This window comes from Aureimonas frigidaquae (assembly GCF_001463905.1).
Lineage (GTDB): Bacteria > Pseudomonadota > Alphaproteobacteria > Rhizobiales > Rhizobiaceae > Aureimonas > Aureimonas frigidaquae.
Genome location: NZ_BBWR01000018.1, coordinates 114303 through 227027 on the forward strand (window position 1 = coordinate 114303; position 112725 = coordinate 227027).

Consider the following 112725-nt stretch of genomic DNA (forward strand, 5'->3'; position numbering starts at 1 on the left):
GCCGGCGCGTGGGGAAGCGCTCTTGGTGGCGCGGGTGCTCTTGCCGGACATCTCGTTCACGCGATTCTCCCATACTGCCCGAATGTAAACCTAAGCGCGCTTAGCCCGCCCGAGCAACGTTTTGATGACGGGAATCAGGCGGCGTTCAGATCGTCCAGAACCGCGCTGACCAAAGCGCGTGTCACGCGCCGGCCGGCCGCCAGGCTTTCGCGGTCCAGCCTGTCGACCAGCGTCTGCGCTGCAACCACGGAGCGCTCCATCCGCGGCACGACATAGCTGAGAAGCCGGGGATCCACATCCATCTGCCGATCGGCGAAAAGCTTGAAGAGCACGCCCTCCAGGAGCGCATCGTCCGGCGCCCCGATGGCGACCTGCGTCGCCGCCCGCAGGCGGGATGCAAGGTCGGGCAAGGCGACCTTCAAAGCGGGGGCCGACACGCGGCTGGTGATGAGCACCGTGCCAAGCCCCGTCCGCGCGGCGTTGACCACGGCGAAGATTTCCGGCTCCGTCAGGTCGGTGCGGTCGATATCGTCGATCACCGCGACGAAGCCGGGCTCCTGCGCAAAACCTTGGCCATGCGCGGGAACCACCGCCCCGTGTTCGAGCGCGAAGGCCGATGCCAGATGCGTCTTGCCGCTGCCGGCGGGCCCGCTCAGGAACAGGACGGGGTGCGGCCAGGCCGGCCAGGCATCGACGGCATCGACCGCGAGCCGGTTCGATTCCGTTTCGATGAAGTCCGCCCGCGCAAAGGAGGCGCGGTGCGGCAGTTCGAAGGGGAGCTGGCGGGGTTTGGTCATGACCCGTCTCCTCTGGCGCCGTCGCGGGGCGAAAATTCGTTGCGGATCGCGGCCGACAGATCAAGGCTCTCCAGCTTGGACGGCGGCTGTGTTTCGATCGTGCGGCCGTAATAGACGTCGCTTTCCAGGTATTTTCCGAGCGCGAAGCGGACGAGCACGCCGACTGCCGCCGCGGCCGGCACGGCAATGAGCAACCCGACGAAGCCGAACATGGCGCCGAAGGCAAAAAGGGCGAACATCAGCCAGACCGGATGCAGCCCGACCGAAGCGCCCACCAGCTTGGGCTGGAGGATATAGCCCTCGATGAACTGCCCGGTGAAGAAGACGCCGGCCGTCGCCGCCACCCACATCCAGTCGGGTGAGAACTGGACGAGCGCGATCCCCACCGCCACGATCAGTCCGAGGGCCGAGCCGACATAGGGAATGAAGGAGATCATCCCCGCAAAGAAGCCGATCAACAGGCCGAAATTCAGCCCCACCAGCGTCAGGCCGACCGCATAATAGGTGCCGAGGATCAGGCACAGGCTGCCCTGCCCGCGCACGAAGCCGGCGACCGAGCGGTCCACCTCACGCGCAAGGCGGCGCACCGTGGCCAGATGCTGCCGCGGCACCCAGGAATCGATGCGATCGATCATCCTGTCCCAGTCAAGCAAAAGGTAGAAGGCGACCACCGGCGTGACCACGAAGAGCGACAGGAAGTTCACCAGCGCCAGGCTGGATGTCCAGAGCTGCCCGACAAAGCTCGTGAAGAAGGCCGTGCTCTGGCGCACGATGTCCGAGAAATCCTGGCTGAGGCTCTGCTCCTGATCCTGGAACATCCAGGACAGGGGGCCGGCGCGGGCCTCGATAGCCAGTTCCTGCAAGCGTTGCAGGTAATGCGGAAGATTGGCGACGAAGGATGCGATCTGGCTGGAGATCACCGGCACGATGACCAGAATCATCGCCACGATCAGGACGACGAAGACGACCAGGATGACGAAGGATGCCATCAGCCGCGACAAGCCGCGGCGCGACAGCCAGTCGGCGACCGGATCGAGGAAATAGGCCAGCACCATGCCCAGCACGAACGGCAGAAGGATCGAGCTGAAAACCCAGATGAAGGCCAGCACGAGAGCCCCCGCCCCGCCCCAGAACAAGGCCTGTCGCCGGAGGAGCCGGCTGCGATCCTTCACCATCTTCGCCGTGTCGCGCTCCGCTCAGCCTGTGCCTTTACCTGTCGAGATAGGCAGCCCCGACCGGGTGGGTCAAGGGATGGCGCGCCGCATTATCCCGGCTTTCCCTGTCGTTTTTGCACTTGTCTCCGCCATCCGCTCATGTCAACCGAACGGCAGGAACGGGGCGAGACAGATGAGCGACCAGACAAAGACCGGTTTGACCTATCGCGACGCGGGCGTCGATATCGATGCGGGCAATGCGATGGTGGACCGTATCAAGCCCCTGGTGCGCTCCACCCGCCGCCCCGGCGCCGACGGTGAGATCGGCGGCTTCGGCGGGTTGTTCGACCTGAAGGCGGCCGGCTTCACCGACCCGGTCCTCGTCGCCGCCAATGACGGCGTCGGCACCAAGCTGAAAATCGCCATCGATACCGGCCTGCACGATACGATCGGCATCGACCTCGTCGCCATGTGCGTGAACGACCTCGTCGTGCAGGGCGCCGAGCCGCTCTTCTTCCTGGATTATTTCGCCACCGGCCGTCTGGACCCCGCCCAGGGAGAGGCGATCGTCTCTGGCATCGCGCAAGGCTGCCGCCAGGCCGGCTGCGCGCTGATCGGCGGCGAAACCGCCGAGATGCCGGGCCTCTACGCGGAAAAGGATTACGACCTGGCGGGCTTTGCCGTCGGCGCGGCCGAGCGCGGGCGCCTGCTGCCGAGCGCTGAGCTCGCGCAAGGCGACATGATCCTCGGCCTTGCCTCGTCGGGCGTCCATTCGAACGGCTATTCGCTGGTTCGCCGCATCGTGGAGCGCAGCGGCGCCGCCTACGATGCGCCCGCCCCCTTCGACGCCACGCGCAGCCTGGCGCAGGCCCTGATGGAGCCGACGCGTATCTATGTCCGCCCGCTCCTGGCCACGCTCGCGCAGGGGCAAGGCATCAAGGCGCTGGCGCACATCACCGGCGGCGGTTTCCCGGAAAACATCCCCCGGGTCCTGCCGGCGCATCTGCGCGCGGATATCGACCTCGACGCCATCGACGTGCCCAAGGTCTTCGGCTGGCTGTCGCGCGAGGGCGGCGTCGGTGAGGCAGAGATGCTGCGCACCTTCAATTGCGGCGTCGGCATGATCGTCGTCGTCTCGGCGGCCGATGCAGCCACAGTCAGCGCCCTTCTGCAGGAAGCGGGCGAAGGCGTCACGCCGCTGGGCCGCATCCTGGCGCGTGAGGACCAGCCCGCCGTCACCTTCAACGGATCGTTGAACCTGTCATGACGACGCCGCGCAAGCGCATCGCCGTTCTGATTTCCGGCCGGGGCTCCAATATGGAAGCCCTGATCGAAGCCTGCCGCGCGCCCGATTTCCCGGGCGAGATCGTGCTCGTCCTGTCCAACCGGCCGGATGCGGGCGGGCTGGAGACCGCCCGGCGCGCCGGCATCCTGACGCTCGCGCTCGACCACCGGGCCTATGCGAACCGCACCGCGCACGAGGATGCCGTCGCCGCCGCCCTCGACGAGGCCGCGCCCGATGTCGTCTGCCTTGCCGGCTACATGCGGCTCCTCGGCGCACCCTTCGTGGAGCGCTATGCCGGCCGGATGATCAACATCCACCCGTCCCTATTGCCGTTGTTTCCAGGGCTCCACACCCATGAACGGGCGCTGGCCGCCGGCATGCGCCTGCATGGCTGCACAGTGCATTACGTCACGGCCGGCATGGACGAAGGCCCGATCATCGCGCAGGCGGCCATCCCCGTCCATGCGGGCGATGACGCGCAAAGCCTGTCCGCGCGCCTTCTAACCGCCGAGCACCGCCTCTACCCGCATGCGCTCCGCCTGGTCCTGTCGGGCCGCGTGCGCTGGCAGGATGGCGCGGCCGTGCCCGCGGCCACCGATGGAACGCCAGGCGGCGCGGGGGATATGCTGATCAGCCCGGCCTGACGCCCGGCCTTTCCGGGCATCGAACACGCCAAGCAGGCGCGGCTCAGGCCGCCTCTGCCGCCGCCAGCGGCGGCGCGGGCCGCACCCAGACGCGATTGTCGTGGAAGGCCGCGCCACCGAAGGGCGCGGGCGCATCTGCCCCCGTCAGCACGTTGATGCCCTCGCCCCGTTCGAAGGCGCTGTTCGGCCACAGACCTTCATGGATGAGCACGCCGGGCCGGACCGTTTCGCTGGCACGCAGTGGCAGGATCACATCGCCGCGCCGGTTGCCGACGATCACCCTTGCGCCATCCTGCAGGCCGAGCCGGGCGATATCCTGCGGATGGATCAGGAGTTCGGGGCGAACCTCCTTGGCCACCGAGGATGTGGTTTCGGCAAAGCTGGAATTCAGGAACTGGCGCGCGGGCGATGTTGCCAGCCGGAAAGGATGATCACCATCCGCCTCCTCGATCACGTCGACATGGTCCGGGAACTCCGGCAGCCGCTCGACCGGTCCGAGCAGGCCCATGCTTTCCGGCGGGCGCGTATTGGGGCGCATGCCCGTCCAGTCGGGGCGGAAGCGGAAACGCCCGTCCGCCCAGCCGAAGCCATCCAGGAAATGGGCTTTGCGAAAATCGGGCTGAACGTCCAGCCACCGCTTCTCTTCCAGTTCGGCAAGGCCGCCCGCATAGCCGCTGGTCTTCAGCATGCGGTCGATATGGTCGCGCTCGGTCAGGCCGAAGCCGGGGCGGTCGGCGACGCCGAGCCGCCTGGCGAGTTCCTCGATGACGAAATGGTTGCTGCGCACCCCCTCTGGCCCGTCGATCAGCTTGGGGCCGAGCAGGATGTGGCTCTGGCCGCCGCCGCGGTAGATGTCGTCATGTTCCAGGAACATGGTTGCCGGCAGGACGAGGTCGGCCATCATGGCCGTGTCGGTCATGAATTGCTCATGCACGGCCATGAACAGGTCTTCGCGTCGCAGACCCTCCATCACAAGCCGCTGCTCGGGGCAGACATTGGCCGGGTTGGTGTTCTGCACCAGGAGCGCCGCAACGGGCGGGCCACCCTGCAGGGCCGCCCGATCCCCGGTCAGGACGCGGCCGAACTGGGACTGGTCGAGGTGCCGAACGGAAGGGTTCATCAGGGCGTCGCCTTCGACGAAGCTCTTGTCCAGGCCGAAGATTCCGCCATTGGTGTGGAACGCGCCACCGCCTTCGTGCTGCCAATGGCCGTAGACGGCGGGAACGCAGGAGGCCGCATGCATGGCGACCGTCCCGTTGCGCTGGCGCGTAAACCCGTAACCCAGCCGGAAATAGCTGCGCGGCGTATGGCCCAGAAGCGCGGCCAGGGCCTCGATCTCCGACACGTCGAGCCCCGTGATCTGCGCGGCCCATTCGGGCGTACGGGACGCGACATGCGCCTCCAGCCCGGCGGGATCGTCCGTGTGCCGGGACATGTAGCCACGGTCGGCCGTTCCGTCGCGGAAGGCGATGTGCATGAGCGCGCAGGCCAGCGCCGCATCCGTGCCCGGCCGCAGCTTGAGCGCCATGTCGGCCTGTTTCATCGTGGCGTTGTCATAGATGTCGATGACGACGATCCGCGCGCCGCGCTCCTTGCGGGCACGGATCGCGTGGGTCATCACGTTGACCTGGGTGGCGACGGCATTGGTGCCCCAGATCACGATGCAGTCCGACTGGGCCATTTCCCGTGGATCGACGCCCGACAGGGCGCCCGTGCCGGCATACCAACCCGTCCACGCCGTGTTGACGCAGATCGATCCGAACTCGCCGGAATAGTCTTTCGCATGCCGCAGTCGGTTGATGCCATCGCGCTGCACCAGGCCCATGGTGCCGGCATAGTAGAAGGGCCAGACGCTTTCCGCACCCAACCGCGCCTCGGCCTTGATGAAGGCCTCGGCCACCAGGTCCAGCGCATCGTCCCAGGTAATGGGCCGCCAGGCGCCGTCGCCCTTGGCGCCGACGCGCTGCTGCGGCTGCAGGAGGCGGCCGGGGTGGTGCACCCGTTCGGCATAACGGGCGACCTTCGCGCAGATGACGCCGGCCGTGTAGCTGTTGGCTTCCGCGCCCCGGACGCGGCCGATGGTGCGCTGATCGATCAGGTCCACCTCCAGCGCGCAGGTGGAGGGGCAATCATGCGGGCACGCCGTGGCGCCCTTGCGGAACGGAAGCGGCTTGTTCATCCCTAGGTCATACCAGATGCACAGGCCGCTTCCTCATTCATTTTGCGCATGCGCGCCATTGGCCGCGCAGATGCTGGCCGCTCAGGCCGCTCAGATATTGGCCGCTCAGGCGGCCTTGCCGGAACGGGCCACCTCTTCCGGCGTCATGGGCGGGTAGTCGGTGTAGCCGCGCTCGTCGCCGCCGTAGAAGGTCGCCGTGTCCCACGGCGCCAGCGGCGCGCCGAGCGCGATCCGCCGGACGAGGTCCGGGTTGGAGATGAAGGGCCGGCCGAAACAGGCAAGATCGATCGCACCGGAGGCCACGCGCTCGGCGGCGAGCTGCGGCGAGTAGTCGTTATTGCCCATATAGAGCCCGGAAAAGCTCTGCCGCAGGATGGACAGATCGAAGCCACCCACCTCGCGCGGGCCGCCGGTGGCACCTTCGACGACGTGGAGATAGGCCAGCCTACGTTCGGACAGGGCCTCCACATAGGGCAGGAAGACGGATTTGGGGTCACTGTCGGTCAGGTCGTTGGCCGGGCTGACCGGCGAAATGCGGATGCCGGTGCGCTCCGGGCCCCACACATCCACCACGGCGTCCACCACCTGCAAGGGGAAGCGCATCCGGTTTTCCACCGAGCCCCCGAAGGCGTCGTCACGCTTGTTGGCGCCGTCCCGCAGGAACTGGTCCAGAAGATAGCCATTGGCCGAATGGATCTCGACCCCGTCGAAGCCGGCCGCCTTGGCTTGGCGCGCGGCATGGCGGTAATCCTCCACCACGCGGGGCAGTTCGTCCGCGCTCAAGGCCCGCGGGGTCACCATGTCCTTCATGCCCTCTTCGGTGAAGGACTGCCCCTTGGCGGCAATGGCGGACGGTGCCACCGGCAGCGCGTTGCCGGGTTGAAGATCGGGATGGGACACTCGGCCGACATGCCAGAGCTGGAGGTAGATGTGCCCGCCCTCGGCATGGACCGCGTCCGTCACCTTCCGCCAGCCCTCAACTTGCGCATCGGTCCAGATGCCCGGCGTCCAGGCATAGCCGCGCCCTTCGCCCGAAATGTTCGTGGCCTCGGTGATGATCAGTCCGGCCGTTGCGCGCTGTCGGTAATATTCGACATGCATCTCCCTTGGCACGCCGTCGGGCGTGGCGCGCGAACGCGTCAGCGGCGCCATGACGATTCGGTTCTGGATCTGGATAGGGCCGAGATCGACCGGCTGGAACAAAGTCCTCTCGCTCACGGGTAACACCTTTCGCTTTCGCGCCCCTCGCGCTGCACTTTCGACGGGCAATCGAAGCGGATATGGCTATGCACAAGCGAACCCGCCGCCACGATTTGCATGAACGGAGCGTTCGCAATTGCGAAACAAGGCCGTAACACGTTGAATTACCGACACGCTTTCCATGCCGGCAACTTCGCCGATGTTCACAAGCATGCCTTGCTGGCGCGGCTGGTGCTGGCCTTCCAGCGCAAGGACAAGGCCTTCCGCGTCTATGACACGCATGCCGGGATCGGCCGTTACGACCTGTCGGCCGACGCATCCACCCGCACCGGGGAATACCGGACCGGCATCGCCCGGCTGCTGGAAAGCGATGCCGCCAACGATCTACTCCTGGCGCCCTATGTCGGCTGCGTCCTGGCCGAGGGTTCGACCGATGGGGCCTTGCGCTTCTATCCCGGCTCGCCGGTCCTGATCCGGCAGCTCCTGCGTCCGCAGGACCGCCTCTCCGCCTATGAGCTGCACCCGCAGGACGCGCGCAGCCTTGCCGAGCTTTTTGCGGGCGATGTGCAGACCAAGGCGATCCACCTGGATGGCTGGCTTGCCCTGAACGCCCACCTGCCCCCGAAGGAGCGGCGCGGGCTCGTGCTGATCGACCCGCCCTACGAGGAGCCGGGCGAGTTCGAGCGCATAGTGGACCGGCTGGTGCGGGCGCACCGGCGCTGGCCGGGCGGCACCTATGCGGTCTGGTACCCGATCAAGAAGCGCGAGGCGGTGGCCGCATTCCATGCGTCCCTGTCCGACAGCGGCATCGCAGACATCATCGCCTGCGATCTTCGCCGGCAGGCGGCCGGCGCGGTGGAAACGCTGATCGGTTCGGGGCTGGTGGTCGTCAACCCGCCCTACGGCTTCCAGGAGGAGGCCCGGCAGGTCATGGAACGCCTGCTTCCGGTCCTTGCGCTCGATACAAAAGCCGATTGTGGCATCAATGTGCTGGCACCCGAGCGTTCCTGAGCTATGATAGTGCAGGTATGCAACGAACACCCTGCCATAATCGCAGGTTTCGGAGGGATCATGACATTCGGCAAGCGCGCGGTAGCGAGCCTTATTCTCTGTGCGGCGGCCAGTGCCACGACGGCCGCTTCGGCGGCGGACTATTTCCGTGCCGTTCCCCAGACCGCGGAGGTGATCGTCGTTCAGTCCCGCACGCCCGCCTGTAACGATCCGCGCGTCCTGGCGCAGATCGAGGACCAGTTCGAGTATGGCGCCCCCAACACGCTCGGCGCGCCGCGCAGCGTGATGGAGTTTTCCGCGCTCCAGGAAAAGGCTTGGTTTCCGGCGGCTGGCCTGCGCAAGGTGGAGCGGCGCTACTGCCAGGGGCGGGCAACCGTGACGGGCGGCGACTACAAGGGCATGACGACGAACGATTACGTCTACTACGTGATCGAGCATCCGATGGGCTATGCGGGCGTGAGCTGGCGTGCGGAAGGCTGTTTCCTGGGCTATGACGTCTGGCGCGTCTATGGCGCGAACTGCCAGTCGCTCCGTCGTTTCTGAAAACCCTGCCCGAAGTGTCCTGATCACCATGCGTCTTCTGTATTCCAAGCCGTCACCCTACGCGTCCAAGGTGCGGCTCTGCGCCCATCATTGCGACATCGCGCTCGAGCTCGTCTCCACCGATACGTCGCAGAACCCGCCGGAGCTGATCGCGGCCAATGCGCTGGGGAAAATCCCGGTCCTGCTCCTCGACGATGGGTCCACCGTCCATGACAGCAAGGTCATCTGCGAATATCTGGACCGTCTCAGCGGCAACCAGCTCATTCCGCAGACGACGGAAGCCTGGCTCCAGACCAAGCGGACCGAATCACTGATCGACGGGGCGACGGAATGCGCCCAGGCCCGCCTCTACGAGGTGCGGTACCGGCCGGAAGAGATGCGCTACCAGCCGATGATGGACAAGCAATGGGGGCGTGCCATGCGCGCCCTGAAGGTGCTGGACGGAGAAGTGGCCGCGCTGCCGGAGGCGCCCAATCTGGCGCATTTTGCGCTGGCGGCCGATCTTGGCTGGCTCGGCCTGCGCTTTGCCGGCGAGTGGGAGGACCAGAACCCCAACCTCGTCCGCTGGCTCGAAGACTTCGCCCGCACCTACCCGGCCTTCAACGACTTGCGGCCCATGGCCTGATACGGCGCGCCGCCCGATAAGGGCGGCGCCCCTTCGTCAGATGGCGCCGATGCCGCTGCCATGGGCCTGCACGGCACGCGGGTTGATTTCCGTGAACCAGCTTCGGCCCTGTGTGCGCTCCGCTTCGGCGATTGGCTGGCGCCCACGCAGACCATTGGCAAGCGTGATCGCATCCGGCCATGGGCCGAAGCCGCTGGCGATGTTGACGTGGCCGGCCTGGCCGAGATCCCAGAGCGCGGAGCCCCAGATGGCCGCCTGCCGTTCGGCCCCGCGGTAGGACAGGTAAGGATCGTTGCGGCTCGCCGCGACGATGGAGGCGAAAGGAAGGCTCTGCGACTGTTTGCCCAGGAACGTCTCGGCACCCGGCGTCGTCGATGCCAGCGTGATCAGATCGACCGGGGCCACCAGCAGCGCGCCGCCGACATGCTCGGCCGACGGGCGGCCGACGAGGGCCGAGACCAGAGCGCAGCCCAGGCTGTGCGCCACCAGGATGACTCCGGGCGCCGAGGCCGCGATCCGCGCCTCGAGCGCGGCCAGCCAGTGCGGCAGATGCGGATAGGTCCAGTTTTCCTGTTCCACCAGTTCGGCGGTTGCCTCAGTCGAGGCCCAATGATGCTGCCAGTGACCGGCCGGAGAGCCGTTGAGGCCCGGAACAAGCAATGTCTTGATCATCGCCGCACATCCCTTCCTGCTTCCTATGAACAGAAAGCTAGAGGAAAGCCCGGACCGGCGGAAAACATAATATACCAAATGAGTCGACTATCGCAGGATGGCCGTTCCAAATGACTGGACGCCGCCGTGCGATGCGCGCAAGCTCCGCTTGAGGTGGCCCCATGACAGACGATGATCCGCACAGTCAGGCAGACCACGCGCCCGCGCGTTGGAAGCACGATGGCGTGCGGGTGATCCGCGGCGACGCGCTCGATAGCAACACGCCCCAGACGCCCGGCATGTTCCGCCAGGCCGCCATCGACCATGCGCGCGTGGGCGCCCAGCGGATCTGGGCCGGTACCGTCACCATCGCGCCGGATGCCAGGACGGGCGTCCATCACCACGGCGCCCTGGAAAGCGTGATCTATGTCGTGTCAGGGCGTGCCCGCATGCGATGGGGCGAGGCGCTGGAATTCGTCGCCGAGGCCGGCCCGGGAGATTTCATCTTCGTGCCACCCTATGTGCCGCATCAGGAAATCAACGCCGATCCGGGCGAAGTGCTGCAATGCGTGCTCGTGCGCTCCGACAATGAGGCGGTGGTGGTGAACCTGCCCGATATCGAGCCTGTCGAAGCGCCTGAAGCCGTCTACTGGCAGGACCCGATCCATCGCCGGCCCTAGCGCCTGCGGCCGACACGCAAGATGCCGGTCGCCCACAGGGTCCAGGCGATGATGACGATCTGCAGCGGCAGCCGGACGGCATGGTAGGCCATCGGCAACCCCGTGCCGCTGCGCCAGTCCAGAAGCGCGTGGTACATGTTGGCAGGCCAGACGCAGAGCGCATAGGCCGCGAAGGCCCATCCGGCAGCACGCCGAAACCGTGGGATCAACAGACCGGCGGCACCGGCCAGTTCACACAGGCCGGTCACGAGGACGACGCCTGCCGGCTCCGGAACGAAGGGCGGCACGATCCTGGCAAGTGCAGGAGCGTAGGCCAGATGCGCAAGCCCGGCCAGGCCATAGGCGAGCGCCAGAAGGTACAGGGCCGCGACGCGCCAACGGCTTTCCGGGGCGCGCCTGTCGGGCATATCAACCCTCGGGCGGCGGTGGAACGCTGGAATCGGCGCTGCAATCCTTCAACCACACGTCGTAGACCGGGTGCTCGACGGCGTTCAGGCCCGGCGAATCGGCGAACATCCATCCGGTGAAGATGCGGCGAATCTCCCGATCCAGGGTGATCTCGTCGACCTCCACGAAGCTGTCCGTCTTGGGCGCTTCATCCGGGGAGCGGCTGTAGCAGACGCGCGGCGTCACCTGCAGTGTGCCGAACTGGACCGTCTCGTTCACATAGGCGTCGAAGGTGGTGATGCGGCCGGTGATCTTGTCGAGGCCGGAAAAGACCGCGACGCGGTTCTCCAGCCGCGCGGCATCCGCCGGCACCAGGCCGAACAGGCCCGTCGCCGCAATGGCAAGACCCGCCACCACCGCACCCGACCGCATGGCGCGGCGGCGTGTGGCGCGTAGCCTCGAGGGGCTCGGCTTCAGCGTGCGAAGTATCACGGAGCCGAGAATCACGGGGCCCAGGCGTCGTAATCGCCCGTCACGCGCGGGCGCTCCGCCGTGTTCAAGAGCGATCCCTTGGGGCGGTAGGCCAGCGCCGTGCCGGTCAGGTTCGCCGTATGGGGCTTCTCCCAGGGGCGCGGGCGGTAATCCTGTGCAGTCGGCGGTGTGTCGACCCGGTGATGCATCCAGCCATGCCAGCCCGGCCCGATGGCCGTCGCCTCGGCGGGGCCGTTATAGATGACCCAACGCCGCTTGCCGTCGGCCGACTGGTAATACACGTTGCCGCGCTCGTCCTCGCCCACGCGCTGGCCGAAACGCCAGGTGTGGAAGCGCGTGCCGATGGTCTGGCCATTCCACCAGGTGAAGATTTCGAGCAGCCAGTCTTTGAACTTCATTGCGTCATTCCCGGTTCACCGAGCCTGTCCGGCCAACTGTGCATGCATATGCGCCGCCACGGCGCAAAAGTCCAATCAATCCAGGCCCAGCCTGGCCTTCACCAGATCGTTCACGGCCTGCGGATTGGCCTTGCCGCCGGTGGCCTTCATCACCTGTCCGACGAACCAGCCGGCCAGGGTGGGCTTGGCACGCGCCTGCTCGACCTTGTCCGGATTGGCGGCGATCACGTCCTCGACAGCCTTCTCGATCGCCCCCGTATCGGTCACCTGTTTCAGGCCGCGGCTTTCGACCAATTCCCGCGGGTCGCCGCCCTCGTTCCAGACGATCTCGAACAAATCCTTGGCGATCTTGCCGGAAATCACCTTCTCGCGGATCAGATCCAGGATGGCGCCAAGCTGCGCGGCCGAAACGGGCGTCTCCTCGATTCCCATGCCGCTCTTGTTCAGGGCGCCGAGCAGGTCGTTGATGACCCAGTTGGCGGCCTGCTTGCCCTCGCGCCCCTGTGCGACCTGTTCGTAAAAGTCCGCAATGGCCTTTTCGGACACCAGAATGGACGCGTCATAAGCCGACAGGCCGGACTCGATCAGCCGTGCGCGTTTGTCGTCCGGCAGTTCCGGCAGGCCGGATGCCAGCTCCGCCACGAAGGCATCGTCGAATTCGAGCGGCAGGAGATCCGGGTCGGGGAAGTAGCGGTAGTCATGCGCATCTTCCTTGGTGCGCATGGAGCGCGTCTCGCCCTTCACCGGATCGAAGAGCCGCGTTTCCTGCTCGACGACGCCGCCATCCTCGATCAGGGCGATCTGGCGGCGCGCCTCGGCCTCCACCGCCTGGCCGACGAAGCGGATGGAATTGACGTTCTTGATCTCGCAGCGCGTTCCAAATTCACCGCCCGGGCGGCGGACGGACACGTTGACATCGGCCCGCATGGAGCCCTGGTCCATGTTGCCGTCGCAGGTGCCGAGATAGCGCAGAAGAGTCCGCAGCTTGGTCAGGTAGGCGCGCGCCTCCTCTGCCGAGCGGATATCGGGCTTGGACACGATCTCCATCAGCGCCACGCCGGAGCGGTTCAGATCCACATAGGACATTGTGGGATGCTGGTCGTGCATGGACTTGCCGGCATCCTGCTCCAGGTGCAGCCGCTCGATGCCGATCTCGATCTCGTCGAACTCCCCCTTAGAATCGGGACCGACGGAGACCTTGACCACGCCCTCGCCCACGATGGGCTGCAGGTACTGCGATATCTGGTAGCCCTGCGGCAGGTCCGGGTAGAAGTAGTTCTTGCGGTCGAAGACCGACCGCTTGTGGATGGCAGCCTTCAGGCCGATGCCAGTCCGCACCGCCTGGCGCACGCATTCCTCGTTGATGACGGGAAGCATGCCAGGCATGGCCGCGTCCACCAGGCTGACATTCTCGTTGGGGCCGGCGCCGAAGCGCGTCGACGCACCAGAAAAGAGCTTGGATTCCGACAGGACCTGCGCGTGCACTTCCATGCCCACGATGATCTCCCAATCGCCGGTGGCGCCGGCGATGAACTTCTTCGGATCGGGGATGCGCGTATCGACGATCGACATTCTCAAAGACTTCCGTAACGGGTTCCGGCCATGGCCGACAGAATGGTCACCTTCATCGGCAGGCTCACCACCAGCGTTGCGGCTCGAAGCGCCCGGCGGCGGCTTCGATCACCGATGCGGTGGCGAACAACGCCTCCTCGTCGAAAGGACGGCCGATGAGCTGCAGCGCCAGCGGCGTGCCTTCCGCCGACAGTCCGGCCGGCACGGCGATGCCCGGCAGGCCCGCCATGTTAACCGTGATGGTGAAGACGTCGTTCAGATACATCTGGACGGGATCGGCCTTCATGGCCTCGTCACCGATGGCGAAGGCCGCGCTCGGCGTCGCGGGCGTCAGCATGGCGTCGACGCCGTCGGCGAAGACGGTCTCGAAATCGCGCTTGATAAGCGTGCGGACCTTCTGCGCCTTCAGGTAATAGGCGTCGTAGTAGCCGGCCGACAGGACATAGGTGCCGATCATGATGCGGCGCGTGACCTCGGAGCCGAAGCCGGCGGCGCGGGTATTCTCATACAGCGTGGTGATATCCTTGCCTGGGACGCGCAGCCCGTAGCGCACGCCGTCATAGCGGGCAAGGTTCGACGAGGCTTCCGCCGGAGCCACGATGTAATAGGCCGGCAGCGCGTAGCGCGTGTGCGGCAGCGATACGTCGACGATCTCCGCCCCCGCATCCCGCAGCCAGTCCATGCCCTGCTGCCACAGGCGTTCGATCTCCGGCGGCATGCCGTCCACCCGGTATTCGCGCGGAATGCCGATCCGCATGCCCTTGATGGAGCGGCCGACGGCGGCTTCGTAATCGGGGACCGGCCGGTCGACGGAGGTTGTGTCACGCGGGTCGACGGACGCCATGGACTTTAACAGGATGGCCGCGTCGCGCACATCGCGGGCGATCGGCCCGGCCTGGTCGAGCGATGATGCATAGGCGACGATGCCGAAGCGCGAGCAGCGGCCATATGTCGGCTTGATGCCGACCGTACCCGTGAAGGCGGCTGGCTGGCGGATGGAGCCGCCCGTATCGGTGGCCGTGGCGCCGGCGCAGAGCCGCGCCGCGACGGCCGCCGCCGAGCCGCCGGACGAGCCGCCCGGCACGAGCGCGCGCTCGGAGCCTTCCGCACGCCACGGATTGACCACCGGCCCGTAATGGCTGTTCTCGTTGGAGGAGCCCATGGCGAACTCGTCCATGTTCAGCTTGCCGAGCATGACGGCGCCGTCCGCCCACAGATTGGCGGTCACGGTCGATTCGTAGGGCGGCTTGAACCCGTCCAGGATATGGCTGGCGGCCTGTGTGTGCACGCCCTTGGTGGCGAACAGGTCCTTGACGCCGAGCGGTATGCCTTCCAGCGGCCCGGCCGAGCCGCCGGCGCGGCGCGCGTCCGAGGCATCCGCCATGGCCAGCGCCTGCTCCGCCGTCACGCTGACATAGGCGTTCAGCGCGGGATTGGCCGCTTCGATCGCGTCGATATAGGCCTGCGTCAGCTCGCGCGCGGAGAAGGTGCCGGCCGTCAGGGCGGCACGCGCCTCAGCGATAGTAAGGGATGTGGGTTCGGTCATCGGCCTGTCACGGATATCTCTTGATGGGCGTTTTGCGGGGAGAAGCCAGTACGGCTACTCGACCACTTTCGGCACGACGAAGAAATTGTCTTCGCAAACCGGCGCATTGGCGACGATATCGGCCACCTTGTCACCATCGGTCACCACATCCTCGCGGCGCTTCATGGCCATGGGCGTTACCGATGTCATGGGCTCGACGCCGGTCACGTCCACCTCGTCGAGTTGCTCGACGAAGCCCAGTATGGCGTTCAGATCGCCCGCCATGGCGTCGAGCTGATCGTCGGTGACGGCGATGCGCGACAGGCGCGCAACGCGGCGGACAGTGTCTCTATCGACGGACAAGGCTTTGCCTTCCCTCTTGCAGCATGGTGTTCCGAAGGCTGCGTATATCGGGCCGCTCCCTGCGGAGCAAGGCGCTGCCCTTCAAGCCTCAGACGCTGAAGGCCGTGCCGATGGTGGGGCGAAGCACTTGGGCCCGATCCTCTTCCATGGCTTCGATGAACCGCTCGGGCGAGGCGTCCAGCGGCGGGAACGTCCCCCAGTGAATGGGAATGATCGTCCGGAAGGTGAAGTAGCGGCGGCAGGCAAGTGCGGCGACGGCGGCGCCCATGGTGAAGCGGTCTCCCACCGGGACCAGCCCGATCTGCGGATGATGCAGTTCCTGGATCAGGGCCATGTCACCGAACATGTCCGTATCGCCCATATGGTAGACGCTCGGCCCATCCGCGAAATGGAACACCAGCCCGTTCGGCATGCCGAGATAGGTCACCGACCCGTCGGCACCGACATGGCCGGAGGAATGGAACGCCTGGGTGAAGGTCACCGAGAAGGTGTCGAAGCGGATCGTGCCACCCGTATTGCCGGGCGCGACATCGGCCACGCCCTGCCCGGCCAGCCAGTTGGCCAGCTCGAAATTGGCAATCACCTGCGCGCCGCTCAGCCGGGCGAGTTCGACCGTATCGCCCACATGATCGTCGTGCCCATGCGTCAGCGCGATATGGGTGACGCCGTCCGCCACCTCTTCAATACTGCCGGAAAAATGCTTGTTTCCGCTCAGGAACGGGTCGATGAGAATGGTCGCACCGTCACATTCGATGCGGAAGGCCGAATGGCCGTAATAGGTCATCTTCATGCGGCATGGGCTCCGTTGCCGGTTCGTGCTGCGATAATTGACCCCCTGAAGGTAAGGTTCAAGACGAATGCCGATTGTCGACGTCAACGAAATCGAGGCCCTGATTCCCTCCGGCACCGTGCTGGCCGGCCTCGATCTCGGCACCCAGACGATCGGCCTGGCCGTCTCCGACCTCGGCCTGCGTTTCGCCACGCCCCGCCCGGTGATCCTGCGCAAGAAGTTCACCCTCGATGCGCAGGTGCTGAAGGCGGCCCTGGACGCGGCGCGCTGCGGCGGCGTGATCCTGGGTCTTCCTTTGAACATGGATGGCAGCGAAGGGCCCCGCGCGCAGTCGACGCGCAGCTTCGCCCGCAACTGGACGGCCCTGGACGAGCGCCCGCTCGCCTTCTGGGATGAGCGCCTGTCCACCGTGGCGGCGGAGCGCAGCATGATCGAAGCCGACCTGTCGCGAAAGAAGCGCAAGGAGCGCATCGATTCCGCCGCCGCGTCCTTCATCCTGCAGGGCGCGCTGGACCGGCTGACCGCGCGCCGGCGAGAAACCGGTTGACGATGCCCCCGGCCTGCTTGCCGATCAGGGCGTGTCGGCCTATAGCCAAGCCTTGATATGAGCTCGCAAAACGCCTCCTCCGCCCCGACGCGCCGGCACCTGACCGGGATCGCGACGCTTTCGCTCCCCGACATCCAGACGCTTCTCGACCTTTCCGAGGAAGAGATCGCCGTCAGCCGGTCCCGCGACAAGAAGAAATCCGCCCTCAAGGGGCGGACCCAGATCAACCTCTTCTTCGAAGCCTCGACGCGGACACAGTCCTCCTTCGAGCTGGCCGGCAAGCGCCTCGGCGCGGACGTGATGAACATGTCGGTGGCCAATTCCTCGGTCAAGAAGGGCGAAACGCTCATCGATACGGCGATGACGCTGAACGCCATGCGGCCCGATATACTGGTCGTCCGCCATCATGCGGCCGGCGCGGTGGCGCTGCTGGCGCAAAAGGTCGATTGCTCGGTCGTCAATGCCGGCGACGGCGCCCATGAACACCCCACCCAAGCGCTTCTGGATGCGCTCACAATCCGCCGCCGCATGGGCCGCGTGGCCGGGCTGCGCGTCGCCATCTGCGGCGATGTCCTGCACAGCCGCGTGGCGCGCTCCAACATCCTGCTTCTCAATGCGCTGGGTGCGGAGGTGCGCGTGATCGGCCCTTCCACGCTTCTGCCCTCCGGCATTGCCGACATGGGCGTCACGGTCTTCCGCAAGATGGAAGAGGGCCTGAAAGACGCCGATGTCGTCATGATGCTGCGCCTGCAGCGCGAGCGGATGGAAGGCGCCTTCGTCCCCTCCGTCCGCGAATATTTCCGGCAATACGGCCTTGATGGCGACAAGCTCTCCCATGCGCGGGCTGGCGCGCTGGTCATGCATCCCGGCCCGATGAACCGCGGCGTGGAGATCGCCTCCGGCATTGCCGACGGGCCGCAAAGCGTCATCGAGGAACAGGTGGAAATGGGCGTCGCCGTCCGCATGGCCGTGATGGAATGGCTGGCAGGCGGAGACGGAGAATCAAGATGAACCAGCCTCCCCTCTTCATTGAAAACGCTCGCATCTTCGATCCGTCGCGTGATCTGGACGAGCCGGGCGCCATCATCGTTCAGGACGGGACGATCCAGGCGGCCGGGCGCGCTGCGCTCAATGCCGGCCGGCCGGACGGTGCGACGGTTCTGGATGCCCGTGGCATGCTGGCCATTCCCGGCCTCGTCGACGCACGCGTCTTCATGGGAGAACCCGGCTACGAGCACCGGGAAACCATACATTCGGTGGGGGCGGCCGCGGCCGCCGGTGGCGTCACCTCCATCCTGACCATGCCGGACACCAACCCGGTTATCGACGACGTTGCCCTGGCGCAGTTCGTCATGCACACGGCGCGCGAAAGCTCGGCCGTGAACGTGTTCCCCTCGGCAGCCCTGACGCGCGGTTTGCTGGGCCACGAGATGACCGAGATCGGCATTCTCTCCGACGCCGGCGTAAGCGTCTTCACCGAAGGGCGCAAGACCCTCTCGAACCCCGCCCTGATCCGCCGGATCATGACCTATGCGCGGGATTTCGACGCCCTCTTCATGGCTGAAACGCAGGACCCCGCCCTGACCGGCTCCGGCGTCATGAACGAAGGGCTTCTCGCCTCCTGGCTCGGCCTGCCGGGCATCCCGCGCGAAGCCGAGCTCATACCGCTGGAGCGGGATTTGCGCCTGGCCGCGCTGACGGGCGTGCGGTATCACGCCGCGCAGCTTTCCACCGCCATGGCCGCGCAGGCGCTGCGCCAGGCACGCGCAGCGGGCGTGCGCGCCACCGGCGGCGTGTCGATCAACCATCTGACGCTGAACGAAAACGATATCGGCGAGTATCGCACCTTCTTCCGCCTGTCCCCGCCGCTGCGGACCGAGGATGAGCGCCGCGCCATGGTGGAGGCGCTGGCCGACGGCACCATCGATATCATCGTATCGTCGCATGATCCGCAGGATGTGGACGTCAAGCGCCAGCCCTTCGCCGATGCCACGGCGGGCGCCATCGGGCTCGAGAGCCTCCTGCCCGCGGCCCTGCGGCTCCACCATTCCGGCGCCGTCCCCCTGAAGCGCATCATCGCGGCACTGACGATCAATCCGGCGCAGCTGATGAAGATCGATCGCGGCACCATGCAGCCGGGTCGGCCGGCCGACATCACCCTGGTCGATCTGGACCACCCGTTCATCTTTTCTGAAGGCGACATTCATTCGCTGCAGAAGAACACCGTCTTCGAGAATGCCCGCTTCCAGGGCCGGGCCGCCTGCACGATCGTCAACGGGCGCATCGTCCACCAGCTTGATGAGGTCAGCGCATGAACGACATGCTCGCCTCCGTTCCGACGGGCGTCCTGATCCTGTGTGCGCTCTTTGGATATCTGAGCGGAAGCATTCCCTTCGGCCTCGTGCTCACACGCGCCTTCGGGCTGGGGGATCTACGCAGCATCGGCTCCGGCAATATCGGCGCAACCAATGCCTTGAGAACCGGCAACAAGCTGCTGGCGGGATTGACCTTTCTGGGAGATGTCCTGAAGGGGACCATCCCCGTCCTCGTGGCGTGGCGTTGGGGTATCGGCGCCGCGGGCATCGCTGGCATCGCGGCCTTTCTCGGCCATCTCTTCCCCATCTGGCTGCGCTTTCGCGGCGGCAAGGGTGTCGCCACCTATCTCGGCGTCCTGCTCGGCCTGGCACCGATCGGCGTTCCGGTCTTCGCCGTGGTCTGGCTCGGCATGGCCTTCCTGTTCCGCTACTCCTCGCTGGCGGCGCTGGCGGCAACGCTGGTCGTTCCCATCGTCCTCTATCTCATCGGTAACACGCCGGCCGCTGCGCTTACCGCCTTGCTGACGCTGCTGGTCTACATCAAGCATCATGCGAACATTCGCCGCCTAACCAGCGGCACTGAAACGAAAATCGGCTCGAAGGGCTAGCCATGGACGGAGCGGCGGGCGCGCTGTCCGACACGGAGCGCTTCGCGCGCCTGCGTCTGGCCCGCAGCCGGCAGGTCGGCCCCTCCACCTATGTCGCGCTCCTGGCGCGCTATGGAACGGGTATCGCGGCCGTGGACGCCTTGGCAGCGGGCATGACGGGGCGTTTCTCACGCGTCGTCCTGTCTCCACAAGCCGCCATCGAGCAGGAGCTGGAGCGGGCGCACCGGCTCGGTGCGCGACTGGTCCTCCTGGGCGAAGACGCCTATCCGCCGCTCCTGGCCGCCCTGTCGGGCCCACCGCCGGCCCTGGCCCTGATGGGCGATCCGGCCGTGTTCCGCCGTCCGGCGCTTGCCGTCGTCGGATCGCGCAACGCCTCGCTCGCCGGCACCGCCATCACCCGCGCCCTGTGCGAGAATCTTGCCCGATGCGGCATGGTGATCGTCTCGGGCCTGGCGCGCGGCATCGACACGGCCGCACATGAGGCTGGGCTTGCCACCGGCACCGTGGGCGTTTTCGCAGGCGGGCTGGACAGGCCCTATCCGCCGGAGAACAAGGGCCTCATGCGGCGCATCGTCGACCGGGCCGGATGCCTGGTGTCGGAAATGCCCTTCGGCCGCGAACCACGGGCAGTGGATTTCCCACGTCGCAACCGGCTCGTGGCCGGGCTGTCACACGGGCTTCTCGTCGTGGAAGCGGCGCTGCGGTCCGGCTCGCTCATTTCGGCGGCCAGCGCGGCGCAGATCGGACGCCGCGTCTTCGCCGTACCGGGCTCGCCGCTCGATGCGCGGGCGGCCGGCCCCAACCAGCTCATCCGCAACGGCGCGATCCTGGTCACATCGGCCGACGATATAAAGACGGGACTGCGCGGCGCCGTTTCGCTGGCCGGAGCGTCATCCCAGCCGTCACTGGCCCTGTTCGGAGGGGGCGAGGACGCCGATATTCTCGGTTCATTGCTGGGGGTGGCGCCCGTTTCCATAGACGATCTCGTGGCGCAGAGCGGCTGCGCGGCGCCGCGTGTGCAGGAAGCCCTTCTGGAACTGGAACTTGCCGGCCGGCTGGAGCGCCATTACGACGGTCGCGTCTCCCTCTGTGGCTGATGGCGGATTGGCGGTCGGACTTGACCGGCGCATTCTGGCTGTCCATGTGAGCGCAGCACTTTGATTCGGGCCCATGCCGCTTTCGGCAGCGTGACCCCCTCTTACCCGGGACTGTCAGCCTATGGACGTCGTCATCGTTGAATCGCCTGCGAAAGCGAAGACGATCAATAAGTATCTGGGGAGCAACTATAAGGTTCTCGCTTCCTTCGGCCATGTGCGGGACCTTCCCCCGAAGGACGGGTCTGTGCGTCCGGACGACGATTTTTCCATGGATTGGGAGGTCGACAAGCCGAGCCAGAAGCGCCTGAGCGACATTGCCCAGGCGCTGAAGGGGGCCGATGGCCTGATCCTGGCCACCGACCCGGATCGCGAGGGCGAAGCCATTTCCTGGCACGTCCTGGAGGTTCTGCGGCAGAAGCGCGTGATCGGCCAGAAGCCGGTCCGGCGCGTGGTCTTCAACGCGATCACCAAGCAGGCCGTGCTCGACGCCATGGCCAACCCGCGCGATATCGACGTGCCGCTTGTCGATGCCTATCTGGCCCGGCGCGCGCTGGATTATCTCGTCGGCTTTACCCTGTCGCCCGTTCTGTGGCGCAAGCTGCCGGGCGCCCGTTCGGCCGGCCGCGTGCAGTCGGTGGCGCTGCGCCTCGTCTGCGACCGCGAATCGGAGATCGAGCGTTTCCGCGCTGTCGAATACTGGCGCCTCGGCGCACGCCTCCAGACACCGCGCACCGACGATTTCTCGGCCCGGCTGACGAGCTTCGAGGGCGAGAAGCTCGACAAACTGGCCATCGGCAATGGCGAGCGTGCGGGCCAGATCCGCGACATGCTGGAGGGGGCAAGTTTCCGCGCCACCGGCGTCGAGGCCAAGCCGACCCGGCGCAATCCCGGGCCGCCCTTCACCACCTCGACCCTGCAGCAGGCCGCATCGGCCAAGCTCGGCTTCTCGGCCTCCCGCACCATGCAGGTGGCGCAGCGCCTGTATGAGGGCCTCGACATCGACGGAGAAACCGTCGGTCTGATCACCTATATGCGAACGGACGGCGTGCAGATGGCGCCCGAGGCGATCCAGGGCGCCCGCAAGGCCATCGCCTCGACCTTCGGCGACAAGTATCTGCCGGAAAAGCCGCGCTTCTATTCCACCAAGGCCAAGAATGCGCAGGAAGCGCACGAGGCCATCCGGCCGACCAGCTTCGACCGCCATCCCAAGGATATGGAGAAGTTCCTCGACCGCGATCAGGCGCGGCTCTACGAACTGGTCTGGAAGCGGGCGATCGCCAGCCAGATGGCCTCGGCCGAAATCGAGCGCACGACCGTGGACATTCTGGCCGACAATGCCGGCCGCCGCGCAACCCTGCGGGCGACGGGCTCGGTCATCCGCTTCGACGGCTTCATCGGCGCCTATGTCGATCACCGTGACGACGCCGCCCCGCAGCCCCAGGCCGGCGAGGAAGACGACGAGTCGAACCAGCTGCCGGAGATCCGCGAGGGCGAAAGCCTGAAGCGCCTTGGCATCGATGCATCGCAGCACTTCACCGAGCCGCCGCCGCGCTACTCGGAAGCCTCGCTGATCAAGAAGATGGAAGAGCTCGGGATCGGCCGTCCGTCCACCTATGCAGCCACGCTGCAGACGCTGGAAGACCGGGATTACATCATCCAGGAAAAGCGCAAGCTCCTGCCCGATTCCAAGGGGCGGCTTGTCACGGCCTTCCTCGGCAACTTCTTCGACCGCTATGTGGAATACGACTTCACCGCCGAACTCGAGGAAAAGCTTGACCGAATCTCCGCCGGCGAACTTTCCTGGAAGGACGTGCTGCGTGACTTCTGGCGTGACTTCTCCGCCCATGTGGACCAGACCAAGGAGTTGCGCGTCACCGATGTGCTCGACGCCCTCAACGAGGATCTGGCGCCGCTGGTCTTTCCGGAGCGCGAGGACGGCAGCGACCCGCGAAGCTGCCCGCGCTGCGGCAACGGCAAGCTGTCGCTGAAGCTCGGGCGTTACGGCGCCTTCGTCGGCTGCTCCAACTACCCCGAATGCGGCTTCACGCGGCAGCTCGGCAGCAATCTGTCGGCCGACGCCTCGACCGAGGCCTCGAACGATCCGCAGGAACTGGGGACCGACCCCGTGACCGGAGAGGCGATCACCCTGCGCAACGGGCGCTTCGGCCCCTATGTCCAGCGCGGCGACGGCAAAGAGGCCAAGCGGTCCTCTCTGCCCAAGGGCTGGGAGCCGGCGCAGCTCGATTTCGACCGCGCGCTGAAGCTCATCAACCTCCCGCGGGAGGTCGGCGCCCATCCGGAAAGCGGCAAGCCCATCCTGGCCGGGCTCGGCCGCTATGGGCCCTTCCTCCAGCATGACGGTGCCTATGCCAACCTGGAGACGATCGAGGATGTGTTCTCGGTCGGCCTGAACCGGGCGGTCAGCGTCCTGGCGGAGAAGAAGGAGCGCGGCGGGCGCGGTCGCTCCACGCCGGCGGCCATCGCCACGCTCGGCGAACATCCGACCATCGGCGGCTCGATCACCGTTCGGGACGGGCGGTTCGGTCCTTACGTGAATGCGGGCAAGGTCAACGCGACCCTGCCGAAGGGCAAGGACCCGGCTTCGGTGACTCTCGAGGAAGCGATCCAGCTTTTGAACGAGCGGGCCGAAAAGACGGGGGTCAAGACCGGCAAGGGCGCCAAGGCGCCGGCGCGCAAGACGACCGCCGCCAAGACGGCCAAGCCGGCCGCCAAGGCAAAGGCCCCGGCCAAGAAAAAGGCGCCGGCCAAGGCCACGCGCAAGACCAAGGGTGCGTCGGACGCGCCGGACAAGGAGTAGCATGGCACGGCGGTCCAGGACTGACGGCGCGCAGGACAAGCCGAGCCGCCCGGCGCTGAACCGGGACGAGGTCCTGCGCTTCATCTCCGAGAACCCGGACCGCGCCACCAAGCGCGACATTGCCAAAGCCTTCGGCGTGAAGGGCGATGCGCGCGCCGATCTGAAGGACATCCTGAACGACCTGCAGGCCGATGGCGTCCTGGAGGGCGGGCGCAAGAGCTACGTCCAGCCCGGCGCCCTGCCCACCATGGGCGTTCTGGACGTGCGCGGCCGCGACGATGAGGGCGACCTCGTCGCCGTACCGACCAACTGGGATCTCGACCGCCACGGAGAAGCGCCGCGCTTCCGCCTGCGCCAGCCGCGCACTGGCCCTGCCGCCGGTGTGGGCGACCGGGTGCTCGCCCATCTGGATTACGATGCGCAAGGTGGGCCGGAAGCCCGCACCATCCGGGTTCTGGATCGCAAGCGCGCCGTTGCGCTCGGCGTGTTCCGCAGCCGGCCGGGCGGCGGCGGGCGTGTGGAACCCGTGGAGCGCCAGCAGCCCGAATACGCCATCGCGCCCGACGAAACGGGCCAGGCGCGCAACGGCGACCTCGTCGAGGTCGAGCCGCACCGCAGCCATCGGGCGGGGCTGCCGACGGCGCGGGTCGCACAGGTGCTGGGGGGCCTCGGCACCGAAAAGGCCATCTCGACCATCGCCCTGCATGCGCATGGCATTCCGCATGTGTTCCCGAAATCCGTCCTGGAAGAAGCCGACGCCGCCGGACCGGCGCCCCTGGACGGGCGCGAGGACTGGCGCAGCCTGCCGCTCGTCACCATCGACCCACGTGACGCCAAGGATCACGACGACGCCGTCCATGCCGCGCCCGATGCCGACCCTGCCAATCCGGGCGGCCATGTCGTGACGGTGGCGATCGCCGATGTGTCCTTCTATGTCCGGCCGGGATCGAAGCTCGATGCGGAAGCGCGGTTGCGGGGCAATTCGGTCTACTTTCCCGACCGCGTCGTGCCCATGCTGCCGGAGCGCATCTCGAACGATCTGTGCTCCCTGCGCGAGGGGGTGGATCGCCCGGCCATCGCCGTGCGCATGGTTTTCGACAAGGATGGCGACAAGCGCAGCCAGCGCTTCCACCGCATCCTGATGCGCAGCCACGCGAAACTCGCCTACGAAGATGCCCAGGCCGCCGTGGACGGGGCTGCCGACGCCGCCGATCCCGCTATCGTGGATACGGTGCTGCGCCCGCTCTGGCGCGCCTACGCGGCCCTGCGCGTCGCACGCCAGCGCCGCCAGCCGCTGGAGCTGGATTTTCCCGAGCGCAAGATCGTGCTGCGGGCGGACGGCAAGGTCGACCGTGTCGTCATCCCTGCCCGCCTCGACGCGCACAAGCTGATCGAGGAGATGATGATCCAGGCCAATGTGGCCGCGGCGGAAGTGCTGGAACAGGCGCGTCAGGCGCTGATCTACCGCGCCCATGACGCGCCGTCCCTGTCACGCCTGGAAGCCCTTCGGGATTTCCTGCGCTCGTTGGACATTCCGCTTGCCAAGAGCGGGACGCTGCGCCCCTCGCATTTCAACCAGATACTGGCGGCCGTGCGCGATACCGAGCATGAAAGCCTCGTGAACGAGGTCGTGCTCCGGTCGCAGAGCCAGGCGGCCTATAGCCCGGAAAATATCGGCCATTTCGGGCTCAACCTCATGCGCTACGCGCATTTTACCTCGCCCATCCGGCGCTATGCGGACCTGATCGTTCATCGCGCCCTCGTGACCGCCCTGTCGCTTGGTGAAGGCGGCCTCAGCCGCGAGGACGAGGCGGGCCTGGAAGCGACGGCAGAGGAAATCTCCAAGGCCGAGCGGCGCGCCATGGCCGCCGAGCGCGACACGGTCGACCGGCTGATCGCCCATCACCTGGCCGATCACGTCGGAGACAGTTTTGCCGGCCGGATCACGGGCGTGACCCGCGCGGGCCTGTTCGTCCAGTTGCCGACCTTCGGTGCCGACGGCTTCGTGCCCATCGGCACCCTCGGGCGGGACTACTTCCACTACGACGAAACGGCCCATACGATCGTCGGCCAGCGAACCCACCTCGGCTACCGTCTCGGCGATACGGTGGAGGTGAAGCTGGTGGAAGCCATCCCGCTTGCCGGGTCGATGCGCTTCGAAATGCTGACCGAGCCGCGCAAGCTGCCGACCAGCTCGGCCTCGCACCACAAGGCGCGCGGACGCACGCTGCGCCCGGGCCGGCGTCCCGGTGGCGGCGGGCGCGGCAAAAGGAGATGACCATGAGCGCACAAGGACCCGCACGGCTGGAACTGGGCGGCCCCCGCAAAGACGCCACCGCGCTCGAGCCGCGGCCGCTCGGCCAGGCCATGCTGCGCGGCTTCCTGTGCAAGTGCCCCCATTGCGGATCGGCGCCGCTCTTCAACGGCTTCCTGCGCAGTGTCGATCACTGCGCGGCCTGTGGCGAAGCCTATCATCACCACCGGGCCGACGATCTTCCTCCCTATCTGACGATCTTCATCGTCGGCCATATCGTCATCGCCCTCTTCATGGGCGTGGAGGAGATCGGAGATCTGCCACTCTGGGCGCATCTCGCAATATGGGTGCCGCTGACCAGCATCTTCACGCTCGGCCTTCTGCGGCCCATCAAGGGCGCGACGATCGGCCTGCAATGGGCCCTGCGCATGCACGGTTTCAGCGGACGTGGCGAGGATGAGCCGCAGGACCACTGACGCGATGGCCGCGCAAGCGCCCCGCCCGCGCATCGCGGTTCACGATGCCGCGGCCCTGGTGCTGGTGGACGACAGCGGGTCCGAGCCACGCCTGCTCATGGGGCGGCGGGCCAGCGGCCATGTCTTCATGGCCGATGTCACCGTCTTTCCGGGCGGGCGCCTCGACAGGGGCGATCTACTCCTGGCCAGGCACTTCACGCTCCCCGAAAGCGCGCAGGCTCGGCTCTGTGGCGCCACCCAGGCCCGATTCAGCCCACGCCGGGCGGTCGCCCTGGCGCTGGCGGCGATCCGCGAAGCCTATGAGGAAACGGGCATCATGCTCGGCCTGCCGGGCCCGTTCCGGGCCCCTTCGCCGGCCTGGCGGGCCTTCGAGGCGGCGGGCCTCGTCCCGGCGCCCGGCATGCTCGTGCCGATTGCACGCGCCATCACCCCGGGCGGCCTGCCCCGCCGCTTCGATGCGCGCTTCTTTGCGGCGAGGGCCGACCTTCTGCCGGAAGAGGCACGCCGCCCGGCGCCGCCGAGCGACGAACTGACACGGGTGCGCTGGTACGACCGGTACGAACTTGCCGCCGAGCCCCTTGCCGACATCACACAAATGATACTTACGACGGTTAGGGATCGCCTCGCCGCCGGTACGCTCTTCGATCCGACATGCCCCATGCCCGTTCTGCGCCGCCGCGCGCAGGGCTTCCACTCCATTCTGGTCTAGCCCGGTCGCCATGCAAAATGAAGCAGCCTCTCCACCAGCCACGGCCGACCTGACGGACTGGCTCGGCGCTGGCGCCGCCATCGCCTCCATCACGGCGGTCGGCATTGCGCTCGGGCTGGGCCTGCCGCTGCTCAGCGTCATCCTGGAGCGGCGCGGCGTGTCCTCCACCATGATCGGCTTCAACACGGCGGTGGCTGGCCTCGCCTCCCTGGCCGCCACGCCGCTCTGCACGCCCATGGCGCGTCGTTTCGGCGTCCGGCAGACCATGCTGGCCTGTATTCTGGTGGCCGCCGCCTCGGCCATGGGCTTCTACTATTTCACCTCGCTGAGCGCATGGTTTCCGCTGCGCCTCGCCTTCCACTTCGCCATCACGACCATGTTCGTCCTGTCGGAGTTCTGGATCAACACGGCCGCGCCACCGCGCCGCCGCGGCCTGGTGCTCGGCATCTACGCCACATGCCTGGCGCTCGGTTTCGCGGGCGGGCCGTTCATCTTCTCGCAGGTCGGCTCCCAAGGCATCCTGCCCTTCGCGCTCGGATCGGGCATCATACTGGCGGCCGCCATTCCCCTGATCGCGGCCTGGCATCGCGAACCGCCCATGGAAGAATCGCGCCGCAATACGAGCTTCCGGCGCCATCTCTTCTCCGTTCCGGCCGCCACCGCCGCCGTGCTCGTCTTCGGCGCCGTAGAATCGGGCGGCTTTGCGCTCTTTCCCATCTTCGGCAGCCGCCTCGGCATGGACGAGGCATCCGCCGCGCAACTCCTGACGGCCGTCGGGCTCGGCAGCGTCGCGCTGCAGATCCCCATCGGGCTTGTCAGCGACAAGGTGCGCGACAGGCGGCACCTGCTCATTCTCTTCGCCGCGGTCGGGTTGGCGGGCTCCCTCGCCCTCCCGGCCTTGACGCAAAGCTGGTGGACCATGGCGGCCGTGCTGTTCGTCTGGGGCGGCGTCGTCGCGGGCCTCTACACGGTCGGCCTCGCGCATCTGGGCTCGCGCCTGTCGGGGACGGAACTGGCATCGGCCAATGCGGCCTTCATCTTCTGCTATTCGGTGGGCATGCTGATCGGCCCGCAATGGATCGGCGGGGCGATGGATCTGTTCGGAACCGATGGCTTCGCCTGGTCGGTTGCCGCGATGTTCGCGGCCTATTTCGCGTTCATGGCCGTGCGCGTCATGAAAACCCGCCGGTGATCTTGACTTTCCCGCCTCTGTGAGTAGTGTCCGCCGCAAATGCTGGCGGTGAATGCACCGTTCCGCCGGTTCATCAATTCCCAAACGGATCACCGCAATGGCCAAGGCTACAACGATCAAGATCAAGCTGCTCAGCACGGCTGATACTGGCTACTTCTACGTCACGACCAAGAACAGCCGCACCATGACCGAGAAGATGGTCAAGACCAAGTACGACCCGGTCGCGCGCAAGCACGTCGAATTCCGCGAAGCCAAGATCAAGTAACACCCGATCTTCCAGCTTTTCGCCTGCATTCGACCCCCGGCCTCGCCCGGGGGTTTTGCTTTTCCGCTCGTGCGGTCAGCCTTCCGAATCGCCCAGGAAGCTCTTGATCGTATCGATGAAATGCGTGACGGAGATCGGCTTGGAGATATAGGCCTCGCACCCGCCCTGCCGGATCCGCTCCTCGTCGCCCTTCATGGCGAAGGCGGTGACGGCGATGACGGGAATGGATTTGAGCGTCGCATCCGCCTTGAGCTGGCGTGTGACGTCCAGGCCCGAAATCTCAGGCAGCTGAATGTCCATCAGGATCAGGTCCGGGTGGTGTTCCCGTGCCAGATCCATGGCCGCCAGGCCACTGCGCGTATGCACGGTCTTGTAGCCATGGGCCTCGATGAGGTCGCGGAAGAGCTTCATGTTGAGCTCGTTGTCTTCGACGATCATGACAGTCTTGGACATCCGCATCACTCCAATGTCCGACCCGTAACGACGGACAGGCGCGTTACTCCCCAATGCTCGAATCTCAGTCGTAGAGCGATTTCATTTATGAATTGAGAATCGTTTACAACCAAGGCTCTCATAGCCACGCAGAAAGGTCCCATCATGCTCGACAAACAGGCCAGACCGCGCAGCATGAACGTCGATGCGGCGGAAGGGCTTGCCATCGATGCCTTGGGCTTCCTGGCGGCCCACGAGGATGAGTTCCTGCGCTTTCTGGCCTTGTCCGGCCTAACCGTCGGCGAGTTGCGTGCTGCGGCAGGGGATGGGAACTTCCTGGCCGGGGTGCTGGATTTCGTGATGGGCAATGAGCGAACCTTGCTTTCCTTTGCCGCCCATGCGGGGATCGACCCGTCCCGCGTTGGGGCCGCCCGCCAGGCCTTGGCCGGCGCTTACGGCGTGTCGGCCGAGTGACGGCCCGCAAACCCCTGACCGTCGGCCCCGCCATGGCCGACCTGCCGGAGCACCATCCTGTGCTCCTGATCCTGGATATTGACGAGGTGGTGCTGCAGTTCATCGACCCCTTCGTCGCGCTGCTGGCCGAGCATGATGCGGGGCTGGATCCATCCGGCTTTCGGCTGACGGGTTCGGTACACTCCCTGTCGACCGGCCAGGCCCTGGGTGCCGACAGGCTGAAGGGCCTGATGCATCAGCTCTACGAGGAACAGGATCGGCGCCAGCACCTCGTCCCCGGCGTCCGTGCGGCCCTGGACCGGCTGGCCCGACGGGCGGATATCGTCTTCCTGACGGCCATGGCGCCGCAGTGGCATGCAACACGCCGCCGCCATCTGGATGCCGTGGGTCTGCCATACCCGATGATCGCGACCGAACGCGACAAGGGCGCCGTCATCGCCCAGTTCTACGAAACCCGGCAACGGCCATGCCTGTTCATCGACGATCTGCCGTCCAACCTTGCCGGGGTGCGCCGCAGCGCACCTGCAACGGAACTTCTGCACCTCATGGCGAGCCCGCTCTTCCGCCCCTACCTCCCGGCCCTGCCGGCCGGCGTGCACACCGCCTGCGACTGGCACGAAGCCGAGCCCATGGTCGACGCCATTTTGGATCGCATGCTGGCGCAGGCGGCGCTCTGACATGGTGCCGGGCGCCTTCTGCCGGGACTGCCTCACCCCGCACCGGGGCAGCCTGCGCCGCTGCGCCGCCTGCGGGAGTCCGCGCATTCTGTCCCATCCCGAGCTCGCCACCCTGTCCATCGCACATATCGATTGCGATGCCTTCTATGCCATGGTCGAGAAACGGGACCGCCCCGATCTGGCTGACAAGCCGGTCATCATCGGCGGTGGGCGGCGCGGCGTCGTCCTGACCTGCTGCTACAATGCGCGCATCTTCGGTGTCCGGTCGGCCATGCCCATGTTCAAGGCGCTGGAACTGTGTCCACACGCCGTGATCCTGAAGCCGAACATGGCAAAATACGCCGAGGTCGGCCATGCGGTCCGGGAGCGGATGCGGCAGTTGACACCGCTGGTCGAGCCCTTGTCCATCGACGAAGCCTTTCTCGACCTGTCGGGCACCGAACTCCTGCACCGCGCCACGCCCGCTCTGTCGCTCGCCCGCCTGGCGCGCGCCGTGGAGGACGAGTTCCGCATCTCCGTCTCGGTCGGCCTGTCGCACAACAAGTTCCTGGCCAAGCTTGCGTCCGACCTCCAGAAGCCGCGCGGCTTTTCGGTCATCGGCCGTCAGGAAACCACATCCTTCCTGGCCGGATTGAAGGTTACGTCCATCTGGGGTGTGGGCAACGCCATGGCGCGGACCCTTGCCGCCGACGGCATCACCATGATCGGCCAGTTGCAGGATATGCCGGTCGAGACGCTGATGCGGCGCTATGGCGGCGTGGGGCAGAAACTGTGGCGCCTGTCGCGCGGGCTGGACGAACGCCCGGTCTCGCCGCATGGCGAAGCGCGCAGCATTTCGGCCGAAACCACCTTCGATACGGACAAGTCACGCGCCGAGGAGTTGCTGCCGATCCTGCGGCGCCTCAGCGAAAAGGTCGCCGCGCGCCTGAAGCGGACCGATCTTGCCGGCACCACGGTCGTCCTCAAGCTCAAGACGTCCGACTTCCGCATCCGCACCCGCAACCGCAAGCTCTCCGACCCCACACGGCTGGCCGATCGCATCTTCGCGGTCGGGCGGGAGATGCTGCTGCGTGAACTCGACGGCACCCGCTTCCGCCTGATCGGCATCGGCTGCAACGAGTTCGCCCCCGCAAGCCGCGCTGACCCGCCCGATATGCTCGATCCCGGCAAGGAGAAACGCGCCAAGGCGGAAGCGGCACTCGATGCGCTGCGCAACAAGTTTGGCGATACCTCGATCGAGACGGGTTACACGTTCAGACCCCCGAAGCCAGAGGCTTAGGACGCAGTCCGCGCTGCCGGTGCGACCTGCGCAGATGATACGGAAACGAATCTACGTCAGCGACAGGTTGAAAGTCGTCGCCAATCCCCGTTCACCGGCCGGCGTGACACGCAAGGCGCGACTGTCGGGCATGCGCTCAACCCACTTCAAATCGATAAGACGGACCAGCAGCGCGGCACCGAGCCTGCCGGCAACATGCGGCCGGCGTTCGCTCCAATCGAGGCAGGTGCGGCACAAAGGCCGCTTCGACGTACCGTCCATGGCTGCCGTATCGATGCCGAACCCGGCGAAGAAGCGCTTGCCCTCGGCGCTGACAACACCAACGCCATCGCCCAATGTCAGGTACCCGCGCTCACAGAGCGAATCGGCGAGCGCCAGAGCCAGCTTGCCTGCGAGATGATCGTAACAGGTGCGGGCATTCCGCAACGCCGCGTCGCGCGGCCCAAGCGGGTGGTGGCGCTTTGGACCGCTTGCCGCGATCGTCATCAATGCATGGATCGCCTGCGCGACCTCCGGTGTCGCCAATCGGTAGTAGCGATGCCGCCCTTGCTTCTCCATCGCGATGAGTTCGGCGTCGGCCAGCTTGGCCAGGTGCCCGCTGGTCGTCTGCGCCGTGACGCCGGCGTGACGGGCCAGCTCCCCGGCGGTTAGAGCCTGTCCGCCCATCAATGCCGAGAGGATGTTGGCGCGGGCCGCATCGCCGATCAGTGCCCCGACCTGTGCGATGCTGTTGCCCGAAGCGATGTTTACCATGCCCCGATCCTAATTCTCAAAGGTCGAACCGTCATTGGGAAAAGTTTCGGCCGTCGCCGAAGCATACCAATTCGGTTCTGCGCTAAGACGCCCCTACGTCCATTACAAGGGGCCTTATTCATGACAACCGGAACACCGAGCCTATCGCGGGAACTGCTGCTGCTCCTCGCGCTCTCGACGCTGTGGGGCGCCTCCTACACCTTCATCAAGATCGGCGTGGAGACGTTCCCGCCGATTACGCTGATCGCAGCCCGGACGCTGATCGCGGGCACCATTCTGCTGCTGGTGATCCGCTGGCGTGGGCTGACATTTCCAAGGGACGCGGCGATCTGGCGTCGCTTTCTGTTCCAGGCATGCCTCAACAGCGTCGTCCCCTTCACCTTGATCGCCTGGGCGCAGCAGACGACCGATGCGTCGCTTGCGGCCATCCTCAACTCGGCAACACCGATCTTCGCCTTCCTGATGACGGCCTTGCTGACGCGCCACGAGGCAGTTACCGGACGCAAGTTCCTGGGGGTCGGGCTCGGCCTGATCGGCATCTGCCTGATTATCGGCGTCCAGGCGCTCGGCGGCCTGGGACAGGAGATCGTCGCGCAGCTCGCCATCGTGGCAGCCACGACCTGCTACGCTGGCGCCGCCATCTTCGGTAAGCGCTTTTCGAACCTCGATCCGATATTGCCCGCGGCGGGATCGCTGGCCTGTGGGGCCGCGCTTCTGGTTCCGGTCAGCGTGGTCGTCGATCACCCCTGGACGCTCAGCCCCTCGACCGCCTCGACCCTTGCCCTGCTGGCGCTCGCCGTATTCTCAACCGCGCTCGCCTTCGTAATTTACTTCCGTCTCGTACAAACACTCGGTTCGGTCGGCACGACGTCGCAGGCCTATCTTCGGGTCCCGATCGGCGTTGCGATCGGTGTCATCTTCCTGGGCGAGAGCTTGTCGCCGATGGGTTTCCTCGGCCTTCTCTTCGTCGTCACCGGCGTCGCTGCCATGACGATACCATCGCGCCGGCCCATCGCCTGAGGTGGGGGCGACAAAGCTCTATAGAACAGCCGTCTTAAAACTATGCGCGCTCATGCGCGGGGGCCTGTCATCCGCAGAGGCCATCTGCATGCGCTACGACAGCGGACTGGCACCTTTCACGGCCGGCCGCCCCTACCTGTCATGCGCGGGTCCGGCCCGTGCCCTGCCGACGCATCGGGTAGCGCTTGGGCAACCGGCGCTACCGGTCGCCCGCGTTCCACGACGCGCAGCCTATGCCATCGTCAGGTCAGTTCGACGTCGAGAACCCCGGGCGCGGCCTTGATGGCGCCCGCCATTTGGGGCGATACGCGGAACCGGCCCGGCAGCACCACTTCCACTTCACGCTCGCCGCCATCCTGGATCAGCACGACGCTGACCTGGCTTTCGCCGCCCTCGGCCAGATGCCCGCGGAAACTCGCCAGCGGTTTGGCATCGCGCAGGAAGATGCGCAGCGCCTTCTGCATGCGCGCCGCCTGCATGTCGAGGCTCTCCACGGCCGAGGCCCGGAGCGAAATGCCCTCCGGTCGCTCTTCGGCGGCCACGGACACGATCACCGAGGCGCCGGGCTCCAGCATGTCACGGAAGTTGACCAGCATTTCGGTGAAGAGGACGATCTCGAACTGCCCCGTCGGATCGGAAAGCTGGACGATCCCGATCTTGCCGCCGGTGCGCGTCTTGCGTTCCTGCCGGCTCGTGACCGTTCCGGCCACGCGCCCGGCCGTGGCGCCCTTGCGCACGGCGCGCGTCAGATCCTCGTAGGATTGGACATTCAGCTTCTTGAGCGCATCGCGATACTCGTCGAGCGGGTGGGCCGACAGGTAGAAGCCGATCGACTGGAATTCCCGCAGGAGCTTGTCGGCCGTCGTCCAGGGGGCCACGTCGTTGAGGCGCAGCGGCTCGGGCTCCGAGCCCGCCCCGCCGAACATGTCGTGCTGGCCGCTCAGGCGGCTGTCATTCACCATGATCGCATAGGCGGCCAGCCGCTCGACATTGCCGCAAAGCCGCGCCCGGTCATGTCCGAAGCAATCGAGGGCGCCGGCCGTGATGAGGCATTCCAGCGTGCGCTTGTTGATGATCTTGGGATCGATACGGGCGCAGAAATCCTCCAGCGAGCGGTAGGGCCCGTTGGCGCGCTCGGCCACGATATGGTCCACCGCCTGCTCCCCCACGCCCTTGATGGCCGCGAGCGAGTAGAGGATGCGCCCCTTGTCCACCTCGAACGGGCGGAAGGATGTCTGGACCGAGGGCGCTACGACCTCGATCCCCAGCCGCTTGGCATCATTGCGGAAATCGTTGAGCTTGTCGGTGTTGTTCATGTCCAGCGTCATGGACGCGGCCAGGAACTCGGTCGGGTAATTCGCCTTCAGATAGGCGGTATGATAGGCGACCAGCGCGTAGGCCGCCGCGTGGCTCTTGTTGAACCCGTAATCGGCGAACTTGGCCAGAAGGTCGAAGATCGTGTTGGCCTGGCCCTTGGGAATTCCGCGCTCCACCGCGCCGTCCACGAAGCGAACGCGCTGGACATCCATTTCGGCGCGAATTTTCTTGCCCATGGCGCGGCGCAGAAGATCGGCCTCGCCCAGCGTGTAGCCGGCCAGGACCTGGGCAATCTGCATCACCTGTTCCTGGTAGACGATCACGCCCTGCGTTTCCCGCAGGATAGGCTCGATCTTCGGGTGGATGATCTCCACCTCTTCTTCTTTGTGCTTGCGCGCATTGTAGACCGGGATGTTTTCCATCGGGCCCGGCCGGTACAGCGCCACGAGCGCAATGATATCCTCGAAACAGTCCGGGCGCATGCCGATCAGCGCCTTGCGCATGCCGACCGATTCCACCTGGAACACGCCGACCGTCTCGCCGCGCGCCAGCATGGCGTAGCTTTCCGGGTCGTCGAGCGGAATGGTGCCGAGATCGATCGTCTGGCCGGCATGGCGGTGGATCAGCTCGACCGCGGTCTGCAGGGTCGTCAGCGTCTTCAGGCCCAGGAAGTCGAACTTGACCAGCCCGGCCTGCTCCACCCACTTCATATTGTATTGCGTCACCGGCATGTCGGAGCGCGGATCGCGATACATGGGCACGAGCTTGGACAGGGGCCTGTCGCCGATCACGATGCCGGCCGCATGGGTGGATGCGTGCCGGTACAGCCCTTCCAGCTTGAGCGCGATGGCGATGAGGCGGTCCACCACCTCTTCCTTCTCACGCGCTTCCTTCAGGCGCGGCTCTTCCTCCAGCGCCTGGGCGAGCGTGACGGGGTTGGCCGGATTGGCCGGGACGAGCTTGCAGAGCTTGTCGACATGGCCGTAGCTCATTTCCAGGACACGGCCCACATCGCGCAGGACGGCGCGCGCCTGCATCGACCCGAAGGTAATGATCTGCGCGACCTGCTCGCGGCCGTATTTTTCCTGGACATAGCGGATCACCTCCTCCCGCCGGTCCTGGCAGAAGTCGATGTCGAAGTCGGGCATGGACACGCGGTCCGGGTTGAGGAAGCGCTCGAAGAGGAGCGAGAAGCGCAGCGGATCCAGATCCGTGATGGTGAGCGAATAGGCCACCAGCGAGCCGGCGCCCGAACCACGGCCAGGTCCGACAGGAATGCCGTTGGCCTTGGCCCATTTGATGAAGTCGGCAACGATCAGGAAGTAGCCGGGGAACTTCATCCGCTCGATGATCGACAGTTCGAAGGCCAGCCGCTCGCGGTACTGCTCTTCCGTCTGTCCGGGGGCCGGGCCGTGTGCACGCAAGCGGGCCTCCAGCCCCTCCTCCGCCTGCCGGCGCAGTTCCGCCGCCTCGGCGATCTCGGCCGCTTCCGCCTGTGCGTCGGCACCGGCAAAGCGCGGCAGGATGGGCTTGCGCGTCCGTGGCCGGTAGGAGCAGCGCCGCGCGATCTCGATCGTGTTGTCGAGGGCTTCCGGCAGGTCCGCGAACAAGGCCGCCATCTCGTCCTGCGACTTCAGGCAATGGTCGGAGGTCAGCCGGCGGCGATCCTCGTGGCTGACCAGGCGGTTGCTCGCCACGGCAATGAGCGCGTCATGGGCGTCGAAATCGTCCGGGCAGAAGAAGTAAGGCTCGTTGGTCGCCACCAGCGGCAGGCCCAGCTCATAGGCGAGCTCGACCGTGGGCGCTTCCGTCCGGCGCGATCGGGCGCCATGCCGCTGCAACTCCACATAGAGCCTGTCGCCGAACAGGGCCTGAAGGCGCTCCAGCCTTTGCCGGGCAATCGGCATGCGGCCGACGGCGATGGCGCCTCCGATCGGCCCGAGCGGCCCGCCGCTCAGGCAGATCACCCCATCGGCCATCCCCTCGATCCAGTCCACCCGGATGTGCGGCCTCTGGTCCCCCTCGTGGCGCAGATAGGCCATGGAGACGAGCTCGACGAGATTCTCGTAGCCTTTCTCCGTCGCTGCGATGAGGACGAGCGGGGCAACCTGCTGCTCCTTCTCGCGGGCCGAATCGGCATCGCCATCGCCGAAGTCGACATCGAGCTGGCAGCCGGTGATCGGCTGCAAGCCGGACTTGGCCGCCTTTTCGGAAAACTCGAGCGCGCCGAAGAGGTTGTTCGTATCGGCAATGCCGATGGCCGGGGCGCCATCGCTCTTGGCGAACTTGACGATCTGGTCGATCCGCAGCGCGCCTTCGAGGAGTGAGAAGGCACTGTGGACGCGCAGGTGGATGAACTTCAGCGCCCCTGTCGCCTGGCCCGGTGCCTCACCCATAAGTGCCTCCTGCGATGCGTTCTGCGACTGAAAGGCGCGTTCCGGGTTTACCGCCGAACGGGCTGGCCTGTCTGCCCCGGACATGGCCCGTCCACGTAAAAAAGACCGATCAGATCGCGTGAATGATCAGTGAGAAGCCGAGAACGAAGCCGGACAGAACGGTGAGAGAGAGAAGTTCGCGTACCACGGTCATAGGCATTCCTTTCTCTTTTCGTTTCCTATTTGTTCTCTTTTTGTATCCTCCTGTCAACTCGGCTCTGGTGTCTGTTGCGCACAGGGTTAACGCCGGATGGGGAGGGCCCCCGTGTTCCTGCGGGGCTTTGCGCGGTACGCCGCGCTACTGCACGTGCTTGTAGACCGTCGTCCTCGACAGACCCAGGCGGCGTGCGGTCAGGGCGATGTTCTGATCGGCCGTGCGGTAGGCAAGCCGGATGCCGGAACAGCGCGGCTCGTTCAGGGCATGGCCGCGGCAGGCCTCGCAGGCGTCAGCGGCGAGGATCTGGCGCACGGGTTCGAATGCGGTTTCGTCGAGGAAGGGCATTCTGCGGCGCAGGAGGGCGCGCTGCAGAACGGCCTCCAGCTCGCGCATATTGCCGGGCCAGGTGCGGGCTTTGAGCCTGCGGACCGCCTCGTCGGTCACCGCCGTGCCGGGCGCCAGCCGTTCGACCACGTGGCGGACGATTTCGTGAAAATCCGTGCGGGCGGCGAGCGGCGGCAGGCGGATCGCGAACGTGTTCAGGCGGTACAGAAGATCGCTGCGGAACAGGCGCTGGGCCACCATCTCCTCCAGATCCCGGTTCGTTGCCGAGACGATCTGGATGTCGAGCTTGGTGCTCTTCTGTCCGCCGACCGCCCGCACCTCCTGCGTGTCGAGAAAACGCAGGAGCACGGTCTGGGCGGCCAGCGGGATGTCGGCCACCTCGTCGAGAAACAGCGTGCCCTTATGCGCCTGCCGGGCAAGGCCCGGTGAGCCCTCGCCGCGCGCGCCGGTGAAGGCGCCGCGTTCGTGGCCGAAGAGCTCGGCGACGAAGAGGCTTTCCGGTAATGCACCGCAGTTCACCGCCACGAATTCGCCCGACCGCCCGGAGGCGGCATGCACGTGACGGGCCATGCGATCCTTGCCCGTTCCCGTTTCACCGGTGACGAGCACGGGGAGCCGCAGCGACGTGGCATCGGCGACCTCTTTTAGCGCAGCGCGCAGCTCCGGATCGTCGCACACGAAGTCTGGATGGCTGCTGCGCTGCACCACGGCGATCCTGGCGGCTGGCTCGCGTGGTGCCTGGACGCGGCCCAGACCGGCGCGTCCGATCTGCCGGCAGACCATGAAGACACCGCTTCCCGCCCGATCGCGGATGGCGACGACGCCGCCGTTCAGGAGCCCGTCCATGGCGCTGCCGAATCCGCTCTCGAACAGATCGTCGAAATGTGTGCCCTCATCCACCGGCAGGCCGGCCAGCAGGCTTGTGGCGGGCCGGTTCAGCGAATGGACCACGCCCTCGCGGGACAGGGCGATCAGGCCGGCCGACAAGGTGTCCAGATACTCGACACGCGGATGGAAGGCGAAGATGAAGCTTTCCGAGCGCTGCTGGTAGATGAGCCCGTTCTCGATCTGGGAAGCGGCCATCCGCACCAGGGCGTGCGTGTGCTGCTGGCGGGCCTCGTTGGTGCAGGAGGCATCGAGCAGCCCCAGCACGTTGCCCTCCGCGTCGAGGATGGGCGCGGCCATGCAGGACAGATGGCCGTGGCAGGCGAAGTAGTGTTCCCGCCCGTAGATCGCCACGGGGCGGCGCTCCATCACGGCCAGGCCCAGCGCATTGGTGCCCCGCTCACGCTCGCGCCAGACGCTGCCCGGTACGATCGAGCGCCCGGCTTCGCTTTCGGCGAACTGGTGGTCGCTGATCGTATCGAGCACCACGCCCTCGGCATCTCCCAGCGCGATCACGAAGTTCGATCCGGCAATCTGCGAGTGAAGGAGCTGCATCTCGGCCAGCGCCAGGCGGCGAAGCGTTGCCAGCGTCTCGCGCCGATGCCCGACCTCGGCAAAGGGAATGACTTCGCCGCGCGGGCGGGCGCGCGGGTCGAGCCCCGTTTCGCGGCAGCGGAGCCAGCTCGACGAGACGCTTGGCGAAAGGGCGCCGGACGGCACGCGCTGCCCGTTTTCCAGGGCGATGCGCGCACGATCCATGCCCGACATCAGATGCTGCATGGCTCCTCCCTCCCGCAACATTGGTCACGCTCAGACTACATCCTGCGCGGGCGGCTGCAATGACCAGAAACTGGACATATCGATGCGGACAACGTCCAGCGACTGGGCATTGTCCCCCGAGCGCCGGTCAGCAAGGAAACCCATGTTCATCAATGGTTTAGCCACTTGGCACGGCAGTTGCAGAAGGGGTTGGCAGACACCGGTTCCGCTTGTGTCCGAGACGGGAGGAGTAGGCATGAAAGCACAGGTCCTGAAGGCATATGACGATCATCTCACAGCCGCCGACTGGTTGAGCTACGAGGAGGTCCCCGATCCCACAATCACCAAAGCCAACGACGTGATCGTCCGGATCGGCGGCGCAGGCGTCTGCCGCACCGATCTCCACATCATCGAGGGCGTCTGGCGCCCGCACATGGACCCGAACGCCGACCAGCTTCTCCCCTTCATCATGGGCCACGAGAATGCCGGCTGGGTCGAGGCGGTCGGCAAGGAGGTCGAGAATGTGAAGGTCGGCGATCCGGTGATCGTCCACCCGAAGATCTCCGGCGGCACGTGCCTTGCCTGCCGCCGCGGCATGGACATGCACGCGCCCGGCAAGTTCCCGGGCCTCGACTGCGACGGCGGATATGCCGAGTACCTCTGCACCTCCGACCGCAACATCGTCCCCCTGCCCAGGACCCTGGCGCCGAAGGACGTCGCGCCCTATTCCGACGCGGGCCTGACGGCCTATCGCGCAGTGAAAAAGGCGACGCGCCACCTCCTGCCGGGAGAGACCTGCGTGGTGATCGGCGCCGGTGGCCTCGGTCATATCGGCATCCAGTGCCTGAAAGCCATGTGCGCCGCCGACGTCGTGGTGGTCGACAAGTCCGACGCCTCGCTCGAACTCGCCCGCCGCATGGGCGCAGACCATCTGGTGAAGGCCGATGGCAACGAGGTCGAGGCCGTTCTGCAGCTGACGGGCGGCAACGGTGCGGAGGCCGTGATCGACTTCGTCGGCGAAAAGGGCACGACCAGGATGGGCCTCGCCATGACAAGGGGCGCCGGCTCCTACTACGTCGTCGGCTACGGCGAGGACATCGTGGTGCCCACCGTCGATCTGGTGATCGCCGAGAAGAGCATCATCGGCAATCTCGTGGGCACCTGGGCCGAGCTTGTCGAGCTCATGGCGCTCGCCGACCGCGGCCTCGTGAACCTTGCGACGGTGGAGTACCGGCTCGCCGACGCCAACCAGGCCCTGCAGGACCTTAATGCCGGCAAGATCCACGGCCGCGCCGTGCTGATCCCCTGATGCCGGATCGGCGCGGGCCGGGAGCCCCGCGCCGTGTTGCCTGACCCTACTGCGCCGGAGGGGCGCGACGATCTTCGGGAGGAGACCCACATGAAACGGCATGCAATCTGGATGACGTCGGCCTGCGCGCTGGCGATCGCTGTCCCGGCCTTTGCCGCAGACATCGACTACAAAGCCTATGGCGACTACGCGCAGTACGGCTCGGCGCCGGATGTTCCGGGCGCCTGCTCCTACGCGGCGATCGACGCCAAGGATTATTCCGGCAAGACGCTGCGGGTCATCACCCACGCGGTGCCGGTGATCGGCGAGCCGACCGACCTGCACGCCAAACAGTTCCAAGAATTGACCGGCGCGCAGGTGGATGTCGTCCACATTCCCTTCGGCGATCTCTACCAGCGCCTGATGATCCCGTTCCAGACGCGCCAGGCCGCCTATGACGTGATGTTCTACCCCTCGCTTTGGATCGGTGACGTCCAGAGCTACCTGCAGCCCGTGCCGGCCGCCTATCAGGAGGTGTCGGGGATGAAGGAGGTGACGCAGAACTACCGCGACGTCGCCACCTGGGGCGACCAGATGATCCAGTATCCGGTGGACGGTGACCGGCATTACCTCAAGTACCGATCCGACATATTCGACAACCCGGAATACCAGCAGCGGTTCAAGGCCGAGACCGGCCAGGACCTGCGCGTGCCGCGCACCTGGGAAGAGTACAACGCGGTCGCCAAGTTCTTCACCGGCTGGGACTGGGGCAAGGATGGGCGCGGCCAGTTCGGCTCGGCCGAAGTGACCAAGCGTGACGACCTGATGTTTTCGGCCTTCATCAGCCGTGCCGCCGCCTATACCAAGAACCCCAACGTAAAGGGCGGCTACTTCTTCAAGCTCGACACGATGGAGCCGCAGATCAACAATCCGGGCTTCGTCAAGGCGCTGGAGATGTTCATCGACGCGCAAAAGGCTTTCCCGCCCGGCGGCACCAATTTCGGCCTCGGCGACGAGATCTTCTCCTTCGGCGGCGGCCAGACGCTGATGAGCTATTCCTGGGACGACGCCTTCATCCAGGCGCAGGAGGCCTCCAGCCCGATCCGCAACAAGGTCGCGGCCGCGCCGCTGCCCGGCTCCACGCAGGTCTGGAACCGCGATACCAACACCTGGGATACGTTCGAGACGCCGAACGCGCCTCCCTATATCACCTGGGGCTGGACGTCCGCGGTTTCCAAGGCTTCGCCGAACCAGGACATGGCCTTCGACTTCCTGTGCTTCTTCTCCAACGAGGCCAACACGCAGCTCGATCTCCAGATCGGCCGCTTCGGCGTCAATCCCTATCGCACCACCCATTTCGACCCGGCCTTCTGGCAGGACAAGCTGGGCTGGGATGCGAACACGGCTAAGACCTATGTCGACACCCTGTCGGGCATGGACCAGTCCAACAACCGCGTCTTCGACCTGCGCGTGCCCGGCGTGAACCAGTTCATGTCGACGCTCGCCAACGGCGTCGCCGAAGCCATGGCCGGCCAGCGCACGCCGCAGGAGGCGCTCGACGGCGTCGCGGCGCAGTGGACGGAGATCGTCGAGCGGATCGGGCCGGACCGCGTCCGCGAGGCCTATGCCAACGTCGTGGCGCTGGAAGATCGCGGCCGCTGAGGCCGAAGAGCGTTTCAGCCCGACCGGGGCCGGCCGTGGCCGGCCCCGGCTTCCCTCGCCGCGCATCGGAGCCCTGTCGTCATGCAGCAGCGCGAATTCCGCCCCTACAAGCTTGCTTTTCTCCTGCCGGGCCTTCTGGTCCTTCTTGCCATCATCCTGTTTCCGCTGGCCTTCACCATCCGGGTCTCGCTGTCGGGCTGGGATGCGATCGTGCCGGGGCTCGATTGGGCGGGGGTGCGCAACTATGCCGGCGTCTTCGCCGATGCGCGCTTCTGGCAGTCGCTCGGCCGCCTGTCGCTGATGGCCGTCGGCACGGTGCTGGTCCAGTATGTGCTGGGCTTTGGGCTGGCGCTCCTCGTCTGGCGCGACATCCGCTACCGCCGCCTGTGGCGGGTCCTGTTCCTGATCCCGATGATGACGACGCCGGTCATCATGTCGGTGATCTGGCGCACGATCTTCCACGAGTCGCTAGGACCCGCCAACGACCTCCTCGGCTTCATCGGCCTCGGCCCCTATCCATGGCTCACCTCGCCAGGCTGGGCTGTCGCCTCGGTCATGCTGGTCGAGATCTGGCAGTGGACGCCGTTCATGTTCCTTCTCATGCTGGCCGGGCTCATCTCGCTCCCGCGCGAGCCCTTCCTGGCGGCGGCCATCGACGGGGCGGGGCCGATCCGCACTTTCTTCAACGTCACCTTCCCGCTTCTCGCCCCCGTCTCGATCGGCGCCATCATCATCCGCCTCATCGAGGCGTCGAAGCTGATGGAAACGGTCTACGTGCTGACCTCCGGTGGCCCGGGCACGGCCACGGAAACCACCGGCTACTACATCTACATCCGGGGCCTTCGCGATTTCCAGATCGGCTACGCGGCGGCGCTCTCCATCACCTATCTCGTCATCATGATCGTCTTGCTCACGATCATCGCCAAGCTGTTGGTGCGTGTATTCGTCGGGGGGAAGACGGCATGAAGGCGCTCAAATACGTTCTCGTCGTCCTGTGGGGCGCCTTCGTCGTCACCCCGCTCCTCTGGGCGCTGACGACCTCCTTCAAGACCGCCAACGGCGTGACCGGTGGCCCGACCTACATTCCCTACCTGCAATACGAGCCATCGCTCGCCGGATGGCGGTCGCTGTTCGGCGGGGCCGGCGGGATCGACATCGCCAAGCCCTATCTCGACAGCCTCATCGTCACCTTGAGCGCGACGGCCATCTCTCTCGTGCTCGGCACCCTGGCGGCCTACGGCCTGTCGCGCTTCACCTACAAGGCCGGCTTCGTAAAGAATGCCGACCTCGTCTTCTTCTTCATCTCGCAGCGGATCATGCCGCCGATCGTCCTGTCGATTCCGTTCTTCCTGCTTCTGCAGTTCCTGGGCCTTCTCGACACCAAGGTCGGACTGATCCTCGTCTACATCGCGCTGCTTCTGCCCATTGCGGTCTGGATCATGGTGGACTTCTTCGACGGCGTGCCACGCGCCATCGACGAAATGGCCCTGCTCGACGGCTGCTCTCCCTTCGAGGCATTCCGGCGCGTCGTCCTGCCGAACTCGCTGCCCGGCATTCTCGTGGCCGGCATGTTCTGCCTGATCTTCGGCTGGAACGACTTCTTCTTTGCCTTCACGTTGACCTTCACCGAAACGCAGCTGCTCCCCGTCGCGGTGGTGGCGCTGAACTCGTCCGTCACGCCCTGGTGGAGCCTGTCGGCCTCGGCCCTCATCTCCGTCGCGCCACTCATCCTCATCGCCTTCTTCGTCGAACGGCTTCTCTCGCGCGGCACGCTTGCCGGCGCGATCCGATAGGAGGATCACGACCGTGAGTCTCGTTCTTCAAGACCTGAAGCTGACGGAAGGCGGTGTGCCCTTCCTCAACGGAATCTGCGCAGAGTTTCCACGCGGCCGCCTGACCACGGTGATCGGCCGCACCTCGGCCGGCAAGACCACTTTGATGCGCTGCCTCGCCGGGCTGCAAGGGCTGGATTCGGGGCACATCCGCCTCGACGGTCAAGCCTTCGAGGCGGTGCCCGCCTGGAAGCGCAACGTCGCCATGGTGTATCAGCAGTTCATCAACTACCCGCATCTCACCGTCTTCGAGAACGTCGCCTTCCCGCTGCGGCGCAAGGGGATGGCCGATGGGGAGGTACGGTCCCGGGTGCAGAAGCAGCTCGAGACGGTCGGCCTCGGGTCCTTCGGGGAGCGGCGGCCATCGGCGTTGTCGGGCGGCCAGCAGCAGCGCGTGGCCCTGGCGCGGGCCCTTGTCCGCCACGCGCCGATCCTTCTCCTCGACGAGCCGCTGGTGAACCTCGACTACAAGCTGCGCGAGCAGCTGCGTGACGAGTTTCGGCGCATCCTCGGCGCCCAGACCGACACCATCGCGGTCTACAACACGACCGAGCCGGCCGAGGCCATGATGCTGGGCGACCATGTCATCGTCCTGCACGAAGGCCGCGTGCTGCAAGCGGGAACGCCAGCCGACGTCTTCGACCGCCCGGCCTCTGCGCTCGTCGCCGGCATCGTCAACGATCCGCCCATGAACCTGATCGAGGGCGAGATCGTGGCCGAGGGCCTGATGCTCGGAACGGCGCGGATGCCCCGACCCATCCATTTCAGAAGCTTGCCGCCTGGAAGCTACAGGTTCGGCATCCGTGCCAGTGAGATCGAGGCCGGACTGGAAGCGATGACCGGCCGCGTCACCTATGCGGAAATCTCCGGCTCGGAGAGCTTCATCTATCTCGACGCGCCTTTCGGCCCCGTCGCAATCCAGCGCGAGGGCGTCCATGTCGTCCACAACGGCGCCAGCGTACCGTTCCGCCTTCCGCCGCACCGCCTGTTCTGCTTCGACAGCCGGGGCGACGGGCAGCTTCTCGCCGCGCCAGGTGCGGCCTCTCAGGGAGAGCACTGATGGCCCGCATTCATCTCGACGGCGTCGGCCATTCCTATGATGGCGGCCGGACCTATGCGCTCCAGCCGGCAGATACCCTCTTCGAGGACGGCCGGACCTACGCCCTGCTCGGCCCCTCCGGCTGCGGGAAGACGACGATGCTCAACATCGTCTCCGGTCTTCTGTTCCCGTCCGACGGGCGGGTGCGCCTCGGCGAGCGGGACGTGACACGCGCCGCAATCGCAGACCGCAATATCGCGCAGGTCTTCCAGTTTCCGGTCGTCTACCGCTCCAAGACCGTGTTCGGAAACCTCGCCTTTCCCCTGAAATGCCGGAACTGGGACAAGCCGCGCATCGAGCGGCGCGTGTCGGAGGTGGCCGAACTCCTGGGCCTGACCGCCCGCCTCGGGCGCTCCGCCCGGTCGCTCACGGCGGACGAGAAGCAGCTCATCTCGCTCGGGCGCGGCCTGGTGCGCGACGACGTGGCGGCACTCCTGATGGACGAGCCCCTCACCGTCATCGACCCGCAGATGAAGTTCGACCTGCGGCGCCGCATCAAGCAGGCCAACGAGCGCACCCGCCACACCGTCATCTACGTGACCCACGATCAGAACGAGGCGATGACCTTTGCCGACGAGATCCTGGTCATGCAGGCGGGCCGCGTGATCCAGCGCGGCGCGCCGGCGGAGCTTTTCGAGCGCCCGCTCAACACCTATGTTGGCACGTTCATCGGCTCGCCCGGCATGAATTTCCTGCCCGCCACGCAGGAAGGCGCCACGGTGCTGATCGGCGATGCGGTCATCCGCAGCGATGTCCGGGCACCCGTCGACGGCACCCTGACGGTCGGAGTTCGACCGGAGCATATACGGCTCAGCCAGACCGGTGCCGGCCTTCCCGCCCGCGTGGTCGCCGTACAGGATCAGGGCAATGTGCGCGTCCTGGACGTCGAGCTGGCCGCCGGCGGCCGCCTCAAGGCCAAGCTGCCGCGCGAGCAGGCGATCCCGGCGGGTGAGGTGCGCATCGTTATTCCCGCGCAGCATGCGCATATCTACGCCGATGGGGTGCGCGCGGACGTCTGAGCTTGCGCCGCATCTCTATCCCGTCCTTATGACGCAGCCGAACGGTAGCGGCCGGGCGAGCTTCCCATCATGCGGCGGAAGGTCGTGCTGAAGGCCGCCTCGGACTCGTAGCCAACCGATGCGGCGATGATGCCAACACGCTCGCCCGTTCGTCGCAGACGGTCCGCCGCCAGTCTCATGCGCCATTGGATGAGATAGTCGAGCGGCGTCTTGCCGACCACCTTGCGGAAGCGCTCGGCGAAACTGGTTCTCGACATGCCGGCGATGCTGGCAAGTTCGGCCACGGACCATTTGCGGCCTGGCTCGGCATGCATCGCTGCCATGACGCGAAAGAGTCGCGGATCCGACAAGGCGCCCAGCCAGCCAGATGCGTCCGCGGCTTGCGCGCCAAGCCAAAGGCGCAGCACCTGCAGCAACATGATCTGCGACAAATGCTCCGCCATCAGAGCGCTGCCGGATCGCTGCGTCCTGAGTTCGACGGCAAGTTGTTCGAGCGCCCAGCGCAGCACGCCCGCCTGAGCGGAAGCATCGCGAACATGAAGGATTGCCGGCAGGGCGTCGAAAAGCAGAGCCGCGTGATCGCCCTCGAAGGAGAACCGCCCGCCGATCAGGAAGAAGTCACCGCCGCCGTTGCAGGTGGCAATGCCATCCACGGCCCTGTCGTAAATCGCCGGGGACTCGATCGCCGGCAGCGAGAGATCGGTTGCGAACTGGAAGGGTCTTCCACGCGTCAGCAGAAAGCAATCACCGGCATCGATCCGTTGTGCCTGCGATTGCCCGTCGACCTTCACCCAACACGAGCCGCTCATAACGGCATTGAACTTGATCCCCTCATGCGGCGGAAAGCAGATGGCCCAATCGCCGCCCGCGTCGAGGCCGGCGCTGATCGCGCTTTTCGGCCGCAGCAGGGAAAGGACATCAGACAAGGGATCCAAGGCAATGATCCGAACGATCGAGAAGGAATTTCGTACTCTACCGTATGGATCGTTCGCCTTCCAGCGTCGATCCTCTCCTGAATATGAGACGTCACAGGAGAGACGCATGGATGATCGACAGAAACCGCTTGGCTCCACCTTCGGGGCACAAACCACAGCCAGCGACGTGCTCGCCGGGGTCGATCTCTACGGGAAGCTCGCTGTCGTCACCGGCGGGCACTCCGGTCTGGGTTTGGAGACGACGCGGGCGCTGGCCGGAGCCGGCGCACGCGTGATCGTCGCATCCCGCGATTGCGCTTCAGCGGGCAAAGCCACTGCCGGGATCCAAGGCGTCACGGTCGAGCGCCTCGACCCGGCGGACCTCTACGGCGTGCGGTCCTTTGCCGACCGAACCCTCTCCACCGGCGCCCACATCGACATCCTGATCAACAATGCCGGCATCATGGCAAGCCCCGAGATTCGCGTCGGGCCGGGCTGGGAGGGGCAGTTTGCCATTAATCATCTCGGTCACTTCGCGCTCACCACGTGGCTCTGGCCTGCTCTCGAAGGCGGTGCGCGCGTCATTTGCGTGTCATCTGCCGGCCACCATACGTCACCGATCCGCTGGGACGATATTCAGTTCCAGCGCGGCTACGATAAGTGGCTTGCCTACGGTCAGTCCAAGACGGCCAACGCGTTGTTTGCAGTCCATCTGGACAGTCTGGGTCAGCGATCCGGTATTCGCGCCTTCTCGCTGCATCCGGGCAAGATCTTCACCCCGCTACAACGGCATCTTTCACAGGCCGAAATGATGGCGGCTGGCTGGATCGATAGGGCGGGTTCCCCGGCAGATCCGACGTTCAAGACCCCGCAGCAAGGCGCCGCGACAGCGGTATGGGCAGCAACGTCGCCCCAACCGGGTGGCCACGGTGGCCTCTACTGCGAGGACTGCGACGTGGCTGCGCGTGCCGAAGCGAGTGCCGAGCCGTTCGTCGGCGTCCGCCGCCATGCGACCGATCCCGCTGAGGCCGAACGGCTCTGGAGCTATTCGACTGCCCTCCTCGCGGCATCGGGCATGGAAGGGCTGATTGTCGATCTGAAGTAGGCGCCCCCACATGGGCGGCGCGTGTCAGGACAGGGCCGTGACGATGGTGCCGAGGCACAGAACCGCACAGGCGATCAGCCTCCGCGCGTCTAGGCCTTCCCGTAGGAAGACCGCGCCGATCAGCGCGGCAAAGACGACGGAGGTTTCGCGCAGGGCCATGACCGGCCCGGCGGGCCCCAGCGCCAGCGCCGCAACGACGAGGACATAGGAGCCGAGCGAAATGACGCCGCCGCCGGCGGCCTTCCGGCTTTCCCGATCCCGCCAGTCGATCCGCAGCTTGCCCCTGGTCAGGAGGTAGACCGGCACAAGAAGCGCCGCATAGAGAAGGGTGAGCCAGGCCGAATAGGCTAAGGGATCGCCGGACAGGCGCACGCCCAGCGCATCGATTGTCGCATAGGTTGCGATCATACCGCCGGTGGCCACCGCCCAGATGAGGGTCGGCAGCGCGGCACGCCGGCGCCCGGTGCCAAGCAGAAGAATTGCCAGGACGATCAGCGCCATGCCGCTGACGGTCGTGGTCGAAAGTCGCTCACCGGCCGTGAAGAAGGCGCCAAGTGCAACGAGGATCGGCACCGTCCCCCGGATGATCGGATAGACTTGGCCGAGATCCCCGTGCCGGTAGGCCGCGACGAGGAACAGGCTGTAGATGACTTGCAACACCCCGGAAGCGGCCAGATAAGGCCATGCCGGTGCAGCCGGCATCGGCAGGACGATCGCGACCGGGAGCGAGATGGCCGCCATGACCAGCGCCATGACCGTCACCACCCAAAGCCGGTCTGCGCCCGAGCGCAGGAAGGCGTTCCAGACGGCATGGGCCAGCGCGGCGGACAGCGCCAGCGCGATGACGGCCCCGGTCATGCCGCGTCGCCAGGCGGCACGATGGACCACACACCCAGCCGAAGCATGTCCGACGCACGCTCCGGGCCCACAATCTGCGCCTGCAACGCCGCCCCTTCGAAGAGCATGGCCAGCACTGCCGCCCTGTCGCCGGCGGCCGGCGCGGGGAAGCTGCGGCGCAGGATGCCCTCGAGCCGCTGGCGGAACGCGGCCTTTTGCGCAGCGGCGGCTTGGTGGACGGCATGCGCCGCATCCCCGAACTCCGCCAGGGCGTGGGCGAAGGCGCAGCCATGGAAATCGGGACTGTCGAACCAATCACGATACCAGTCGACGATGGCATCCAACGCCTTATCGACCCCCGCGCCGGCGCGCTCGGCCGCGTCGAGTTCCGCCTCGAAGCGCTTCTGTCGCATAGCGAGCGCCGCGACGATCAAAGCGTCCTTGGTCGGGAAATGACGGTACATCGTCATCTTCGCGACCCCCGCCTCTGCAATGATGCGGTCGATCCCGACCGCATGGTAGCCATGCGCCCGGAAGAGCCGATAGGCCGTTTCGATGATCTGCTGCTTCTTGTCCGACACCGATCCGCCCTGCCTCATGTGATGAGACAGGTCTGTATCATTCGCCCGTCATTGCCGGCAAGGGCCTTTGCCCGAGCAATGCCGGGTCCGCGTCAGCTATTGGCGAGGTCGTAGGGAATGATCTTGCCATGCTGGAGCGTGACCACGCGGTCCATCCGCTTGGCGAGCTCGTGATTGTGGGTGGCGATCAGCGCCGCCACACCCGATTGGCGCACCAGCGCCGTCAGCGCATCGAAGACGTAATGCGACGTTTCCGGATCGAGATTGCCGGTGGGCTCGTCGGCCAGAAGGACATGGGGATTGTTCGACACGGCGCGCGCAATGGCGACACGCTGCTGCTCGCCGCCCGACAGTTCCGCGGGCCGGTGCTCGGCGCGCTTGCCGAGGCGCATATAGTCGAGGAGCGCGCGCGCCCGCTCGGCCGCCACCGCGCGGCTCTGGCCGCCGATCATCTGCGGCAGCATCACGTTTTCGAGGGCCGAGAATTCGGGCAGGAGGTGGTGGAACTGGTAGACGAAGCCGATGGCGTTGCGGCGCGCCGCGGTGCGCTCCGGATCCGACAGGCTTCCGAAGGGCTGCCCGCCGATGAAGACCTCTCCGGCGTCGGGGCGCTCGAGCAGGCCTGCAATGTGCAGGAGCGTCGACTTGCCCGCACCCGAGGGGGCGACAAGGGCCACCATCTCGCCGCGCACCATGGAGAAATCGGTCTTATCCAGGATGACGAGGCGGTTGTCGCCCTGGACATAGTGGCGCTGGACGGAGTCCAGCCGGAGCATGGTTTCGCTCATTCGTAACGCAACGCCTCTACTGGATCGAGCCGCGAGGCCTGCCAGGACGGCAGCAACGTCGCCACGAAGGACATGCCCACTGCCATGGCGACCACGGTGATCACCTCCCCGACCTCGACCTGGGCCGGCAGGCGGCTGAGGAAATAGAATTCAGGATTGAAGATCGTGGTGCCCGAGATCCAGGAGAAGAACTGGCGCAGATTCTCGATATTGAGGCAGAAGACGACGCCGAGGATCAGCCCGGCCAGCGTTCCGGCAACGCCGATCGAGGCGCCGGTGATGAGGAAGATCCGCATGATCGCGCCACGCGTCGCCCCCATGGTGCGCAGGATGGCGATGGCGCTGCCCTTGTCCTTCACCAGCATGAACAGGCCGGAAATGATGTTGAGCGCCGCCACCAGCACGATCAGCGTCAGGATGATGAACATGACGTTGCGCTCCACCTGCAGGGCGGAGAAGAAGCTTTCATTCTGCTGCTGCCAGGTCACCGTGTAGGCGGGGCGCCCCGCGGCCTGCTCGATGGGCCCCTGCAGGGACACGACGGCATCGGGATTGTCGACGAAGATCTCGACCTGCTGGGCCCGGCCCTCGCTGTTGAAGAAGAGCTGCGCCTCACCGAGCGGCATATAGACATAGGCCGCATCATATTCCGACAGGCCGATCTCGAAGATGGCCGTCACCGGATAGGCCTTGACCCGAGGCGTATTGCCGAAGGGAGTCACGTCCCCCTCGGGCGAGACGAGGGTGATGAGGTCCCCCTCCACCAGGCCGAGCGCGGATGCGAGGCGGCTGCCGATTGCCACGCCCTCACCCGCGTCGAAATCATCCAGGGAGCCCGAGCGGATATTGTCCGCGATCGGCGCGAGCTTGCGCAGGTCCGCCTCACGCACGCCCTTGACCAAGGCGCCCGTCCCGGCCGAACCCTCGCCGCTCGCCAGCACCTGCCCCTGCACGAGCGGCATGGTGAAGGCGACGCCGTTCACGCCGTCGATGCGTTGCGCCACGGCGTCGAAATCGTCCAGCGGCCTGTCGATGGGCATCAGGATGACATGGCCGTTGACACCCAGGATGCGTGTCAAAAGCTCCGCGCGGAAGCCGTTCATCACGGACATGACGATGATCAGCGCCGCAACGCCGAGCATGATGCCGATGAAGGAGAAGCCCGCAATGACCGAAACGCCGGCATCGCGCCGCCGTGCCTTGAGGTATCGCCCTGCGATCATCCATTCGAAGCGCGAAAAGGGGCGCCTGCGCGCCGGTGCCGCCGATGCGGGGCCAGCCATATCGGCGGACCGCGTCATGCGGAGAGCCGCGCCAGGAGGTTGTCGAGCGGCAGCGTTTCGCGCTCGCCGGTGGCACGGTGCTTGATCTCCACCTCGCCCGCCTTGGCGCCACGCGGGCCGACGATCACCTGGATCGGCAGGCCGATCAGGTCCATCGTGGCGAACTTGGCGCCTGCGCGCGTATCCTGATCGTCATAGAGGACATCGAGCCCGGCGCGGCCAAGTTCGCGGTAGATGCGCTCGCAGGCCGTGTCGCAATCCGTGTCGCCGGGCTTCATGTTGATCAGGCCGACATCGAAGGGCGAAACGCCCTTCGGCCAGATGATCCCCGCCTCATCGTGCGATGCCTCGATGATGGCGGCGATCAGCCGGCTCGGCCCGATCCCGTAGGAGCCCATATAGACGGGCGCATCCTGGCCGTCCGGTCCGGTGACGGTGGCGCCCATGGGGGCGGAGTACTTGGTGCCGAAATGGAAGATATGGCCGACCTCGATGCCGCGGGCCGCCACTTTCTGATCGTCCGGAATGGCGTTCCAGGCTTCCTCGTCGTGCATTTCGTCGGTGGCGGCGTAAGGCGTCGTCCACTGCGTGACGATCTCGGCCAGCTCCGTCCTGTCGGAAAAATCGACATCCTGCGCCGGCACGCGCATGTCGAGATAGTCCCGCTGGCAGAAGACCTCGCTCTCGCCCGTCGCGGCCAGGATGATGAACTCATGGCTAAGCTCGCCGCCGATCGGCCCCGTATCGGCGCGCATCGGAATGGCCTTCAGCCCGCAACGCTCGAAGGTGCGCAGATAAGCCACGAACATGCGGTCATAGGCGGTCTTGGACTGCTCGTAGTCTACGTCAAAGGAATAGGCGTCCTTCATCAGGAACTCGCGCGAGCGCATCACCCCGAAGCGGGGCCGCACCTCGTCCCGGAACTTCCACTGGATGTGATAGAGGTTCAGCGGCAGGTCCTTGTAGGAGCGCACATAGGACCGGAAGATGTCGGTCACCATCTCCTCGTTGGTCGGACCGAACAGGAGGTCACGCTCGTGCCGGTCGGTGATGCGCAGCATCTCCTTGCCGTAATCGTCGTAGCGGCCGCTTTCGCGCCAGAGATCGGCGGACTGGATGGTCGGCATCAGGATTTCGATGGCGCCCGACCGGTCCTGCTCCTCGCGGATGATGGCGCAAACCTTGTCCAGCACCTTCTTGCCCAGCGGCAGCCAGGAATAGAGGCCGGCGGCCTGCTGCCGAATCATGCCGGCGCGCAGCATGAGACGGTGCGAAACGATCTCCGCTTCTTTCGGCGTCTCTTTGAGGATGGGAAGGAAGTATTGGGAGAGACGCATCATTGCCCCGACGACATAGGATTAGGCATCAAATTCGAGCCGACTTCTTATCGTCTGCGCCTGGCTTTTGCAAAGCGCGCGCCGAAGTGCCGGACACCCTTTTCGCCCGATGCGCGCAACACAGGCGATTTGTCCAAAAAAGTGACATCAGCGTGAAAATTCCGGATGACAAACGTTACGATGTTGTAATATGGTTTCGTTAATACCAAGGCGCAGGGTTGCTGCGCCACACATGCGGTCTAGTCTTGGGAGGACGTGACCTTCGGCGCGTGCAAACGCTGCCCCGGACTCAAGAACCCGGCTGAAGGTCCAGACCTGCAATTAAGATGCGAGGCGAAAGCCTCGCATTTTTTTTGCCTGAATTGGGGTCAGTTCCGGTGACCCATCGCCCCGCTCAGGTGCCGGGCACGATATGCGGCAGGCTGTTGAAGCTCAGGCCCCAGACCTCGAAGAGCAGGTAATAGGCGGCGAAGACCAGCGCCGACACGATGGTTGTCAGCACGGCCTTCAATCCGAGGCGCGGATTGGCCGGGGCGCTGTGCGTGGTGCCGAGGACGATGTCGCCCTCCTCCGCCTGTGAGCGGACACCAATGGGCAGGATGGCGAAGAGCAGCGTCCACCAGATCACGAAATAGATGGCGATGGCGGTCAGGATTCCCATTGCGGAACCTCCTCCAGCTCGACCAGCGTGCCTAGAAAATCAGCAGGGTGAAGAAAGAGCACCGGGTTGCCATGCGCCCCGATCCGCGGCTTGCCGTCGCCCAGGATCCGCGCTCCGCCGGCCACAAGCTTAGCGGCGGCGTCTCCGATGTCTGCCACCTCGTAGCAGAGGTGGTGGATGCCGCCGCGCGGGTTCTTCTGCAGGAAGGCCGTAATCGGGGAGCCCTCCCCGAAAGGCTCCATCAGCTCGATCCGCGCATTCGGCAGATCCACGAAGACCAGCCTGACACCGTGCTCCGGCAGGATCTGCTCGGCCGATACGCGCGCTCCGAGCGTATCGGCATAAAGAGCCGCCGCGGCGGCGAGGTCCGGGACCGCGATGGCGACATGGTTGAGCCGCCCGATCATATCAGGCGCCGATCACGAAGACGCTGACCATGGGCTTCTTGCCCCATGCGTCGTTGGCCTCGCCCCGTACGGCCCGCTTGACGGCTTCCCGCACCAGCTCGGGGTCCTTGCGGCGGCCTTTCGGGATGCTGTCGACAGCACCGGCGACGGCATCGACAAGCGCTTCGGCCATGTCCTCACCCTCGTAATCTTCCTTGGGGAGGCCGATCATGGCGATTTCCGGCTCGCCCACAAGGTCGAGGCGGGCGTTCAGCTGGACAACCACGCTCACATGCCCGGCATGGGACAGCTTGCGGCGCTCGCCAATGCCCATCTCGTCCTGCGTGCCGATCAGGAAGCCGTCCTTGTAGATCCGCCCGACGGGAACCTCGTCCACGATCTCGGGCGCGGCCGGCGCCAGCCGCACCATCTGCCCGTTGCGCAGCGAGACGACATTGCGCACGCCGAGCTGGCGGGCCAGGCTCGCATGGGCTTCCAGGTGTTGCGCTTCGCCATGCGCCGGAATGGCGATGTTGGGGCGAACCCATTCATACATTTGCCGCAGCTCGCTGCGGCGCGGATGGCCCGATACGTGGACGAGCATGTCGTGATCCTCGATCACACGCACGCCCATGCCCACGAGGTTGTTCTTGATATCGTTGATCGCCTTCTCGTTGCCGGGAATCGCCCGGGACGAGAAGATCACCGTATCGCCCTTTGACAGGGCCACGGCCGGGTGCTCGTCGCGCCCCAGCCGCGCCAGTGCGGCCCGCGGCTCGCCCTGGCTGCCGGTCAGGACGATGACGGCCTTCTCCCGCGGGATATAGCCGAAATCCTGTTCCGACAGGAACGGCGGCAAGCCCTTCATATAGCCGAGTTCGGCCGCGACATCGGCCATCCGCTTCATGGAGCGCCCCATCAGGAGCACCTGCCGCCCGCCTTCCGCCGCGGCCTGGGCAATGGACCGGATGCGGCCGATATTCGACGAAAAGGTCGTGAGCGCCACGCGGCCCTCAGCCGACCGGATGATCTCGGCCAGGCTGCGGTTGACGTCTTCCTCGCTCGGGGACACGCCTTCGCGCAGCGCGTTGGTGCTGTCGCACACCAGGGCCAGGACCCCTTCATCGCCGATCTGCCGGAACCGTGCCTCGTCCGTCGGTTTTCCGAGCGCCGGGGTCAGGTCGATCTTCCAGTCGCCCGTATGCACCACCGTCCCGAGGGGGGTGCGGATGGCCAGCGCCATGGGTTCGGGAATGGAGTGCGTGACGTTGATCGCCTCGATCTCGAACGGGCCGCAGCGGATGCGGTCGCCGGCGGAAAACTCCGTGACGGGGATCTTCGGCGCGCCGGCTTCCCCTTCGCGCTTGGCCTCCAGCAGCGCCGCCGTGAAGGGCGATGCATAGACCGGCGCCTTCAGCCGCGGCCAAAGATCCAGGAGCCCGCCGAAGTGATCTTCGTGGGCATGGGTGATGATGATCGCCTTGAGCTTATGCCGCTCCTGCTCCAGAAAGCGGATATCCGGGAAGATCAGGTCGACACCCGGCTGCTCCGGCCCGGCAAAGGCGACGCCACAATCGACGGCGATCCATTCGCGGTTGTTCTCCGGTCCATAGCCATACAAGGCGAGATTCATTCCGATCTCGCCGATGCCGCCGAGCGGCACGAATACGAGTTGTTCCACGCGTCACTTTCACTTCTATCATGGCGCGCCACGCCGAACGTGCCGGATGCGCGCCTTTGCCATGTTTGCCCATGTGTCGGCGGGCCACCGAAAACCGTTAATGCGCCTTATCGCAGATCGCGCCGGCGCTGTCGTCCCCGATCAGGAACACATCTCCAGAGGAAATCTGTTCCAGCTTGCCGGACGGATGACGCAGGATCAGATGCCCCTGTGCGTCCAGCGAATCGAAGACGCCCTCGATCGATCGGTCCGGCAGGTTGACACGGATGGGTCGGCCGAGCCCGACGCAGGCGTCCAGCCAGGCTTGGCGAATGAATGCAAAGCCAGCGCCGCCGTCCCATTGCCGCAGGGTTCGGTCGATGGATGCGGCGACGGCGTCGAAGACGGCGTCCAACGGCAGGCGCATGCCTGCGCCTTCAAGCGTCGCCACTCCGTAGGGCGCATCGCCGGGCGCCGTCGCCACGTTGATGCCCATGCCGACCACAACGGCCTGGCGCTGTGTCGGCAGGCGTTCGCTCTCGATCAGAATGCCCACGCATTTGGCGCCATCGATCAGGATGTCATTGGGCCATTTGATCTGGACGAGGTTCGGATCCAGCCCCGGCAGGCTCGCCAGCGCGCGGCGCAGCCCGACCGCGATGACGAGCGGAAGCTGGCCGATCGCCTCGAGCGGCGCCGGGTCGATCAGGATGAGGCTCGCATAGAGATTGCCGCTTTCCGAAACCCAGGCGCGACCGCGACGCCCCCGGCCTTCCGTTTGCCGCTCGGCCGTCACCCAGAGCGGACCGGGGTCACCGGACCGCGCGGCCTCCATGGCGATGGAATTGGTCGAGCCGACCGCCCCCAGCGCCAGGCGCCGGATTGCTGGCGGTCGGTATGCCCCGTCCATCGATCAGAAGAAGGTGCGTGCCGCGGCCTCGGCCGCCGCGAAGAGCGGACCGGCCAGGACCAGATAGGCCGGGAAGACGAAGAGTGTCGCGATCCCCGCCACCAGGCGCAGCTCGGTGGGCATGGAGGTGAAGGATTCGGCCGGTTCGTCGAACCACATCACCTTCACCACGCGCAGGTAGTAGAACAGGCCGACCGTGCTCGTCACGACGCCGATCACCGCCAGGGGAATGAGCCCGGCGCCAACGGCGGCGACGAAGACGTAATACTTGCCCCAGAAGCCGATCATCGGCGGCAGCCCCGCCAGCGACAGCATCATCACCGTCATGGCCAGCGCCATGACAGGATGGGTCCGGGACAGGCCCGACAGGTCGGAAACGTTCTCGACCAGGCCATCCTTGCGGCGCATGGCCAGGATGATGCCGAATGTGCCGAGGGTCATGGCAAGATAGGTCGCCATGTAGATCATGACGCCGGTCACGCCGGCCGCGTCGGCCGCAGCCAGGCCCACAAGCGCGTAGCCCATGTGGCCGATGGAGGAATAGGCCATCAGCCGCTTGATGTTGCGCTGGCCGATGGCTGCAAAGGCGCCGAGCACCATGGAGCCGATCGAGATGAAGACGATGATCTGCTGCCAGTCCGCCGCGAAGGGTGCGAAACCCTGCACGGTGAAGCGTGTCAGAAGCGCCATGGCGGCAACCTTCGGCGCGCCGGCCAGGAAGGCCGTCACCGGCGTCGGCGCACCTTGGTAAACGTCCGGCGTCCACATGTGGAACGGCACGGCCGAAATCTTGAACGCCAGGCCCGCCAGAACGAAGACCAGGCCGACCACCAGCCCGAAGGACCGGCCCTCCACCGTCAGCGCGGTGGCGATCTCTGCAAAACCGATCTGTCCGGTGAAGCCATAGACGAGCGAGCTGCCATACAGGAGCATGCCCGACGACAGGGCGCCGAGGACGAAATATTTCAGGCCGGCTTCCGAACTGCGTGCATTGTCGCGGTTAATGGCCACGACGACATAGATGGCGAGCGACTGGAGTTCGAGTCCGAGATAAAGGGCAATGAGATCTCCGGCCGAAATCATGACCATCATGCCGACGGTCGACAACACGATCAGCACGGGGAACTCGAACCGGTCGAAACGCTCCGCGCGTGAAAAGCTCAACGTCATCAGGACGGCGCCCGCCGAGCCCAGGAGCGCGAGCGTCTTCATGAAGCGCGCGAAGGGGTCGAGCACGATCGAGCCGCCGAAGGCGATCCCGTCGGGCGTGGCGAGCAGGAGCCAGGCAGCCGTCGCCAGGAGGAGCGCGACGGCCAGCGACATGACCAGGCGGCCGCTCTTCTCGCCGACGAAGGTGCCGACCATCAGCAGCGCCATCGCGCCCACCGACAGGATCAGTTCGGGCCCGACGATCGGAAGGCTCGCGGCGATGAATTCTCGCATCATCATGATTGTTCGCCCGTCCGTCCTTAATGCAGCGTCGCAACCGCCGAGGCGGCGTCGAGCGCGGAATGATAGCCGTTCAGCAGCGCCTCGACGGAGGCGGCCGTGACATTGAACACCGGCATCGGATAGACGCCGAAGAAGATGACCAGTGCGACGAGCGGGATCAGGAGCGTCTTCTCCCGGCGCGACAGATCCAGAATGTGCCGCAGATCGTCCTTTTCGAGCGGTCCGAACACAACGCGGCGGTAGAGCCAGAGCGCATAGGCGGCCGACAGTATGACGCCGGTGGCGGCAAAGATCGCGACCCAGCTATTGGCCTGGTACACGCCGATCAGCGTCAGGAACTCACCCACGAAGCCGCTCGTGCCCGGCAGGCCGACATTGGCCATGGTCAGGATCAAAAAGACGGTCGCATAGACCGGCATCCGGCTGACGAGCCCGCCATAGGCGGCGATATCCCGCGTGTGCATGCGGTCATAGACGACGCCCACGCACAGGAAGAGCGCGCCCGAGATCAGCCCGTGGGACAGCATCTGGAAGATCGCGCCTTCGATCCCCTGCGCATTCGCCGCGAAGATGCCCATGGTCACGAAGCCCATATGGGCGACGGACGAATAGGCGATCAGCTTCTTGATGTCCTCCTGCATCAGGGCCACCAGCGAGGTGTAGATGATGGCGATGACCGAGAGCGTGTAGACGAGCGGCGCGAACTCGGCCGATGCCAGCGGGAACATGGGCAGCGAGAAGCGCAGGAAGCCATAGCCGCCGAGCTTCAGAAGAATACCCGCCAGGATCACCGAGCCTGCCGTCGGCGCTTCCACGTGCGCGTCCGGAAGCCAGGTGTGGACGGGCCACATCGGCATCTTGACCGCGAAGGAGGCGAAGAAGGCGAGCCATAGCCAGCTTTGCATGCTGGCCGGGAAATCGAAGGCCAGGAGCTCGGGGATCGCCGTCGTGCCGGCAGTCCAGAACATGGCCATGATGGCCACCAGCATCAGCACCGAGCCGAGGAAGGTGTAGAGGAAGAACTTGTAGCTGGCATAGACGCGGCGCTTGCCGCCCCAGACGCCGATGATCAGGAACATCGGGATCAGGCTGCCTTCGAAGAAGACGTAGAAGAGCACGATGTCCAGCGCGCAGAAGACGCCGACGACCAGCGTTTCCAGGATCAGGAACGCGATCATGTACTCCTTCACCCGGGTCGTCACGCTTTCCCAGCTTGCCAGGATGCAGATCGGCAGGAGGAAGGTCGTCAGGATGACGAACAGCATCGAGATGCCGTCCACGCCCATATAGTAGGTGATGCCCCCCACGCCGAGCCAGTCGGCGCGCTCGACGAACTGGAAGCCGGCCTGGCTGTCGTCGAAGCCGATCCAGATGCTCAAGGACAGGAGGAAGGTGAAGACCGACGTCAGCAGCGCAACGTTGCGGATGTTGCGCCGCGCCAGTTCGCTATCGTCCCGGATGAACAGGATCAGGAGCGCGCCGACGAGCGGCAGGAAAGTGACGGTCGAGAGGATCGGCCAACCGGACATCAGTTCATTCCCCCGAACATCATGAACGTGATGAGCGCAGCGACGCCGATCAGCATGACGAAGGCATAGTGGTAAAGGTAGCCGGTCTGCAGGCGCACGACCCGGTTGGTGACATCGACGACACGCGCCGAGATTCCGTCCGGTCCGAGCCCGTCGATGACCTTGCCGTCGCCCGTCTTCCAGAGGAAGCGCCCCAGCGCCTTGGCCGGGCGCACGAAGATGGCGTCGTACAGTTCGTCGAAGTACCACTTGTTCAGGAGGAACTGGTACAGGCCCGGATTGCGGGCGGCGAACTGGGCAGGCCGCTGCGGCTGGCGGATATAGAAGAGCCAGGCCAGCACGAAGCCGATGACCATCATGATGGTCGGCGACCATACGACAAGCCCGGGCACCTCGTGCGCCTCGTGCAGGACATGGTTCTCCGGCCCCGTGAAGATGGCGCCATGCCAGAAGGCATCATAGGAGCCGCCCAGGAAATACGGGTAGAAGACGATGCCCGCCAGAAGCGCACCCGCGCTCAGGATGAACAGCGGAACCGTCATGATCGGCGGGGACTCGTGGATGTGGTGCATGACCTCGTGGCTCGCACGCGGCTTGCCGTGGAAGGTCAGGAAGATCAGCCGCCACGAGTAGAAGCTCGTCAGAAGCGCCGCGATGACCGTCATGAGGTAGCCATACATGGCGAAGCTGTTGTGCCCCGCAAAGGCGCTCTCGATGATCGCATCCTTGGAATAGTAGCCGGCCGTGAAGGGGAAGCCCGTCAGCGCCAGGGTGCCGATCACCATCGTCCAGTAGGTGATGGGGATGTGCTTGCGCAGGCCACCCATGTTCCGCATGTCCTGCTCGTCGGACACGGCATGGATGACAGAGCCCGCCCCCAGGAACAGAAGCGCCTTGAAGAAGGCGTGCGTGAAGAGGTGGAACACCGCCGCGCCGTAGGCCCCGACGCCGAGCGCGACGAACATGTAGCCGAGCTGCGAGCAGGTCGAATAGGCGATCACGCGCTTGATGTCGTTCTGGACCATGCCGACCGTCGCGGCGAAGAAGGCCGTCGACGCGCCGATGAAGGTCACGACGGTCAGCGCGCTGTGCGACAGTTCGAAGACGGGCGACATGCGCGCCAGCATGAAGACGCCCGCGGTGACCATCGTGGCCGCATGGATCAGGGCGGAAACCGGCGTCGGACCTTCCATGGCGTCCGGCAGCCAGGTGTGCAGGCCGAGCTGGGCGGACTTGCCCATGGCGCCCATGAACAGGAGAAGACAGATCACCGTCATCGCCCCGGCATAGGTGAAGCCCCAGCTTCCGAACTGGAAGACGATGTCGGTGGAGGCGAGCGGCGCGGCGCCGGCAGCGGCCTCCGCTGCCTCGCCGCCATGGGCCGCCACCTCGCCGAACATGGCGACCGCATTGGTGAAGATCGTGTCCAGATTGACCGAGCCGAACATCACGAACAGGCCGAAAATGCCGAGCAGGAAGCCGAAATCGCCCACGCGGTTGACCACGAAGGCCTTCATCGCCGCCTTGTTGGCCGAGGGCTTCTTGTACCAGAAGCCGATCAACAGATACGAGGCGAGGCCCACGCCTTCCCAGCCGAAGAACATCTGCACCAGGTTGTTCGCCGTCACGAGCATCAGCATCGCGAAGGTGAAGAGCGACAGATAGGCGAAGAAGCGGGGGCGGTGCGGGTCATGATGCATGTACCCGATCGAGTACACATGGACGAGCGCCGACACCGTGTTGACGACGACCAGCATGACGAGCGTCAGCCGATCGATGCGCAGCGACCAGTCGAAGCTGAGCGTGCCGGACTGGACCCACTGCAGGAGCGTGATCTGCAGCGGCGCGCCGTCGCCCATGCCGAAGGTGATGAAGGCGATCCAAGACAGGAGCGCCGCCAGGATCAGAAGCCCGGTGGTGATGTATTCCGACGCTTTGGCGCCGATCTGCCGGCCGAACAGGCCGGCGATCAGAAAGCCGATGAGCGGGAGTAGGACGATTGCCTGATACATGTTCGGTTACCGTCTTTAGCCTTTCATCGAGCTGACGTCGTCCACGGCGATCGTGCCGCGGTTGCGGAAGAAGGTCACCAGGATCGCCAGGCCGATCGCCGCCTCCGCCGCGGCGACGGTGAGGATGAAGAGCGCGAAGATCTGGCCGGCCAGGTCGTTCAGGAAGGCCGAGAAGGCCACCAGGTTGAGGTTGACCGCCAGGAGGATCAGCTCGACCGACATCAGGATCGTGATGATGTTCTTGCGGTTCATGAAGATGCCGAACACCCCGGTAACGAACAGGATGGCGCCGACAGTGAGATAATGTCCGAGACCGACTTCCATGATTGACCCCTCAGATACCCTTGCCGCTCTCGACCTTGCGGATTTCGATGGACGTCTCCGGCGTCCGGCGCACCTGTTCGGTGATCGACTGGCGCTTGATGCCTTCCTTGTGGCGCAGCGTCAGCACGATCGCGCCGATCATCGCCACGAAGAGCACGAGGCCCGCCATCTGGAAGAAGAAGATGTAGCGTGTGTAGAGCACCAGCCCGATCGCCTCGATGTTGGACACCTGGTCCAGCGGCGGCATGGGCATGACGGTATTGCCCGCCAGCTCGGGGTTGAAGTAGCTCCCGGTGACCGCGATGACGAGCTGCGCCAGGATGACGAGGCCGATCAGCGCGCCGATGGGGCCGTATTTCAGCGCCCCCTTCTTGACCTGCCCGATATCGAGATCGAGCATCATGACGACGAAGAGGAACAGGATCGCCACGGCGCCGACATAGACGACGATCAGGATCAGCGCCAGGAACTCGGCGCCCGTCAGAAGGAACAGTCCGGCCGCGCTCACGAAGGTGAGGATCAGGAACAGGACGGAGTGGACCGGGTTGCGCGCGAACACAACCATGAGCGCGGCGCCGACCGTGATCAGCGCGAATATATAGAAGAAGAGTGCCTGAAGGCCCAGCATCCTCGGGCTCCTTTGGTCGTGCGGCACGCCCCCGCCCTGCGGCGCGGCGCCTGATTGTCTCTGTTCAATCTTCGAAGCGAACCCGACAGGCCCGCCCCACTGTCAGCGATAGCGCGCGTCGAGCGCGATATTGCCGGCGATCTCGCGTTCCCAGCGGTCCCCATTCGCAAGGAGCTTTTCCTTGTCGTAATAGAGCTCTTCGCGCGTCTCGGTCGAAAACTCGAAATTCGGGCCTTCCACGATCGCGTCGACCGGGCAGGCCTCCTGGCAGAAGCCGCAATAGATGCACTTCACCATGTCGATGTCGTAACGCACGGTGCGGCGCGTGCCGTCGTTGCGGCGCGGACCCGCCTCGATGGTGATGGCCTGGGCCGGGCACACCGCCTCGCACAGCTTGCAGGCGATGCAGCGCTCTTCCCCGTTGGGATAGCGCCGCAAGGCGTGTTCGCCGCGGAAGCGCGGGCTGACCGGGCCTTTTTCATAAGGGTAGTTCAGGGTCGCCTTGGGCGCGAAGAAGTAGCGCATCGAAAGGCCGAAGGCCTTCACGAACTCGACCAGGAACAGCGACTTGAAGCTTTGTGCGATCGCGCTCATCGGACTCCGGCCCCCAAGGTTGAAGGCGTCTCAAAGGTGTGGCGAAGCTCTGTGACGTGGGCTGTCATGATCCGGCCCATCCCGTCACCTGCAGCACGAAGGCCACGACGACGACCGCCGCCAGCGAGATGGGCAGGAAGACCTTCCAGCCCAGCCGCATGAGCTGGTCATAGCGGTAACGCGGCACGAAAGCCTTCACCATGGCGAAGAGGAAGAAACAGAAGGACAGCTTGATCAGGAACCAGATCACGCCCGGGATCCAGGTGAAGGGCGCGAAGTCGAAGGGCGGCAGCCACCCCCCGAGGAACAGGATCGTCATCAGCGAGCACATGAGGGTGATCGCCGCATACTCGCCCAGCATGAACATCATGTAGGGGGTGGAGCCATACTCCACCATGAAGCCCGCCACGAGTTCTGATTCCGCCTCCGGAAGGTCGAAGGGCGGCCGGTTCGTTTCCGCCAGGGCGGAAATGAAGAAGATCACGAACATCGGGAACAGAGCGAGCCAGTTCCAGTCGAGGAAGCTGCCCGGCAGGCCCAGCATGGTGCCGAGGCCGGTGTTCTGCGACAGGACGATCTCCGTCAGGTTCAAGGATCCGGCCGTCAAGAGGACGGTCACGATGACGAGGCCGATCGAGACCTCGTAGGACACCATCTGCGCCGCCGAGCGCAGGGCGCCCAGGAAGGCGTATTTGGAGTTGGACGCCCAGCCGCCCATGATCACGCCGTACACTTCCAGCGAGGAAATCGCAAAGATGTAGAGGATGCCGATATTGATGTTGGCGATCACCCACCCCTCGGCCACCGGCACCACGGCAAAGGTGGCGAGCGCCAGCGTCACGGCGATGAGCGGCGCCAGGAGGAAGACGACCTTGTCCGACGATGCGGGCACGGTCGGCTCCTTCAGGACGAACTTCAAGAGGTCGGCGAAGGACTGGAACAGGCCGAAGGGGCCGACGACGTTCGGGCCGCGCCGCATCTGCACGGCGGCCCAGATCTTGCGGTCGGCGAGCAGGATGTAGGCGATGAGCACCAGCAGGACGACCAGGAACAGAAGGCTCTGCCCCAGGATCACGAGTGCCGGCCAAATATAGGTACCGAAGAATTCCATATCCGCGCTCGTCCTACTCGGCCGCTTCGACGTGGTTGTGCTGCGCCAGGCGCGAGCATTCGGCCATCACCTTGGATGCCCGGGCAATCGGGTTGGTCAGGTAGAAATCGACCCCCTTCCCGCGGAAGGCGCCGCCGGAAAGCGATGAAGGTGCCCGCCCGGCGAGCGTTTCAAGAACGCTGCCATCGGCCGGCATGCGGCCTTCGCGCTCCAGATGCGGAACCGCGGCATACAGATCGGCCCGCAGGGCACTGAGCGAGTCGAAGGGCAGCGTCTTGCCCAGGACCGCCGACAGGGCGCGGAAGATCGCCCAGTCTTCGCGCGCTTCGCCCGGGGGGAAGGATGCGCGGAAGCCGACCTGGACCCGGCCCTCCAGATTGACGAAGGTGCCCGACTTCTCGGTATAGGCGGCGGCCGGCAGGATCACGTCGGCGCGATGTGCGCCACGATCGCCATGCGTTCCGACATAGACCACGAAGGGCCCTTGCGCGATCTCGACCTCGTCGGCGCCGAGATTGAAGAGCACGTCGACGCCACCCTGCGCCATGGCTGCGAAGTCCTGGCCGCCCTGCCCCGGCACGAAGCCGATGTCCAGCGCCCCGACGCGCGATGCGGCCGTGTGCAGGATGTTGAAGCCGTTCCAGCCTTCGCGCACCGCGCCGATGCGCTGCGCCAGCGCCGCTGCTGCCGCCAGGACGTCGGCGCCGTTGGTGCCGGTCAGGGCCGCGGTGCCGACGATGATCATCGGACGCTCGGCCTTGGACAGGATGTCGAAGAAGTCGCGATTGTCGGCTTCCAGCCCGCTCAGCGTTTCCGTACCGGCGCCGAGATAGCTGTGGCCGTAGCGCAGCTCGGTCTTGTCGCCGATGACGCCGATCGGGAAGTTGCCCTGGCGCCAGCGCTTGCGGATGCGCGCATTCAGGACCGAGGCCTCGAAGCGCGGATTGGCGCCGAGCATCAGGAGCGCATCGGCCTGTTCGATGCCCACAATGCCCGAATTGAACAGATAGGACGCCCGGCCGAGGCTCGGATCGAGGGCGACGCCATCCTGCCGGCTGTCCAGATTGGTGCTGCCGAGGGCACCCATCAGGCGCTTCAGCGCCCACATGTCTTCGACTGCGGCAAGATCGCCCGCGACGGCACCGATCCGTGCGCCGTCCATGCCGGCCATGCGGTCCCGGATCGCGGCGAAGGCGTCGGACCAGCTGGCAGGCTCCAGGCGTCCGTTGCGGCGGATGTAAGGCCGATCCAGCCGCTGGGTGCGCAGCCCGTCCCAGATGAAGCGGCTCTTGTCCGAGATCCACTCTTCATTGATGTCGTCATTGGCGCGCGGCAGGATGCGCATGACCTCGCGGCCGCGCGTATCGACGCGGATGGAGGAGCCAACGGCGTCCATCACGTCGACACTCTCGGTCTTGGTCAGCTCCCAGGGCCGGGCCTGGAAGGCATAGGGGCGCGAGGTCAGCGCGCCGACCGGGCACAGGTCGATGACATTGCCCTGCAGCTCGGACGTCATGGCATGTTCGAGATAGGTGGTGATCTCGGCATCCTCGCCACGGCCGATCAGGCCGAGCTCGGAAATGCCGGCCACTTCCGTGGTGAAGCGGACGCAGCGCGTGCAGTGGATGCAGCGCGTCATGATCGTCTTGACGAGGGGGCCGATATACTTGTCCTCGACGGCGCGCTTGTTCTCGCGGTAGCGCGAGGCATCGACGCCGAAGGCCATGGCCTGGTCCTGCAGATCGCACTCGCCGCCCTGGTCGCAGATCGGGCAATCCAGCGGATGGTTGATGAGCAGGAATTCCATCACGCCTTCGCGGGCCTTCTTGACCATCGGCGTGTTGGTAAAGATCTCAGGCGTCTCGCCGTTCGGGCCGGGACGCAGGTCCCGCACGCCCATGGCGCAGGACGCCGCGGGCTTGGGCGGTCCGCCCTTCACCTCGACCAGGCACATGCGGCAGTTGCCGGCGACCGACAAGCGCTCGTGGAAGCAGAAGCGTGGAATCTCCGCGCCGGCCTCTTCCGCTGCCTGCAGCAGCGTATAGTGGTCGGGCACCTCGATTTCCGTTCCGTCGACTTTGATCTTTGCCATCTGCTTCTTCTCAGGTCCCAGCCGTGTCCGGCAGTGCTGTAGAGGCCGTAGCCGCTCGTTACTCCGCCGCTTCCAGGATCGGGCTGCGCCCGCTGGTGGCGTTCCGGGTGAATTCGTCGATGCGCCGCTCGATCTCCGGGCGGAAGTTGCGGATCAGGCCCTGGATCGGCCAGGCGGCCGCATCGCCCAGAGCACAGATCGTATGACCCTCGACCTGCTTGGTGATGTCCAGGAGCATGTCGATCTCGCGCTTCTGGGCGTTGCCCGTCACCATGCGCTCCATCAGACGCCACATCCAGCCCGTGCCTTCGCGGCATGGCGTGCACTGGCCGCAGCTCTCGTGCTTGAAGAAATAGGAGAGCCGCGCGATCGCCCGCACGATATCCGTGCTGCGATCCATCACGATCACGGCTGCCGTTCCGAAGGAAGACTTCACGCCGCGCAGACCGTCGAAATCCATCGGGCAGTCGATGATGTCTTCCGCCTTGACGACCGGGCAGGACGCGCCGCCGGGAATCACCGCCAGAAGATTGTCCCAACCGCCGCGCACGCCGCCGGCATGTTTCTCGACGAGTTCGCGGAAGGTGATGCCCATGGCCTCTTCCACCGTGCAGGGGCGTTCCACATGCCCCGACACCATGAAGAGCTTGGTGCCCACATTGTTCGGCCGGCCGATCCCGGCGAACCACGCGCCGCCCCGGCGCAGGATCGTCGGGGCAACGGCCACCGACTCGACATTGTTCACCGTCGTCGGGCAGCCATAGAGGCCCATATTGGCCGGGAATGGCGGCTTCAGGCGCGGCTGGCCCTTCTTGCCCTCCAGGCTTTCCAGAAGGGCCGTTTCCTCGCCGCAGATATAGGCGCCGGCGCCGTGATGGACGACGATGTCGAAATCCCAGCCGCACTTGTTGTCGAGGCCGAGGAGCCCTGCATCATAGCATTCGTCGATGGCAAGCTGCAGCGCCTCACGCTCGCGGATATATTCGCCGCGCACATAGATGAAGGCCTTGTGCGCACCCATGGCGAAACCCGCCAGGACACAGCCTTCGATCAGCGTGAAGGGGTCGTTGCGCAGGATCTCCCGGTCCTTGCAGGTTCCCGGCTCCGACTCGTCGGCATTGATGACGAGGTAATGGGGCCGCTCGCCCACTTCCTTGGGCATGAAGGACCATTTGAGGCCCGTCGGGAAGCCGGCGCCGCCACGGCCGCGCAGGCCGGACGCCTTCATCTCGTTGATGATCCAGTCGCGGCCCTTGGCGATGATGTCCTTGGTGCCGTCGAAATGGCCACGCGCCATGGCGCCCTTTAGGCTCTTGTCCCGAAGGCCGTAGATATTGGTGAAGATGCGGTCCTGGTCCTGCAACATCCGTCCGTCCTCACTTGCCCTTGTCGGCCAGATAGGCCCTGGCCTGATCCTGCCAGCCATCGCGCAGGCTGCGCCCGCCAAGGCCGAGGCGCTTGTCGACGGAGGCGAGTTCCGCCTGCGTGAAGTTCGCGACCTGCCGCAGATGATACACGCCGATCTCGTTCAAGGCGGCCTCGATCTTCGGGCCGACGCCGTTCAGGATCTTCAGATCGTCCGCATCGCCCGGCGCGTCCTTCAAAAGGCCGCCCGGCAGGCTTTCCGCCGGTGCGGACGCGCCGCTGTCAGCTGACTGCGCCGCACGCACTTCACCCGACTGGGCCCGGCTTTCGGCATCGACTTCTTTCTCGGCGGCGCCGGTCGGGCCGCCCTGCGTTCCGCCCGTCGTGGCAGATGCGCCATTGGTCGACGGGTCGGCGCTGGCGGCTTCCTCGACGGCCGGGTTCGTCTTGGCAGCTTCCGACGGGCCCTTGATCGTCGGGTCCGTCTCTTCCGCATGGGTGTCGACGCGCGCAGCCTCGGACGGGGCGACGCTAGCGGCTTCACCGGTCACGGATGCGCCCTCGGCCGGGCCGCCGGAATGGCGGTCGCCGATCTCGTCGTTATCGGCAAAGCTCGTCAGCGTCGTCGCGCCGCCGAAGGGCGCCGACAGGTGACGGTCGATCTGCGGGCCGGGCGCGATGGATGCGCCCTCCCCGCTCGCGAAGGCGTCGATGATCTCTTCCAGACGCTCGGGCGTCAGATCCTCGTAGGTATCCTTGAAGATCATGACCATCGGCGCGTTCACGCAGGCCCCGAGGCACTCCACCTCTTCCCAGGAAAGCGTCCCCTCGGCATTGCGGTGGAACTGGTCGTGGTGGATCTTGCGCTTGCAGACATCCTTCAGGGCATCGGCGCCGCGCAGGACGCAGGGCGTCGTGCCGCAGACCTGCACGTGGGCACGCGTGCCGACGGGCGCAAGCTGGAACTGGGTATAGAAGGTCGCCACCTCGAGCACGCGGATCAGCGGCATGTTCAGCCGCTCTGCCACGTGCTCGATGGCCGCGCGGGTCACCCAGCCTTCCTGCTCCTGCGCACGCATCAGCAGGGGAATGACCGCCGACTGCTGGCGGCCTTCGGGATACTTGCGGATCGTCTGGTCGACCCACGCTTCGTTATCGTTGGAGAAAGCGAAGCTGTGGGGCTGGACGGTTTCTTCCGCGAGACGCCTGACGGACATCGGACCTCTACTTCAGAACGGTTACAACGTTCCATGTTGCGGCGCGTTCTATCATAGAACGCGCAAAACGCCAGCGGCCGGAACCACATGGCAGGAGGATCGACCAAGGCCGCCCGGCAAGAAGGCCGGACGGTCGACGGATGGCTCAGCGATCGACTTCGCCGAACACGATATCGCACGAGCCGAGGACGGCCGACACGTCGGCCAACAAGTGCTTGCGGCACAGGAAATCCATGCCTGCGAGATGCGCGTAACCCGGAGCCTTGATTTTGCAGCGATAGGGCTTGTTCGTCCCGTCCGCAACCAGATACACGCCGAACTCGCCCTTGGGCGCTTCCACGGCGGCGTAGACTTCACCGGCCGGCACGTGGAAGCCTTCCGTATAGAGCTTGAAGTGGTGGATCAGCGCTTCCATCGAGCGCTTCATCTCGCCCCGCTTGGGCGGCACCACCTTGCCGTCGACCGCCGAGAACGGCCCCGAACGGTCACGTCCCGCCAGCCGCTCGACACACTGCTTCATGATTGAGGTGGACTGGCGCATCTCTTCCATACGGATCAGGTAGCGATCGTAGCAATCACCATTCTTGCCGATCGGAATGTCGAACTCCATCTCGGAGTAGCATTCGTAAGACTCACTCTTGCGCAGGTCCCAGGCGGCGCCCGAGCCGCGGACCATGACGCCCGAGAAGCCCATGGCCCATGCATCGTCCAGATCGACAACGCCGATGTCGACATTGCGCTGCTTGAAGATGCGGTTGCCGGTCAGAAGGTCGTCGATATCCTGCAGCCGTTTCAGGAACGGGTCGCACCATTCACCGATATCGTCGACGAGCTCGGGCGGCAGGTCCTGGTGGACGCCGCCTGGCCGGAAATAGGCCGCGTGCAGACGGGCTCCGCTGGCGCGCTCGTAGAAGACCATCAGCTTCTCGCGCTCTTCGAAGCCCCAGAGCGGCGGTGTCAGCGCGCCGACATCCATCGCCTGGGTGGTGACGTTCAGAAGATGGGAGAGGATACGCCCGATCTCACTGTAAAGAACGCGGATGAGCTGGCCGCGCATCGGCACCTCGACGCCCGTCAGCCGCTCGATGGCCAGGCAGAAGGCATGCTCCTGGTTCATCGGAGCTACGTAGTCCAGCCGGTCGAAATAGGGGATCGCCTGCAGATACGTCTTGTTTTCGATCAGCTTCTCGGTGCCGCGGTGCAGAAGGCCGATATGCGGATCGACCCGCTCGACGATCTCTCCGTCGAGCTCCAGGACGAGGCGCAGCACGCCGTGCGCCGCCGGATGCTGCGGGCCGAAGTTGATATTGAAATTGCGGACGTCGATTTCAGCCATATCAGGACCCCTGGCCCGACGCGAAGGCAGCCATGACTTGCGCCCCGGTCAGCTTGCGGGTGTCGTTCGCGAACGCGTAGAGACCCGGCTTTTCGTCAATGAAGATTTCCTCGGCGAAGCGGAACGGCGTTCCGTCGTCGAAGGCATGCAGCGACACCATGGTGGCGCTGCCGTCCTGCATCCGCCAGAACAGGCTGGTGCCGCAGTTGCCGCAGAACACCCGTTCGCCCCACTGCGACGAGGCGAAGGACTTGAGCGACGCCCCATCCTCGACCGCCACGTCCGTGCCACAGGGCACGCACATGAAGACGCCGCCGGACCATTTGCGGCACATGCCGCAGTGGCAGACATCCATCTCCAGCTTGGCTGGCGTGGCGGTGAAGCGGACCGCGCCGCACAGGCACCCGCCCCCCATGGGGCCGATCGGGTCTTCGGCCATCCTCAGTTCGCCTTCTCGTCTCCGGGAAGAACGTATTCGGGCCCTTCCCACGGTGACAGAAAGTCGAAGTTGCGAAACTCCTGCCGCAGTTCGACCGGCTCGTAGACCACGCGCTTCAGCTCTTCGTCGTAATGGACCTCGACGAAGCCGGTGAGCGGGAAGTCCTTGCGCAGCGGATGGCCCTCGAAGCCGTAATCCGTCAGGATCCGGCGCAGGTCCGGATGGCCGGAGAAGAGGATGCCATAGAGATCGAAGGCCTCCCGCTCGAACCAGTCGGCGCCGGAAAAGACCGGCGTGATGGAGGGAACGGCCACGTCCTCGGCGACGCGCAGCTTGACGCGGATCCGCTGGTTCAACCGCGGCGACAGGAGGTGATAGACCACCTCGAACCGCTCGGCCCGCTGCGGATAATCCACGCCGCACAGATCCACGAAGGCCTTGAACAGGCAGGAGGCATCGTCGCGCAGGAAGGTCAGCACCGGGACGATGTCGGCCGGTGCGACGCGCAGCGTCAGCTCCCCGAAGGTCAGGCTGGAATCACGCAGCCGGCCCGCAATGGGCGACTCGGCGAGATATTGTGCGAGTTCTTCCATGCCCGTCCCTCAACGCTCGATCGTGCCGGTCCGACGGATCTTCTTCTGCAGGAGAAGAACACCGTAGAGCAGCGCTTCGGCGGTCGGCGGGCAGCCGGGAACGTAGATATCGACCGGAACGACCCGGTCGCAGCCACGCACCACCGAATAGGAATAATGATAGTAGCCGCCGCCATTGGCGCAGGAGCCCATGGAGATGACGTAGCGCGGCTCCGGCATCTGGTCGTAGACCTTGCGCAGCGCCGGCGCCATCTTGTTGGTCAGCGTGCCGGCGACGATCATCACGTCCGACTGGCGGGGGCTGGCACGCGGTGCGAAGCCGAAACGCTCCGCATCGTAACGCGGCATCGACATCTGCATCATCTCGACGGCGCAGCAGGCCAGGCCGAAGGTCATCCACATCAGGGAGCCCGTTCGGGCCCACTGGATCAGATCCTCGGTCGAGGTGACGATGAAGCCCTTATCGGCGAGCTCGTTGTTGACATCGGTCACGAAAGGGTCCGACGCGGGCGCGACAGTCAGGTTCGACCGCTCAAGCACGCTGGAGGAGCTGTCGTTCAATCCCATTCGAGGGCGCCTTTCTTCCATTCATAGACGAAGCCGACCGTCAGGACGGCCAGGAAAACCATCATCGACCAGAAACCGGCCCAGCCAAGCTCTCCGAAGGTCGCAGCCCAGGGGAACAGGAATGCGACCTCGAGGTCGAAGATGATGAACAGGATCGACACGAGATAGAACCGGACGTCGAACTTCATGCGCGAGTCGTCGAAGGCGTTGAAGCCGCACTCGTAGGCCGACAGCTTCTCGTCATCGGGAGCTTTGAAAGCGAGCAGGAAAGGCGACACCAGAAGAGCGACGCCGATCAGGAGAGCCACCCCCACGAAGATGACGATCGGGAGATAGGAGGCGAGAAGTTCGTTCACCGGGATCAACCTTCCGAACCCTGGTCCAAATCTCAATCCAAGGGTTTGAATGCGCTTGGAAATTCAACGTGGACTTCAGATATATGCGGAGCCGCGATGCTGTTTTCAACCATTCGGCCGATACCGCAGCGCAATGCGATTGGGCGACGATTAGACCCTTCCTAAACTTCACGCAAGGGAGAGCGTGATCAAGTCTGGATCGCCGCGCCGTCCGGGAATTCATGCAGCCACTGGAACGCGAAACGAGCCGACCGTACACAGTGTTCCTGTGTCCGTTCGACTGTTTGCGTCTGATCTTCTCGGAGAGAAAATGGCGCGAGTGACGGGGCTCGAACCCGCGACCTCCGGCGTGACAGGCCGGCACTCTAACCGACTGAGCTACACCCGCGCTTTGCGCCGTCGACTGCTTGCGTCGGTGGCGTGAGCGGTCGTTTAAGGGACCCCCGTCCGGGTGTCAAGCGCCGCTTGTAATCGGACCAGCTTTTGTTTCCGGCCCATGAAAAAACAAGGACTTGGCAGGTTCGTCCAAAACCCGTCTTCCGCCACATCGCGCGGAATCACGAATCGAAACGGGCCGGGATTCGCATAGCTGGACGACGGACTTGCCAAATCACGCCCGAACCATTAGGCACATCCGCGCAGCCGACGATCCAGGCCGTTGCGCAGGGCGATTAGCTCAGTTGGTAGAGCGCCTCGTTTACACCGAGGATGTCGGGAGTTCGAGTCTCTCATCGCCCACCATTCGCCTGTAAGCGACACCGCGACGATCCTACTCATCCCTTGAGCCAGCAATGCCGCTTCGCCCGAACGGCTATCTGGTCGTGCCCTCGATGAGGCCGAGCTTGCCGCGACATGCATGGCCTGCGCCATGCTGGAAGTGCTTAGCTAGTTGCGAAGCTTACGCAGATGATTCTCGACCACGCGTTCGGACAGCCCAAGGTCAGGTCGAAGTTCGCCGCCGATAGGTCTCCCGCGCCTTTACCATCCCGACTCAAAGGCAGCCCTGTGGGGGACCCTGCCCCTCCGGGATGACGATGGCCGGAAAGTCGGCAGCCGATGCAAGACCCTCGACGATGTCCGAGGTTTTCGATGCCGCCGAATACCGGTCGAGATCGGCATGGGGTTGGCCGGTCAGACCTTTTCCTCCTTCGGCATGAGAAGGAATTCGAACTCGACCGGATTGCCAGACACGCCCACCGTCACACGACCGTGCGGCGGGCCGTTGGCCTGTGAAGCGGTGCTGGAGAATCGTCCCTGCGAGCGCGCCGTGCCCTGATGCCGACGTCGAGGCCCGTGACCGCGCCGGCCAAGGCCGCGCACAAGGCTGTGGCGAAGAGCGTCATGATGGCATTCTCGCTCATGGGATGATGGTGAAAGGCAAACCAGGCCGCCGTGTAGCCGCCGCTCCATCCCGCAAAGAAGGCCACCACAAAGGCCAGCACGGCGCCGAGCCTGCTTTGGGAGAGCCCACCCATGGCAGCCGCCATGGCGAAGGCAGTGGCCGTTCCAACTGCCGTGACCAGGATCATCGCGCTGTGGCCTCCCTGCCCCTTGCGGATCGGATCAGGAGACGGCCAGACAGACTTTGCGGCAAGCGGTCAGAATTGCGCAACCGACGGCGTCGAGAGTCGGTGGCCCCCTCCTGCCGGGTGCGGGAGACGGCAGCAAAAAGGGGCGGCCGCTCAGGCGACCACCCCTTTCGATGAAGGACGTCAAAGGCACCAGACGCGGCAGTGTCGCCGCGTCGGCGTGGCGCGGCGCTAGGCCTCGCGCCGAAGAACGGCTCAACGCTTGTTGACGGCGTCCTTCAGGCCCTTGCCGGGCGTGAACTTGGGAACGTTGCGAGCCGGAATGTCGACCTCGGCACCCGTCGACGGGTTACGGCCCTTGCTCGCTTCACGATGCGAGACGGAGAAGGTGCCAAAACCGACGAGGCGAAGATCGTCGCCACCCGACAGGGCGGACTCGATCGACGTGAAGACCGCGTCCACGGCTTCCGTCGCCTGCTGCTTGCTCAGGCCGGCCTTCTCGGCCACGGCGGAAACGAGTTCGTTCTTGTTCATATGAAACCCTCCTAATAGCGGTGCACCGCACCGATTGGTCGGAGACGATGGTCAAATCCAGTCGATCATTCAAGCGCGAATAGGCTGAAAACCCCGGAAAACTGGCCTTTCAGTACAAAAATGCCGCCCGGAGGCGGCATTTTCGATGCTCTGTGGCGCAAATATGGCCTAGTGCGCTGTCGTTGTGGCGCCGTCCGAACCGGATTCGGGTGCCGGAAGCGGGTGCGCCGACTCATCCCATTCGATCCGCTCCGGCATGCGCACCAGCGCATGCTGCAGGACTTCGCCGATGCGCGACACCGGAATGATATCCAGACTGTTCTTCACATTGTCCGGAATATCGACCAGGTCCTTGGCATTGTCCTCCGGGATCAGCACCGTCTTGATGCCGCCGCGCAGGGCCGCCAGGAGCTTTTCCTTCAGGCCACCGATCGGAAGAACGCGGCCACGCAGGGTGATCTCACCCGTCATCGCCACGTCCCGCCGGACCGGAATACCGGTCATGACGGAGATGATCGACGTCGCCATGGCAACACCGGCCGAGGGCCCATCCTTCGGGGTCGCCCCTTCGGGAACATGGACGTGGATGTCGCGCCGGTCGAAGAGCGGCGGCTCGATCCCGTAATCGACGGCACGGCTGCGCACGAAGGACGCGGCGGCCGAGATCGATTCCTTCATCACGTCCCGCAGATTGCCGGTGACGGTCATCTTGCCCTTGCCCGGCATCATGACGCCTTCGATCGTCAGCAGTTCGCCGCCGACTTCCGTCCAGGCAAGCCCCGTCACGACACCGACCTGATCGTCGCTTTCCGCCTCGCCATAGCGGTAGCGCGGAACGCCGAGATAGTCGGCAAGGTTCTCCGCCGTCACGTCGACGCGGGTGATCTCGCCCTTCAGGATCCGCGTCACGGCCTTGCGCGCCAGGGTCATCAGCTCACGCTCATAGGAGCGCACGCCGGCTTCCCGCGTGTAGCGCCGGGCGATCTCCCGCAGGGCATCCTCGCCCACCGTGAACTCGTCCGGCTTCAACGCATGGTCGCGTATGGCCTTGGGCAGGAGGTGCCGCTTGGCGATCTCGACCTTCTCATCCTCGGTGTAACCGGCAATACGGATAATCTCCATGCGGTCCATGAGCGGGCCGGGAATGTTCAGCGTATTGGCCGTCGTCACGAACATGACCGAGGACAGATCGAACTCGACCTCGAGGTAATGATCCATGAAGGTCGCGTTCTGCTCGGGGTCCAGCACCTCCAGGAGCGCCGATGACGGATCGCCACGGTAGTCCTGGCCGAGCTTGTCGATCTCGTCCAGGAGGAAGAGCGGGTTGGCCCGCTTGGCCTTCTTCATGGACTGGATCACCTTGCCCGGCATGGAGCCGATATAGGTCCGGCGATGGCCGCGGATCTCGGCCTCGTCGCGCACGCCGCCCAGGGCAACGCGCACATATTCGCGGCCCGTCGCCTTGGCGATGGACTTGGCGAGCGAGGTCTTGCCGACGCCCGGAGGGCCGACCAGGCAGAGGATCGGACCCTTCAGCTTGGACTGGCGGCTCTGGACGGCCAGATACTCGACGATCCGCTCCTTGACCTTATCGAGGCCGTAATGCTCCGCGTCGAGGATCTCTTCCGCCTTGTGCAGATCGATCTTCGTGCGGGACAGCTTGCCCCAGGGCAGGCCCAGCAGCCAGTCGAGGTAGTTGCGCACGACGGTCGCCTCGGCGGACATGGGGCTCATCTGCCGCAGCTTCTTCAGCTCGGCATTGGCCTTCTCCTTGCCCTCCTTGGACAGGCGCGTCTTCTTGATGCGCTCCTCGATCTCGGCCATCTCGTCGCGGCCTTCCTCGCCGTCGCCGAGCTCCTTCTGGATCGCCTTCATCTGCTCGTTCAGGTAGTACTCGCGCTGGGTCTTTTCCATCTGGCGCTTGACGCGCGAGCGGATGCGCTTCTCCACCTGCAGGACGGAGATCTCCGACTCCATGAAGGCCAGGGCCTTTTCCAGGCGCGCGCGCACGCCCACCAGCGACAGCATCTCCTGCTTTTCGGAGATCTTGATCGCGAGGTGCGAGGCCACCGTGTCCGCAAGCTTGGAGTAGTCGTCGATCTGGCTGGCCGCACCGACCACCTCAGGCGAGATCTTCTTGTTAAGCTTCACGTAGTTTTCGAACTCGGCGATGACCGAGCGCGCCAGAGCCTCGATCTCGACCGGGTCCTCGTCGATCGGCGGGACGGTCGTGGCGATCGCCTCGTGCCAATCGGACCGATCGGTGAAGCGCTCGATGCGCGCGCGGGAGACGCCTTCCACCAGCACCTTCACCGTGCCATCGGGCAGCTTCAGAAGCTGCAGCACGTTGGCCAGGGTGCCGATCTCGTAGATGGCATCGGGCGTCGGGTCTTCGTCCGTCGCGTTGCGCTGCGTGGCCAGCAGGATCTGCTTGTCCGCGCCCATCACCTCTTCCAGAGCCTTGATGGACTTTTCGCGCCCCACGAACAGCGGCACGATCATGTGCGGAAATACGACGATGTCGCGCAAGGGGAGCACGGGATGCTGCATCTGTGCCGCCGATGTCGTCTGGTCGTTGGACATGAACTTTCCTTTCTGCGGCTGTGCCGCCCGGAGCCGATAGGCTGCGCCTTTTTTGAAAGCACGCGGCGTATCGCTCAATTCCCTGTCAATGTGGGCCCCCACGGGGGTTTATTCAAGCTGTGCCGCACTGCAAACGCCTGCGCCACGGCACCGATTTGCAGGGCCTTGCGCCCTGCCCGTCGCAGCGTGTGACGCAAAAAGGCCCGCGCCGGGCGGAATGCTCGACGCGGGCCCTGACCGGCAGGAAGGAATGGCAGCGTCAGGCGCTGACATTCTCCTTTTCGTCGGTGCGCTCCGCGTAGATGTAGAGCGGGCGTGCATTGCCCTCGATCACATCCTCCGAGATCACGACCTCCTGAACGCCTTCCAGCGTCGGCAGGTCGAACATCGTATCGAGCAGCATGGCTTCCATGATCGACCGAAGGCCGCGGGCCCCGGTCTTGCGCTCGATGGCCTTGCGGGCGATCGCCTTGAGCGCGTCCTCGTGGAAGGACAGTTCGACATTCTCCATCTCGAAGAGGCGCTGATACTGTTTCACCAGCGCGTTCTTGGGCTGAACCAGGATCTGGACCAGCGCCACCTCGTCGAGGTCCTCCAGCGTCGCCAGAACCGGGAGGCGGCCGACGAATTCGGGGATGAGACCGAACTTCAGCAGATCCTCCGGCTCGACCTGGCGGAAGAGTTCGCCCGTACGCCGGTCCTCCGGCGACAGGACGTTGGCGTTGAAGCCGATGGACGTCTTGCGGCCACGGTCCGAGATGATCCGGTCCAGGCCCGCGAAGGCGCCGCCGCAGATGAACAGGATGTTCGCCGTATCCACCTGCAGGAACTCCTGCTGCGGATGCTTCCGGCCACCCTGCGGCGGCACGGAGGCGACGGTGCCTTCCATGATCTTCAGAAGCGCCTGCTGGACGCCCTCGCCCGACACGTCGCGCGTGATGGACGGGTTGTCCGACTTGCGGCTGATCTTGTCGATCTCGTCGATATAGACAATGCCGCGCTGCGCCCGCTCGACATTGTAGTCCGCGGACTGGAGCAGCTTCAGAATAATGTTCTCGACGTCCTCGCCCACGTAACCGGCCTCGGTCAGCGTGGTGGCGTCGGCCATGGTGAAGGGCACATCCAGGATGCGCGCCAGCGTCTGTGCCAGCAGCGTCTTGCCGCAGCCGGTCGGGCCGATCAGAAGGATGTTCGACTTCGCCAGTTCGACGTCGTTGTTCTTCGCCGCGTGGGCCAGCCGCTTGTAATGGTTGTGGACCGCAACGGAGAGGACCTTCTTGGCGAAGGACTGGCCGATCACGTAATCATCGAGCACCGCGATGATTTCCTGGGGGGTCGGCACGCCTTCCCGCGACTTCACCATGGAAGACTTGTTCTCTTCCCGGATGATGTCCATGCACAGCTCGACGCATTCGTCGCAGATGAACACGGTCGGCCCCGCAATCAGCTTGCGGACCTCATGCTGGCTCTTTCCGCAGAAAGAGCAATAGAGCGTGTTCTTGGAGTCGCCGCCGCTGACCTTGCTCATGTTCCGTTCCTTCCGCTCAGGAGCCGCCCCGAAGGGTGACTCCATAGGGTGGGTGCGGCCTGAAACTATGCGTTTCCAACACCACCCACAATATGACCTTGCGGCCAATGCCGCATTCCAATCGGCGAATGTGACAGTTTTGCTCCCGCAGCATAAACCGCCGGAGCTTGACCCATCCTTGCCGCAGCTGGGCCGTCTTTTTAGGCCTTGTCGCTCTTGGCGATCGCACCCTCCAGCGCATCGCGCGAGGAGTAGACCTTGTCGATGAGGCCGAAGGAAAGCGCTTCCTCCGCCGTCATGAAGTGGTCACGGTCAAGCGTGCGTTCAATGGTCTCGTAATCCTGGCCCGTATGCTGGACGTAGACTTCGTTCAGGCGCCGCTTGAGCTTGATGATATCCTGCGCGTGCCGCTCGATGTCCGATGCCTGCCCAGAGAAGCCGCCCGACGGCTGGTGCACCATGATGCGGGCATTGGGCGTGGCGAAGCGCATGTCCTTGTGGCCGGCGCACAGGAGCAGCGAGCCCATCGATGCCGCCTGGCCGATGCACAGCGTGGCGACGGCGGGCTTGATGAACTGCATCGTGTCGTAGATGGCCATGCCGCTCGTCACCACGCCGCCCGGCGAGTTGATGTAGAGCGAGATTTCCTTCTTCGGATTCTCCGCTTCCAGGAAGAGGAGCTGGGCGCAGACCAGCGTCGCCATGGAATCCTCGATCGGACCCGTCACGAAAATGATCCGCTCCTTCAGGAGCCGGGAGAAAATGTCGTAGGCCCGTTCACCACGATTGGTCTGCTCGACCACCATCGGGACCAGGTTCAGGGCGGTTTCCAAAGGGTGCTTCATAGAAAAAAGGCTTCCGTCCTCGTTGTCCTTCCCGGCGATCGTGACCGGAAAGCCAGAATCACAACGGGAAGCATCTTACCCGTAGATAGGGCTGATCTTGCACCGAGTGCAAGACGGGGGCCGCCCTGCCCTGTCCCGCCGCTTGCGCGCGGGTGTGCGGGAGGTGCGAGAAAACGAATCGGCCCCCGGGGCGCCGATGCATCCCGGGGGCCGATTGCAAAGGATGGGCGTCGTCGCGTCAGGCGGCGGCGCTTTCGTCCTCGTCTTCCTTCATCAGCTCTTCACGCGTCACCGTCTTGTCGGTCACAGCGACGGTGGCGAGCAGATGATCGACGACCTTTTCCTCGTAGATCGGCGCGCGCAGGCTCTGGATCGCCTCCGGCGTCTTGCGGAAGTAGTCGTAGACCTGCTGTTCCTGGCCGGGATACTGGCGGACCTGCTCGAACAGGGCGCGCTGCAGTTCCTCGTCGGAAATGGTCACGCCGGCCTTCTCGCCGATCTCGGACAGGACCAGACCGAGGCGGACGCGGCGCTCGGCCAGCTTGCGGTAGTCCGCACGGGCCTTCTCTTCCGTCGTGTCTTCGTCCTCGAAGGTCTTGCCGCTCTGCTCGAGCTCACGGCTGACCTGGGTCCAGATGTTGTCGAACTCCGCCTCGACGAGCTTTTCCGGCAGCGGGAAATCATACTCGCCGTCGAGCGCGTCCAGGAGCTGGCGCTTGACCTTCTGGCGCGTCATCGTGCCGAACTGGCTCTCGATCTGGCCACGCACGATCTCACGCAGCTTGTCGATGGATTCGAGGCCGAGCTTCTTGGCCATCTCGTCGTCCAGCTCCAGCGCGCCGGGAGCGGCGACGGCCTTCACCGTCACGTCGAAGACGGCGTCCTTGCCGGCCAGGTGGCTGGCCCCGTATTCCTCGGGGAAGGTCACCTTCACTTCCAGCGTGTCACCGGCCTTGGCGCCGATCAGCTGGTCCTCGAAGCCGGGGATGAACTGGCCCGATCCGAGCACGAGGCTGGAATCCTCGGCCGTGCCGCCCTGGAAGGCTTCGCCATCGACCTTGCCGACGAAATCCATGGTGACGCGGTCACCGCTCTCTGCGGCGCCGTCCTTGTCTTCGAAGGTGCGGGCGTTCTCGGCGATGCGCTTGACCTGCTCCTCGACCTCATCCTCCGAAACGTCCACGACGGGACGCTCGATGGCGATCCCGGACGTGTCCTTGATCTCGAAGGTCGGGAGGGTCTCGTAGCGCAGCGTGAACTTGAAGTCGCTGCCGCCGGCCAGGACCTTCTCGGCCTCGCCCTCGTCCTCGCTCATGGCCACTTCCGGCTGCATGGCGGAACGCTCGTTGCGCTCGGCGATGACCTTGCGCGGCGTCTCGTTCAGGATCTGGTTGATGATCTCCGCCATCAGCGAACGGCCGTAGGTCTTGCGCAGGTGAGCGACCGGCACCTTACCGGGGCGGAAGCCCTTCAGCTTGACCTGGTCCTTCGTTTCAAAGAGGCGGGTCTGAAGCCGTGCCTCAAGGTCCGAAGCCGGCACGACGACCTCGATCTCGCGCTTAAGGCCCTCGGCCTTGGTTTCCGTTACCTGCATTCTAAACCCTTCGATCTCTCAGGTTGGCCGACGACGGCCGTCGCGGCACTCTTGTCACATTATATGACGGAAACTCAAGGCGCTGGTGCGGGTGGAGGGACTCGAACCCCCACACCATCAGGCGCTAGAACCTAAATCTAGTGCGTCTACCAATTCCGCCACACCCGCATCGCGCCGGACCCGTCGCGCGGCGCGCGTCTCTATATCATCGCTGAAGAATGGGTCAAATCGAAACTCTGGCGCGGTGCCCGCGCGATCCATGTTGCGTTGCACACCTCGCAAGGCAGCTATGCAGATTGCGCTCTGGTGCCGGGCACGGCCACTGGCTACATTCCAATCATCGAAGCGGCGGGAAGAAAACGACCTGAAGCTTTAATCGATTTAAACCCTAGTACAGTCAAAGGCTGTTGGATCAGATGAACATCTCACGCTCTTACGCCAACTGGCGCCGTTACCGCGAGACCTGCTCCGAGCTGAACCGTCTGTCGCAGCGCGAACTTTCTGACCTTGGAATTTCTCGCGCCGATATTCCGGCGATCGCTCGTCAGGCGACGCGTTAATTAGAATTTAAGAATTTCGCCGCGGTCCATCCTCCTCCCAAAGGGCCGTCGCGAATAGAACCTGCGGACTCCTCCTCCCAACCGCAGGTTTCCAAACGACACCCGCCGGTCCTCCCCCGGCGGGTGTTGTCGTTTAAAGGGGCCGGCATGGGCATGCACGGGTTTCCCTTTTTCCGCGCGATGGTCTAGATGGCGCGCATGTCGAAAATTCCCTTTCATATCGTCGGTGGCGGCCTGGCCGGTTCCGAGGCAGCCTGGCAGATCGCCGAGGCCGGCATTCCGGTCATCCTGCATGAGATGCGCGGTGTGCGCGGCACCGATGCGCACAAGACCGACAGCCTGGCCGAGCTGGTCTGCTCCAACTCCTTCCGCTCGGACGATGCGCAAGGCAACGCCGTCGGCGTGCTGCATGCCGAGCTGCGCCTGGCGGGCAGCCTGATCATGCGCGCGGCCGATGCGCACCAGGTTCCGGCCGGCAGCGCCCTGGCGGTCGACCGCGACGGCTTTGCGCAGGCGGTCACGCAGGCGCTCGAAGCCCATCCGCTGGTCGAGATCCGGCGCGAGGAGGTCACCGGCCTTCCCCCCGCCGACTGGGGCAGCACGATCGTGGCCACCGGTCCTTTGACGGCGCCGGCCCTGGCGGCGGCCATCGCGCAGGATACGGGCGCCGATTCCCTTGCCTTCTTCGATGCTATCGCGCCGATCGTGCACTTCGAGTCCATCGACATGGGCACGGCCTGGTTCCAGAGCCGCTACGACAAGGTCGGTCCCGGCGGCACGGGCAAGGATTACATCAATTGCCCGATGGACCGGGAGCAATACGAGGCCTTCATCGCGGCGGTCATCGCCGGCGAAAAGACCGAGTTCCGCGAGTGGGAGGGAACGCCCTATTTCGACGGGTGCCTGCCCATCGAGGTCATGGCCGAACGTGGCCCGGAAACACTGCGCCACGGCCCCATGAAGCCCATGGGGCTCACCAATGCGCACCAGCCGGACATCAAGGCCTATGCCGTCGTCCAGTTGCGGCAGGACAATGCGCTCGGCACGCTCTACAACATGGTCGGCTTCCAGACGAAGCTGAAATATGCCGAGCAGGCCCGGATCTTCCGGATGATCCCCGGGCTGGAGAAGGCCGAGTTTGCGCGGCTGGGCGGGCTTCACCGCAACACCTACCTGAATTCCCCGCTGGTCCTTGACCGCTTCCTCCGGCTCAAGGGCCGCCCCCAGCTACGCTTTGCCGGCCAGATCACGGGTTGCGAAGGCTATGTGGAATCAACCAGCGTTGGGCTGATGGCCGCGCGCTTCGCGATTGCCGAGCGCCAGGGTGTGGAACCGATCTCCCCGCCACCGACCACCGCCATGGGTGCGCTGCTGGCGCATATCACGGGCGGACATCTGGCCACGGACGAGGAGCCGGGCAAGCGCTCCTTCCAACCGATGAACGTGAATTTCGGGCTGTTTCCGCCGATCGATACGCCGAAGCCGGATGGCAAGCGCCTGCGTGGCAAGGAAAAGACCGTGGCCAAGAAGAATGCCATGGCGGCCCGGGCGCTTCACGATTTTGCGGGATGGCTCGGCCAGAAGGCCTGAAGACCAAGCGTCAGCGCCAATCGGCCTGACGCAAGAACAACGTGAACTCACCCGTCTCTGGCTCCTTGCCGGCGAGGGTCAGGAAGCGCAGCGCATAGCCGATCGTCACCCCGTCATCGCTGGTCAAGGCCCCCGCAGGCGGCTGATCGGGCCGGCTGCGCAGGCTGGCCAGCATGGCGGCAAGGTCGAACCGCCGCTCACGCCCCGCAGCGGCCAGCACCAGCACAGGCCCATCGAAGCGGCCCGTAAAGGCAGAGCCCGTCGGCTGGACCGGCTGAGCCATCACCGAAATGACGGGCAGAACGCGGTCGAAGCCCGCCACATCGACCGACTCGCTCGCGAATGGCCCGAACTGCGTGCGCACCGCGATTGCCGGCCCGACATCCTGTGGCAGGTCCGCGCTGGCGCGTCCCACCGGCGGGCTCATGAGCATGGATGCCGTCCCCCACGGTCCGATCAGGGATGCCAGAAGCAGGACGGCCGGCACAGCGAAGAAGAGTCGAAGATCGCCACGCCAGCGCTTGAGGATCTGCACGAGCCCGACGCTCACCCCCGCCGCCACCAGAAGCGCCGCGTAATAATCCCCCTCCGTCCAGCCACGGGCTGTTTCGTGCCGAAGGGCCGGAACGAAGAGGATGACCGGGACGATCAGTGCGAAGGGCCAGAAGCGGCGGATCAGGTCGAGATGCGGCGGCCCCTCCATGGGATCGGCAAGGATGCGGACAAGCCATAGGTTGACCGTGAGCACAGGGACGATCCAGGCCATGTCGACCTGGCTGCCGAGCCCCTCGATGGCGACGCGCAGCGCATAGAGATGCAGGACGATCAGCGCCGCGATGAGCATGGGCGCCAGGACGAGCGACAGGAAACTGCGCATCGGCCGCACGATTCGCGCACTGGCCCTTTCGGTGGCGGCTTGCGGCAGGAGCCCGAGCGTCGCGAGCGGTCCCACCACGCAGACGGCTGTCGCCACGACATGGGCGTAGGCCTCCCAGGTCGGGCCAATGTCGAAGAGGAGGCGGAAGAGTTCCGCCAGGAGAATGCCGCCGGACAGGAAAGCCAGTGTCGCAAAGCCCGCCAGAGCTGCGGCAGCGAAGCTGCGCAGCAACAGGTTCCAGGGCCCGACACGCCCCCGCCCGGCAAAGGGCAGCGCGAAGATGCTGAGCGCGGCGGCCGACTGCCAGACATAGCCGGCATCGTCAAAGGGGCGCCAGGCATAGGCCAGCACCGCCAGGGGAATGGTCAGGCCGCTGGCAAGAAGGATGCGTCGCGACGGGAGGGGCCGCTGTTCGATGAGAAGCGTGAGCGCGATGTTGAAGAACACCGCTGCCCCCAAGGTTTCCATGATGCGGCCCTGCAGCGCCTCCGGCACGATGGCGATGTCGGCAATGCGGGCATTGACGCCGATGCCCATGGCGGCAAGGCACAGGACGGCGACCGGGAAACGCTGCACCGCCGATCCCGCCCCCTGCACCGCCTGCAAAAGCGAGGATCGCAGCCTGCGCCCGAGGCCGTGGCGTCGCGTGTCCGGAGACGTCGTCATCCGCTCAGCTCCTCATTGCGCGCCAATAAAGCCATGTGCGGCGAAACGGCCCGATGGGCCGCTCGGCTGCGCCGATTGCGCCTCTGGCGCCTTCCACTGCATCCAGCGTCGGGGCGCAGGCGAAAACCGGCAGAAAGGCTGGCCGCGCCGCGCGCGGAACCGCAGCGAGCTGGCTGCGTACCGCTGCCAGATGCTGTCTTGCATAGGCGCAGAGGGCAAGGCGCGCCGGCTCCAACTGCCCCTCGCCGCGCAGGAAGGCCGCCGCGTCGGTTCCGGCCACGGCCAGAATATCGCCGGGCACGAAAACCTGGCCGAGCGCGCGGTGGCGCCGCTCGTCCCGCAAAAGGTCCGTCGCGAGCCACGCCACGCCAGCGTGACCCGCCGCATCGGCCAGGGAACGCGCGTCCCGTCCGACTAGCACCATGGCTGACAGCATGATGAGGGTCGAGCGCGTTTCCCCGGCATAGGCCTCGAACTCGGTCCGGCTTGGCATGGGATCGTTGTAGAGATCGAAGATCCGCGCATCCAGAAAACGCTGCAGCACCTCGCCCGGCAGATCATGGCGCGTTACCGTGTCGATCAGCGCCTGCGCCAGCGGCGCACCCTCGCCGCCTGCCGCACCTGCGGCCAGCACGTCGCGCCACCATTGCAGGCGGATTTCACCGGGGAGCGGCTGGCTGACACGGGAACGGATCTGCGCGGTTTCGAGGTCGAAGGCGTTCAACGCCGCCAGTCCGGCCTGGGCGGCAGGCGGTGCGAAGGCAAGCGCCACGCTCCGGTCGGCCGAGGCAGACGTGACGACGGCCCTGCACGCGGCATAGGCGCTGTCGAGCATGTCGGTCATGCGTCAGTCAACGGCGACGAGCGCTGCGCCCACCGGCCGGCCTTCGGACAGCATGATGTTGAGCGTGCGCACGGCCGCGCCCGTCGTCATGGCATCGCAGGAGATTCCGGCGGCCCGGAAACGCGCCGCCAACGCCGGCGGCAGGCGCACGATGTCAGTCCCGGTGCCGAACAGCATGAAGCGGATCCCCTCGCCTTCTTCGAGCGACTTCAGGAGCCGCTCCCCGGAAAATGGCGCGTGCGTCGTGGCCGTCCAGCCGTACAGGCCGGATGGCAGGCACAGGACCGACCCTTTATGCGACATGCCGGCGAAGCGGAAACCGCCGTTGCCATAGGCATCGATGGGCACCTGCCGCGGCAGATGCGCATCGCGTCGGTCGGACGGCGTATCGGACATGCGCTCAGGCTTCCTTCGGCGTACCGTTATCCGTACGCGCCGTGGCCGCTTCTTCTGCAGCCATGGTCGACTTTTCGGGCCGCAGCTTGAAGTAGATCAGCATCGGGCCGGCGATGAAGACCGACGAGTACACGCCCACGATCACGCCCACGATCATCGGGGCCACGAAGTTGCGGATCACGTCGCCGCCGAAGAAGTACAGGGCCACCAGCGCCAGGATCATCGTCGCGCCGGTCATGATCGTGCGGTTCAACGTCTCGTTCAGCGAAAGATCGATAAGAGTATCCAGCGGCATCTTTTTGTACTTGCGCAGATTTTCTCTCATCCGGTCGAACACGACGATCGTATCGTTGAGTGAGTAGCCCACGATGGTCAGCACCGCCGCGATACTGGTCAGGTTGAATTCGGCCCGTGTGAGCACGAAGAACCCGATCGTCATGATGACATCGTGCGCGGTGGACACGATCGCGCCGATGGCGAACTGCCATTCGAAGCGCACCCAGACATAGATCATGATGCCGAGCATCGCGCCGAGGACGCCAAGCACGGCGGCGATGGCGAGTTCGTTCGACACGGACGGACCGACCACCTCGACCCGCTCGAAATCGTAATCGGCCTGCAGCGCGCCGCGCACGGCGTTGATGCTGGATTGGGGTGTCTCGCTGTCCGCGGCCTGCGCACCGAAGCGGATGAGGACATCCTGGGCCGAGCCGAACTCCTGCACCTGCACCTCACCCTCGATGATCGGCGACAGGGCGCTGCGGATCGCGGCGACATCGGCCTCCGGCCCACGGGACTTCGCCTCGATCACCGTGCCGCCGGTAAAGTCGATGCCGTAGTTCAGGCCCATCGTGGCAAGGCCGCCGATGGAGGCGATGGACAGGAGCAGCGTAATGGCAAAGCCCACGCGGCGCACGGCCATGAAGGGAATGCTGGTTGCCTTCGGGACGAAGGTGAAGAAGCCGCGATGGACTTCCTTCGGCCGGCGGCGCTTGAGCCAGAAGGCCACCATCCAGCGCGTCAGGGTGATCGCGGTGAAGATGGTCGTCAGGATGCCGAGCGCCAGGGTGACGGCAAAGCCCCGCACCGGGCCGGACCCGAGGAAGAAGAGCACGGCCGCGGCGATCAGCGATGTGATGTTGGCGTCCATGATCGTGCCGAAGGCCTTATGGAAGCCCGCATCGATGGACTGGACGACCGACCGACCCTGTTTTCGCTCTTCCAGAATGCGCTCGTAGATGAGCACGTTGGAATCCACCGCCATGCCCATGGTGAGCACGATGCCGGCGATGCCCGGCAGGGTCAACGTTGCGCCGAGGACCGACAGCAGCGCCACCAGGAGCACGATGTTGACGATCAGCGCGATGTTGGCGATCAGCCCCAGGAAGCCATAGGCCGCGAACATGAAGACGATGACGAAGACGCCGCCGACGATGCCCGCCATCTGGCCGGCGGCAACGGAGTCGGCGCCGAGACCGGGGCCGACGGTCCGCTCTTCCATGATGTCGAGATTGGCCGGCAATGCACCGGCGCGCAGCAGCACGGCAAGGTCGTTGGCCGTCTGCACCGTGAAGTTGCCGGAGATCTGCGCCTGACCGCCCAGGATCGGCTCGCGGATATTGGGTGCCGAAAGGACCTGATCGTCGAGTACGATGGCGAAGGGCCGGTTCACATTCTGCTGCGTCACCGCACCGAAGCGCTGTGCCCCGCGTGAATCGAAGCGGATGTTGACGACCGCCGCGTTGGTCTGCTGGTCGAAGCCTGCCTGCGCGTCGGTCAGGTTCTCGCCCGACACCATGACCTGCCGCTGGACCAGGATGGGCATGGGCGGGTTGTCGGTCGTGTACAGAAGCTGCGATCCGGCCGGTGCCGGCTCTTGGCCCGCCGCGACGGCCTGGGCCGAATGCTGCGTGTCCACCAGGCGGAAGGTGAGCTGGGCCGTCTGGTTCAGAAGCGCCTTCAGGCGCGCCGGATCCTGCAGGCCCGGCACCTGGACCATGATCCGGTCCACGCCCTGCCGCTGGATCACCGGCTCGGTGGTTCCGAGTTCGTCGACGCGCCGGCGGACGACCTCGATCGATTGCGACACCGCCGTGGACAGGCGGTAGTTTATACCCTGATCGGTCAGCGTGATGCGGAAGCTGCCCGGCTGCGGCTCCACAAGGTTCGCCTCGGTGATGGTGCCGCCGGCCATCATGCCGGTGGAGAATGGCTCGGTCAGCTGGCGGAGCGCTTCGCGCGCAGCACCCGCCTGGGCTGCGTCCCGCAGGCGGAAATCGACGCCACCATCCACCTCGCGCAGATCGGTAAAGCCCACGCCGGCATTGCGAAGCTGCGTCTGGACATCGTCACGAATGGCCGTCAGCCGCGCCCCGACAAGAGACGGCCTGTCAACCTCGAGCAGGATGTAGGATCCGCCCTGCAGATCGAGGCCGAGCGTCATGGGCCGATTCGGCAGCCAATCCGGCAGGGCCTCGAGCTGGCGCTGGGACATCAGGTTCGGAAGGGCGAACAAGACGCCGATCGCGACGATGAGCCAGATCAGGATTGTCTTCCAGCGCGAGAAATAAAGCATGGCCGTCCCGGTAAGGATGCCCGTCGCGGCCAGGGCCAAGCGTGCGGACTAGGATATGGGCTTAACGCAAGAACCCGGGGGCTTCTTCCGAAACCCCCAGGCGAATCAGCAACTTGTGGTGCGCAACAACGGCTATTTCGTGTTGGCCGCTGCAGGCTCGCCCTTCACGCGGACGTCCGCGATGGTCGATTGCAGGACGCGGATCTTGACCTGCTCGGAGATCTGAACCTCGACTTCCCCGTTGTCGAGGACCTTGACCACTTTGCCGATGATGCCGCCGCCCGTGACGACCGTATCGCCGCGGCGGATGGAGCGGAGCATTTCGTCGCGCTTCTTCATCTGCCGGCGCTGCGGCCGGATGATCAGGAAGTACATGATCGCGAAGACCGCCACGAAGGGCAGGATCGTGATGAGAAGGCTTTCCGTGCCGCCCGCAGCACCAGCACCTGCGGTTTGGGCAAAAGCCGGGGATACGAACATGTTGTCTCCTGATGATCACGAGGGCGAGGAACTTCGCCGAGTGGCCTTTACGAATTGGGCGCAATATACGAACGGTCGGACCGAATGCAACAGACTGCGTTGCTGCGGCCTTCGCGTCGCCGTGATGTTGGACTTGAGGGAGCGCCACATTGCCGAATTTCGACTCGTCGGACCACGATCTGACCCTGCGGCGGATCGCCGATGCGCTGGAGCGCCTGGCACCACCTGCACCGACGCTTCCGGACCTGACGCTGACAGAATGTTACGTCTACGAACCGCCATTCCGCCTGCGCCCTGTCGAGCGGGTCAGCCGCGTTCCCATCTCTCTCCTGGCGGGGATCGACCGTGCCCGTGACACGCTGCTTTTGAACACCCAGCGCTTTGCCGATGGCCTGCCGGCCAACAATGCGCTCCTTTGGGGCGCGCGCGGCATGGGCAAATCCTCGCTCGTCAAGGCCGTCCATGCGCAGGTCAACGCCGATCGCGCCGGCAGGCCGCTGCGCCTGATCGAGATTCACCGGGAAGATATCGACCAGCTTCCGCAGCTGATGGGCTTCCTGCGCGCTGCGGACGAGCGGATCCTCCTCTTCTGCGACGATCTGTCCTTCGATCACGACGATACCAGCTACAAGTCCCTGAAGGCTGTGCTGGACGGCGGCGTGGAGGGACGTCCGGCCAATGTGCTTTTCTACGCCACGTCCAATCGCCGCCATCTCCTGCCCCGCAACATGATGGAGAATGAACAATCCACCGCCATCGCGCCCGGCGAAGCGGTCGAGGAGAAAGTCTCCCTGTCGGACCGGTTCGGCCTGTGGCTCGGCTTCCACGCCTGCTCGCAGGACGAGTATCTGGCCATGGTGGACGGTTATGCCGCGGCCTTCGACCTGCCGCAGGACGGTGACGCGCTGCACCGCGCGGCCATGGAATGGTACACGACCCGCGGCGCGCGCTCCGGGCGCGTGGCCTGGCAGTTCATCCAGGATTATGCGGCCGCACGCGGCGTGCGCCTGGACTGACGCGAGGCGCAAACGAAATGGCCCCGGTTCGGGACGACGAACCGGGGCCTGACACTCCAAGTGAACGCGGTACTCTACTGGAGGTAGGTCATCGGATTGACCGGGGTGGAGTCCTTGCGGACTTCGAAATGCAACATGGGCTGATCGGCATCGCCCGTCATGCCCGCCTTGGCGATATCCTGGCCGCGCCGCACCGTGGCGCCGCGTTCGACGAGGATCTCGTCGGCATGGCCGTAGACAGTGACGAGCCCGTTATCGTGCTTGACGAGAACGGTCTTGCCGAACTCCTTCAGCCCCTCGCCGGCATAGATGACGACGCCGTTCTCCGCCGCCTTGACGGAGGTGCCGCGCGGCACTGAAATGTTCAGCCCGTCATTGCGGCGCGTGCCGACCTTGTCGCCGTAGGACTTGACCACGCGGCCCTGGACGGGCCAGCGGAACTGCGAGATGCCGGTGGACTGAGGCGCGAGCGCGGCCTGCTGGCTTTCGGTCTCTTCCTCCACCGTCGTGCTTGCGGCGGGCGCTGCCTGCGCGGCCGGAGCTGCCTGCACGGCGGCCGGGGCTTGTGCCGGCTGCGTGGCCGTTGCCGGGCTGCCGGTGACCGCCGCGGTCGATGACGTGCTGCCATCATGCGCCGTCGTCGGCGTGACGCGGGCGGCCTGTGCCTGAAGCGTGGTCGGGGGCGTGCCGAGCGAGGCGACCTGCGTCGTGCCGGCGGTGGCGCCGGCCGGAAGCTTCAACGTCTGTCCGATGCGGATATCGTCCGAGGCCAGGCCGTTGGCTGCGCGCAGGTCCGCCGTGCGCACGCCGTGCCGGTTCGCAATGCCGGACAAGGAGTCCCCGGAGGTGACCGTGTAGGTCTTGCCGCTCGATGCGACAGACGCGGTGTGCTGCTGCGGCGCAGGCTGCGCCATCGGCTGCGTGGCCTGCGCGGTGGCGGCGGGCGGCGGCAGTTGCGAGCGGCTCACCCCTGCCGAACCGGACGGCGCAGCCGCATAGGTATCGTTCTGTGCCGGTGCGGACGGGTAGCCCTGCGCCGTCGGGTAGCCACCGCCGTAACCCTGCTGGGCCGCCTGCGGCGCCGATTGCGCAAATGTCTGCTGCTGTTGCTGCCCGCCCTGCGGTATCGCTCCGGTGTAGAAACTGTCCTGGAGGCGCGTCACATCATTGCTGCAGCCGGCAATCGCCGTCGTCACCGCCAGAATGCCGGCGACGCGCAAGGCCCTGCTTCTTGGAAATTTCAAACCGCCGATTCCCATTCTCGTCCCCGTGCCAACGCCATCACACTGGACGCCATAAGAGCGCGTTAATCTTACCGGCCGGTTAAACCCGGGCATTGATTGCGCAGAATATTTTCAGAAATCGGTGATGGGTGACATTGGTGACGGGGGAAATCGGCGCAGCACGGGGATGCCTTACAGGACGGCCGCACGCCCCGCGGCCAGATGCTGCCACCAGACCGTTCCCACAACGGCCTCGTCGAAGCGGCTGCCCGCCTTTTCATGGCGGACCAGCCGCTGTGCACCGCGCTCGGGGCCGATGGCGGCCAGGAGCACGCCGTGCGTCGCCATCTGGTCCAGGAAGGCCTTGGGCAGGACGGGCAATGCCGCATGGATGATGATCCGGTCATAGGGCCCGCTTTCGGCAAAGCCCTGCCGACCATCCTCGTGGTGGAAGGTGACGTTCTCGATGCCGAGCCCCCTCACCCGTTCGCTGGCCTCGGTGCTCAGCGTGCGGAAGCGCTCCAGGGTCACGACCCTGGCCCCCAGCCGCGCCAGGAGCGCCGTGACGTAGCCGCTGCCGGTCCCGATCTCCAGGATGCGGCTGTCCGGCTGGACCTTCAGCGCCATCAGGCACCGCACGATCAGTTCGGCACTCGGCATCGTCTCGCCGCAGGGTATGGGGAAGGATTGCGGGGCGTAGACATCGCCCCGCGTGGCCGGCGGCAGAAAGGCACGGCGCGGCACGGTTTCCAGCGCCGACAGCATGCGGCCATCGGCGCCCAGGCGCGAGCGCATCGCCAGAAGAAAGGCCGCCAGTTGCTCCCGGTCGGAGCCGGCCCGCGTCGGATCAGCCAAAGAGGCTCTCCATGTCACGCCGCAGCGCGTGATCCGTCAGGTCGAGTTGCAGGGGCGTGACCGACACGCTGCCGCGCCGGATGGCCCCGATATCGGAGCGCTCCAGTTCCGCCCCTTCCTCGCGGCCGAACTTCAGCCAGAAATAGGGGAAGCCACGACCGTCGCGGCGCTCCTCGATCCCCAGATTGTAGTCCAGCTTGCCCTGGCGGGTCACTTCGATACCGGTGACGGCATCGGGCTGCACCGGCGGGAAATTGATGTTGTAAAGCGTGCCGGCGCGGTGCGGCAGCGTCAGGAGCTTGGTCAATATCTCCGGCGCATGCCGCTCGGCCGTCTCCCAGATCGTTTCGCGGTCGCCGCCGGGCGTGAAGGCCTGGCTCAGCGCCACGGACCGCAGGCCCAGCATCGTGCCTTCGATCGCGCCCGCCACCGTGCCGGAATAGGTGACGTCATCGCACAGGTTCTGCCCGGAATTGACACCGGACAGGACCAGGTCGGGCGCCTCCGGCATGATGTGCTTGGCCGCCATGATGACGCAGTCGGTCGGCGTGCCCGTGAGTGCAAACCGGCGCTCCTCGATGCGCCGCAGCCGCAGGGGCGAGGACAGGGTCAGCGAATGGGAGAGCCCGCTCTGGTCGGTCTCGGGCGCAACGACCCAGACATCGTCGGACAGGGTGCGCGCAATACGCTCGAGCACGGCGAGACCTTCGGCATGGATGCCGTCGTCATTCGTCAGGAGTATGCGCATGTCGTATCAGCCCGCCTTCGCGATGGTTTCCATACCGTTCATATAGGGCCGCAATGCTTCAGGAATGATGATGCTCCCATCCTCCTGCTGGTAGTTTTCCAGAACCGCGATCAGCGCCCGTCCCACCGCCGTGCCCGAGCCGTTCAGCGTATGGACGTAGCGCGGCTGCTTTTCGCCGGCGGGGCGGTAGCGCGCCTGCATGCGCCGCGCCTGGAAATCACCGCAGACCGAGCAGGAGGAAATCTCGCGGAAGGCGTTCTGCCCCGGCAGCCAGACCTCGATGTCATAGGTCTTGCGCGCCGAAAAGCCCATATCGCCCGTGCACAGCGTCACCACCCGGTAATGCAGGCCGAGCGCCTGCAGGACGCTTTCGGCGCAGCCGAGCATGCGCTCGAGCTCTTCGGCGGAGGATTCAGGCGTCGTGACGGAGACGAGCTCGGTCTTGTAGAATTGATGCTGGCGCAGCATGCCCTTGGTATCGCGGCCGGCAGAGCCCGCCTCCGAGCGGAAGCACGGCGTCAGGGCCGTGACCCGGACCGGCAGCGCCGCCTCGTCCAGGATGGACTCGCGCACCAGATTGGTCAGCGGTACTTCGGCAGTCGGGATCATCCACCGCCCATCCGACGTGTTGAAAAGATCCTCGGAGAATTTGGGCAGCTGGCCGGTGCCGTAGAGCGCCTCATCGCGCACCAGGATCGGCGGCGACACTTCCGTATAGCCGAACCGATCGGTTGCCGAATCGATCATGAACTGCCCGATCGCGCGTTCGAGCCGCGCCAGGGCACCCTTGAGCACCGTGAAGCGTGCGCCGGAGATGCGGGACGCCGCTTCGAAATCCATCAGCCCGAGGGCCTCGCCCAGCTCGTAATGCTCACGCGGGGCAAAGTCGAAGCTGGGCATCTGGCCCACGCGCCGCAGTTCGATATTGTCCGCCTCGTCCCGGCCCTCGGGCACGTCCGGCAGCGGAATATTGGGAATGCCCGACAGAAGATCCGTCAGGCTCGCATCGATGCGGCGCTCGGTCTCCTCACCCTCCTGGACGGCGCCTTTGATCTGCGCCACTTCATCCATCAGGGCCTGAGCACGCGCATGGTCCCCCGCGCCCTTGGCCTTGCCGATATCTCTGGAGGCTTCGTTGCGGCGGCTCTGCAGCTCCTGCAGCCGCGCCAGATGCGCGCGGCGCGTATCGTCCAGCTTCAGGATTTCGGCCGATGCTGGCGCCGCGCCGCGGCGCCTCAGCGCCTCGTCCAGGAGTTCAGGATTGTCGCGTATCCACTTGATATCCAGCATGTCGCCCCGCCTTTAGCCCGATCCGGCAGATCGGCGAAGCTTTCATGGGGCATCAGCGTTGAGACCCGCTTCCGCAAGACGCGCGGCTCGCTTCTTCTCGATCAACCGGGCCGTGAAGATGGAAATCTCGTAGAGAATGATGGTCGGGATCGCAAGGCCGATCTGCGACATTGGATCGGGCGGCGTGATCACCGCGGCCACGATGAAGGCGAGCACGATGGCGTATTTGCGCTTGGCCGCCAGCGTGGCGGCCGACACGATCCCCGCGCGCACCAGGAGCGATGCGACGACGGGCAGCTGGAACACCAGGCCGAAGGCGAAAATCAGCGTCATGATCAGCGACAGATATTCCGACACGCGCGGCAGAAGCGCGATCGTGGCCTGCCCGCCGCCACCCGCTTGCTGCATGGACAGGAAGAACCACATGACCATGGGCGTGAAGAAGAAGTAGACGAGCGCCGCACCGATCAGGAACAGGATGGGCGTTGCCACCAGGAAGGGAATGAAGGCGGACCGCTCGTCACGATAAAGACCCGGCGCCACGAATTTGTAGAGCTGCATGGCGATCAGCGGAAAGGCCAGGAAGAACCCGCCAAAGGCCGCGATCTTGACCTGCGTGAAGAAGAACTCCTGCGGCGCCGTATAGATCAGCTCCACCTTCGACGCGTCGAGGCCAGCCCAGGCCGTGGCGATCTGGTAGGGCACAACCAGAAGATTGAAGATCTGCTTGGCGAAAAAGAAGCAGAAGAGAAAAGCCAGGAAGAAGCCGAGCAGCGACCAGATCAGCCGGCGGCGCAGCTCGATCAGATGTTCGATCAACGGCGCGGATGACGCCTCGATCTCGTCATGTCCCTGCTTCATGCCGCATCTCCCGCGCTGCGCTTGGCATCGGGCGCATCTGCCGCCGGAACGGCCGCCGGCGCTGGATCGGCCTGCGCGGGCGCAACAGCACTCACGGCTGCAGCATGGTGCTCCCCGGCCTGGGCCGAAGCCGCGGATGACGCGGCCGCCACGGCCGAAGCCGTCTGCGGCAGGGCCGCGGCTGGTTCGGGCGCCGGCACGGCATGATCGGCAGCGGGACTGTCGGCCGGGCGCAAGGCTTCCATCGGCTGGGCGGCCTGCGTGCCGGACGGAACCTTGGCCTCCGGCGCGGCGGTCGCAGCCTTCAGCGACGAGCGAATCTCATCGCCGACGGCCTTCATGGGGTTCATGGCTTTGCGGATATCGTTGCGCGGGTCGAGGCTCTTCAAGTCTCCGGCGGCCTTACGGACTTCGTCCAGCTCGGCCTCGCGAATCGCATCGTCGAACTGGCGTCGGAAGTCACCCGCCATGCGGCGCATCTGGCCGCTCACGCGCCCGAAGGTCCGCAGCATTCCGGGCAGGTCCTTCGGACCGACGACCACGATCAGAACCACTGCAATAACCAGCAGTTCCAGCCAACCGATCTCAAACATGGAATGCCTAACGCGCGGGAGTTGATATGGGCCACCGGCACGGGTCGGGCCCGCGCCGGCCGCCGGCCGTATTAGCTATGCGTTTTCTCGGGCGTGGTGTCACGGCGCACGATCTCGGCGTCCTGATGCTCGAGCGCGCGGCGCTCCTGAGCTTCGGCGCTGTCGTCGTCGGCCATGCCCTTCTTGAAGCTCTTGATGCCCTTGGCAACGTCGCCCATCAATTCCGGGATCTTGCCGCGACCAAACAGCAGAAGGACGACCGCAAGGACGATCAACCAGTGCCAGATGCTGAAACTACCCATTCCGGTTCTCCTGAATGCAATTCCGATTGCAGCCGCTAGGGCCAGCCTCAGACAACTTCAAACACCAATTCCCGGCCAAGATCAACGCGCGGAGACGGAGAATGCAGTCGGCAGGCAGCCGGCATGTCCGATTTCGTCCCTAGATGAGGATGATGGCCAAGCTGAGGCCGGGAACGCTACGCGCCCGGACTAACAAGTTGTTGATATTCCGACAAAAGCTCATCGATATCGAGCACGGCCCTGCCGGGCGCGGCAATGGCGCGGGCGCGCTCCGCACGCTCGGCGGCCCGGCCGGACAGGACAGGCACCGCTGCGGCGACGTCGCGCATCTCGGCCAGGTCGCCATTGCAGTGCAGGACGATGTCGCAGCCGGCCGCGATGGCCAGGCCGGCAGAATCACCCACCGGCGCCTTCAGGGCCTTCATGGAGATATCATCCGTCATGAGAAGGCCGTCGAAGCCGATGCCGTTGCGGATGACCTCGTCGATCACCCGCGGCGACAGAGTGGCCGGGCGGTCCGGATCGATCGCCTCGAACAAGATATGCGCCGTCATGGCGGCCGGAAGATCGGCCAGCAGCGCGAAAGGCCGCGCGTCGCGTGCGCCGAGTTCTTCGCGCGACAGACCCAGCCGCGGTAGGTCCAGATGGCTGTCCACCATCGCCCTGCCATGGCCGGGCAGATGCTTCATGACGGCAAGCACGCCATTCGCCATCGCAGCCTCGGCCATGGCCCTGCCCAGCGCCGCCACGGCGTCCGGATCGCCGGACATGGCCCTGTCCCCGATCACCGAATGCGCCCCATCGACAGCAAGGTCCAGGCAGGGAATGCAATCCGCATTGATGCCGTAACGGCGTAGGCTCGCAGCCAGAATCTGCCCGTGCAGATGGGCCGCACGAAGCCCTGCGGCAGGGTCACGCGCATAGGCCGCACCCAGGACCTCCCCCGCAGGAAGATGGGGTGCCAAAGGCGGGCGCAGGCGGCGGACCCGGCCGCCTTCCTGGTCGATGAAGATGGGGATGGTCGTGCCGCCGTCGGCGAAGGACGCCAGTTCGGCGCAGAGCGCCGCAAGCTGCGTGTCACTGCCGACATTGCGGCCAAAAAGGATAAAGCCGAAGGGCTTGCTGGCGGCGAAGAAATCGCGCTCGGCGTCGGTCAGGCTAAGTCCGGACAGGCCGGCGATCCAGGCCTTGCGCGTCATTATGCCCCTCAGCGCGTTACGAAGCAGTCGGCGCCGGCGCGCTTCAGGCGCGAGCAGAGCTGATCGGCGTCGGACTGCGAGGCGGCGCGCGCCCGGATGCGATAGAAGGTGCCGCGATTTTCGACATTGGCGGCCTGGATGCTCAAGGGGCGCCCGTCCAGGATATTGGCGTAACGCTGGGAGGCGTTGCGCAGATTGTCATGCGCCAGCGCCTCCGTCGGCTGCGCGGCGATCTGGACAAAGTAGCTGCCGGCCGCCGCCTGGCCCAAAGGCGCGGCGGACTGCGGCGTCGGCGCCAAGGCCGACATGACGGCGGGCGTCTCACGCGCCGGCGCCGCGGCGGGCGCAGGCGCCAGCGCGGCCGTCGGACGCGCGGGCGCCGGGGTCGGTACGACGGAGATGGCGGGCGGCAGCTCGGCCGCTGCAGGCTGCGCAGGTTCGGCGGGCATGGCCGGCATGGAGACGGGCAGCGACGCTGACCCGGCTGGCGGGGGGACCGGCAAACCATCGCTCTGCGCAGTGGCAGAGGCGATCAGCGCCGCCATGGGGTCAGCCTCCGGCGCCAGCGCAGCGGCCTCCGGTGCGGGGGCTGATCCGGGCTGTGCCCCCACCGGCGTCCCGTCGGGACCGACCTCGACGGTGCGGACGCGGCGCGGCTCCAGAATTCCGCCTGTGGCGGGCGCTTCGCTCGACGCGGCATCCACCGCGCCGGCTGTGCCATCGGCATCGCCGAACCGCTCCTGGAACTGTTCCTCACCCAGGGGGATCGTTTCGGTGCCAAGGAGAACCCCTGGCAAAGCGGTTTCCTCATCCTCGGCGGTAATGTCCACCGGCTCTTCCATGGCCGAGATGAGGGTTTCCTGCGTGGGTTGCGCAGCGGTGCCCGATCCCGCGGCGCGCTGGTAGACGGCCTTGTTCTGGTTTGGGATCTCGCGCCCGCCCGGATCCTCCGGCCGCGTCTTGTACGGCTGCGTGTCGGCGGCCACGACCAGCGCTTCCCCGCTGCCGATCGATCCACCGAACAGGCTGTTATAGGCGACTGCCGCCGCTATGCTGAGCAAGGCGACGCCCGCGACGCCCGAAACGAAGCGCACGCCCTGCTTCAGGCCGCCTGTCGCCGGGGTGCGGCGCCGCGCTGCTGCGGCAACGGGCACGGGCATGGCGTCCGCCGCATCGTCTTCCGCGCGATAGGCTCCCGTCTGACCGGCGGCATCGCCGAAATGGATGTCGTAGTCGTGGAACGGCTGCTCGGCCGGCGCATCGGCGTCGTAGGGCGCCTGTGCGTTGCGCGGCTGGCCATGCCCCATCACGGCCATCTCGTTGGCGATGAGGCGGTCGAAATCGTCCAGAACGGGCTTGGCCGGCGCATGGTTATGAGCCGAATGGTGAGATGCCGGCACGAAGTCCGACGTCTCCGCCGGCATCGCATCGCGCGGGGATGCGGGCTCACTCAAATTGAACAACGCATCGTCACGCGGCGTGGCCGAAGCCCGGCCGGCTGCCGTACCGCCCCGCTCGGGGCTCGACGTCGGCGCAGCGGATGAACGGTCCGCATCAGCCATGGAGGCTTGCGGCGTCGCCCGGCTCGTAAATCGCGAAATAGGCGGTTCCCTCACGCTGACTCTCCGCAATGCGTTGCGGAAGAACCTTTCATCTAAGCTGCCGGGTGCGGCCGGATACGATCCGGCGCGCGAACTGCCTGCAGCGTCGACTGGGGCCCTTCCACGCCCCGCGGCACGAAGGCTGGCGGGACGTTACCGAATGAACACAAAGCGCTAAGCAGCGATCTTGGTGAAATGATGATGCCTCGTCAGCGCATTTCTTCGGGAGCGGATACGCCGACCAGCGCCAGACCCCGTCCGATGACGAAGGCAACAGCTTGCACCAGACCGAGCCGCGCCGATGTGAGTGTCGGCTCATCCGGTCTAACAAAGCGTAAATCCGGCTGATCCTTGCCGCGATTATACTGGCTGTGGAACGCCTGCGCGACGTCGTACAAGTAGAAAGCGAGCCTGTGCGGCTCCTTCGATTCCGCCGCCTGCTGAATGAGGCGCGGGAACTCCGCAAGCTTGCGGATCAAGGCCAGTTCCGACTCATCGGCCAGCAAAGACAGGGCCTGCGGATCGATCTGCGCTGCCTCCGGCGCGGTGATCCCTTCCGCGGCAGCCTGCCTGCGGATGGCGGCGGCCCGCGCGAATGCATACTGCACGTAGAAGACGGGATTGTCGCGCGACTGCTCCGTCACCTTCTGGAAATCGAAGTCCAGCGGCGCATCGCTCTTGCGGAACAGCATCATGAACCGGACCGGATCGCGCCCCACCTCGGCGACGACATCGGCCAGCGTGACGAAATCGCCCGACCGCTTGGACATGCGGACCGGTTCGCCATTGCGGTAGAGCTTGACCAACTGGCACAGGACGACGTCCAGCCGCGCCTGGCCGCCTGACACAGCCCGCGCGACGGCTTCCAGGCGCTTGACGTAGCCGCCATGATCGGCGCCCAGCACGTAGACCATCTCATTGAAGCCGCGCGCAAACTTATCGGCGAAGTAGGCGACGTCGGCCGCGAAATAGGTGAAGGCTCCGTCGGACTTGACGAGCGGCCGGTCGACATCGTCCCCCACCTCGGTCGAGCGGAACAGAGTCTGCTCGCGGTCTTCCCAATCCTCCGGAAGCTGGCCCTTGGGCGGCGGCAGCGTGCCCTGATAGACGAAGCCCCGCGCGCGCAGATCGTCGATCGCCTGCGCGATGCGCCCGCCGCCTTCGGCATGCAGCTTGCGCTCCGAGTAGAAGACGTCATGCTCGATGCCGAGCAACTTCAGATCGTCTCGGATCGACATCATCATGGCATCGATCGCATAGTCGGAGACGATCGGCAGCCATTCGGCCTCGTCCATATCCAGAAGGGTCTTCTGGTAGCGGATCGCCAGGGCGACGCCGACGGCCTTCAGATAATCGCCCGGATAGAGGCCCGCCGGGATCTCACCGATATCCTCGCCCAGCGCTTCGCGGTAGCGCAGATAGGCCGACCGGGCGAGCACGCCGATCTGGGCGCCGGCATCGTTGATGTAATATTCCTTCACCACCGCATCGCCGGCAAAGGCGGCGATGTTGGCGATGGCGTCGCCGACAACCGCGCCGCGGCAATGACCGACATGGAGCGGACCTGTGGGATTGGCCGATACATATTCCACGTTCAGCCGATGGCCCGTCGCGGCGCCGCGGGCGTAATCGTCGCCAAGCGTGAGCAAAGCGCCCAGATGCGCCTGCCAATAGGCCGGCCGCAGCCGCAGGTTGATGAAGCCGGGGCCCGCCACCTCGGCGGATTCCACATCGGCCTCCGGCCGCAGGCGTTCGGCGATCTCCTCGGCCAGCTCGCGCGGCTTGCGGCCCAGGGGCTTGGCCAGCACCATGGCCGCGTTGGTCGCCAGATCGCCGTGGCTCGGATCGCGCGGGGGCTCCACCGTGATGCGCGACAGATCGACGTCCTGCCCCGCGCCATCGATGACGGATGCGACGGCGGTCCGTATCCGGGCCTCGAATTCGGTGAAGATGTTCATGGTCTATCCAGACTGTTGCGAAGGGCGCGCCTACCGCAAATCCGCATTTTCGTCAAACAGCCGCCGATATTCGGCGAGCGCGAAGGTGTCCGTCATACCGGCCAGATAGTCGGCAATGTCGCGCATATGCCCCGCCTCGTCCGCCTGATGGTCCGGCGCCCGCGCCGGGCGGCCGGGCACCGGCCCGCCGGACGCGGCATAGCCGTCGAACAGGCGCTCGACCACCTCCTCCGCCCGGCGCATGACACGCATCACGCTGTCATGCCGGTAGACCCGGCCGAACAGGAAGCGCCGCGTTTCGTCCACGGCGGCGCGCATGTCGGGCGAAAAGGCGATGATCTCCCGCCCATTGGCGTGGACGTCCTGCGCCGACAGGATGGCGTCCTCCGCAATCCGCCGCGTGGCCTGCGCCAGCACGTCTTCCACCATGCGCGTAATGTGCCGGCGCATGATTTCATGGCCCATGCGTGCCGGATCGAGCAGCGGATAGGCCGCGCGCACTTCCCGCAGGATGCCGCCGGCCAGGGTCAGTTCCTCGAGATCCTCCAGCGCGATCAGCCCGGCACGCAGCCCATCGTCCAGATCATGCGTGTTGTAGGCGATGTCGTCGGAGATCGCCGCCGCCTGCGCCTCCAGGCTGGCGAAGCGGTCGAGATCGAGCGGGTAGAGCGCGTCGAACTGCGCGACCGGCGGCGGCAGGGCCTTGCCCCCGGCATGCGGCCCGGTCAGCGGGCCATTGTGCTTGACGAGGCCCTCCAGCGTCTCGAAGGTCAGGTTCAGGCCGTCGAAGGCCGCATAATGGCGCTCCAGCGCGGTGACGATCCGCAAGGTCTGGGCATTGTGGTCGAAGCCGCCGAAGCCGCTCATCTTGCGGTCGAGCGCCCGCTCGCCGGCGTGCCCGAACGGCGTGTGGCCGAAATCATGCGCCAGCGCGAGCGCTTCGGTCAGATCCTCGTCCAGGCGCAGCGCCCGCGCCAGGGCCCGGGCGATCTGCGAGACTTCAATCGTATGCGTCAGCCGCGTGCGGAAATGATCCCCCTCGTGCGAGACGAAGACCTGCGTCTTGTGCTTGAGCCGGCGGAAGGCGGTCGAATGCACGATGCGGTCCCGGTCACGCTGGAAGTCCGTGCGCGTCGGGCTCGGCGCTTCGGCCACCCGCCGCCCCCGGGACAGACGTGCATCGGCGGCAAAAGGCGCCAGCGGCTCGCGGCCGAGGCCATAGGGAAGCAGTTCCGGCTCAGCCATGAATGGACCCCTCACCCCTCGCATGCGCGGCCGGCGGAGATTGACCCGGCGCAGTGGCGTCCATACTTTAAGCGGACGTATCCAACAAGAAGAGGCCAGGGCGCGGCGCCCTGGAACGATCATGAGCGAGGGCACCAGTGTCACGGTCTCCGACGCGGCTATCCATCGCATCTCGGCCATCCTGCGTTCGGCGGGCGATGCCAAGGCCCTGCGCATCTCCGTCGAAGGCGGCGGATGCTCCGGCTTCTCCTACAAATACGATCTGGCGCAGGACGGCGAGCCGGACGACCTCGTCATCGAGCGCGATGGTGCGCGCGTCCTGATCGATCAGGTGTCCCTGCCCTATCTCGAAGGGTCGGTGGTGGATTTCGTGGACGATCTGATGGGCCAGTCCTTCCAGATCCGCAATCCCAATGCGGTCGCCTCCTGTGGCTGTGGCACGAGCTTCTCCATCTGATGCTCGTCGCCACCTGGAACATCAACGGCGTCAAGGCGCGGCTCGACGCGCTTCTGGCCTGGCTTGCCGAGCGCAAGCCGGATGTCGCCTGCCTGCAGGAAATCAAAAGCGTCGACGAAGGCTTCCCGCGCGCAGAGATCGAAGCGCTCGGCTACCACGTGGAAACTCACGGCCAGAAGGGCTTCAACGGCGTGGCGCTCCTGTCGCGCACGCCGCCGCTCGACAAGCTGACCGAGCGCGGCCTTCCCGGCGACGAGGCGGATGTGCAGTCTCGCTTCATCGAGGGTGTCTACGCCATGCCGAGCCGCTCAGGCGCGCATGGGGGCGATCGCCTGCGCGTCGCCTGCCTGTATCTGCCCAACGGCAATCCGCTGGGCACCGACAAGTTCACCTACAAGCTCGACTGGATGAGGCGGCTGGAGGACCATGCCCGGCTGCGCCTGGCGCAGGAGGTTCCGTTCCTCCTGGCGGGGGATTTCAACATCATCCCCCAGCCAGACGATGCCCGGCATCCGAGCGCCTGGGTGAATGATGCGCTGTTCCAGCCGGAAAGTCGTGCCGCCTGGCGCCGCCTCGTCAATCTGGGGCTGACGGATGCGGTGCGCGCCACGACCGACAAGGACGGTGTCTATACGTTCTGGGACTACCAGGCCGGCGCGTGGCAGAAGAACAACGGCATCCGCATCGATCACCTGCTCCTGTCGCCGGAGGCCGCCGCGCGCCTCGCCTCGGTCGGCATCGACTCGCATGTCCGCGGATGGGAAAAGCCTTCGGACCACGTGCCGGTCATCGCCCAGTTCCACTGATGCTGCGCGGGTGCCATGACCGCAGAGACGACCGTCGCGGCCGAGGCCGGCACGGGGCGCCTGCGCGTCAGGGCAAGTCGATGAGCGGTCCATCAGCCTGAGAGAAAGCCAGCGCGGTGCGGCGCTGCTCCTCGTCGCTGAGAGAGAAGGCTTCTTCCTGGAGCGGGCGAATCCATTCCCGCTCTTCGGCCGTCGCATCGCGCATGGCGCGGGTCAGCATGGCCAGGCCGCGCACGGGTTCGGGGCGGATCGCAATGGCCTTGCCGTCGAAGATGAGATAGCCGAGCAGCGCTTCCGCCCGGGAATATCCCTTATGCGAAGCAAGCTTCAGCCAACGGGCGCCCTGGCGCGCATTGGGCTTGCCCCCCTCTCCCGCCACGAGCATGCGGCCGAGCTCGAACTGGGCGCGCGGATCGCCGAAATAGGAGGCCGCGTGGCTGAGCAAGGCGCGCGCCTGGGCTGGATCGGCTGCAACGGGCGTTCCCGGAATGCCCTTGCGGAAGTAATCCGCCAGCGCCACCAGCGCGCTGGAGACATAGGCCGCGTTGGGAGACGTCGCCGTATCATCCTCCTGGTCGCGGATGATGCGCTCGAACATCTGGAAGGCTTCGTAATCGTTCTCCGGCACGCCATCGCCAGAGGCGTACATCTGCCCCAGCTTCCAGCGCGCGCCGGCATGGCCCTTGTCCGCCGCAAAGCGAAGCGCCTCGAACGCCTCCACCTTCTGTCCGCGCTTATAGGCGTTGAACCCCAGCGTGAACATTTCACGCGGGGTAACGTCGGTGCTGCTATTGTCCTGCGCGTCGAGGGCACGGGCCGATCCGGTGCCGGCACACACTGCCAGCATCGCGAATACGCCGCATATGCCCTTTGAAACCCGCTTCACCGGCGCCCTTCCGACAAACCTGAATTCGCCCCATACAGTCCAAGCGGTTCCGCCGGACGGTCCGCTCCCGACCCGGGAACTGACATTTCAAGTGATGCCCGTTTATGGCAGCAGCGCGGCATGAACAGTCCTATGCCAGAGGGGGCGATGCAGTTTTGCCATGCTGTTGCCGGCGGGACACAAACCGCATTCATGGCAGGGACGCGGCAGCCGGCTCCCTCACGCAAAACGGGGGCGGACATGGCGCCGCCCCCTTTTTCTGAAAGACTCCGCAAAGCCCTGCCAGAATTTAGAAATTCACCTTGAAGGACGCGTTCGCCGCATAGACCCAGTCATTGCCGACCGTCGCATCGAAGATGGCGCCGCGATCGACCGATTGCGAGCCACTCGTCCAGTAGCCGACAAGCCCGCCCACCCGGATTTCGCCGAAGCTCTGCTTGAAGGAGAGGCCGCCCGACACGGAATAGAGGTCCGTATAAGTCGTCTCCGCTCCCGTCGAGACGCCACTGTCATAGCCGATCAGGACGGCGCCGGAGATTTCATCGTTGAAGGCGCGGCCAAGGCCGAGTTGCACCGTGTAGCCATCGTCCCAGTAATAGGGGCTGTCATTGGTGCTGGTCCCGAGCGCCGAAACGTAGCTCGTCAGAACGTTGCGGTTGGTGCTCCAATCCGTCCAGCGGAAGCTTCCGAGCAACAGCGTGTCTTCCGCGATGCCCGTCTGCACGTTGACATACAGGCTCTGCGGGCTGGTGACCGAGTTGAGGAACGCCTCGCCCGAGCTGACGGGCGTTCCCGGTGCCACCGGCGAAACGGGCAGCGCGATGCTGGCGCCGGTGATCGGATTGATCACGAAGGCCGATCCGTTCACCGTGGCCAGACCCGTTCCCTCCGGCCGCTCATGCGTGACCTCGGAGCGGTAGAGGATCTGCGCACGCAGGGCGATTTCCGGCTTCTCATAAGCGATGCCGACCCGGAAACCCGTCTGGTAGTCGCTGCTGGCATCCACGGACAGGGACACAGGCAGTCGAACGGCCAGCCCGGCCGGCAGGCCGGGAATGCCCGCCGGCGTCACGCCGACGACAGCCGATCCCAAGCTCGTGCCCTCGAAATTGAAATCCTCGAAGAAGACGCCGCCCAGAAGGCTGAACCGCCCGACCTCGGCCTCGTAGCTCACGCGGCAGGTCACGCCCCATTCATTCGAATCGAAGCCGAGCTGGCGGACCGCAGAGCCTGTGCTGCTGGCCGGCTGCGCGCCGCCGGGAAGGCTTGCGTAATTGGCCTCGGCGGCGAAGCTTTCGACATAATGGCCTGCGCAGGCCAAGGGGCCGTTGCCGAATTTGACGGCCGGGCTCGGCAAGCGGTAGCTGCCGGTATACTGGCCGTAATCACCGCTAACGCCTTCGATCGTGTCGAAGCCACGCTCCGGGCTGACATAGGTCATGCCGAAGCGGGCGGAAAACATGCCCGGCTCGAAGAGAATGTCCGTATCCGCCGTACCGCGCTGGAAACCCGCGGCCGATGCCGCTGCCGTTCCCACCAGCAGTAGTGCCGTCGCAGCTGCCAGACGCCGACCGAGTGTGCGCATTTCCGTCCCCTCCCAGTGGGCCCGTACCCCTTGAGGCGACGGTATGATGGGATGAGAAAATTGCAACAGACCGTTTGCTTGCACCGCAACCGAACGCTGCCGCCATTTCAGGCGAAAAACGGCCGCTAAGTTATTGCCGTATAATGCATTACGCCGAACAACCATTTTGAGGCCGCCCGGCGCTATCTTCCGTTTACGGAAGTGTGGGCCGCAGCTTGTTGCAGTTACGGCACAGTTTCACCACAGTCGGCGGCGTCAGGCGACGCCGAGGCGCGACGCCGCAGCTTGCAGGGCATCCCGCTCCTGCTCGTAATCGTGCCGCTTCTCCCGCTCCTGCTGCACCACCTCGTCCGGCGCATTGGCAACGAAGCGTTCGTTGCCGAGCTTCTTGTCGATTCGGTCGATCTCGCCGTTCAGCTTCTGGATGGCCTTGGTCAGGCGCACCCGTTCCGCGGCGATGTCGATGACCCCGGCCAAGGGCAAAGCGTAGGTGACGCCGCCCACGACGATCTGCGCGGCGTTGGCCGGTGCCTCCACGCCCTCGCTGAGGTCCGACACGCGCGCCAGGCGCTTCAGGGCCGCTTCGTTGCGGGCCAGCCGCTCGCGTGTCTGCGGATCGGCACCAAGAGCGATGAGCGCGGTTTCCGCGCCGGCGGGCACATTCATCTGCGCTCTTACGGAGCGGATTTCGCTGACCAGTTCGACCAGCCAGTTCACATCCGCCGCCGCCGCGTCATCCTCGAAGGATTCGCTCGGCCATGGCGTGTGGCACAGGAGCCCCTCGCGTCCCGCGCCGGCCGGGCCCGTGACGGCCCACAGTTCCTCGGTCAGGAAGGGCATGAAGGGGTGCAGCAGCGCGTAGATGCGATCGAGCACGTAGCCCGTCACATGGCGCGTCTCCGCCGCTGCGGAGGCGTCTTCGCCCAGGAAGACTGGCTTGGCCAGCTCCAGATACCAATCGCAGAACAGGTTCCAGACGAAGCGGTACAGCGCGCCCGATGCCTCGTTGAAGCGGTAGGCGGCCAGGGCCGCGTCCGCCTCGGCAATGGTGCGGGACAGTTCGGTCAGGATCCAGCGGTTGAGCGGCAGTTCCACGCGCGAGGGATCGAGCGCCTGGCCGTGAACGGCGCCGTTCATCTCGGCGAAGCGCGTGGCGTTCCAGAGCTTGGTGCCAAAGTTGCGGTAGCCGGCGATGCGCTGGGGATCCAGTTTCACATCGCGCCCCTGCGCGGCCATGATGGCCAGGGTGAAGCGCAGCGCATCGGCGCCGAACTGGTCGATCAGTTCCAGCGGGTCGATGACGTTGCCCTTGGACTTCGACATCTTGGCGCCGGTCTTGTCCCGCACGAGGGCATGGACATAGACGTTGCGGAACGGCTCCTCCTTCATGAAGTGAAGGCTCATCATCATCATCCGGGCAACCCAGAAGAAGATGATGTCGAAGCCGGTCACAAGGTCGCTCGTCGGGTACCAGCTCTTCAAAGCCGGCGTTTCGTCGGGCCAGCCAAGCGTGGAGAAGGGCCACAGGGCCGACGAGAACCAGGTGTCCAGCACATCCTCGTCACGCGTCAGGATCTCGGCGATCGCCTCCGGGTCCTCGGCCATGCGGCGCGCATCAGCATCCGTCATCGTGCCGTTCATGACGTAATGCGCCAGGGCGGCGGCATAGGCTTCGTCGTCGGTTTCGGCGACGAAGATCTCCCCGTCCGGGCCGTACCAGGCCGGAATCTGATGCCCCCACCACAATTGGCGCGAGATGCACCAGGGCTGGATGTTCTCCATCCAGTCGAAATAGGTCTTTTCCCAGTTCTTGGGGACGAAGTTGGTCCGTCCTTCCCGCACGCTGGCCATGGCCGGCCGCGCGAGCGTGGCCGCATCCACATACCACTGATCGGTCAGGTAGGGCTCGATCGGCACGCCGCCCCGGTCGCCGTGCGGGACCATGTGGACATGATCCTCGACCTTGGCGAGGTAGCCTTCCTCCTCCAGCCATTCGACCAGCATCTTGCGGGCCGTAAAACGGTCCAGCCCCTCGAACATGCCGATCGCACGCTCGCCATCCTCCGGGAAAAGCCCGGCCAGGAATTCGGGATTGTCGCGGATGGAGATCGTCCCGTCCACCGCCAGGATGTTGATGGCCGCCAGGTCGTGGCGCCGGCCGACTTCGAAGTCGTTGAAATCGTGCGCCGGCGTGATCTTGACCGCGCCCGACCCGGCTTCCGGATCGGCATAGTCGTCGGCCACGACGGGGATGAGCCGCCCAACCAGCGGCACCCGGACCTTGCGGCCGATCAGGTCCTCGTAACGCGCATCCTCCGGGTTCACCGCGACGCCGCTGTCGCCCAGCATCGTCTCCGGCCGGGTCGTGGCCACGGTGACATAGGTGGACGGATCGGACACGTCATAGGCGACGCCATCGACCGGATAGCGCAGATGCCAAAGATGGCCGGCGATCTCCCGCTGCTCGACTTCGAGGTCGGAAATGGCCGTGCGCAGCTTGGGATCCCAGTTCACAAGGCGCTTGTCCTTGTAGATGAGACCTTCGCGATAAAGCTGGACGAAGACCTTGCGGACCGCCCGCGACAGGCCGTCATCCATGGTGAAACGCTCGCGCGACCAGTCGCAGGATGCGCCGAGCCGGCGCAGCTGCCCCAGGATCGATCCGCCCGATTCCGCCTTCCAGCGCCAGACCTTCTCGATGAAGGCGTCACGCCCGATCTCACGCCGGCCGGGCTCCCCCCGCTCGGCCATCTGGCGCTCGACGACCATCTGCGTGGCAATGCCCGCATGGTCGAGCCCGGGCTGCCACAAGACACTGCGGCCCAGCATGCGCTGGTGGCGCACCAGGATGTCCTGCAGCGTATTGTTCAGCGCATGGCCGATATGCAGGGAGCCCGTCACATTGGGGGGCGGAATGACGATCGAGTATGGCTCGGCGCCGGGGCGCGCGCCGGCACCGGCACGGAACGCGTCCGCGCTGTCCCACCGGCTCGCGATCCTCGGTTCAACTTCGGCAGAGTCGTAGGTTTTTTCGATCATCGTCGCGGTCCGTTACATCTGGGACCTCGGTTACAGGCTCGCTTTCAATCCTGTCAACGCGTTCCGCGCGATGCACGGCCGCCGAACGGGTCAACGGCCGCGCGTCACCGCACGCCGGATCTCCTCCCGGACGATGTCCTCGACCATGCGCGCCAGGTTTTCCTCCAGCCATTCGCGCATCATCGGGCGCAGCAGATCCTGCGCCATCTCTTCCAGCGATCGCAGTTCCCCCGCCCGGATCGCCTGCGTCAGTTCGGCGAAGGACGCGCCGATCGCCGCCTCGGATGTCTCGGAGATCAGCGGCTCGGCGTGGCGAAGCGGCGCTTCCCCCTCCTGCGCGTCGCGCAGGTACCTGTCGCGCAGCTGGCCGAGCCGGGGGTCGTCGCTGTTGGCGGCGCGCACCTGTGCCACCGCAGGCATGCCTACCGCCGCAACATCCGGCAAGGTGCTCGCCAGTTCTGCGGCCAACATGGCCTCCAGATCGAAACTGTCATGCGCATCCGGCCGCTCGAACGGTTCGTCGGCATCAGCCTGCCATGAGGCGGCATCGACGTCCGCCGGCTGCCAGGTCTGCGCATCCGGTTCGGCGCCCCAGGAAACCGCATCCTGCGGGGCTGAGGCGCCTGCCTCGTGCCCGTGCGGGAATGCCTCCGCTGCCACCTCGGCCGCATCGTCGAAGGCGAGCGCAGCCGAGCCCTCGAAGGATGGGCGCAGCACGAAGCCGCCTGCGGCATCATCCTGCAGCGGCGTGGTATCCACGGAATGGTCTGCGGGATTGGCGGTCGCAACGGCCGCGCGGCCAGCCCCGCCACGCGGGGCCGGCGGGGTGCGAACGGGGCGTTCGGCATCACCCTGCTCGATGATCTGCCGGATGGAGGCGAGTATCTCCTCCATAGACGGCTCGGCCGCCCCGCTGGCTCTTGCCATACCGCTTCCCCGAAACATCTGCGCCCGAAGGCACGAATCATGCCGTCAGGCTACCGGAGAACACGGCTCACATGAATCCCCCGAAGGTTCGGATGAACCTTCGGGGGCGCTTTTCAACACATTGTTGGCGGGAAATCAGCGCCCGTCGGGCGTCTTCATGCCGTACCACTTATCGTGGACGGCCTGGTAATGGATCTCCGGGTCGTAGACCTGCACGCCGAGGGCGAGCTGCGTCGCCGACAGGCGGCCGACCGCCGACAGGAGTTCATAGGACCGCACGACGACATCGCGCTGCGCTCCGGCTAGCAGGATCTGGGCGCTCAACACGTCGGCCTGCGCATCGAGCACGTCCAGCGTGGTCCGCTGGCCGACCGTGCGCTCTTCCTGAACGCCGTTCAGGGCCAGGCGCGCGGCGGCGACCTGCGCGCGGTAGCCCGTCACGTTGGCTTCGGCCGCCTGGATCAGCGCCCAGGCCGAAGCGACGGCCGCGCGGACCTGATCGCGGTAGCTGTCGACATCGATCCGGCGCTGGCCGAGCACTTCCTTGGCCTGGCGCACCTGCGAGGCGACGAGGCCGCCCTGATAGAGCGGAATGGTCAGCGTCGCGCCGACGCTGGCCGACACATCGTTGCCCGAGGCCACGTTGATGTCGACGCCGGGCAAGCCGGCCGCGGTGCCGGGTGCGCTGGACGTATAGGTGTTGTCGACCGAACCGCCGACCGAAAGCTGCGGCAGGGCCCGGCCTTCGATGGACTTCACCTCGAAGGCGGCGGCATCGACCGCGAAGAGGCCGGCCTGGATCGCCGGATGCTCGGCCAGGGATACGGACAGCGCGGAAGAGATCGATTTCGGCATGAGCTGCTCCGGCGGGCGCGTGCCGGGAGTCAGGTTGTCCGGCACATCGCCGACGATCTGCAGATAGACGGCCTCGCTCGCGGCCACCTGTGCCAGGGCGCTGTTCAGGAGCGCGGTGGACAGGGCCTGCTCCGATTCCGCCTGGGCGACGTCCGTCCGGGTGCCCTCACCCACGTCGAAGCGCGCATTGGCGGCACGGACCTGCTCGCGCAGGAAGCCCAGATTCTGGCGCCGCAGCTCGGCGATCTGCCGGTCCCGGATGACGTCCATGTAAGCGGTGGCCGCATCCAGGAGCGTGTTCTGCACGGTGTTGGCCAGATTGGCCTGGCCCGCACGCACGGCCGCCTGGGCGGATTGGATGTTGTTCGGCGTCTGGAAGCCGTCGAAGACGACCTGGTTGATCTCGATCCCGGCGCTGAGCGAGCCCGCGCGCGAATTGACGTTGGGCAGACCATCGCCGCGGGTCGTCCGACCCCGACTCAACGTACCGGACGCCGTGGCGCCGATGGTCGGGCGCAGCCCGGCGCGCGCCTGCGGCACGTTCTCGTCCGTCGCACGCAAGGCGGCGCGTGCGGCATTCAATGTCTGATTGTTTGCATAGGCCTTCGCCAGCGCCCCACGCAGCGTTTCGGCGCTGGCATGGCCCACGCCGGCCATCATCAGGCCGAGCGACAAGGCCGATGAAAGCCAGATTCCCTTCCGCATAGAAACACCCCGCTTGCAGGAGCGTGGAACGCTCCTTCAGTCCTTGTGCGCAGCCAACGGGAGTTGGTTGCGCCCCTCATTACCAGAAATGCACTCGCGCCTCACTGGACGCCACCCCGTACTGTCCCGCAACCTGCCTTTTGGACGGTGGGTGTGACCGTTGGATAACACTTTCTTCACGCACCGACCTTTGGTTGCGTGTGTGCTGCACCGTAGGGAGGCGTCAGAAGACGAATTCCGCCCTGGCCTCGAAGCCCGGGAGCGGCCGCAGGCTGCAGTTGAAGCCGAAACGGTCGGAGACGAGGCCGTCTTCCTTGGAATAAAGCCGCGCCGCGGCGGCGTTGCCGCGCCCTTCCACGACAACAAGCCGCCCGCGCTCGCGCAGTTGGCCGAAGAAGCCGTCCGGCAGGCGATCGACGGCGCCCTCGAACAGGATCACGTCGAAGGGGCCTTCCTTGGCATAACCGTCCCGCAAGGGCCCGCGCACGACGCTGGCATTCAGCGCGCCGGCAGCGGCCAGGTTCGACTCGGCCGCGGCTGCAAGAGCTTCGTCTTCCTCGAGCGCGACGACCGAAGCCGCCAGTTCGCCAAGGACGGCGGCGGAGTAGCCGAGCCCGCAGCCGACATCCAGGACGACATCCCCCTTGCCGATCCTGGCGAGTTGCAACATCCGGGCAAAGGGCGCGGCTTCCATCAGGTAGCGTCCGCTGCCCAGTGCGATCTCGTCGCCGATATAGGCAAAACCGCGCCGGTCCTCCGGCACGAAGCGCTCGCGTGGCACCTTCAACAGCGCCCGCAGCACCTCATGATCCGTCACGTCGGACGTGCGGACCTGGTTGTCGACCATCTTGGTACGCGCCTGCGCGAAATCCATGGAGGGACCCTCGTGAAAAGCCATGTCCGTGCCTCCTTAAATCCGCCTGCCATGCGGCGCAAGCACGGAGCGGACACGGCAGTGAACCGTCGCGGCATCGTGCCGCCGGCGGTGCGTTCAGGGTCACAATGGAAGGAGGGTGGCTCCCCGGGCCGGATTCGAACCAGCGACCAATCGATTAACAGTCGATTGCTCTACCGCTGAGCTACCGGGGAATGCTTTGGCGTTGCCGAAGCGAGGGTGCCTATAGCAAAGAGTTTCGCGTCTTGCCAAGCGCCAGACGCAAAAAAGTTGGCCCCTGTCGATCGACAGATCGCCGCCGATCCGCAATTTTCCGTATCGCATCAACGCGAAGTTGCCATTATCTCCTGCTTTACCCGGCGGGAGTGAAGCCGGTCCCGAACCAGAGCGAATCCCGACCCAAGACATCATGGAAACCGACAAGCAACGCAGCCGCACCTTTGTCAGGATGCGCGGCAACGCCATCGAGGTCTTCGGCCGCAACATTAAGCTGCCGGCGTCCAGGCCCGCGCGCGTCGCAACGGGCGCGGCCTTCGTCACGGGCGGGGTCTTTAGCTTCCTGCCGGTGCTCGGCCTCTGGATGCTGCCGGTCGGACTTCTGATTCTGTCGGTGGACTTCGCCTCCGTCCGGCGCTTCCGCCGCCGGACCACGGTGCGGTGGGGCCGCCGCAACGGCCGCCCCGTGCGCATCGTGGAAACGCAGATCGAACCGGCCACGACTCCCCCGCGCGACCAGGCATAAGGCCGCGCGCGCCACTACTCGATGGCGTCCGTGATCGCCTCATAAGCCTGATCGGCGAAGTCTCCCAGCGCGCCCTTGTCGCTCCGGTAGTCGATTCCCTGGACGACAGAGACGGTCATATCCTCGACGGCAATGCATTGGACGGTGAAGGCGCCCTCTCCGGCCTGCCCGCCGCTGACGGTCACGAGCTTGCCGGCAACGCTCTGCGTGCCCGCCGTCAGTCCGGCCGACTCGGCCGCCGCCACGACC

At 65.6% G+C, this 112725-nt stretch carries 103 protein-coding genes, 4 tRNA genes and 1 pseudogene (1 of these 108 cut by a window edge); 35 read left to right on the forward strand and 73 right to left on the reverse strand.

What is annotated here, in order from left to right:
• Positions 1-134 precede the first annotated feature (134 nt).
• Positions 135-797 (reverse strand): HdaA/DnaA family protein, encoded by a 663-nt coding sequence (locus tag AUL30_RS17620; RefSeq protein ID WP_062229212.1) that lies wholly within the window; start codon positions 795-797, stop codon positions 135-137.
• Positions 794-1972, reverse strand: coding sequence for an AI-2E family transporter (locus tag AUL30_RS17625; RefSeq protein WP_062229213.1), 1179 nt, complete (start codon positions 1970-1972; stop codon positions 794-796). Before AUL30_RS17625 ends, AUL30_RS17620 begins: the two co-directional genes overlap by 4 nt.
• Before the next feature lie 172 nt (positions 1973-2144).
• Here AUL30_RS17625 and purM point away from each other — a divergent pair, with 172 nt between their 5' ends.
• Both purM and purN read left to right on the forward strand, forming a co-directional pair.
• A complete protein-coding gene (purM, locus tag AUL30_RS17630) occupies positions 2145-3218 on the forward strand; it encodes a phosphoribosylformylglycinamidine cyclo-ligase (protein ID WP_062229214.1) in 1074 nt (357 codons plus the stop codon).
• Positions 3215-3880: a phosphoribosylglycinamide formyltransferase gene (purN, locus tag AUL30_RS17635; protein WP_062229215.1), complete on the forward strand. Its 666-nt coding sequence runs from the start codon at positions 3215-3217 to the stop codon at positions 3878-3880. The genes purM and purN overlap by 4 nt, the downstream gene beginning before the upstream one ends.
• Before the next feature lie 43 nt (positions 3881-3923).
• Here purN and AUL30_RS17640 read toward each other — a convergent pair whose 3' ends face one another.
• Both AUL30_RS17640 and AUL30_RS17645 read right to left on the reverse strand, forming a co-directional pair.
• On the reverse strand, positions 3924-6059 hold the full coding sequence (locus tag AUL30_RS17640) for a molybdopterin-containing oxidoreductase family protein (protein WP_062229216.1): 2136 nt from the start codon (positions 6057-6059) through the stop codon (positions 3924-3926).
• A gap of 105 nt (positions 6060-6164) precedes the next feature.
• Positions 6165-7277: an alkene reductase gene (locus AUL30_RS17645; protein ID WP_062229217.1), complete on the reverse strand. Its 1113-nt coding sequence runs from the start codon at positions 7275-7277 to the stop codon at positions 6165-6167.
• 141 nt (positions 7278-7418) lie between these two features.
• Between AUL30_RS17645 and AUL30_RS17650 the strand changes: the two genes are divergently transcribed.
• From AUL30_RS17650 to AUL30_RS17660, 3 genes are read left to right on the forward strand one after another with little or no spacing between them, the layout of a single operon-like run.
• Positions 7419-8270, forward strand: coding sequence for a 23S rRNA (adenine(2030)-N(6))-methyltransferase RlmJ (locus tag AUL30_RS17650; protein ID WP_062229218.1), 852 nt, complete (start codon positions 7419-7421; stop codon positions 8268-8270).
• A 60-nt stretch (positions 8271-8330) separates the two neighbouring features.
• Positions 8331-8813, forward strand: coding sequence for a hypothetical protein (locus AUL30_RS17655; protein ID WP_062229219.1), 483 nt, complete (start codon positions 8331-8333; stop codon positions 8811-8813).
• 28 nt (positions 8814-8841) lie between these two features.
• On the forward strand, positions 8842-9438 hold the full coding sequence (locus AUL30_RS17660) for a glutathione S-transferase family protein (RefSeq protein WP_062229220.1): 597 nt from the start codon (positions 8842-8844) through the stop codon (positions 9436-9438).
• A 36-nt stretch (positions 9439-9474) separates the two neighbouring features.
• On the opposite strand, the gene AUL30_RS17665 is transcribed toward AUL30_RS17660, so the two are convergent.
• Complete coding sequence (locus AUL30_RS17665; RefSeq protein WP_083508050.1) at positions 9475-10110, reverse strand: alpha/beta hydrolase; 636 nt, start codon at positions 10108-10110, stop codon at positions 9475-9477.
• Between the two features lie 161 nt (positions 10111-10271).
• Between AUL30_RS17665 and AUL30_RS17670 the strand changes: the two genes are divergently transcribed.
• Positions 10272-10769 carry a cupin domain-containing protein gene (locus tag AUL30_RS17670; RefSeq protein WP_062229221.1) on the forward strand — a complete coding sequence of 166 codons (498 nt, stop codon included), beginning with the start codon at positions 10272-10274 and terminating at the stop codon, positions 10767-10769.
• On the opposite strand, the gene AUL30_RS17675 is transcribed toward AUL30_RS17670, so the two are convergent.
• The 7 genes and pseudogenes from AUL30_RS17675 to AUL30_RS17705 all read right to left on the reverse strand — a co-directional run bounded on the left by AUL30_RS17675 (position 10766) and on the right by AUL30_RS17705 (position 16296).
• On the reverse strand, positions 10766-11176 hold the full coding sequence (locus AUL30_RS17675; protein WP_062229222.1) for a DoxX family protein: 411 nt from the start codon (positions 11174-11176) through the stop codon (positions 10766-10768). The genes AUL30_RS17670 and AUL30_RS17675 overlap by 4 nt on opposite strands.
• 1 nt (position 11177) lies before the next feature.
• A pseudogene (locus tag AUL30_RS17680) lies at positions 11178-11525 on the reverse strand (DUF2155 domain-containing protein); the annotation flags it as partial.
• A gap of 134 nt (positions 11526-11659) precedes the next feature.
• Positions 11660-12046: an NADH:ubiquinone oxidoreductase subunit NDUFA12 gene (locus tag AUL30_RS17685; protein WP_062229224.1), complete on the reverse strand. Its 387-nt coding sequence runs from the start codon at positions 12044-12046 to the stop codon at positions 11660-11662.
• A gap of 75 nt (positions 12047-12121) precedes the next feature.
• Positions 12122-13618 (reverse strand): Asp-tRNA(Asn)/Glu-tRNA(Gln) amidotransferase subunit GatB, encoded by a 1497-nt coding sequence (gatB, locus tag AUL30_RS17690; RefSeq protein ID WP_062229225.1) that lies wholly within the window; start codon positions 13616-13618, stop codon positions 12122-12124.
• A 64-nt stretch (positions 13619-13682) separates the two neighbouring features.
• Positions 13683-15164, reverse strand: coding sequence for an Asp-tRNA(Asn)/Glu-tRNA(Gln) amidotransferase subunit GatA (gatA, locus tag AUL30_RS17695; RefSeq protein WP_157070279.1), 1482 nt, complete (start codon positions 15162-15164; stop codon positions 13683-13685).
• A gap of 54 nt (positions 15165-15218) precedes the next feature.
• Positions 15219-15506, reverse strand: a complete 288-nt coding sequence (gene gatC, locus AUL30_RS17700; protein WP_062229227.1) for an Asp-tRNA(Asn)/Glu-tRNA(Gln) amidotransferase subunit GatC — start codon at positions 15504-15506, stop codon at positions 15219-15221.
• Between the two features lie 88 nt (positions 15507-15594).
• Entirely contained in the window at positions 15595-16296 is a 702-nt protein-coding gene (locus AUL30_RS17705) for a metal-dependent hydrolase (protein ID WP_062229228.1), read from the reverse strand.
• Between the two features lie 67 nt (positions 16297-16363).
• Here AUL30_RS17705 and ruvX point away from each other — a divergent pair, with 67 nt between their 5' ends.
• The 11 genes from ruvX (at position 16364) to rpmG (ending at position 28577) form a co-directional block, all read left to right on the forward strand.
• Positions 16364-16843, forward strand: coding sequence for a Holliday junction resolvase RuvX (ruvX, locus tag AUL30_RS17710; protein WP_062229229.1), 480 nt, complete (start codon positions 16364-16366; stop codon positions 16841-16843).
• A gap of 57 nt (positions 16844-16900) precedes the next feature.
• A complete protein-coding gene (locus AUL30_RS17715) occupies positions 16901-17854 on the forward strand; it encodes an aspartate carbamoyltransferase catalytic subunit (RefSeq protein WP_062229230.1) in 954 nt (317 codons plus the stop codon).
• On the forward strand, positions 17851-19158 hold the full coding sequence (locus AUL30_RS17720) for a dihydroorotase (RefSeq protein ID WP_062229231.1): 1308 nt from the start codon (positions 17851-17853) through the stop codon (positions 19156-19158). Before AUL30_RS17715 ends, AUL30_RS17720 begins: the two co-directional genes overlap by 4 nt.
• Positions 19155-19766, forward strand: coding sequence for a glycerol-3-phosphate 1-O-acyltransferase PlsY (gene plsY, locus AUL30_RS17725; protein ID WP_062229232.1), 612 nt, complete (start codon positions 19155-19157; stop codon positions 19764-19766). Before AUL30_RS17720 ends, plsY begins: the two co-directional genes overlap by 4 nt.
• Before the next feature lie 2 nt (positions 19767-19768).
• Positions 19769-20863 carry a DNA-processing protein DprA gene (gene dprA, locus AUL30_RS17730; RefSeq protein ID WP_062229233.1) on the forward strand — a complete coding sequence of 365 codons (1095 nt, stop codon included), beginning with the start codon at positions 19769-19771 and terminating at the stop codon, positions 20861-20863.
• Between the two features lie 121 nt (positions 20864-20984).
• Positions 20985-23681 (forward strand): type I DNA topoisomerase, encoded by a 2697-nt coding sequence (topA, locus tag AUL30_RS17735; RefSeq protein WP_062229234.1) that lies wholly within the window; start codon positions 20985-20987, stop codon positions 23679-23681.
• 1 nt (position 23682) lies between these two features.
• Positions 23683-25959: a ribonuclease R gene (gene rnr, locus AUL30_RS17740; protein WP_083508051.1), complete on the forward strand. Its 2277-nt coding sequence runs from the start codon at positions 23683-23685 to the stop codon at positions 25957-25959.
• Positions 25956-26411 carry a DUF983 domain-containing protein gene (locus tag AUL30_RS17745; RefSeq protein WP_083508052.1) on the forward strand — a complete coding sequence of 152 codons (456 nt, stop codon included), beginning with the start codon at positions 25956-25958 and terminating at the stop codon, positions 26409-26411. Before rnr ends, AUL30_RS17745 begins: the two co-directional genes overlap by 4 nt.
• A complete protein-coding gene (locus AUL30_RS17750; protein WP_157070281.1) occupies positions 26392-27120 on the forward strand; it encodes an NUDIX hydrolase in 729 nt (242 codons plus the stop codon). The genes AUL30_RS17745 and AUL30_RS17750 overlap by 20 nt, the downstream gene beginning before the upstream one ends.
• Positions 27121-27130: 10 nt before the next feature.
• Positions 27131-28312: an MFS transporter gene (locus AUL30_RS17755; protein ID WP_062229238.1), complete on the forward strand. Its 1182-nt coding sequence runs from the start codon at positions 27131-27133 to the stop codon at positions 28310-28312.
• Positions 28313-28409: 97 nt separating this feature from the next.
• Positions 28410-28577, forward strand: a complete 168-nt coding sequence (gene rpmG / locus AUL30_RS17760) for a 50S ribosomal protein L33 (RefSeq protein ID WP_039190164.1) — start codon at positions 28410-28412, stop codon at positions 28575-28577.
• Between the two features lie 75 nt (positions 28578-28652).
• Here the strand turns inward: rpmG and AUL30_RS17765 are convergent, their stop codons facing one another.
• Positions 28653-29030: a response regulator gene (locus AUL30_RS17765; RefSeq protein ID WP_062229239.1), complete on the reverse strand. Its 378-nt coding sequence runs from the start codon at positions 29028-29030 to the stop codon at positions 28653-28655.
• A 144-nt stretch (positions 29031-29174) separates the two neighbouring features.
• Here AUL30_RS17765 and AUL30_RS17770 point away from each other — a divergent pair, with 144 nt between their 5' ends.
• Genes AUL30_RS17770 through AUL30_RS17780 form a run of 3 tightly spaced genes read left to right on the forward strand, consistent with a single transcriptional unit; the run spans position 29175 to position 31439 of the window.
• Positions 29175-29483 carry a DUF3572 domain-containing protein gene (locus tag AUL30_RS17770; protein WP_062229240.1) on the forward strand — a complete coding sequence of 103 codons (309 nt, stop codon included), beginning with the start codon at positions 29175-29177 and terminating at the stop codon, positions 29481-29483.
• Complete coding sequence (locus tag AUL30_RS17775) at positions 29480-30160, forward strand: hypothetical protein (RefSeq protein ID WP_244490885.1); 681 nt, start codon at positions 29480-29482, stop codon at positions 30158-30160. Before AUL30_RS17770 ends, AUL30_RS17775 begins: the two co-directional genes overlap by 4 nt.
• A 1-nt stretch (position 30161) precedes the next feature.
• Positions 30162-31439 (forward strand): DNA polymerase IV, encoded by a 1278-nt coding sequence (locus AUL30_RS17780; RefSeq protein WP_062229242.1) that lies wholly within the window; start codon positions 30162-30164, stop codon positions 31437-31439.
• A gap of 51 nt (positions 31440-31490) precedes the next feature.
• On the opposite strand, the gene AUL30_RS17785 is transcribed toward AUL30_RS17780, so the two are convergent.
• Complete coding sequence (locus tag AUL30_RS17785) at positions 31491-32192, reverse strand: ArsR/SmtB family transcription factor (RefSeq protein WP_062229243.1); 702 nt, start codon at positions 32190-32192, stop codon at positions 31491-31493.
• A 120-nt stretch (positions 32193-32312) separates the two neighbouring features.
• On the opposite strand from AUL30_RS17785, the gene AUL30_RS17790 reads away from it, so the two are divergent.
• Entirely contained in the window at positions 32313-33212 is a 900-nt protein-coding gene (locus AUL30_RS17790) for a DMT family transporter (RefSeq protein WP_062229244.1), read from the forward strand.
• A 242-nt stretch (positions 33213-33454) separates the two neighbouring features.
• On the opposite strand, the gene dnaE is transcribed toward AUL30_RS17790, so the two are convergent.
• On the reverse strand, positions 33455-36925 hold the full coding sequence (dnaE, locus tag AUL30_RS17795) for a DNA polymerase III subunit alpha (RefSeq protein WP_062229245.1): 3471 nt from the start codon (positions 36923-36925) through the stop codon (positions 33455-33457).
• Positions 36926-37262: 337 nt separating this feature from the next.
• Complete coding sequence (locus tag AUL30_RS17800) at positions 37263-39131, reverse strand: sigma-54-dependent Fis family transcriptional regulator (protein ID WP_062229246.1); 1869 nt, start codon at positions 39129-39131, stop codon at positions 37263-37265.
• Positions 39132-39366: 235 nt separating this feature from the next.
• On the opposite strand from AUL30_RS17800, the gene AUL30_RS17805 reads away from it, so the two are divergent.
• From AUL30_RS17805 to AUL30_RS17830, 6 genes are all read left to right on the forward strand, one after another.
• The gene (locus tag AUL30_RS17805) at positions 39367-40419 is read left to right on the forward strand and encodes an NAD(P)-dependent alcohol dehydrogenase (RefSeq protein WP_062229247.1); all 1053 of its coding nucleotides are present in this window, start codon (positions 39367-39369) and stop codon (positions 40417-40419) included.
• 90 nt (positions 40420-40509) lie between these two features.
• The gene (locus AUL30_RS17810) at positions 40510-42060 is read left to right on the forward strand and encodes an extracellular solute-binding protein (protein WP_062229248.1); all 1551 of its coding nucleotides are present in this window, start codon (positions 40510-40512) and stop codon (positions 42058-42060) included.
• A gap of 81 nt (positions 42061-42141) precedes the next feature.
• Positions 42142-43026, forward strand: coding sequence for a carbohydrate ABC transporter permease (locus AUL30_RS17815; RefSeq protein WP_062229249.1), 885 nt, complete (start codon positions 42142-42144; stop codon positions 43024-43026).
• A complete protein-coding gene (locus tag AUL30_RS17820) occupies positions 43023-43853 on the forward strand; it encodes a carbohydrate ABC transporter permease (RefSeq protein ID WP_062229250.1) in 831 nt (276 codons plus the stop codon). Before AUL30_RS17815 ends, AUL30_RS17820 begins: the two co-directional genes overlap by 4 nt.
• Positions 43854-43866: 13 nt before the next feature.
• Positions 43867-44952 carry an ABC transporter ATP-binding protein gene (locus AUL30_RS17825; RefSeq protein WP_062229251.1) on the forward strand — a complete coding sequence of 362 codons (1086 nt, stop codon included), beginning with the start codon at positions 43867-43869 and terminating at the stop codon, positions 44950-44952.
• Positions 44952-46010 (forward strand): ABC transporter ATP-binding protein, encoded by a 1059-nt coding sequence (locus AUL30_RS17830; protein WP_062229252.1) that lies wholly within the window; start codon positions 44952-44954, stop codon positions 46008-46010. Before AUL30_RS17825 ends, AUL30_RS17830 begins: the two co-directional genes overlap by 1 nt.
• Before the next feature lie 26 nt (positions 46011-46036).
• Here the strand turns inward: AUL30_RS17830 and AUL30_RS17835 are convergent, their stop codons facing one another.
• Complete coding sequence (locus tag AUL30_RS17835; protein ID WP_083508054.1) at positions 46037-47053, reverse strand: AraC family transcriptional regulator; 1017 nt, start codon at positions 47051-47053, stop codon at positions 46037-46039.
• Here AUL30_RS17835 and AUL30_RS17840 point away from each other — a divergent pair.
• Entirely contained in the window at positions 47052-48029 is a 978-nt protein-coding gene (locus tag AUL30_RS17840) for an SDR family NAD(P)-dependent oxidoreductase (protein ID WP_062229254.1), read from the forward strand. The two genes, AUL30_RS17835 and AUL30_RS17840, sit on opposite strands and share 2 nt — an antisense overlap.
• Positions 48030-48053: 24 nt before the next feature.
• On the opposite strand, the gene AUL30_RS17845 is transcribed toward AUL30_RS17840, so the two are convergent.
• The 25 genes from AUL30_RS17845 to AUL30_RS17965 all read right to left on the reverse strand — a co-directional run bounded on the left by AUL30_RS17845 (position 48054) and on the right by AUL30_RS17965 (position 72475).
• Positions 48054-48887, reverse strand: a complete 834-nt coding sequence (locus AUL30_RS17845; protein WP_062229255.1) for a DMT family transporter — start codon at positions 48885-48887, stop codon at positions 48054-48056.
• The gene (locus tag AUL30_RS17850; RefSeq protein WP_192843085.1) at positions 48884-49447 is read right to left on the reverse strand and encodes a TetR/AcrR family transcriptional regulator; all 564 of its coding nucleotides are present in this window, start codon (positions 49445-49447) and stop codon (positions 48884-48886) included. Before AUL30_RS17850 ends, AUL30_RS17845 begins: the two co-directional genes overlap by 4 nt.
• Positions 49448-49539: 92 nt before the next feature.
• Complete coding sequence (locus AUL30_RS17855) at positions 49540-50235, reverse strand: ABC transporter ATP-binding protein (protein WP_062229257.1); 696 nt, start codon at positions 50233-50235, stop codon at positions 49540-49542.
• Positions 50232-51518, reverse strand: a complete 1287-nt coding sequence (locus AUL30_RS17860; RefSeq protein ID WP_157070296.1) for a lipoprotein-releasing ABC transporter permease subunit — start codon at positions 51516-51518, stop codon at positions 50232-50234. The genes AUL30_RS17855 and AUL30_RS17860 overlap by 4 nt, the downstream gene beginning before the upstream one ends.
• 14 nt (positions 51519-51532) lie before the next feature.
• Positions 51533-52855, reverse strand: coding sequence for a proline--tRNA ligase (gene proS, locus AUL30_RS17865; protein ID WP_062229331.1), 1323 nt, complete (start codon positions 52853-52855; stop codon positions 51533-51535).
• 394 nt (positions 52856-53249) lie between these two features.
• Complete coding sequence (locus AUL30_RS17870; protein WP_062229259.1) at positions 53250-53516, reverse strand: DUF1467 family protein; 267 nt, start codon at positions 53514-53516, stop codon at positions 53250-53252.
• Positions 53504-53923, reverse strand: coding sequence for a methylmalonyl-CoA epimerase (gene mce / locus AUL30_RS17875; protein ID WP_062229260.1), 420 nt, complete (start codon positions 53921-53923; stop codon positions 53504-53506). Before mce ends, AUL30_RS17870 begins: the two co-directional genes overlap by 13 nt.
• Before the next feature lies 1 nt (position 53924).
• A complete protein-coding gene (locus AUL30_RS17880; RefSeq protein WP_062229332.1) occupies positions 53925-55535 on the reverse strand; it encodes a ribonuclease J in 1611 nt (536 codons plus the stop codon).
• A 145-nt stretch (positions 55536-55680) separates the two neighbouring features.
• The gene (locus AUL30_RS17885; protein WP_062229261.1) at positions 55681-56472 is read right to left on the reverse strand and encodes a biotin--[acetyl-CoA-carboxylase] ligase; all 792 of its coding nucleotides are present in this window, start codon (positions 56470-56472) and stop codon (positions 55681-55683) included.
• A 3-nt stretch (positions 56473-56475) separates the two neighbouring features.
• Positions 56476-57915 (reverse strand): NADH-quinone oxidoreductase subunit NuoN, encoded by a 1440-nt coding sequence (gene nuoN / locus AUL30_RS17890; protein WP_062229333.1) that lies wholly within the window; start codon positions 57913-57915, stop codon positions 56476-56478.
• Positions 57916-57941: 26 nt separating this feature from the next.
• A complete protein-coding gene (locus AUL30_RS17895; protein ID WP_062229262.1) occupies positions 57942-59453 on the reverse strand; it encodes an NADH-quinone oxidoreductase subunit M in 1512 nt (503 codons plus the stop codon).
• Entirely contained in the window at positions 59453-61465 is a 2013-nt protein-coding gene (nuoL, locus tag AUL30_RS17900) for an NADH-quinone oxidoreductase subunit L (RefSeq protein ID WP_062229263.1), read from the reverse strand. Before nuoL ends, AUL30_RS17895 begins: the two co-directional genes overlap by 1 nt.
• A gap of 15 nt (positions 61466-61480) precedes the next feature.
• Positions 61481-61789: an NADH-quinone oxidoreductase subunit NuoK gene (gene nuoK, locus AUL30_RS17905; RefSeq protein ID WP_062229264.1), complete on the reverse strand. Its 309-nt coding sequence runs from the start codon at positions 61787-61789 to the stop codon at positions 61481-61483.
• Between the two features lie 10 nt (positions 61790-61799).
• Entirely contained in the window at positions 61800-62417 is a 618-nt protein-coding gene (locus AUL30_RS17910; RefSeq protein WP_062229265.1) for an NADH-quinone oxidoreductase subunit J, read from the reverse strand.
• A 102-nt stretch (positions 62418-62519) separates the two neighbouring features.
• Positions 62520-63011 (reverse strand): NADH-quinone oxidoreductase subunit NuoI, encoded by a 492-nt coding sequence (gene nuoI, locus AUL30_RS17915; protein ID WP_062229266.1) that lies wholly within the window; start codon positions 63009-63011, stop codon positions 62520-62522.
• A gap of 64 nt (positions 63012-63075) precedes the next feature.
• Positions 63076-64122: an NADH-quinone oxidoreductase subunit NuoH gene (gene nuoH, locus AUL30_RS17920; RefSeq protein WP_062229267.1), complete on the reverse strand. Its 1047-nt coding sequence runs from the start codon at positions 64120-64122 to the stop codon at positions 63076-63078.
• A gap of 13 nt (positions 64123-64135) precedes the next feature.
• Complete coding sequence (gene nuoG, locus AUL30_RS17925; RefSeq protein WP_062229268.1) at positions 64136-66214, reverse strand: NADH-quinone oxidoreductase subunit NuoG; 2079 nt, start codon at positions 66212-66214, stop codon at positions 64136-64138.
• Positions 66215-66272: 58 nt separating this feature from the next.
• On the reverse strand, positions 66273-67580 hold the full coding sequence (gene nuoF / locus AUL30_RS17930; protein WP_062229269.1) for an NADH-quinone oxidoreductase subunit NuoF: 1308 nt from the start codon (positions 67578-67580) through the stop codon (positions 66273-66275).
• 10 nt (positions 67581-67590) lie between these two features.
• On the reverse strand, positions 67591-68796 hold the full coding sequence (nuoE, locus tag AUL30_RS17935) for an NADH-quinone oxidoreductase subunit NuoE (RefSeq protein WP_062229270.1): 1206 nt from the start codon (positions 68794-68796) through the stop codon (positions 67591-67593).
• A gap of 145 nt (positions 68797-68941) precedes the next feature.
• Positions 68942-70132, reverse strand: a complete 1191-nt coding sequence (locus AUL30_RS17940; protein ID WP_062229271.1) for an NADH-quinone oxidoreductase subunit D — start codon at positions 70130-70132, stop codon at positions 68942-68944.
• 1 nt (position 70133) lies between these two features.
• A complete protein-coding gene (locus tag AUL30_RS17945) occupies positions 70134-70571 on the reverse strand; it encodes a GFA family protein (RefSeq protein ID WP_062229272.1) in 438 nt (145 codons plus the stop codon).
• A 2-nt stretch (positions 70572-70573) separates the two neighbouring features.
• The gene (locus AUL30_RS17950) at positions 70574-71164 is read right to left on the reverse strand and encodes an NADH-quinone oxidoreductase subunit C (RefSeq protein WP_062229273.1); all 591 of its coding nucleotides are present in this window, start codon (positions 71162-71164) and stop codon (positions 70574-70576) included.
• 9 nt (positions 71165-71173) lie between these two features.
• Positions 71174-71731, reverse strand: coding sequence for a NuoB/complex I 20 kDa subunit family protein (locus AUL30_RS17955; protein ID WP_062229274.1), 558 nt, complete (start codon positions 71729-71731; stop codon positions 71174-71176).
• Positions 71722-72087, reverse strand: coding sequence for an NADH-quinone oxidoreductase subunit A (locus AUL30_RS17960; protein ID WP_062229334.1), 366 nt, complete (start codon positions 72085-72087; stop codon positions 71722-71724). The genes AUL30_RS17955 and AUL30_RS17960 overlap by 10 nt, the downstream gene beginning before the upstream one ends.
• 311 nt (positions 72088-72398) lie before the next feature.
• A tRNA-Asp gene (locus tag AUL30_RS17965) sits at positions 72399-72475 on the reverse strand.
• Positions 72476-72752: 277 nt separating this feature from the next.
• Here AUL30_RS17965 and AUL30_RS17970 point away from each other — a divergent pair.
• A tRNA-Val gene (locus AUL30_RS17970) sits at positions 72753-72828 on the forward strand.
• A 458-nt stretch (positions 72829-73286) separates the two neighbouring features.
• Here AUL30_RS17970 and AUL30_RS17975 read toward each other — a convergent pair.
• The 7 genes from AUL30_RS17975 to AUL30_RS18005 form a co-directional block, all read right to left on the reverse strand.
• Positions 73287-73616 (reverse strand): hypothetical protein, encoded by a 330-nt coding sequence (locus AUL30_RS17975; protein WP_062229275.1) that lies wholly within the window; start codon positions 73614-73616, stop codon positions 73287-73289.
• A gap of 255 nt (positions 73617-73871) precedes the next feature.
• The gene (gene hupB, locus AUL30_RS17980) at positions 73872-74150 is read right to left on the reverse strand and encodes a DNA-binding protein HupB (protein ID WP_062229276.1); all 279 of its coding nucleotides are present in this window, start codon (positions 74148-74150) and stop codon (positions 73872-73874) included.
• Positions 74151-74318: 168 nt separating this feature from the next.
• The gene (lon, locus tag AUL30_RS17985; protein ID WP_062229277.1) at positions 74319-76733 is read right to left on the reverse strand and encodes an endopeptidase La; all 2415 of its coding nucleotides are present in this window, start codon (positions 76731-76733) and stop codon (positions 74319-74321) included.
• A gap of 259 nt (positions 76734-76992) precedes the next feature.
• Positions 76993-78261: an ATP-dependent Clp protease ATP-binding subunit ClpX gene (gene clpX / locus AUL30_RS17990; protein WP_062229278.1), complete on the reverse strand. Its 1269-nt coding sequence runs from the start codon at positions 78259-78261 to the stop codon at positions 76993-76995.
• A gap of 200 nt (positions 78262-78461) precedes the next feature.
• The gene (locus AUL30_RS17995) at positions 78462-79106 is read right to left on the reverse strand and encodes an ATP-dependent Clp protease proteolytic subunit (RefSeq protein WP_062229279.1); all 645 of its coding nucleotides are present in this window, start codon (positions 79104-79106) and stop codon (positions 78462-78464) included.
• Positions 79107-79344: 238 nt separating this feature from the next.
• The gene (gene tig, locus AUL30_RS18000; protein WP_062229280.1) at positions 79345-80700 is read right to left on the reverse strand and encodes a trigger factor; all 1356 of its coding nucleotides are present in this window, start codon (positions 80698-80700) and stop codon (positions 79345-79347) included.
• A gap of 83 nt (positions 80701-80783) precedes the next feature.
• Positions 80784-80868, reverse strand: a tRNA-Leu gene (locus AUL30_RS18005).
• 248 nt (positions 80869-81116) lie between these two features.
• On the opposite strand from AUL30_RS18005, the gene AUL30_RS19570 reads away from it, so the two are divergent.
• Positions 81117-81260, forward strand: coding sequence for a DUF1127 domain-containing protein (locus AUL30_RS19570; RefSeq protein ID WP_083508055.1), 144 nt, complete (start codon positions 81117-81119; stop codon positions 81258-81260).
• Positions 81261-81449: 189 nt separating this feature from the next.
• Positions 81450-82850, forward strand: coding sequence for a methylenetetrahydrofolate--tRNA-(uracil(54)-C(5))-methyltransferase (FADH(2)-oxidizing) TrmFO (gene trmFO / locus AUL30_RS18010; RefSeq protein WP_062229281.1), 1401 nt, complete (start codon positions 81450-81452; stop codon positions 82848-82850).
• 10 nt (positions 82851-82860) lie between these two features.
• On the opposite strand, the gene AUL30_RS18015 is transcribed toward trmFO, so the two are convergent.
• From AUL30_RS18015 to yajC, 5 genes are all read right to left on the reverse strand, one after another.
• Complete coding sequence (locus AUL30_RS18015; RefSeq protein ID WP_062229282.1) at positions 82861-84393, reverse strand: DUF4153 domain-containing protein; 1533 nt, start codon at positions 84391-84393, stop codon at positions 82861-82863.
• Positions 84394-84397: 4 nt separating this feature from the next.
• Entirely contained in the window at positions 84398-85237 is an 840-nt protein-coding gene (locus AUL30_RS18020) for a phytoene/squalene synthase family protein (RefSeq protein ID WP_062229283.1), read from the reverse strand.
• A 3-nt stretch (positions 85238-85240) separates the two neighbouring features.
• Positions 85241-85633 carry an Mth938-like domain-containing protein gene (locus AUL30_RS18025; protein ID WP_062229284.1) on the reverse strand — a complete coding sequence of 131 codons (393 nt, stop codon included), beginning with the start codon at positions 85631-85633 and terminating at the stop codon, positions 85241-85243.
• A gap of 4 nt (positions 85634-85637) precedes the next feature.
• On the reverse strand, positions 85638-88208 hold the full coding sequence (gene secDF, locus AUL30_RS18030; protein WP_062229335.1) for a protein translocase subunit SecDF: 2571 nt from the start codon (positions 88206-88208) through the stop codon (positions 85638-85640).
• Positions 88209-88340: 132 nt separating this feature from the next.
• Positions 88341-88688 carry a preprotein translocase subunit YajC gene (yajC, locus tag AUL30_RS18035; protein WP_062229285.1) on the reverse strand — a complete coding sequence of 116 codons (348 nt, stop codon included), beginning with the start codon at positions 88686-88688 and terminating at the stop codon, positions 88341-88343.
• A gap of 149 nt (positions 88689-88837) precedes the next feature.
• On the opposite strand from yajC, the gene AUL30_RS18040 reads away from it, so the two are divergent.
• Entirely contained in the window at positions 88838-89704 is an 867-nt protein-coding gene (locus AUL30_RS18040) for an ATP-binding protein (protein ID WP_062229286.1), read from the forward strand.
• 74 nt (positions 89705-89778) lie between these two features.
• Here the strand turns inward: AUL30_RS18040 and AUL30_RS18045 are convergent, their stop codons facing one another.
• The 11 genes from AUL30_RS18045 to AUL30_RS18095 all read right to left on the reverse strand — a co-directional run bounded on the left by AUL30_RS18045 (position 89779) and on the right by AUL30_RS18095 (position 101579).
• Entirely contained in the window at positions 89779-90924 is a 1146-nt protein-coding gene (locus tag AUL30_RS18045) for a peptidoglycan DD-metalloendopeptidase family protein (protein WP_062229287.1), read from the reverse strand.
• A 195-nt stretch (positions 90925-91119) separates the two neighbouring features.
• Positions 91120-91782: a protein-L-isoaspartate(D-aspartate) O-methyltransferase gene (locus tag AUL30_RS18050; protein ID WP_062229288.1), complete on the reverse strand. Its 663-nt coding sequence runs from the start codon at positions 91780-91782 to the stop codon at positions 91120-91122.
• A complete protein-coding gene (gene surE / locus AUL30_RS18055) occupies positions 91775-92530 on the reverse strand; it encodes a 5'/3'-nucleotidase SurE (RefSeq protein ID WP_062229289.1) in 756 nt (251 codons plus the stop codon). Before surE ends, AUL30_RS18050 begins: the two co-directional genes overlap by 8 nt.
• Positions 92531-92536: 6 nt before the next feature.
• Positions 92537-93820, reverse strand: coding sequence for a serine--tRNA ligase (gene serS, locus AUL30_RS18060; RefSeq protein WP_062229290.1), 1284 nt, complete (start codon positions 93818-93820; stop codon positions 92537-92539).
• Between the two features lie 42 nt (positions 93821-93862).
• The gene (gene tatC, locus AUL30_RS18065; protein ID WP_062229291.1) at positions 93863-94681 is read right to left on the reverse strand and encodes a twin-arginine translocase subunit TatC; all 819 of its coding nucleotides are present in this window, start codon (positions 94679-94681) and stop codon (positions 93863-93865) included.
• The gene (gene tatB, locus AUL30_RS19575; RefSeq protein ID WP_083508057.1) at positions 94678-95274 is read right to left on the reverse strand and encodes a Sec-independent protein translocase protein TatB; all 597 of its coding nucleotides are present in this window, start codon (positions 95272-95274) and stop codon (positions 94678-94680) included. Before tatB ends, tatC begins: the two co-directional genes overlap by 4 nt.
• A gap of 71 nt (positions 95275-95345) precedes the next feature.
• Positions 95346-95576, reverse strand: coding sequence for a twin-arginine translocase TatA/TatE family subunit (locus tag AUL30_RS18075; RefSeq protein WP_062229292.1), 231 nt, complete (start codon positions 95574-95576; stop codon positions 95346-95348).
• A gap of 176 nt (positions 95577-95752) precedes the next feature.
• A complete protein-coding gene (gene nagZ, locus AUL30_RS18080; protein ID WP_062229293.1) occupies positions 95753-96775 on the reverse strand; it encodes a beta-N-acetylhexosaminidase in 1023 nt (340 codons plus the stop codon).
• 8 nt (positions 96776-96783) lie between these two features.
• Positions 96784-98337 (reverse strand): SPOR domain-containing protein, encoded by a 1554-nt coding sequence (locus tag AUL30_RS18085; protein WP_083508058.1) that lies wholly within the window; start codon positions 98335-98337, stop codon positions 96784-96786.
• 248 nt (positions 98338-98585) lie between these two features.
• Positions 98586-100334, reverse strand: coding sequence for an arginine--tRNA ligase (argS, locus tag AUL30_RS18090; RefSeq protein ID WP_062229295.1), 1749 nt, complete (start codon positions 100332-100334; stop codon positions 98586-98588).
• Positions 100335-100364: 30 nt separating this feature from the next.
• Positions 100365-101579: a deoxyguanosinetriphosphate triphosphohydrolase gene (locus tag AUL30_RS18095; protein ID WP_062229296.1), complete on the reverse strand. Its 1215-nt coding sequence runs from the start codon at positions 101577-101579 to the stop codon at positions 100365-100367.
• Positions 101580-101700: 121 nt separating this feature from the next.
• On the opposite strand from AUL30_RS18095, the gene AUL30_RS18100 reads away from it, so the two are divergent.
• Both AUL30_RS18100 and xth read left to right on the forward strand, forming a co-directional pair.
• A complete protein-coding gene (locus AUL30_RS18100; RefSeq protein ID WP_062229297.1) occupies positions 101701-102036 on the forward strand; it encodes a HesB/IscA family protein in 336 nt (111 codons plus the stop codon).
• The gene (gene xth, locus AUL30_RS18105; protein ID WP_062229298.1) at positions 102036-102842 is read left to right on the forward strand and encodes an exodeoxyribonuclease III; all 807 of its coding nucleotides are present in this window, start codon (positions 102036-102038) and stop codon (positions 102840-102842) included. The genes AUL30_RS18100 and xth overlap by 1 nt, the downstream gene beginning before the upstream one ends.
• 67 nt (positions 102843-102909) lie before the next feature.
• Here the strand turns inward: xth and AUL30_RS18110 are convergent, their stop codons facing one another.
• The 7 genes from AUL30_RS18110 to AUL30_RS18140 all read right to left on the reverse strand — a co-directional run bounded on the left by AUL30_RS18110 (position 102910) and on the right by AUL30_RS18140 (position 111928).
• Positions 102910-103689, reverse strand: coding sequence for a tetratricopeptide repeat protein (locus AUL30_RS18110; protein ID WP_062229299.1), 780 nt, complete (start codon positions 103687-103689; stop codon positions 102910-102912).
• Between the two features lie 328 nt (positions 103690-104017).
• A complete protein-coding gene (locus AUL30_RS18115; RefSeq protein WP_062229300.1) occupies positions 104018-105313 on the reverse strand; it encodes a long-chain fatty acid transporter in 1296 nt (431 codons plus the stop codon).
• A 255-nt stretch (positions 105314-105568) separates the two neighbouring features.
• Positions 105569-108352 carry a valine--tRNA ligase gene (locus AUL30_RS18120; protein WP_062229301.1) on the reverse strand — a complete coding sequence of 928 codons (2784 nt, stop codon included), beginning with the start codon at positions 108350-108352 and terminating at the stop codon, positions 105569-105571.
• Positions 108353-108442: 90 nt separating this feature from the next.
• Positions 108443-109279, reverse strand: a complete 837-nt coding sequence (locus AUL30_RS18125) for a PopZ family protein (RefSeq protein WP_192843086.1) — start codon at positions 109277-109279, stop codon at positions 108443-108445.
• A 135-nt stretch (positions 109280-109414) separates the two neighbouring features.
• A complete protein-coding gene (locus tag AUL30_RS18130; protein ID WP_062229303.1) occupies positions 109415-110839 on the reverse strand; it encodes a TolC family outer membrane protein in 1425 nt (474 codons plus the stop codon).
• A 223-nt stretch (positions 110840-111062) separates the two neighbouring features.
• A complete protein-coding gene (locus AUL30_RS18135; protein ID WP_062229304.1) occupies positions 111063-111713 on the reverse strand; it encodes a protein-L-isoaspartate O-methyltransferase family protein in 651 nt (216 codons plus the stop codon).
• 140 nt (positions 111714-111853) lie between these two features.
• A tRNA-Asn gene (locus AUL30_RS18140) sits at positions 111854-111928 on the reverse strand.
• A 215-nt stretch (positions 111929-112143) separates the two neighbouring features.
• Here AUL30_RS18140 and AUL30_RS18145 point away from each other — a divergent pair.
• Positions 112144-112476 (forward strand): hypothetical protein, encoded by a 333-nt coding sequence (locus AUL30_RS18145; protein WP_306302741.1) that lies wholly within the window; start codon positions 112144-112146, stop codon positions 112474-112476.
• 14 nt (positions 112477-112490) lie between these two features.
• Here AUL30_RS18145 and AUL30_RS18150 read toward each other — a convergent pair whose 3' ends face one another.
• Positions 112491-112725, reverse strand: the 3' portion of a protein-coding gene (locus AUL30_RS18150) for a DUF6180 family protein (RefSeq protein ID WP_062229305.1). The gene runs 104 nt beyond the window's last position; only the last 235 of its 339 coding nucleotides appear in the window; its start codon lies beyond the right edge, outside the window; it ends in the stop codon at positions 112491-112493.

What these genes read in the sequence shown, in the direction of transcription:
- AUL30_RS17620 (WP_062229212.1), bottom strand. Translation starts at nt 797, where the DNA reads ATGACCAAACCCCGCCAGCTCCCCTTCGAACTGCCGCACCGCGCCTCC.
- AUL30_RS17625 (WP_062229213.1), bottom strand. Translation starts at nt 1,972, where the DNA reads ATGGTGAAGGATCGCAGCCGGCTCCTCCGGCGACAGGCCTTGTTCTGG.
- purM (WP_062229214.1), top strand. Translation starts at nt 2,145, where the DNA reads ATGAGCGACCAGACAAAGACCGGTTTGACCTATCGCGACGCGGGCGTC.
- purN (WP_062229215.1), top strand. Translation starts at nt 3,215, where the DNA reads ATGACGACGCCGCGCAAGCGCATCGCCGTTCTGATTTCCGGCCGGGGC.
- AUL30_RS17640 (WP_062229216.1), bottom strand. Translation starts at nt 6,059, where the DNA reads ATGAACAAGCCGCTTCCGTTCCGCAAGGGCGCCACGGCGTGCCCGCAT.
- AUL30_RS17655 (WP_062229219.1), top strand. Translation starts at nt 8,331, where the DNA reads ATGACATTCGGCAAGCGCGCGGTAGCGAGCCTTATTCTCTGTGCGGCG.
- AUL30_RS17660 (WP_062229220.1), top strand. Translation starts at nt 8,842, where the DNA reads ATGCGTCTTCTGTATTCCAAGCCGTCACCCTACGCGTCCAAGGTGCGG.
- AUL30_RS17665 (WP_083508050.1), bottom strand. Translation starts at nt 10,110, where the DNA reads ATGATCAAGACATTGCTTGTTCCGGGCCTCAACGGCTCTCCGGCCGGT.
- AUL30_RS17670 (WP_062229221.1), top strand. Translation starts at nt 10,272, where the DNA reads ATGACAGACGATGATCCGCACAGTCAGGCAGACCACGCGCCCGCGCGT.
- AUL30_RS17675 (WP_062229222.1), bottom strand. Translation starts at nt 11,176, where the DNA reads ATGCCCGACAGGCGCGCCCCGGAAAGCCGTTGGCGCGTCGCGGCCCTG.
- AUL30_RS17685 (WP_062229224.1), bottom strand. Translation starts at nt 12,046, where the DNA reads ATGAAGTTCAAAGACTGGCTGCTCGAAATCTTCACCTGGTGGAATGGC.
- gatB (WP_062229225.1), bottom strand. Translation starts at nt 13,618, where the DNA reads ATGTCGATCGTCGATACGCGCATCCCCGATCCGAAGAAGTTCATCGCC.
- gatA (WP_157070279.1), bottom strand. Translation starts at nt 15,164, where the DNA reads ATGACCGAACCCACATCCCTTACTATCGCTGAGGCGCGTGCCGCCCTG.
- AUL30_RS17705 (WP_062229228.1), bottom strand. Translation starts at nt 16,296, where the DNA reads ATGAAGATGACCTATTACGGCCATTCGGCCTTCCGCATCGAATGTGAC.
- ruvX (WP_062229229.1), top strand. Translation starts at nt 16,364, where the DNA reads ATGCCGATTGTCGACGTCAACGAAATCGAGGCCCTGATTCCCTCCGGC.
- AUL30_RS17715 (WP_062229230.1), top strand. Translation starts at nt 16,901, where the DNA reads ATGAGCTCGCAAAACGCCTCCTCCGCCCCGACGCGCCGGCACCTGACC.
- AUL30_RS17720 (WP_062229231.1), top strand. Translation starts at nt 17,851, where the DNA reads ATGAACCAGCCTCCCCTCTTCATTGAAAACGCTCGCATCTTCGATCCG.
- plsY (WP_062229232.1), top strand. Translation starts at nt 19,155, where the DNA reads ATGAACGACATGCTCGCCTCCGTTCCGACGGGCGTCCTGATCCTGTGT.
- dprA (WP_062229233.1), top strand. Translation starts at nt 19,769, where the DNA reads ATGGACGGAGCGGCGGGCGCGCTGTCCGACACGGAGCGCTTCGCGCGC.
- topA (WP_062229234.1), top strand. Translation starts at nt 20,985, where the DNA reads ATGGACGTCGTCATCGTTGAATCGCCTGCGAAAGCGAAGACGATCAAT.
- rnr (WP_083508051.1), top strand. Translation starts at nt 23,683, where the DNA reads ATGGCACGGCGGTCCAGGACTGACGGCGCGCAGGACAAGCCGAGCCGC.
- AUL30_RS17745 (WP_083508052.1), top strand. Translation starts at nt 25,956, where the DNA reads ATGACCATGAGCGCACAAGGACCCGCACGGCTGGAACTGGGCGGCCCC.
- AUL30_RS17750 (WP_157070281.1), top strand. Translation starts at nt 26,392, where the DNA reads ATGAGCCGCAGGACCACTGACGCGATGGCCGCGCAAGCGCCCCGCCCG.
- AUL30_RS17755 (WP_062229238.1), top strand. Translation starts at nt 27,131, where the DNA reads ATGCAAAATGAAGCAGCCTCTCCACCAGCCACGGCCGACCTGACGGAC.
- rpmG (WP_039190164.1), top strand. Translation starts at nt 28,410, where the DNA reads ATGGCCAAGGCTACAACGATCAAGATCAAGCTGCTCAGCACGGCTGAT.
- AUL30_RS17765 (WP_062229239.1), bottom strand. Translation starts at nt 29,030, where the DNA reads ATGTCCAAGACTGTCATGATCGTCGAAGACAACGAGCTCAACATGAAG.
- AUL30_RS17770 (WP_062229240.1), top strand. Translation starts at nt 29,175, where the DNA reads ATGCTCGACAAACAGGCCAGACCGCGCAGCATGAACGTCGATGCGGCG.
- AUL30_RS17780 (WP_062229242.1), top strand. Translation starts at nt 30,162, where the DNA reads ATGGTGCCGGGCGCCTTCTGCCGGGACTGCCTCACCCCGCACCGGGGC.
- AUL30_RS17785 (WP_062229243.1), bottom strand. Translation starts at nt 32,192, where the DNA reads ATGGTAAACATCGCTTCGGGCAACAGCATCGCACAGGTCGGGGCACTG.
- AUL30_RS17790 (WP_062229244.1), top strand. Translation starts at nt 32,313, where the DNA reads ATGACAACCGGAACACCGAGCCTATCGCGGGAACTGCTGCTGCTCCTC.
- dnaE (WP_062229245.1), bottom strand. Translation starts at nt 36,925, where the DNA reads ATGGGTGAGGCACCGGGCCAGGCGACAGGGGCGCTGAAGTTCATCCAC.
- AUL30_RS17800 (WP_062229246.1), bottom strand. Translation starts at nt 39,131, where the DNA reads ATGCAGCATCTGATGTCGGGCATGGATCGTGCGCGCATCGCCCTGGAA.
- AUL30_RS17805 (WP_062229247.1), top strand. Translation starts at nt 39,367, where the DNA reads ATGAAAGCACAGGTCCTGAAGGCATATGACGATCATCTCACAGCCGCC.
- AUL30_RS17810 (WP_062229248.1), top strand. Translation starts at nt 40,510, where the DNA reads ATGAAACGGCATGCAATCTGGATGACGTCGGCCTGCGCGCTGGCGATC.
- AUL30_RS17815 (WP_062229249.1), top strand. Translation starts at nt 42,142, where the DNA reads ATGCAGCAGCGCGAATTCCGCCCCTACAAGCTTGCTTTTCTCCTGCCG.
- AUL30_RS17820 (WP_062229250.1), top strand. Translation starts at nt 43,023, where the DNA reads ATGAAGGCGCTCAAATACGTTCTCGTCGTCCTGTGGGGCGCCTTCGTC.
- AUL30_RS17830 (WP_062229252.1), top strand. Translation starts at nt 44,952, where the DNA reads ATGGCCCGCATTCATCTCGACGGCGTCGGCCATTCCTATGATGGCGGC.
- AUL30_RS17840 (WP_062229254.1), top strand. Translation starts at nt 47,052, where the DNA reads ATGGATGATCGACAGAAACCGCTTGGCTCCACCTTCGGGGCACAAACC.
- AUL30_RS17835 (WP_083508054.1), bottom strand. Translation starts at nt 47,053, where the DNA reads ATGCGTCTCTCCTGTGACGTCTCATATTCAGGAGAGGATCGACGCTGG.
- AUL30_RS17845 (WP_062229255.1), bottom strand. Translation starts at nt 48,887, where the DNA reads ATGACCGGGGCCGTCATCGCGCTGGCGCTGTCCGCCGCGCTGGCCCAT.
- AUL30_RS17855 (WP_062229257.1), bottom strand. Translation starts at nt 50,235, where the DNA reads ATGAGCGAAACCATGCTCCGGCTGGACTCCGTCCAGCGCCACTATGTC.
- AUL30_RS17860 (WP_157070296.1), bottom strand. Translation starts at nt 51,518, where the DNA reads ATGGCTGGCCCCGCATCGGCGGCACCGGCGCGCAGGCGCCCCTTTTCG.
- proS (WP_062229331.1), bottom strand. Translation starts at nt 52,855, where the DNA reads ATGCGTCTCTCCCAATACTTCCTTCCCATCCTCAAAGAGACGCCGAAA.
- AUL30_RS17870 (WP_062229259.1), bottom strand. Translation starts at nt 53,516, where the DNA reads ATGGGAATCCTGACCGCCATCGCCATCTATTTCGTGATCTGGTGGACG.
- mce (WP_062229260.1), bottom strand. Translation starts at nt 53,923, where the DNA reads ATGATCGGGCGGCTCAACCATGTCGCCATCGCGGTCCCGGACCTCGCC.
- AUL30_RS17880 (WP_062229332.1), bottom strand. Translation starts at nt 55,535, where the DNA reads ATGAATCTCGCCTTGTATGGCTATGGACCGGAGAACAACCGCGAATGG.
- AUL30_RS17885 (WP_062229261.1), bottom strand. Translation starts at nt 56,472, where the DNA reads ATGGACGGGGCATACCGACCGCCAGCAATCCGGCGCCTGGCGCTGGGG.
- nuoN (WP_062229333.1), bottom strand. Translation starts at nt 57,915, where the DNA reads ATGCGAGAATTCATCGCCGCGAGCCTTCCGATCGTCGGGCCCGAACTG.
- AUL30_RS17895 (WP_062229262.1), bottom strand. Translation starts at nt 59,453, where the DNA reads ATGTCCGGTTGGCCGATCCTCTCGACCGTCACTTTCCTGCCGCTCGTC.
- nuoL (WP_062229263.1), bottom strand. Translation starts at nt 61,465, where the DNA reads ATGTATCAGGCAATCGTCCTACTCCCGCTCATCGGCTTTCTGATCGCC.
- nuoK (WP_062229264.1), bottom strand. Translation starts at nt 61,789, where the DNA reads ATGGAAGTCGGTCTCGGACATTATCTCACTGTCGGCGCCATCCTGTTC.
- AUL30_RS17910 (WP_062229265.1), bottom strand. Translation starts at nt 62,417, where the DNA reads ATGCTGGGCCTTCAGGCACTCTTCTTCTATATATTCGCGCTGATCACG.
- nuoI (WP_062229266.1), bottom strand. Translation starts at nt 63,011, where the DNA reads ATGAGCGCGATCGCACAAAGCTTCAAGTCGCTGTTCCTGGTCGAGTTC.
- nuoH (WP_062229267.1), bottom strand. Translation starts at nt 64,122, where the DNA reads ATGGAATTCTTCGGTACCTATATTTGGCCGGCACTCGTGATCCTGGGG.
- nuoG (WP_062229268.1), bottom strand. Translation starts at nt 66,214, where the DNA reads ATGGCAAAGATCAAAGTCGACGGAACGGAAATCGAGGTGCCCGACCAC.
- nuoF (WP_062229269.1), bottom strand. Translation starts at nt 67,580, where the DNA reads ATGTTGCAGGACCAGGACCGCATCTTCACCAATATCTACGGCCTTCGG.
- nuoE (WP_062229270.1), bottom strand. Translation starts at nt 68,796, where the DNA reads ATGTCCGTCAGGCGTCTCGCGGAAGAAACCGTCCAGCCCCACAGCTTC.
- AUL30_RS17940 (WP_062229271.1), bottom strand. Translation starts at nt 70,132, where the DNA reads ATGGCTGAAATCGACGTCCGCAATTTCAATATCAACTTCGGCCCGCAG.
- AUL30_RS17945 (WP_062229272.1), bottom strand. Translation starts at nt 70,571, where the DNA reads ATGGCCGAAGACCCGATCGGCCCCATGGGGGGCGGGTGCCTGTGCGGC.
- AUL30_RS17950 (WP_062229273.1), bottom strand. Translation starts at nt 71,164, where the DNA reads ATGGAAGAACTCGCACAATATCTCGCCGAGTCGCCCATTGCGGGCCGG.
- AUL30_RS17955 (WP_062229274.1), bottom strand. Translation starts at nt 71,731, where the DNA reads ATGGGATTGAACGACAGCTCCTCCAGCGTGCTTGAGCGGTCGAACCTG.
- AUL30_RS17975 (WP_062229275.1), bottom strand. Translation starts at nt 73,616, where the DNA reads ATGATCCTGGTCACGGCAGTTGGAACGGCCACTGCCTTCGCCATGGCG.
- hupB (WP_062229276.1), bottom strand. Translation starts at nt 74,150, where the DNA reads ATGAACAAGAACGAACTCGTTTCCGCCGTGGCCGAGAAGGCCGGCCTG.
- lon (WP_062229277.1), bottom strand. Translation starts at nt 76,733, where the DNA reads ATGTCCAACGACCAGACGACATCGGCGGCACAGATGCAGCATCCCGTG.
- clpX (WP_062229278.1), bottom strand. Translation starts at nt 78,261, where the DNA reads ATGAGCAAGGTCAGCGGCGGCGACTCCAAGAACACGCTCTATTGCTCT.
- AUL30_RS17995 (WP_062229279.1), bottom strand. Translation starts at nt 79,106, where the DNA reads ATGAAGCACCCTTTGGAAACCGCCCTGAACCTGGTCCCGATGGTGGTC.
- tig (WP_062229280.1), bottom strand. Translation starts at nt 80,700, where the DNA reads ATGCAGGTAACGGAAACCAAGGCCGAGGGCCTTAAGCGCGAGATCGAG.
- AUL30_RS19570 (WP_083508055.1), top strand. Translation starts at nt 81,117, where the DNA reads ATGAACATCTCACGCTCTTACGCCAACTGGCGCCGTTACCGCGAGACC.
- trmFO (WP_062229281.1), top strand. Translation starts at nt 81,450, where the DNA reads ATGGCGCGCATGTCGAAAATTCCCTTTCATATCGTCGGTGGCGGCCTG.
- AUL30_RS18015 (WP_062229282.1), bottom strand. Translation starts at nt 84,393, where the DNA reads ATGACGACGTCTCCGGACACGCGACGCCACGGCCTCGGGCGCAGGCTG.
- AUL30_RS18020 (WP_062229283.1), bottom strand. Translation starts at nt 85,237, where the DNA reads ATGACCGACATGCTCGACAGCGCCTATGCCGCGTGCAGGGCCGTCGTC.
- AUL30_RS18025 (WP_062229284.1), bottom strand. Translation starts at nt 85,633, where the DNA reads ATGTCCGATACGCCGTCCGACCGACGCGATGCGCATCTGCCGCGGCAG.
- secDF (WP_062229335.1), bottom strand. Translation starts at nt 88,208, where the DNA reads ATGCTTTATTTCTCGCGCTGGAAGACAATCCTGATCTGGCTCATCGTC.
- yajC (WP_062229285.1), bottom strand. Translation starts at nt 88,688, where the DNA reads ATGTTCGTATCCCCGGCTTTTGCCCAAACCGCAGGTGCTGGTGCTGCG.
- surE (WP_062229289.1), bottom strand. Translation starts at nt 92,530, where the DNA reads ATGCGCATACTCCTGACGAATGACGACGGCATCCATGCCGAAGGTCTC.
- serS (WP_062229290.1), bottom strand. Translation starts at nt 93,820, where the DNA reads ATGCTGGATATCAAGTGGATACGCGACAATCCTGAACTCCTGGACGAG.
- tatC (WP_062229291.1), bottom strand. Translation starts at nt 94,681, where the DNA reads ATGAAGCAGGGACATGACGAGATCGAGGCGTCATCCGCGCCGTTGATC.
- tatB (WP_083508057.1), bottom strand. Translation starts at nt 95,274, where the DNA reads ATGTTTGAGATCGGTTGGCTGGAACTGCTGGTTATTGCAGTGGTTCTG.
- AUL30_RS18075 (WP_062229292.1), bottom strand. Translation starts at nt 95,576, where the DNA reads ATGGGTAGTTTCAGCATCTGGCACTGGTTGATCGTCCTTGCGGTCGTC.
- nagZ (WP_062229293.1), bottom strand. Translation starts at nt 96,775, where the DNA reads ATGACGCGCAAGGCCTGGATCGCCGGCCTGTCCGGACTTAGCCTGACC.
- AUL30_RS18085 (WP_083508058.1), bottom strand. Translation starts at nt 98,337, where the DNA reads ATGGCTGATGCGGACCGTTCATCCGCTGCGCCGACGTCGAGCCCCGAG.
- argS (WP_062229295.1), bottom strand. Translation starts at nt 100,334, where the DNA reads ATGAACATCTTCACCGAATTCGAGGCCCGGATACGGACCGCCGTCGCA.
- AUL30_RS18095 (WP_062229296.1), bottom strand. Translation starts at nt 101,579, where the DNA reads ATGGCTGAGCCGGAACTGCTTCCCTATGGCCTCGGCCGCGAGCCGCTG.
- AUL30_RS18100 (WP_062229297.1), top strand. Translation starts at nt 101,701, where the DNA reads ATGAGCGAGGGCACCAGTGTCACGGTCTCCGACGCGGCTATCCATCGC.
- xth (WP_062229298.1), top strand. Translation starts at nt 102,036, where the DNA reads ATGCTCGTCGCCACCTGGAACATCAACGGCGTCAAGGCGCGGCTCGAC.
- AUL30_RS18110 (WP_062229299.1), bottom strand. Translation starts at nt 103,689, where the DNA reads ATGCTGGCAGTGTGTGCCGGCACCGGATCGGCCCGTGCCCTCGACGCG.
- AUL30_RS18115 (WP_062229300.1), bottom strand. Translation starts at nt 105,313, where the DNA reads ATGCGCACACTCGGTCGGCGTCTGGCAGCTGCGACGGCACTACTGCTG.
- AUL30_RS18120 (WP_062229301.1), bottom strand. Translation starts at nt 108,352, where the DNA reads ATGATCGAAAAAACCTACGACTCTGCCGAAGTTGAACCGAGGATCGCG.
- AUL30_RS18125 (WP_192843086.1), bottom strand. Translation starts at nt 109,279, where the DNA reads ATGGCAAGAGCCAGCGGGGCGGCCGAGCCGTCTATGGAGGAGATACTC.
- AUL30_RS18130 (WP_062229303.1), bottom strand. Translation starts at nt 110,839, where the DNA reads ATGCGGAAGGGAATCTGGCTTTCATCGGCCTTGTCGCTCGGCCTGATG.
- AUL30_RS18135 (WP_062229304.1), bottom strand. Translation starts at nt 111,713, where the DNA reads ATGGATTTCGCGCAGGCGCGTACCAAGATGGTCGACAACCAGGTCCGC.
- AUL30_RS18145 (WP_306302741.1), top strand. Translation starts at nt 112,144, where the DNA reads ATGGAAACCGACAAGCAACGCAGCCGCACCTTTGTCAGGATGCGCGGC.